The sequence below is a fragment of the Agromyces sp. LHK192 genome, from assembly GCF_004006235.1.
In the GTDB taxonomy this organism is placed as follows: Bacteria; Actinomycetota; Actinomycetes; order Actinomycetales; family Microbacteriaceae; genus Agromyces.
In genome coordinates this window covers 3086789-3199880 of the sequence record NZ_CP034753.1, presented here as the reverse complement: position 1 = coordinate 3199880, position 113092 = coordinate 3086789, and the positions used below count along the sequence as shown (strand labels likewise).

Here is a 113092-nt window from a genome sequence, read left to right as displayed (position 1 = left end):
CTCGCCCAGGCGATCGTCAAGGGCGAAGTCCCCGAGACGCTCAAGGACAAGCAGCTCTACTCGCTCGACCTCGGCTCGCTCATCGCCGGTTCCCGCTACCGCGGCGACTTCGAGGAGCGCCTCAAGAAGGTCACCAAGGAGATCCGCACCCGCGGCGACATCATCGTCTTCATCGACGAGATCCACACGCTCGTCGGCGCGGGCGCCGCCGAGGGCGCGATCGACGCGGCCTCGATCCTGAAGCCCCTGCTCGCCCGCGGCGAGCTGCAGACCATCGGTGCGACGACGCTCGACGAGTACCGCAAGCACTTCGAGAAGGACGCCGCGCTCGAGCGCCGCTTCCAGCCGATCCAGGTCGCCGAGCCGAGCCTGCCCCACGCGATCAACATCCTGAAGGGGCTGCGCGACCGCTACGAGGCGCACCACAAGGTGTCGATCACCGACGGCGCGATCGTCGCCGCGGCGAACCTCGCCGACCGCTACATCTCAGACCGGTTCCTGCCGGACAAGGCGATCGACCTGATCGATGAGGCCGGCGCACGCCTGCGCCTGTCGATCCTGTCGAGCCCGCCCGAGCTGCGCGAGTTCGACGAGAAGATCGCCGTGGTCCGCGCCGCGAAGGAGACCGCGATCGAGGAGCAGGACTTCGAGAAGGCCGCGTCGCTGCGCGACGAGGAGAAGAACCTGCTCGGCGAGCGCCTCCGCCTCGAGAAGCAGTGGAAGTCGGGCGACGTCAAGACGACCGCCGTCGTCGACGAGGGCCTGATCGCCGAGGTGCTCGCGCAGGCCACCGGCATCCCGGTGTTCAAGCTCACGGAAGAGGAGTCGAGCCGACTCGTCTTCATGGAGAAGGCGCTGCACGAGCGCGTCATCGGCCAGGAGGACGCGATCGCCGCCCTCAGCCGCACGATCCGCCGCACGCGCGCGGGCCTCAAGGACCCCAAGCGCCCCTCCGGCTCGTTCATCTTCGCCGGCCCCACCGGCGTCGGAAAGACCGAGCTCGCCAAGGCGCTCGCCGAGTTCCTGTTCGACGACGAGGCGGCGATGATCTCGCTCGACATGTCGGAGTACGGCGAGAAGCACACCGTCTCGCGGCTCTTCGGCGCCCCTCCCGGGTTCGTCGGCTTCGAGGAGGGCGGCCAGCTCACCGAGAAGGTGCGGCGCAAGCCGTTCTCGGTCGTGCTCTTCGACGAGATCGAGAAGGCGCACCCCGACATCTTCAACTCGCTGCTGCAGATCCTCGAGGAAGGCCGCCTCACCGACGGCCAGGGTCGCGTCGTCGACTTCAAGAACACGGTCATCATCATGACGACCAACCTCGGCACGAAGGACATCTCGGGCGGCCCCGTCGGCTTCCAGATGGAGGGTGACTCGCGCACCGGGTACGACCTCATGCGCGCCAAGGTCAACGAGGAGCTGAAGAAGCACTTCAAGCCCGAGTTCCTGAACCGCGTCGACGACATCATCGTGTTCCCGCAGCTGTCGAAGGAGGAGCTCCTCCAGATCGTCGACCTGTTCATCAAGCGCCTGGGCGAGCGCATGCTCGACCGCGACATGACGATCGAGCTCGCGCAGCCCGCCAAGCTGCGGCTCATCGAGGTCGGGTTCGACCCGGCGCTCGGCGCCCGGCCGCTGCGCCGCGCGGTGCAGCGCGAGATCGAGGACCGCCTGTCGGAGAAGATCCTGCACGGCGAGCTCAACTCGGGCGACCACGTGAAGGTCGACTTCCAGGACGGCGAGTTCGTGTTCACCACGACGCAGCGCGCGCTGCCGGTCGGCATCGGCGTGAACGCCGGCGCCGCGCTCGGCACCGGGCCCGCGACGCCCGACCTGGCGGCCACCGCCGAATAACGCGTCACCTTCGAGGGGCGGATGCCGTGAGGCATCCGCCCCTCGTCGTGTGTGCGCTCGTCGTGTGTGCTCGCGTGCGTCTGCGCTCGGCGGCTACGCGGCGGGCAAGCGGACGTGCCGGATTCAGGAGATCGGAGGCTGCTCAGGACTCGATCGGCGATTCGGTCCTGAGCAGCCTCCGATCTCCTGAAACGAGAAGTCGGGCATGAGGTTGCGATCTCGTGACGACCTCCGCCTCGATGCGGGCTCCCCGTGCGCACCGACGTACGGTGGAACGCATGTTCGGCTCCTTCCCCGGTGGTACCTCGCGCAGCGCAGCGCCGAGTGGCGCACGCGGGTCGGCGGTCCGGGCGGAGCCCGCGCGCTCGGGGGCGGCGCGCGCGCTGCCGACCGTCGAGCGACTCCTCGACGACCTGGGTTCCACCTTCCTCGCGCCGCTCGGACCGATACCCGACCCGCACCGGCGGATCGGCGGGGTCGTCGTCTTCGACCCGTTCGACGACCAGGCGGTCCCCGACGGCGCCGTCGTGCTCGGCGTCGGCCTGTCGGGCGGTGCCGACCTGCGTGCGGTGCTCGAACGGATCGACGACGTCGGGGCATCCGCCGTCGTGCTGCGCGAGCCGGTCGCGCTCGACGACGAGACGTCGGCGCTCGCGCGGGATCGCGGCGTCGCGCTGCTCAGCCTGACGCGCGGCGCCTCGTGGGCGCAGCTCAGCGCGATGGTCGCGGCCCTGCTCACGGAGCCGGACGACGATCGCGTGCATGAGGCGATCGGCGGACTGCCGAGCGGCGACCTGTTCACGCTCGCCAACGCGATCGCCGCCCTCCTCGACGCCCCGATCACGATCGAGGACCGCAACTCCCGGGTGCTCGCCTTCTCGAGCCGACAGGACGAGGCCGATCCGTCGCGGATCGAGACCGTGCTCGAACGGCAGGTTCCCGAGCGGTACGCGCGGTTGCTCACCGAGGCCGGGGTCTTCAAGCAGCTGTACTCGAGCCCCGACCCGGTCTACGCGAACCTGACCTTCGACGGCACCGAGCTGAAGACCAGGTGCGCGATCGCGGTGCGAGCCGGCGGCGAGATCCTGGGGTCCATCTGGGCCGCGGTCCCCGAGGAGCTCAACGCGGAACGCACGGCGGCCCTGCGCGACGCGGCGAAGGTCGTCGCCCTGCACCTGCTGCGGCTGCGCGCCGGAGCCGACGTCGGGCGGCGCCTGCGCGCCGACCTGCTGAGCACGGCGCTCGAGGGTGCGGAGGGCGCCGCGTTCGCGCTCGAGCGCCTCGGACTGGATGCCTCGCCGGTCGTCGTGCTCGCCGCCGCCGTCGGCACGGGGGAGGGCGACGGCATCGACCGTGAGGGCGACCGTCAGGCGCAGGCGCAACGGATGGCGGATGCGGTCGCGATGCACCTCGCGGCCGTGCATCCGAAGGCGTCGGCGGCCCTGCTCGGCGGCACGATCTACGGCCTGCTTCCGGTCCGACCCGGTGACGAGGGCGAGGCGCAGGCCGCACGGCTCGCGAACGACTTCCTGGCCAGGATCGGCACGCGGACGCCCGTGCAGATCGGCATCGGCCGGGTCTCCAGCGGTCCGCAGGGCGTGATGCGATCGCGCGAGAGCGCCGAGCGCGCCCTGCGGGTCAGGCTCGAGCACGTCGGCGGTGCGGATGCCCGTTCCGCCGCCACCCGCTCCGCGGTCGCGCGGTTCAGCGAGGTCCACGTGGAGGCGCTCGTTCTTGAACTGCGCGATCGGGTCCGGGCCGGCGGCGAGCAGATGACCGGGCCGGTCGCGCGACTGCACGAGCACGACGTCGAGCACGACACTGCGTTCGTCGAGACGCTCCGGGCGTGGTTGGACCACCTCGGCGACGTCTCGGCCGCGGCCGACGCCCTCCACATCCACCCGAACACGTTCCGGTACCGGCTGAAGCGCCTCGCCGGGGTTGCGGAGATGGACCTCGCCGACCCGGAGGCACGGTTCGCGGCGCAGCTGCAGCTGCGGATCTTCCCGGAGCTCCGGGCGCGACGCCCCTGACGGGCAGGCATCCGACTGCGACTCCTGGGCGGCGGTACCCGCCGCCGGCGAGCTCAGGGCGCGAGCTCGACCAGTCCGACGCGGAACCGCTCGAGGCGCTCCGGGTCGACCTCGACGCCGAAGCCCGGGCCGGTCGGCACGTCGACGACGCCGTCGTGCATCCGGATCGGCTCGGTCGTGATGTCCTCGGCGTAGAAACGGTCGGACCCGGAGATGTCGCCCGGCAGCGTGAAGCCGGGCAGAGCGGCGAGGGCCGCGTTCGCCGCGCGGCCGACCCCGGTCTCGAGCATCCCGCCGCACCACACCGCGACCCCGTTCGCCCGCGCGATGTCGTGGATGCGGCGGGCTTCGAGGTAGCCGCCCACCCGGCCCGGCTTGATGTTGATCACCGACGCCGATCCGAGCGCGATCGCGTCGGCGGCGGCCTCGGCGGACACGATCGACTCGTCGAGGCAGATCGGCGTGTGCATGAGCTTCGCGAGCTGGGCGTGCTGGCGCAGGTCGGCCTCGCCGAGCGGCTGCTCGATCAGCAGCAGCCCGTAGTCGTCGAGCCGGCGCAGGTGCGCGGCATCCACCAGCGTGTACGCCGCGTTCGCATCGACCTGGAACGGGAGGTCGTCGCCGAACTCGCGTCGGACGGCCGCGACGTGCGCGACATCCGATCCGGGCTGGATCTTGAGCTTGATGCGCGCGTACCCCTGGTCGACGTAGCCGCCGACGACGCCGACGGTCGCGGCGACCGAGTCCTGGATGCCGACGGACACGCCCGAGGGCACCGTCTCGGCGACGGCGCCGAGGTACGAGGCGAACGAGCGGCCCTCGGCCCGCAACTGGGCGTCGAGCACGGCCATCTCGACCGAGGCCTTCGCCATCGGGTTGCCGACGATGCGGTGCAGGAGGTGGCCGACGGTCTCGGCGGTGAGGTCGCCGGCGGCGAAGAGCAGGGGAGCGAGCCATCGTTCGACGACGTCCGCCGCGCCGTCGAGGTACTCGGGCGAGTACACGGGGCGGTCCAGCGCGACGTTCTCGCCCCACCCGGTCACGACCGCGCCGTCGGCGGTCTCGAGCGTCGCCTCGACGAGGAAGCACCGCTTCGCGGTCTGGGTGCCGAACGAGGTCGTGAAGGGCGCGACGAGCGGCATCGCGAGGTGGTGGAGGCGGAGGCTGAGGAGCTTCATTCGGCGGTGGATCCTTCCATGGCGGCGGGGTTCGCTCGTCGCAGCACGTACCGGGATGACCGGGTGAACCCGGTGATCGCCCAGCCCGACCCCAGCAGGTCGAGGAACGCCGCACGGGTCTCGGTGCGCCAGCGACGTGCGGCGTCGGGATCGGCGCGGCGCAGGCGCTCGATGTCCTCCGGGACGGCGACGGTCGTCACGACAGCGGTGACGGCCGGTGCGACGTACGGCGTCGGCTCGCCGTCGAGGTCGGCGACGGCCGCCGTGACGGCGTCGAGGGGGAGTTCGACGCGGGTGGCCTCCGCACTGGGCGGTTCCTGCGCGAGGTCCCACCGGATGAGCACGCGATCCGAGTGCTGTCCGGCGTTGATCGCATCGGTCATCACCCCGTAGAAGTCCGGCAGGTATTCGAGCGCCGTCGCCCCGAGCCTGCGGAGGTTGAAGTACGCGTTGCGCGCGACGAGCGGATCGAAGGTCCACGTCATCTCGTCGATGCCGCGTTCGAGGCACCAGGCGCGTTGCGCGAGCTTGACCGCGCGGCCGCGGCCGGCCCCGACGGCCTCGGGCAGGAGTCCCACGATGTGGGAGTGGAACGGCGCCCCGGGCGGGCCGCAGAAGCCGACGGCAGCGCCGATCGGCGCGTCGCCGGCGGACACGAGGGCGACCAGGTTGCCCGCGTGCGCCATGGCGACGAGCAGGGCCGGGTCGATCATGCCGTCGTCCCGTCCCCAGATGTCCGAGAGCACGGACTCGACCTGCTCGGCGGCGGTGCGATCGTGCGCGTCGAGCATCCGGATGCCGGCGGCGGCGAGCGCCTCGTCCGCCATGCGTCGCGCCGGCCCGGCGAGCGACGCGGCGCCGTGGGCCCCGGTTCGGATGGCGTCGCCGGCCGCTCCGGTTGCCTCGCCGGTTCTATTGCCGGTTCTCTCGCCGGTCGGCGGGTGGCCGGGGGTCACGAGGTCGCCCAGGGTGGCGGCGTCGTTCGCCGTCGGGCGCGCGGTCGTGTGCATAGGGACAGCATCCACGGCCCGCCCATCCGCCGCGCTGTGCGATCGCACGAACACGACCACCGAACGTCGTCCGTTCCGACGAACGAGCGGTGTCGCGCGACTCGTACCGTCGTGCCATGGCGAACCCCACCGCACCCACCGCCCCGCTCGCGACGGCCGAAGGCATCCGCGAGTGGCTGGAGGCCGAGCTCCCGCGCCTCATCGAATCGCACGGCGTCCCCGCCGCTGCCGCCGGCGTCCTGGTCGACGGCGAGGTCGTCGGCCACGCCACGGGCGTGCTGCACCTCGGCACCGGCGTCGAGGCCACCGACGACGCGCTCTTCCAGATCGGCTCCATCACCAAGGTCTGGACGGCGACCCTCGTCATGCAGCTCGTCGACGACGGCCTGCTCGACCTCGACGTGCCCATCCGCACCTACCTGCCCGAGTTCCGCATCGCCGACGAGGATGCCGCTGCCGTCATCACCGCCCGGCACCTCCTGTCGCACCAGGCGGGCTTCGAGGGCGACCTGTTCACCGACACCGGCCGTGGCGACGACTGCGTCGAGAAGTACGTCGCGACCCTCGCGGACACCCCGCAGCTGTTCGAGCCAGGCACGCAGTTCTCGTACAACAACGCCGGATACGTCGTGCTCGGCCGGCTCGTCGAGGTGCTGCGCGACGGCGCCTACGACGACGTGCTCACCGAGCGGCTCCTCCGGCCGCTCGGCCTCGCGCATGCAGCCCCCGGTCCGTACGAGGCGATCATGCACCGCGTCGCGCAGGGCCACCTCCCCGGCCCCGAGGGCGTCCTCGTCCCGGCGCCGATCTGGTCGCTGGTCCGCTCCAACGGCCCCGCCGGATCGACGCTCGCCATGCGCGTCGCCGACCTGCTCGCGTTCGCGCGCATGCACGCGTCGGGCGGCCTCGCCGCCGACGGCACGCGCGTGCTCTCCGAGGCATCCGTCGCCGCCATGCAGGAGGTCCAGGTCGGCGTCCCCGACATCGGCCTCATGGGCGAGTCGTGGGGGCTCGGCTGGGAGCTCGACCCGACCCCCGCCGGCCCGATGATCTCGCACGACGGCAGCACGATCGGCCAGAACGCGTTCCTGCGGGTGCTGCCCGAGGCCGGCGTCGCGGTCGCCCTGCTCACGAACGGCGGCGACGTCATGTCGATCTCGCGCGAGCTCTTCGAATCGCTCTTCGCGCGGCTCACCGGCGGCGACGTGCTGCGCGCGCCGCAGACGCCGGCCGACGCGGAGGCGGTGCTCGACGAGGTCGCGGCGGCACGATTCGTCGGCACCTACTCGGCGTCCGTCATGGACGTGGTCGTCACCGTCGACGAGGAGGGACGGCTCTGGGCCCAGGACGTGGGCAAGGGCGAGTTCGCCTCGCTCGTGTCGGCGGCGCCGCCCGCACGGGTCGTCCCGCACGGCGACGGGTCGCTCATCACGACCGAGCAGAAGATGGGCACCCACTGGATCTACGTGTTCCTCGGCGACGACGGGCAGGGGCGCGCGGCGTTCCTGCACACCGGTCGGGCGATGCCCCGCGCGACCGCCTGAGCACGAGCACGAGCACCCCACAGCACCGTCCACGAACCCCCCCCCCCGCACCGCACCGCACCGCACCGCTCTGCCCCGCACCGTACCGCTCTGCCCCGCACCGTACCGTCCCATCCTGCATCGCGCGGCCCGCACCGCGCACCGACCCCGAAGGATCCGCATGAACCTCAGCGACCTCCCACGCGGCCGCCGCGGCGCCGCACTGATCGGCCTCCCGCTCGTCGGCGTGCTCGCGCTCGCCGGCTGCTCGGGCGGCGGGTCGAACGCCGACTCCGACTCCGCGGCCGGCGGCTCGTTCGTCTACGCCATCGCGACCGACGTCGGATCGCTCGACCCGCACCTCGGCGCGACGAGCGCCGCGTTCGCCGCCTCGAAGTTCGCGTACGACTCGCTCGTCAACCTCGACGCCGACGGCGTGCTCTCGACGGGCCTCGCGTCGGAGTGGGCGGTCGACGGCACGACCGTGTCGTTCACCCTCCGCGACGACGTCACCTGCGCCGACGGCACCCCGTTCACCGCGTCGACCGCGAAGGGCAACATCGACTTCATCGCCGACCCCGAGAACGCGAGCCCGCTGCTGGGCGCCTTCGTCCCGGCGGGCGTGACGGCCGAGGCCGACGACGAGGCCGGCACGCTCACCCTGACGCTCGCCGCGCCCGCGCCGTTCGTGGTCGAGGGGCTCGCGCAGGTCGCGATGGTCTGCGACGCCGGCCTGGCCGACCGCTCGACCCTCGTCGAGGGCACCGACGGCACCGGGCCGTACACGGTCGCCGAGGTCGCCTCGAACGACCACTACAGTTACGAGGTCCGCGACGGCTACGCGTGGGGTCCCGACGGTGCCACGACCGACGAGCCCGGCATGCCCGCGTCGGTCGAACTCCGCGTCGTGCCCAACGAGACCACGGCGGCGAACCTCCTGCTGTCGGGCGACGTCAACGCGGCCCTGGTCATCGGGCCGGACGCCGAGCGACTGGCCGGCAAGGAGGCGTTCGACAGCCAGGCCATCACGGGCGAGACCTGGTTCAACCAGGCCGCAGGCCGCGTCACGGCCGATCTCGCCGTGCGCACGGCGCTCGCCCAGGCGCTCGACCTCGACGAACTCGCGAACGTGATCACGTCGGGCACCGGCGTCCGTGCCACGCAGCTCGCGGTCGCGGCACCCGCCGCGTGCGTCGGCGGCGACTTCACCTCGGCACTCCCCGAGTCGGGGGCGGACCAGGCGGCCGCCACGCTCGAGGCCGCAGGCTGGGCCAAGTCCGGCGACGGCTGGTCGAAGGACGGCGCCCCGCTGGCCGTCACGTTCATCCACGACTCCGCGCTCGGCACCGGCGGTGCCGCCGCGGCCGAGCTGGCGGTCGCGGCATGGACCGAGCTGGGCGTCCAGGTCGACGCGTCGACCATGCCCACCGACGAGGTGTCGGGCGTCATGTTCGGCGGCGGCGACTGGGACCTCATCTGGGAGCCCCTCAACGTGAACACCCCCGATCAGCTGCTCGGCTTCCTCACGGGCCCGACCCCGGCCGACGGCGGCGTGAACTTCGCGTCGATCGCGAACGCCGACTACGAGGCGACCGCGACGGCGGCGATGGGCCTCGTCGGCACCGACAGCTGCGACACCTGGTTCGAGGCCGAGCAGGCGCTCGTGGGCAACGTCGACGTCCTGCCCTTCGCGAGCAACGTGCTCACGGTGTTCGGGAACGGCGCCGAGTTCACCGGCTCCGACTCGATCGAGCCGACGAGCATCCGCCTCCAGCAGTGATGCCTCCCGGGCGCCTCGGACCTGTGACCGAGGCGCCCGGGACCTGTTCCACCCCCACCGAACGACGGAAGCGACGGACCGACCGTGACGATCAGCCAGACGGCCGCCGACACCACGACCGCGCCGCCCGGCGCGGCCGCAGGCGCGCCGGGCGGTTCCGGCGCGCCCGGCACATTCCGCCGGATGTCGCAGAACCGATGGGTGCGGTTCGGCGTGCGGCGCGGCGGCCGACTGCTGCTGTCGCTCTGGGTGCTCGTCACGGCCGCGTTCGCCATGATCCACCTCGTGCCCGGCGACCCCATCCGCGGCGCGCTCGGCCCCAAGGCCACGCCGGAGCTCATCGAGCAGACCCGCGCCAACCTCGGCTTCGACGCCCCGCTCTGGCAGCAGTACCTCGACTTCATCGCCGGGATCTTCACGGGCGACCTCGGGATGTCGATCCAGTACCGCCTGCCGGTCGCCGACATCATCGCCGACCGGCTTCCCGCGACGCTGGCGCTCGGTGTCGCCGGGTTCGTCGTCGCGGTGGTCGTCTCGATCCCGCTCGGCGCCGTCGTGGCGGTCGCGACGCGTCGGGGGCGCCGCCGGTTCCTCGAGGCCGGCTTCGCGGGATCGAGCATCGTGCTCGCGACCATTCCCGACTTCCTCCTCGGCGTCGCGCTCGTCTGGGTCTTCGGCGTCAGCCTGCAGTGGCTGCCGGTGGCCGGCATGGACGGGGTCGACAGTTTCGTGCTGCCGGTCATCGCGCTCGCCGTCGGCCCCGCGATGGTGCTCGCCCGGATCGTGCGGGTCGAACTCCTCGGCGTGCTCGACACCGACCACGTGCGCACCGCCCGGGCCAAGCGGCTGCCGCCGGCCCGGGTGGTGTGGCGGCACGCCCTGCCCAACGCGGTGACCGCGTCGCTGACGCTCGGCGGGCTGCTCCTCGGGGCGATGGTGGCGAGCACCGTGCTCGTCGAGAACGTGTTCGCCTGGCCGGGCATCGGGTCCACGGTGACCGGGTCGATCCTCTCGAAGGACTACCAGCTCGTGCAGGGCATCGTGCTCGTGTACGGGATCGGCGTGCTGCTGGCCAACACGGCGGTCGACGTCGCGCTCGCGGTGCTCGACCCGCGGACCTCGACCCTCGACGGGAAGGGAGCCCGCTGATGCGCGCGATGCAGGTGCTTCGCACGGCGGTCGGTCTCGCCGCGGCGGTCCTGCTGGGCCTCGTGCTGGCGGTCGCGATCGTCGCCCCGATCCTCTGGGGTGCCGCGGCCGACGTCACCGACACCTCGAACATCAACGCCGGGCCCTCGGCGGAGCATCCGATCGGCACCGATGCCCTCGGTCGCGACCTGCTGCTGCGCACGTTGGTCGCGACCCGCCTCACGGTGCTGCTCGCGCTCGGCGCGACCGCGATCGCCCTCGTCATCGGCCTCGTGCTCGGTTCCGCCCCGATCCTGCTCGGTCCGCGGCTCGGACGCCCGGTCGTGGCCGCCGTCGACATCGCCGTCGCGTTCCCGGGGATCCTGCTCGCGCTGTTCCTCGCGACCGTGCTCGGCGTCGGCGAGTTCGCGGCGATGTTCGCGATCGGCATCGCGGGCGCCCCGAGCTTCGCACGGTTCTGCCAGACGCTGATCGCCGGGGTCTCGCAGCGCGACTTCGTCGCGGCCGCGCGGATCGCGGGCCAGGGCCGGGTCCGGATCCTGGTGCGCCACGTGCTGCCCAACGTCGCCGAGCCGTTGATCGTGAACGCGACGATCGCCGCCGGCGGCATGCTGCTGGCCTTCGCGGGCCTGTCGTTCCTCGGCCTCGGGGTGCAGCCGCCGGCGTACGACTGGGGGCGGCTCATGATGGAGGGCCTCGGCCGTATCTACCTCAACCCGCTGGCCGCCCTCGCCCCCGGGATCGCCGTCGTGATCGCCGGCCTCGCGTTCAACCTGACCGGCGAGGCGCTCGCCAAGGTGTACTCGGTCTCCGCGCTGCCGGGGACGCTGCTCGGGCTCGGCGTCAGGCGACGCCGGGCGACGCCGGCCGGGGCGACGGCCCACGCGAAGGCCCAGTCGCAGGCGTCGTCGCCGGAGCCCACCCGCTCGGCCGGAACCGAGTGGGAGGGCGCGCGCGCCGACGACGCCGTGCTCGACGTGCGGGGCCTCCGGGCCGTCGTCCCCGGACCCGCGGGCGAGGTCGCCCCGGTGCGGGGTATCGACCTGCGGATCGGGGAACGCGAGTCGGTCGGCATCGTCGGCGAGTCCGGCTCGGGCAAGTCGCTGACGGCACTCGCGATCGCGCAGCTCGTCGAGGCGCCCCTGCGGGTCGAGGCGGAGCGGCTCGACTTCCTCGGCGTCGACCTCCGGCGGACGCCCGCGTCGCCGTCGGCTGCCGCCGAGCGTCGTCGCCTGCTCGGGACGTCGCTCGCGATGGTGTTCCAGGACCCGATGACCTCGTTCAACCCGACGATCCGGATGGGCGACCAGCTCGCCGAGGTGTCGCGATTCCACGGCGGGATGTCGCGACGGGAGGCCGCAGCGCACGCCGTCGACCGGCTCGGCGCGGTGAGCATCCCCGACCCCGCACGCCGTGCGAAGCAGTACCCCCACGAGTTCTCGGGCGGCATGCGCCAGCGGGCCATGATCGCGATGGGCGTGATGGCGCAGCCGAAGCTCGTGATCGCCGACGAGCCGACGACCGCGCTCGACGTGACGGTGCAGCAGCAGGTGCTCGAGCTGCTCGGCCGGGTCCGCGACGAGAACGGGGCGGCGATCCTGATGATCAGCCACGACATCGCCGTCGTGCGCGAGGTGTGCGACCGGATCCTGGTCATGTACGCCGGACGCGTCGTCGAGGAGATCGCGTCCGACCGGATCGCCGAGGACGCGGCGCATCCGTACACCCGGGCGCTCATCGCCGCCGTGCCCGACATGGACACCGATCGCGGGCTTCCGCTCGCGACGATCCCGGGGCGCCCGGTCGACCCCTCGCGGGTGCCGACCGGGTGCGCGTTCGCCGCCCGCTGCCCGTTCGCGACCGCCCGCTGCCTCGAGGAGGACCCGACCCTGCGCGAGACGGCGCCGGGCCAGCGCGTCGCGTGCTGGAACCCGGTCGCCGCCGCCGACATCGCCGCCGTCGCATCCGACGGGGCCGAGGCAGCCGACCCGGCCGTCGCATCCGACCCGGCCGTCGCATCCGACCCGACCGAGGCATCCGACCCGACCGAGGCATCCGACGGGGCCGAGGCATCCGACGAGAGGATGGTGCGCCGATGAGCGAGCTGCGCATCGAGGACCTCGTCGTGCGCTACGGCCATGGTGCCCACGCGCACCTCGCGGTCGACGGCGTCAGCCTCACCGTGCCGCACGGCGAGATCGTGGGCCTGGTGGGGGAGTCGGGCTCCGGCAAGTCCACGATCGCCCGCGCGGTGGTCGGCCTCGCCCCGACGGCGGGCGGACGCATCCTGCTCGACGGCGTGGACCTGCCGCGCCACGGTCGTCGCCCGGTGCAGATGGTGTTCCAGGACCCGCAGTCGTCGCTCGACCCCCGCATGAGCATCGGCGCGACGATCGCCGAGTCGCTCCCGCGGGACGTGCCGCGCTCCGAGCGGCGCGCCGAGATCGAACGGCTCCTCGAACTGGTGCACCTCGACCCGTCGCGTCGCGACGCCCGGCCCGGCGAACTGTCGGGCGGCCAGCGCCAGCGGGTCGCGATCGCGCGCGCCCTCGCGGCGCGGCCCGACGTGATCGTGGCCGACGAGATCACCTCGGCGCTCGACGTCTCCGTGCAGGGCGCGGTGCTGAACCTCGTGCGCGAGCTGCAGCGCGAGCTCGGCCTGTCGATGCTCTTCATCTCGCACAACCTGGCCGTCGTCAGGTACGTCGCCTCGTCGGTCGCCGTCATGCGCGACGGCCGCATCGTCGAGCACGGCCCGGCCGGGTCCGTGCTCGAGTCCCCCGACCACCCGTACACCCGCGAGCTGCTCGCCGCGGTCCCCGATCCGATCAGGAGCCCAGCATGACCGACACCGTCACCGTCAGCACCACGGCCGCCGACGAGGCGCCCGCGACCCAGCCCACCGACGCGACCCCGCCGATCGACGCGGCGCACTGGGAGCGGCGCCTCGCCGAGCTCGCCGCACGCCACGGCGTGCCCGGCGCGCAGCTGGGCATCCTGCGCCTGGGCGCCGACGGCGAGCCCGACGAACTCGTCACCGCCGTGCACGGCTACCTGCACGTGCCGGCGAAGATCCCGGTGTCGCCCGAGGCCGTGTTCCAGATCGGCTCGATCTCCAAGGTGTGGACGGCGACCGTCGTCATGCAGCTCGTCGACGAGGGGCTCGTCACGCTCGACACCCCGGTCATCGAGGTGCTGCCCGACTTCGAGCTCGCCGACATGGACGTCGCGCGTGCCGTGACGCTGCGGCACCTGCTCGCGCACACGAGCGGCATCGACGGCGACGTGTTCACCGACACCGGCCGCGGCGACGACAACCTCGAGAAGTACGTCGCGCTCCTCAAGGAGCAGACGCAGAACCACCCCATCGGCGAGACCTGGTCGTACTGCAACGCCGGCTTCTCGCTGGCCGGCCGCGTGATCGAGGTGCTCACCGGCAAGACGTGGGATGCCGCGATGCGCGAACGCCTCTACACGCCGCTGGGCCTGCGGGCCACGGGCACCCTGCCCGAGGAGGCGCTGCTGCACCCCGCCGCGGTCGGGCACGTCGACGGGCCCGACGGCGAGCCGCAGGTCGTGCCCGTCTGGAGCCTGCCGCGCCCGCTCGGCCCCGCCGGCCTCATCACCTGCCCCGTCTCCGACCTGCTGTCGTTCGCGCGGATGCACCTGGCCGGCGGGCTCGCAGCCGACGGCACGCGCGTGCTCTCCGAGGCATCCGTCGCGGAGATGGCGTCGAAGCAGGCCGAACTGCCCGACCCGTACACCCTGGGCGACTCGTGGGGCGTCGGCTGGATCCGGTTCGATTGGAACGGGCACCGACTGCTCGGGCACGACGGCAACACGATCGGCCAGGCCGCGTTCCTGCGGGTGCTGCCCGAGCAGGGCTTCGCCGTCGCGCTGCTGACGAACGGCGGCCACACGCGCGACCTCCACATGGACCTGTACCGCGAGATCTTCGCCGAGCTCGCCGGCGTCGAGATGGCCGCCCAGCTCGAACCGGTCGAGGGCTTCGAGGGCGACATCGCGCCGCACGTCGGCGTCTACGGCCGCGCGTCGGTGCGCATCGAGGTCTCCGCGGGCGAGGGCGACGCCCCGCCGGTGCTCCGGATGACGCCGCTGGGGCTGCTCGCCGAACTCGAGGAGGACCCGGGCACGGACTACCCGCTGCACCCGGTCGCCGAGAACCTCTGGGTCACCCGCGCGGCCGGCACCGAGACATGGATGGCGGTCACGTTCTACGAACTCGACGGCGGCCGCAGGTACGTGCACCTCGGTGCCCGTGCGACCCCGAGACTGGACGCATGACCGATGTGCTGCTGACCGGGGGCCGGGTCGTCGACCCGGCCTCCGGGTTCGACGGGATCGCCGACGTGTTCATCCGCGACGGTTCCGTCGCGGAGATCCGGCCGAGGGCGTCATCGGATGCCGTGGGCGCAGTGCCCGAGGCATCCTCCGGCGTCACCGTCGTCGACGTGACCGGCAAGGTCGTCGGCCCGGGCTTCGTCGACCTGCACAGCCACGTGCACTCGATCGCGGGCCAGCGGCTCCAGGCGATGGACGGCGTCACCACGGCCCTCGACCTCGAGATGGGCCTGATGCCCGTCGACCGCGCGTACGCGCGCGCCGCGGAGGAGGGCCGACCGCTCAACTACGGCTTCTCGGCCTCGTGGACGATGGCCCGCGCCGCCGTGCTGTCGGGACGCACGAGCGATGCCGACCCGTTCGGCGACCTCGACATCCTGAACGACCGCGCGTGGCTCGGCGACTCGTCGCCCGCGCAGCTCAGCCGCTGGATCGGACTCCTCGAGGAGGAACTCGCGCAGGGGGCGCTCGGCATCGGCGTGCTCATGGGGTACGCGCCGCGCACCGACCCTGAGGAGTTCCGTGCGGTCGCGAGGCTCGCGGCATCCGCCGGTGCCCCGACGTTCACGCACGTCCGCGAGATCGTCGAGGCCGACCCGACCACGCCCATCGACGGGACCCTCGAGGTCGCGCGCTCGGCCATGGAGTTCGGCGGCACCGCCCACCACTGCCACGTCAACAGCACGTCGCGCCGCCACGTCGACCGCACGCTCGGCACCATCGAGGCGGCGCGGGCCGGCGGCGCCGGCATCACCGTCGAGGCGTACCCGTACGGCGCGGGCTCGACGGGGATCGGGGCGGCGTTCCTCGCGCCCGAGGCGCTGCCGGCGTGGGACCTGCGGCCGCAGAACCTGGTCGTCGTCGACACGCAGGAGCGCATCGCCGACGAGGCCCGGCTGCGGCACCTGCGCGAGACCCAGCCGGGAGCGCTCGTCATCGTCGAGTTCCTCGACGAGCGCGACGAACGCGACGCCGCCCTGCTCCGGCAGTCGCTCGCCTTCCCCGACAGCATCGTCGCCTCCGACGCGATGCACGTCACGTGGCCAGACGGTTCGACCGACACCGCCCAGTGGCCGCTGCCGCCGGGCGGACAGACCCACCCCCGCACCGCCGGCACGTTCGCGCGGTCGCTGCGGATGATGGTTCGCGAGCACGGGCTGTGGACCTGGATGGAGGCGTTCCGCCGCTGCAGCCACCTGCCGGCGCGCATCCTCGACGGCATCGCGCCGGGCGCGACCCGCAAGGGCCGGCTGTCACCGGGCGCCGACGCCGACCTCGTGGTCATCGATCCGGCCCGGATCACCGACCGCGCGACCTACCTGGACTCGACCCGACCCTCGCAGGGCGTCGAGCACCTGCTCGTCAACGGGGTCTTCGTCGTGCGCGACGGGGATATCGTCGAAGGGTCGTTCCCCGGACGTGGACTGCGAGGCGAACCGCGATGACGCATCAACTCCTGGCCTGGGCCGAGTCGGTCCTTCCCGACCTGCTCGCCGACCTCGAAGCGGTCGTGCGCGTCGAATCACCGTCGGCCGACCACGACGCGGTCGCCCGCTCGGCCGACGTGGTCGCCGAGGTCGGCGAACGACGCCTCGGCTTCGCCCCCGAGCGCATCGTCGTCGACGGGAGCACCCACCTGCGCTGGCACCTCGGATCACCCGAACCGGATGCCCCGCGCGTGCTCCTGCTCGCGCACCACGACACGGTGTGGCCGATCGGGTCGCTGGAGACGCATCCGTTCTCGATCCAGGACGGCGTGATCCGCGGCCCGGGCTGCTTCGACATGCTCACCGGGCTCGTCATGGCCGTGCACGCGGCGGCCCACCTCGGGCACCTGTCCGACGCGGCCGTCACGCTCCTGGTGACCGGCGACGAGGAGCTCGGCTCGCACTCGTCGCGTGCGTTGATCGAGCAGGAGGCGGAGGGATGCGTCGCCGCGCTCGTGCTCGAGGCCAGCGGCGACGGCGGTGCGCTGAAGATCGGCCGCAAGGGCGTCTCGCACTACCGCGTCGACATCACCGGCCGGGCCGCGCACGCCGGCCTCGAACCCGAGAAGGGCGTGAACGCGACGGTCGAACTCGCGCACCAGGTCGGCGTGGTCGTCGGATTCGCGGATGCCTCGGAGGGGACCTCGGTCACGCCGACCGTCGCCCACGGCGGCACGACGCCGAACACGGTGCCCGCGAGTGCGTCGTTCGTCGTCGACGTGCGCGCGCTCACCGCCTCCGAGCAGGAGCGGGTCGATGCGGCGTTCCGCTCGCTCGTCCCGGTCACCGGCGCCCGCATCGCCGTGCACGGCGGCATCAACCGGCCGCCGCTCGAGGTCAGCGCGGCCGAGGCGCTGTGGCGGCGCGCGCAGGCCGTCGCCGACGACCTCGGGCTCGAGTTGCCCGAGGCGATCGTCGTCGGCGGCGCCTCCGACGGGAACTTCACGGCGGGCATCGGCGTGCCGACCCTCGACGGACTGGGAGCCGTCGGCGGCGGCGCGCACGCCGACACCGAGCACGTGATGGTCGCGGACATCCCCGCGCGCACCGCGCTGCTGGTCGGGCTCATGCGGGAACTGCTCGGACGGTGACGGCATCCGATCGCCCTACGATGAACGGATGACCGGATTCCAGGTGCGCCGGGCGCGCACGAGCGACGTGGTGCAGATCGTCGACCTCGTGGAGCCGCTGGTCCAGCGACGAATCCTGCTCGGCAAGGAGCGCGTCGACCTGTACGGCGCGCTGCAGGAGTTCCACGTCGCCGAGGCATCCGACGGATCGCTCATCGGCTGCGGCGCGCTGCACGTCATGTGGGAGGACCTCGGCGAGGTGCGCACGCTCGCCGTGTCCGACGGATGGCTCGGCCACGGCGTCGGCCACGCGCTGCTCGACGCGCTCGAGACGCAGGCGCGAGAGCTCGGGCTCAGCCGGCTGTTCTGCCTCACGTTCGAGGTCGACTTCTTCGGCCGCCACGGGTTCGAGGACATGGGTGCAGAGACCGTCGACCCGGTCGTGTACGCCGAACTCGTGCGCTCGCACGACGAGGGTGTCGCGGAGTTCCTCGACCTGGCCCGCGTCAAGCAGAACACCCTCGGCAACACGAGGATGCTGAAACTGCTCTGAGCATCGCCCGGCGCGCCGTGGCGGTGCGCCGGCTGCGGCATCCCGCGGCCGTACCCTGTGCGCATGTCGACGAACCGCACCCCGAACGGGCGTCTCTCGCCCGCGGTGTACCGTCGCCGGCGCCTCGTCGTGCTGCTCGGCCTGGTCGCGGTCATCGCTGCGGTCGTGCTGATCTTCGTGCGGCCCGGTGCCAGCCAGGGGTCGGATGCCTCGGGCAAGACGCCCGCCACCGCACCGGCATCGGATGCCCCCTCGACCGAGGCCGCCGAAGCGCCCACCACGGTCATCCCCACCGAACCCGTCGCCGCCGACGGAGACGCCTGCACGGCGTCGCAGGTGCAGGTCGAGGCCGTGACCGACAAGACGCAGTACGGCGAGGGCGAGCAGCCGAACCTCTCGGTGACCCTCACGAACACCGGCAAGAACGCGTGCGTCATGAACGCCGGAACCAAGGCGCAGGTGTTCGTCGTCAAGAGCGGTGAAGAGACGTACTGGACGTCGACCGACTGCCAGGTCGACGCCATCGACGCCGAGGTGCTGCTTACGCCGGGCACGCCGGTGTCGTCGAGCGTTCCGATCATCTGGGACCGCACCCGATCGGCGCCCGACACCTGCGGCGGCGCACGCGAGACCGTGCCGTCGGGCGGAGCGTCGTACCACCTGTTCGTCACCGTCGACGGGCGCGAGCAGGTGGAGTCCAAGCAGTTCATGCTGTACTGACGGGCGCGCGGGCGCCGATGCGTCGGGCCGTGTCGTGGGGCCGTGTCGTGGGGCCGTGTCGCGGGGCCGCCCGGCGGCTGCGTCGTCGCGCCCGGCGGATAGGCTGGATCGCATGGCAGGCAAGGCGCGCAAGAAGTCCGGCGAACCCGTCGAGTTCCGGTCGCAGGCACTCGCCGAAGCCCTCGAGAAGCAGGACATGGCCGCCGTCGCCCTCGCGCTGCGCAACGGCAACACGGTCGTTCCGCTGATCAAGCCCGGCCCGCGCGACAAGCCGCTCGACAGCGGCGAGGTGTGGACCTACCGGGACCCGAACACGGGCGAGGTCGCGCTGCTGCTGTTCAGCGACGCCGCGAACAAGCCCGCGAACCTGCCGCCGGCCGTCGGCCTGCAGAGCCCGGCGTGGCTGCGCACGTTCCTCAAGCGGTACGAATCGACGATCACGACGGTGTTCCTCGACATCGCGGGTCCGCATCCGATGCAGGCGCCGCCGGCCGAGCTGCTGCGCGTGCTCGACGCCTGAGCGGGCCGAGGCGAGTCAGCGCGCCGGCCTCAGAACGCCGCGTCGAGCTCCCGCTCGCGGGGGCTCGCCGAGGCGATCATCGCCTGCTCGACGGCCGCGCGCACGCTTCCGGCCTCGACGTCGACGATCGTGCGGTAGCCGAGCCGTCCGGCCTCCGCCGTGCGCTGGCGGGCCGCGGTCACGGGGCGCACCTCGCCCGCGAGGCTGATCTCGCCGAACGCGGCGAGGTCGTGCGGGACGGCCCGGTCTCGAACCGCTGAGGCGATCGCGATGGCGATGGCGAGGTCGGCGCCGGGCTCGGCGAGCCGAACACCGCCGACGGTCGAGACGTAGACGTCGAACTCGCCCAGCCGACGCAGGCCCGCCCGCCGTTCGAGCACGGCGAGGATCATCGCGACGCGAGCGGGATCGACGCCGTTGACCACCCGGCGCGGTTGCGGCGCCTTGGTCTCGACGACGAGCGCCTGCACCTCGACCGGCAGTGCACGCCGGCCCTCGAGCGCGACGGTGACGCACGTGCCGCTGACCGCAGCCCGCGACCGACTGAGGAACAGCCCCGATGGGTCGGCGACCTCGCTGATGCCGTCGCCGGTCATCTCGAAGCACCCGACCTCGTCGGTGGGCCCGAACCGGTTCTTCAGCGCGCGCACGAATCGCAGCGACGTCTGCCGGTCGCCCTCGAAGTGGCACACCACGTCGACGAGGTGCTCGAGCAGGCGCGGCCCCGCGATCGAGCCGTCCTTCGTGACGTGGCCGACGATGAGCACCGGGAGGTTGCGCTCCTTCGCGACTCGGATGAGGCTGGACGCCACCTCGCGGACCTGGCTCGGTTGCCCGGGCAGGCCGTCGGAGAGCGAGCTGGCGACGGTCTGCACGGAGTCGACGATGAGCAGCTGCGGCGAGACCTCGTCGACGTGGCCGAGGATCGTCGCGAGGTCGCTCTCGCTCGCGAGGTACAGGTCGGGGGAGAGGGCGCCCGTGCGGTCGGCCCGCAGGCGCACCTGCGCGGCCGACTCCTCGGCGCTGACGTAGAGCACGCGCCGCCCCGACGACGCGATGCGCGACGCGACCTCGAGCAGCAGCGTCGACTTGCCGACGCCCGGCTCGCCCGACAGCAGGATCGCCGCGCCCGCGACGACGCCGCCGCCGAGCACGCGATCGAACTCGCCGATGCCGGTCGGCCGGTGCGCGGTCTGCTCGACCTCGACCTCGGCGATCGGTCGAGCGCGGCGCTCGCCCATCGGCACGATCGCGGTCGGCACGCGCGTCGCGGCGGCGGGAGCCCCGGACTCGACGACCGTGCCCCACTGCTGGCACTCGCCGCAGCGACCCACCCACTTGACGGTCGTCCACCCGCACTCGCTGCAACGGAAGGAGGATGCGGGTCTGGCCATGCGGCGAGACTAGCCGGGGCCGCCGACACCGGCGGGAGGCGCCGCGGCGGGGCATCCGCTCGCTCCGCTCGATTTGGCCGGACGCAACGCGCCGTCTACACTCGATCCCGGTGACGTGTCCGAGCGGCCGAAGGTGCAACTCTCGAAAAGTTGTGTAGGGTAACCCCCTACCGTGGGTTCAAATCCCACCGTCACCGCCACGAAACACCAGATGAGCCCCGCTTTCGAGCGGGGCTCATCTGCGTTCGCGGTGAGTGCGCGGCCGTGTCCCGCTGCCCGATCGGGCAGGCCCGGTGCCCGATCGTCGGGTCGCCCGCGGCTGCGGCTGCGACCGTCGCAGCGCACGATGTCCGCATGGGTCTGGCGCACCATCAGGGCTCGCGAGACGAGCAGTTCGACGGCGACCTGCGAGCGCATCAGCGAACCGGGGCGGTCGACGGCGCCGGTGCTGCGGCGCGCGAGTCGGATGCCGCTCCCTCCGACGTCGGCTCCGTCCGAGCTACCCGCGGCGGGCTCGCGGTGATCGCACCCGCCGCCGCCCGTCCCATGGTCCAGCGGCTCCAGCGCACGGCGGGCAACCGTGCCGCGTCGACCCTCGTCGTGTCGCGCCAGTCGGTCGAAGAGGAGCCTGCGGGCCCGGGCTCGCTCGGGCAGGCGCCGTCGGAGGCGGGGCCGCAGCAGCTGCCGCAGGCCGGAACCCAGGCTCCCGGGCAGGCCGCGGGCGGAGGCCCCGCGGGCGGCGGAGCGCCACCACGACCGATGCTCAAGCGCGGCTCGGTCGGTCCGTCTGTCGGCGAGCTCCAGACGAAGCTGAACGACCGCGGCGCGAATCCGCCGTTGGCCGTCGACGGCATCTTCGGTCCGCTCACGGATGCCGCGGTGCGCGCGTTCCAGACGCAGAACCAGCTCCAGCCCGACGGCATCGTCGGCCCGCTCACCTGGGGTGCACTCGACGCCGGCCCGGGCCCCGAACCGGAGCCCGAGCCCGAGCCGGAGCCGGAGCCCGAGGCCGACCCGCTCGAGGGCATCTGCACGATCGAGGGCCACGGGTCGAGCGACGCCGCGGTCGCGCAAGCGCGGACGCAGGCGATCGAGCTGTACGGGAGCATCGCCCCAGAGAACCGCACGCGCATGGAGGCCGACCCGATCACGATCGACGTGATCCCCCACGACAAGAAGCTCACCGACCTGGCGCCGTATGCGCACCTCCAGGGCACGCAGACGTTCGACGGCCGCATCTGGGACGATGTGCGCGGCATCCAGACCGAGGTGAACGGCGTGCGCCGCGTCGCGATCGCCGAGGAGGACCTCACCAGCGTCCCGGGCAAGGCGCCGGGGTACGGGCCCGGGTTCCTCGCGGCGCACGAGGGCGGACACGGCCTGCAGTTCTCGGCGCTCACGCCCGCGCAGGTCACGCAGCTCGCCGCACTCCACACCGCGCGGCTCGGGTCGAGCGGGCCGATCACGCAGACGACGCCCGCCGGGCCCGCGACCGACATGTGGCTCGACCCGGCCTGGTACTCGGCGGCGAACAAGGAGGAGTACTTCGCGAACTCCGTCGCCGCGTACCTCGGGCATCCCTACTCCACCGACGAGGCGACCGTCGCGAAGTACAATCAGGCCTGGCTGCAAGCCAACGATCCGGGCATGTTCACACTGCTCGAGCAGGTCTACCAGGCAGGGGGCACGCCATGACCGACACCTCCGGATCCGCGGGCGCGTCCGGTTCGGCACGCAGCTTTCGGCTGTTCCGCGACGACCGGCTCGTGCTCGAGGTGCGCGACGAGCCGGGCATCCTGGTCAGCGTCTCGGCGCCGCCGCCGCTGCCGGGCACCGGCCCGGTGACGCACCCGTTCGCGACGGCGACGTTCCACTCCGCGCAGGACGAGGGCGAACTCGGCGGGCTGCTGCGCGGGGCATCCGACCTCGACGCGTTCCTCGCGGCCGCGGAGGCCGCCGGATACCGGGTCGAGCGCGCCTGAGCCGCCGGCGCCGGTAGCATCGCCCGGTGACCACCACCGAGATCCACCCGATCGAACTCGACGACGGCATCGTGCTGCGCGCGATCGCCGCCGACGACGGGCCCGCGCTCGCCGAGGCCTACGCCCGCAATCGCGAGCACCTCGCGCCGTGGGAGCCGCTGCGCGAACCCGAGTTCTTCACCGCCGCGGTGCACGAACGCGGTGCGGCCGCCGACGTGCGACGTCTCCGCGAGGGCACGGCGATCCCGCTCGTCCTCGACGACGGCGACCGCATCGTGGGCCGGGTCAACTTGAGCGACATCGTGCGCGGGGCGTTCCAGAACGTGCACCTCGGCTACTGGGTGGATGCCTCGCTGCAGGGTCGCGGGCTCGCCACGGCGTCGGTCGGCATCGCGCTGCACCACGCGCGTTCGGCGGGGCTCCATCGGGTGCAGGCCGGAACGCTGCTGCACAACACGGCGTCGCAGCGGGTGCTCGAGCAGAACGGGTTCGAGCGCTTCGGGACGGCGCCGCGATACCTGTGGATTGCCGGCGAGTGGCAGGACCACGTGCTCTTCCAGCGGTTGCTGGAGGACTGACCCCGGGTCTCGGGTGTTAGCGTGGCCGGAGGAATCGTGCGGACGGAGGGTGCAGACGTGATCGACCTGCTGCTCGCCCTCCTGCGCTCGCTGCAGGGCTCGCTCGAGCTCGCGACCGCCGCCGACGCGGGCCTGGCGATGGTGCTCATCGGCGTCGTGGGCGCCGCTGCCGTGGCCGTGACGGTCGTCGCGGTCCGCGCGATGCCCGCGCTGGTCGCGGCCGACGCGAGCCGGGCCTCGACGCGCCTGCGGCAGACGGCCGACCCCTGGCGCCTGCTCGCGCAGAGCGATCCCGACGCGCCGGGTCGTGCGCGTCCGAGGGCGCCCGGTCGGGTCATCCCGGCCGCGTAGCCGACCAGCCGCCCCGGATCCGGGGCCTGCGCGTCGATGCTCCGCGGCCAGACGGACGACCCTGCCCGCTCGCGGGCTTCCTCGACCACCGCAAGGAGCGCACGCTCATGGACTTCTATTCGTTCCCGCCCATCGCCGTCGTCATCGACGGCGCGTACGGGCTGCTGATGGGCCTCGCCGGCCTGCTCGAACCGCTGCTGGGCGGGGCCGCGGCAGCAGCCGCGATCATCCTGGTGACCCTCATCGTGCGCGCCGCGCTGATCCCGACCGCCGTGTCGATGGCGAAGGGCGAGCAGACGCGGGCGCGACTCGCACCGAAGCTGCAGGAGTTGCAGCGCAAGCACGCGAAGAACCCCGAACGCCTCCAGCGCGAGATGGCGAAGCTGTACGCCGACGAGGGCACGTCGCCGCTCGCGGGTTGCCTGCCGATGCTCGTGCAGGCGCCGGTCGTCGGCGTGATCTACGCGCTGTTCATCCTGCCGACGATCAACGGGCACCCGAACGAGCTGCTCGCCGAGACGTTCCTCGGCGTGCCGCTCGGGTCGAGCCTCGTCGGCGGACTCGCGGCCGGCACGCTCTCCGGTGCCGACCTCGCCGTGTTCGGCGGGGTGATCCTCGTCATCGCGGCCGTCGGCGAGGTCACGCGCCGCGTGTTCCGTCCGACGACGCCTGCGGCGCCGGCGGCCCCGGCAAGCGGGTCGGGCGGCGGCGCATCGGGGGCTCCGGGTGCGCCGAATCCGGCCGCGGTGCTCGGCTCGCCCGGCATGCTGCGCATGCTCGGGTTCCTGCAGTTCATCACCGCGGTGGTCGCGGCGTTCGTGCCGCTGGCCGCCGGTCTCTACCTCGTCGTGACCGTCACCTGGACGCTCGTGCAGCGGGTCCTGCTGCGGCGGAGGTTCCCGCTGCCGGGATCGTCGTCGGCGATCGCGCCGGCGATGTAGTCGCGGGGAACCGGTCGCCGAATGAGGTAAGGCTTGCCTTATTTTCTGCGCCCGGTTAGCGTGAGACCACCGGCCCGCCGCGACTCGGCGCGGGCGCACGAACGGCGGGTCCATGCAGCATCATCAGGCGCACTTCCTCCTCCTCGGGGGCACCGAAGACCTCGGCGCGATCGCCGACGCGACGAGCCGGTTCCCGGTCGACGCGTACGGGCAGGTCTTCATCGAGGTCGCCTCGCTGATCCAGGTCGTCGACCTTCCCGTGCCGCCGCACGTCTCGGTCACCTGGCTCCAGCGCGACCTCGCGCCCGGCTCGATCGCGCCACGAGGTCGTCGTGCCGCGCAGGCACTGCGCGCCTGGGTCTCGGAGTGGCTGCCCGAGGAGGCCGCGGCGGTGCCGTACGTGCTGTGGATCGGCTGCGCGGCCAGCGAGGAGATCGACGAGCTCTATCGCGAACTCGGCGAGCGACTGCCGCGGCTGCACCTGCACCACCCGCATCACTGAGCCGCGGAACGGGCAGGCGAGCGCCGTCGTCGGCGGGTCAGCCGTCGGCGGGTCAGGCGTCGGCGAGTTCGACGAACCGGCGCAGGATCCGCTCGGGTTCGACGACGGATGCCTCCGCCAGCCGCTCCCGCACGGCCGCGAGCTCGCTCGCCGGAAAGTACCCGTGGTGGCGGTACACCGCGGCGCGGGCGGCGAAGTCGGTCGGCGAGACCTCGGGGTGGAACTGGGTCGCGTAGACCGTGGAGCCGGCGCGGTACAGCTGCACGGGGCACCCGGTCGATGACGCGAGCAGGTCGACGCCGTCGGGGAGCCGCGTCGTGGACTCGTTGTGCGCCGCGAGCGCCTGGAACCGTTCGGGAAGCCCCGACGTGAGCGGGTCGCTGCGCCCGGCATCGGTGAGGACGAGTTCGATCGCCGATGCCTGCTCGGGATGCTCGCGCCCCACCTCGCCGCCCAGCAGGCGGGTCAGCACGCCGATGCCGTAGCAGGTGAACAACACGGGCAGCTCGTGCGCGAGACCGTATTCGGCCAGGCGGGCGAGATCGTCCTCGACGCGCACTTGCACCGGGTGCTTGTGCTCGACCGGGGTGGTCACGTTGTACGGGCTGCCGCCGACGAGCACGCCCGCGAAGTCGGAGAGCACGACGGTGGACAGCGGCTCGACGTCGAGCCGCAGGTGCTCGAGCCGCTCCTCGCCGAGCCCGAGGCCCCGCCGGAACGAGGCGTACTCCGGGCCGACCGCCTCGACCTCCGGCCGCGCCGAGACCAGCAGGAACGGGCGGGCCGTCATGGGCCCGGCGCTCATCGGCCCCGCGCTCATCGGCCCCTCCGTCGGTTGCGCTGCTTCGCGCCGCGTCCGGTGCGCGGGGCCGGGCGCGAATCCTTGGACTTCGCGCCGCCCTTGCCCCCGCCGCCCTTCCCGGAGCCGGCCTTGCCGCCGCCCTTCGCGGCCTCCGCAGCACGCCGTTCGGCGGCGGCGCGTTTCGCGGCCTTCGCCGGCGACAGCGTCGGCTCGTCGGAGGCCTGGCCGCGCGACGAGCGCGACCCGCGCCCGCGGACCACGCCCACGAACTCCTGGATGTCGTCGTCGTCGCGCTCGACGCGCCACACGAGCGCGACCTGCGTGGGCGAGGCATCCGCGATGGGCACGGCCACCACGTCGCGGCGGTGGTGCAACCGGGCGACGCCGTGCGGCAGGATCGCGTACCCGGTGCCCGCCGCGACCAGTTCGACCGTCATCGCCGCCTCGGCCTGCACCGGCGCGGACGGTTCGCCGTCGAGATCGGCGAGCGTGATCGACTCGGCCTCGGCGAGCGGATGCTCCTTCTCGAGCACCGCGACCGCGACCTCCTCCCACAGCGGGATGGCGTGCAGGCCCTCGTCGTCGACCGGCAGCCGCACGAAGGCGAGATCGTGGTCGCCCGAGGCGATGCCGTCGAGCTGCCCGGCCTGCTCGGTGCGCTCGGCCACGAGGGGGAGGTCGGGTCGGCGTTCGCCCCACGCACGCAGCCACCGTCCGGGGCTCACGCCCGCGACGTAGCCGAGCCGGAGGGTCATCCCCTCAGGCTATCGGCTGACGCCGACCCGAGGCGGCCGACCCTTCCGATGACGGCCCGGTCGGGCGTAGGGTCCGAAGCATCCGCGTCGCGCCGGAGCTCGCAACCTGCGCGGCACACGCGCGAAACGTCGTGACCATACGTTCGCATCATCCGCTTGCCCGCACCCGGGCGTGCGACGCAACCCGAAGGAGAACGATGCCCACTCCGACCCGAGCCGGAACCGGAGGTCGGCGATTCGCCGCCCTCGCCGTCCCCGGCATCCTCGCCGCGTGCCTCCTGGCCGCGGTGCCCGCACCGGCTGCCGGTGCGGAGGAGCCGGTCGACGGCGCTCGCACGTCGACCGACCCGATGTTCCCGAACGTCGGGAACGGCGGCTACGACGCGCTCGACTACGACATCGCCATCGCGTGGACGCCCGACGCCGTGCAGTCCGGCGCCACGATCGCCGGCTCCATCGTCGCGACCAGCACGATGACCGCGACCGCGCCCGAGCCGCTGCGGAGCTTCTCGCTCGACTTCGAGGGCCTCGAGGTCGACAGCGTGACCGTCGACGGCGTGCCCGCCGCCTGGGAGCGCGACGTCGACGCGGCGGCCATCAAGTACAAGCTCATCGTCACGCCCGCGACGCCGGTCAGCGGCGAGTTCGAGGTGACCGTGGCCTACCACGGCGTCCCCACCTCGCACACCGACCTCGACGGATCGTCCGAGGGCTGGAACGCGACCTCCGACGGTGCCACGCTGCTCGGCCAGCCCATCGGCATGATGACCGGATACCCGCACAACAACACGCCCGCCGACAAGGCGACGTACACCATGACGCTCGACATCCCGAGCGTCGTCTCGAACGTCGCCGGCGTGCCCGGCACCGCGGCCGCCGTCGGCAACGGCGAACTCGTGTCGAAGACGCCGTCGGCCGACGGCAGCCGCACGACCTGGGTGTGGAACCAGTCCGAGCAGATGGCGTCCGAACTGGTCATCGTGTCGATCGGCCGCTACGACGTCATCGAGTCGTCGGTCACGCTGGGCGACGGCCGGGTCATCCCGTCGTGGTCGTTCATGGATTCCGCCCTCTCCGAGGCGAACAAGCAGACGATCCGCAACCGGGAGACGCAGCTCGGCACGATCATCCGCAACCTCGAGACGCTGTACGGACCCTACCCGGGCAACAGCACCGGCGTCGTCGTGGACAGCGTCCCGAGCGGCATCAACTACGCCCTCGAGACGCAGGACCGCTCGTTCTTCCCGTCGACGGGGTCGGTCGCCGGCAACACGCTCATCCACGAACTCGTCCACCAGTGGTACGGCGACAACGTGTCACCGACCACGTGGACCGACATCTGGATCGGCGAGGGCATGGCCACCTGGGGTCCGACCTACTACAACTCGCTCGAGGGATTCGGCACCAGCGCGAACTCGAGCGAAACGGTCTACTTCAACTCGTGGAACAACAGTGCCGCGACGAGCCCGAACTGGCAGATCCCGCCCGGCGGGCAGGTCGACTCCGCCGAACTGTACGGCTACCAGACCTACACCCGGAGCGCGCAGTTCTGGGCGGCCCTTCGCATCGCGATCGGCGACGACGCGTTCTTCGCCCTGATCGAGCAGTGGCAGACCCGCCACGGGGGGACGAGCCGAACCGGCGCCGACCTCCAGGCGCTCGCCGAGGAGCTGTCGGGCCGCGACCTCGACGCGTTCTGGACCGACTGGATCCTCGAACCGGGCAAGCCCGCCTGGCCCGAGAAGCTGACCGTCGCCCTGGCCGCGGCCACGGACGCCGCGGTGCTCAACGCCGGCGACGTCGTCACCTACACGCTGACCGCGGCCAACACCGGCAGGGTTCCCCTCGCGTCGTCGGTCGTCACCGTCGACCTCGCCGAGGTGCTGGCCCGCACGACGCTCGGGTCGCTGCCCGCCGGCGTCACGCTCGAGGGCACGACGCTCACCTGGGCCGTTCCGGCGACCGCGGTGGGCGCCCGACCTGCGACCGCGTCGTTCACGGCGACCGTCGCGAAGGGCGCCCCCGCCGGCCCGATGACCGCCACCGCGGCGGTCGCGACCCTCGGCGGCACGTGCACGGACTGCGCCGTCAGCGTCGGCGTCGACACGGCGAAGCCCGTCGCGACGCTCGTCTCGCCGGCGGCATCCGGTCCCTTCCAATCGCTCGCGGTGCAGGTCGACGCGACCGACGACCAGGGGCTGCGCCGGGTCGTCGCGAACGTCTACCGGGACGGCAAGCTCGTGAAGAGCACGCAGACCGCGGCCGACGGTGCGACGTCCGCGACGCACACCGCGACCGTCGCGCTCGGCGACGGCGCGTACACGGTGAAGTTCAACGCCGAGGATCTCGCCGGCAATATCGCATCGACCGGGACCTTCGCGTTCACGATCGACGCGACCGCGCCGGTCGTGACCGTCAAGGAGGGCTCGTCGTTCACGGTCGCGACCGGATCGACGTACGACAAGGTCAGCTTCAAGCTGCACGACCCGGGCAAGATCGATCGCGTCGTGCTCAACGGCACGGTGAAGGACCTGACCGACAACGCGTGGTCGGACCTGAACTTCGTCAGGCCCGGGGTGTTCGGTGCGGTCCCCGGCGCGAACACGCTGGTCGTGTACGACGTCGCCGGCAACGCCGCGACGGTGCCGTTCGTCCTCAACTGAGCAGTCCGGTTCCGCGCTCGAGGCCGCCGGCCGTGACTCCATGAGGGTCGCGGCCGGCGGCCTCGCCGTCGTCGTCTCGGATGCATCGGCTACCGTTGGAGGGTGAGCCAGACGATGAAACCCGAGACCGCGGCGAAGAAGCTCGGCATCCTCCTCGAGGCGACCCCCGAGTCGTTCCGCGACGGCACGGTCTCGCGCGAGGAGTTCGCGGCGCTCCAGTCCGACCCGCCCGAGTGGCTCGCGACCCTCCGCCGCGAGGGGCCGCACCCGAAGCGCGTCGTCGCCGAGAAGCTCGGAGTCTCGAACTCGGGCCTCGCCCGCGCGGGCATCACCGATCCGCTGACCACGGCCGAGATCAAGGCGCTGCTGGCGGCGCCCCCCGAGTGGCTCGTCGCCGAGCGGGCGACGCAGGCCGCGGTGCGCGCCGAGAAGGTGCGCGTCGCCGACCGCGACAAGGAGCGGGCCGCACGTCGCGAGGCCGACGGGGCATCCGGAGGCGGCGGGGTCTGACCCCTCGGCCGCCGGTCAGACCGGCCCCGCGTGCGTGGGCTCGCGTCGGTCAGGCCGCGTACCGCGCCCGCACGAACGCCGTCACGTCCGCGAGTTCCGCCTCCGACACCGAGTGGCCGACGCCCTCGTAGATGCGCGAGTCCAGGTCGACGTGCTCGGGAAGCCATTCGGCGGTGTGCTCGACGCGGTCCGCGGGGATGACGGCGTCGACCGAGCCCCGACCCCAGAACACCGGCGGGCGCACCTCGGCGAGCTGTTCGTCGCCGTCGCGTTCGCCGGCCAGTGCGAAACCGGCGAGGCTCACCGCGTAGGCGAAGCGCGCGGGTTCGCGACGCAGCAGTTCCAGCGCCATGGCGCCGCCCTGCGAGAATCCGATCAACCCGACGGATGCCACTCCCGGCGCGGCCCGCTCGAGCCAGTCGAGCACGGCCGTCGTCGCGGCATCCGCCTGGTCGAGGGCGCGCTCGAGGCCGTCCCCGACCAGCGGGAACCAGGCGTAGCCGAAGTCGGCCGCGATCGGGGCGCGCAGCGACGCGATCACGGGTTCGAGGGGCAGGTACGGAGCGAGCCCGAACAGGTCGCCCTCGTGCGAGTTGTAGCCGTGCAGGAGCACGAGCAGCGGCCGCCCCTCGCGGTCGGCCTCTGAGGCCGACCAGAGGACGGCGTCGTCGTCGATGCGCATCCCGGCATCGTACCCGGCTGCGTCGCACCCGGCCGCGGCGCTACGCTCCGGCCATCTCGTGCAGTGCCGCCAGGTGTCCGTCGAAGGCACGACGGCCGAGCGCGGTGAGACCGATCGTGGTGGTCCGGCGTGCATCGGCACGATGCGGGGAAGCCTGCTTGCTGGTGGTGAGGTAGCCGAGTTCGACGAGGTTCCGCACGGTCTTCGAGAGATTCGCCTCGCTGAGCCCGAGCGTCGCGGCGACCGTGGAGAAGGCGGCGTCGTCGAGCGGACGGAGCATCGCGCACAGGCGCAGCCGCGTCGGCGCGTGGATCGTCTCGTCGAAGCGGGGCTCAGCCCGCACGGAGCACCTCCGCCGCGTACACACGGTCGTAGGCCACGGTGCCGAGTGCGAACACGATGCCCGCTCCTGCGGCGACCACGAGAACCCAACCGTCAAGACCGAGGACGGCGAGTGCGAGACTCGCACCGAGTGAGCCGAGCAGCAGGAGGGCCAGCGCGATCAGCAGCGCGAGACCGTTCGGTCCGGCCGGACGCGTGACGGAGAGGCCGCTGCGTCTGCGGAAGAGCAGCTCGACCCCGATGAAGACCGAGGTGCTCGCGACGAACAGCAGCCACGCCCACTGCAATCCGGCCGCCGGGGCCGCGACGAGCAGCGCCGCACCGGCGCCCTGCGCGGGAGCGGCCCAGCGGGTTTCGGCGGTCATCAGTTCGCCGATGCGGCTGCGATCGTCGCCGATGGCCTTCAGCGCCGTGCGCGCGTGGGCCGCGGCGTCCGAACGATCACCAGAGTCACTTTCCATGGAGTCAAGTGAATCAGACCGACGGCCGTTCGAACAAGGTCCGGCATCGTCCGTGGGGCAGAATCGAGGCATGAGCGTACGCACCCCGGACCCCGACTGGCGCGACGACGAGCCCCAGCAGCAGCCGCCGACCAACCCGGGCTGGCTCAGCGACCTCGAGCTCGCCGAGATCCGCGGCCGGTTGCCGCTGCTGTACGTCGAGGCCGTGCCGGTCCGCGTCGACGGGCTCGGCCAGGTCACCGAGGTCGGCCTGCTGCTGCGGGCGAACGCCGTGGGCGAGATGACCCGAACGCTCGTCTCCGGCCGCGTGATGTACGGCGAGACCGTGCGCGACGCGCTGTTCCGCCACCTCGAGAAGGACCTCGGGCCGATGGCGTTCCCCCTGCTGCCCGCGAGCCCGGTGCCCGCCTCGGTCGCCGAGTACTTCCCCCTGCCCGGCATCACGCCGTTCACCGACGAACGCCAGCACGCCGTGTCGCTGGTCTACGTGGTGCCGGTGACCGGCACCTGCGAACCGCGCCAGGACGCGCTGGAGGTCACGTGGATGCCGCCGCAGGAGGCCGTCTCACCGGCCGTCGGCGACGAACTCGAGGGCGGTCGCGGCGTGCTCGTGCGACAGGCGCTCGCCTCGGTCGGCGCGCTGCGCTGACGCCGAACGGTGCTCGCCGCCGTCAGGCGGACGCGCGGACGACGAGCACGGGTTCGAGCACGACGGATGCCGGCGCCGCGCCGGGCTCGTCGAGGCGGGCGACGAGCGCGCGAGCCATCTCGGCGGCCATCTCCTCGATCGGTTGGCGCACGGTCGTCAGCATCGGGCGGGCGATGGTCGCGATGGCCGAATCGTCGAACCCCACGACCGCCACGTCGTCGGGCACGCGGCGGCCCGTTGCCTGGATCGCATGCATCGCCCCGAGCGCCATGAGGTCGTTGCCGGCGAACACCCCGTCGATCGACGGGTCGGCGGCGAGGAGTTCGGCCATCGCACGCTCGCCGCTCTCCAGGGTGTAGTCGCCGATCGCCGTCGGGGGGAACGGCTGGCCGCGCCGGGCCATGGCGTCGACGAACCCGCGCACCCGGTCCTCCCCGCTCAGGACTCCGGGCGGGCCGGTGATGACCGCCACCCGGCGCCGGTCGCGGGTCGCCAGGTGTTCGGCCGCGAACCGGCCGCCGTCGTGGTTGGCGACGTCGACGAAGCTGAGCGGTGCGCCGCCCGCGGGTCGCGCGAACGACACGGCGGGCAGCCTCGCCGCGGCGAACGAGGCGGGCAGCGGGTCGTCGGCCTGGGTGGACACCAGGAGCGCGCCGTCGGCTGCGCCGTGCCGGACGAGGTTCAGCACCTCGTCGCGGTCTGCCGGCCGGTCGACGACCATGAGCAGCGGCTGGCGTTCGAGCACGCGGAGCGTGCGGATGAGGCCGCCGATGACGCGGCTGAAGAACGGGTCGCCGAACATGTCGTGGCCGTCGTCGCCGAAGTCGGAGGCCGATGCGCCGGTCACGGCGACGACGACGCTGCCGGTGCGGCCGCCGGCCAGGGTGCGGGCGGCGCGGTTGGGCACGTAGCCGGTCTCGGCGACGGCGCGCCCGACGAGTTCCTTGAGTTCCGGGGCGACGCGTCGGGTGTCTCGCAGCGCGCGGGAGACGGTCGCCCGGGAGACGCCGGCGACGCGCGCGACGTCGTCGAGGGTCGGGATCCGCGCCGCTGGAGTGTCCATCGCACGACCATAGCATTCGGGCAAGCGCGATCCGAGGATTGCTGGCTCCCGGTTCCACCATTGGGAACGGTTCCCAGCCTGGATCGAGTTTCGGTCCCCGATCCCTTGTTTTCCGTGGGAGGCGTGAGAGCGCGATCCCGGCGCGACCCAGCCGGGGTCGGACCGGTCGGCGAAGGTCGGGTGAGCGCGAGCTCGACGTGACTTCTGCGGAATCATGCGGATCACGCGGAAACGCAACGCGTGCCGAGCAGGCCGCATCCGCTCGCCTTGTCCCCTTGACAGGGGGCAAGACCGCCGTGAATACTCGGAGCCCTGGTGGTAAGAGCGCTATCCCACGGATGCCACGAGCATCGGCGTGCAGCTCAATGAAGAGATGACCGGTTCGATCCCCAGCGGATCGACTGCGGAACGGGAGACCCAGCACTGTGAACGTCCATTCCATGCCGACCGCCGCGCCCCCCAGGGCCCGCCGGATCGCGCTCGCCGCGGTCGGGGCGGTCGCCGCCCTCGCCGCGGCACTGCTCGTGCCCTCCGGCGCCCAGGCGGCGCCGGTCAACCTCTCGCAGGGCAAGCCGGCCACGGCGTCCTCCGTGGAGAACGCCGACTACACGCCGGCCCGGAACGCGGTCGACGGCGACCCGGCGACCAGGTGGGCGAGCCAGTGGAGCGACCCGCAATGGCTGCAGGTCGACCTCGGCCAGGACTCGTCGATCGACCGCATCGACCTGACCTGGGAGGGCGCGTACGCGAAGGCGTTCGAGCTCCAGGTCTCCGACACCGGCACCGGCGGGTGGACCACCCTCCACTCCACCGCGAACGGCCCGGGCGGCACCCAGTCGATCGACGTCGACGGCGAGGGCCGCTTCGTGCGCATGCTCGGCACGCAGCGCGCGAACGGCTACGGTTACTCGCTCTGGGAGTTCGCGGTCTACGGCACCGCCGGAGGCGGCGGCCCGACCGACCCGACCGATCCCACCGATCCCACCGACCCCACCGACCCGACCATCCCCGACCCGACCATCCCCGACCCGGGTCACCCGAACGAGCCCGGTCCGTTCACGACGCCGAGCGTCGTGAAGGTCGTGGGCGGCTCCGGCGACTGGGAGCTCGAGGTGAACGGCGAGCCGTACACAGTGAAGGGCTTCACCTGGGGGCCGTCGTTCGGCGAGGCCGCCGAGTACCTCGACGACTTCACCGCGATGGGTGCCAACACCACGCGGACCTGGGGAACCGGAGCGGACACGAAGCCGCTGCTCGACGCCGCGGCACTGGCCGGCGTGCGGGTCATCAACGGGTTCTGGCTCCTCCCGGGCGGAGGCCCCGGGTCGGGAGGATGCATCGACTACACGACCGACGCGAACTACAAGGCCACGACGAAGGCCGACATCCTGAACCAGGTGACGACGTACCGGTCGCACCCGGCCGTGCTGATGTGGAACGTCGGCAACGAGTCGCTGCTCGGCCTGCAGAACTGCTACTCGGGCGACGTGCTCGAGGCGCAGCGCAACGCCTACGCCGCCTACGTCAACGAGGTCGCCGTCGCGATCAAGCAGATCGACCCGAACCACCCCGTCACCTCGACCGACGCGTGGACCGGCTCCTGGCCGTACTACCGGGTCAACACGCCGGCCCTCGACCTGCTCGCCGTGAACTCCTACGGCGACGTCTGCAACATCGAGCAGACCTGGACCGACGGCGGCTACGACAAGCCGTACATCGTCACCGAGGGCGGCGCGGCCGGCGAATGGGAGGTCCCGGACGACGCGAACGGCGTGCCCGACGAGCCCACCGACATCCAGAAGGGCCAGGCGCTCCTCGACTCGTGGCGGTGCCTGCGCGAGCACGACGGCGTGGCGCTCGGCGCGACGTTCTTCCACTTCGGCCTCGAGGGCGACTTCGGCGGCGTGTGGTTCAACGTGATCCCCGGCGGCAACAAGCGCCTCGGCTACTACACCGTCGCCGAGATGTGGGGCGGATCCGCGGTAGACGACAACCGGCCGCCGCGCATCACCGACATGGACATCCCCGAATCGGGGGCGATCGAAGCCGGCAAGCCGTTCACCTTCACGCTCGATGTCACCGACCCCGAGAACGACCCGCTGGAGTACGTCGCGTTCGTCAACTCGAAGTACATCGACGGTGCCGGCGGCGTGCAGTACGTCGAGCACCAGCGCGCCGGCAACCGCATCACGATCACCGCGCCGCAGAAGCTGGGCGTCTGGAAGGCGTACGTGTACGTCGAGGACGGCCAGGGCAACGTCGGCGTCGAGACCCGCTCGTTCCGGGTGGTCGCTCCGCCCGTCGACGGGGTGAACGTGGCGCTCGGCAAGCCGGCGACCGCGTCGAGCTTCCAGACGTGGGGCGACGACTACACGCCGGGCCGCGCGTTCGACGGCCAGCAGGCCACTCGGTGGTCCAGCGAGTGGGGCGCCACGGGATGGCTGCAGGTCGACCTCGGCCAGCCCACCGCGTTCGACCATTTCCAGCTCACCTGGGAGGCGGCGTTCGCGAAGTCCTACCGCGTGCAGGTCTCGAACGACGGCGCGAACTGGACGACGATCCACACCGTGACCGGCGGCGACGGCGGCATCGACGAGTTCGACGCGGCGGGCAACGCCAGGTACGTCCGGTTCGACCTCACCGAGCGCGGCACCGACTGGGGCTTCTCGCTCTTCGAGGCCGGCATCTTCAGGACGAACTGATCGTCTCGGACCGGCCCGTCGCCGCCGACGGGCCGGTCCGCACGGGCCGGTCCGCACCGGCCGTTCCCACGCCACCACGGGGCATCGACCCGCCCCGTCGCAGGCGCGCCCCCGCGCGCGCCGACCCGAACCCGGGCGGCCCAGGCCGCCGACCACGATCGAGCGCGCCCGCATCACGGGCGTGCGCCGGGGCATCCGCCCCGGAGACCAGGAAGCTGGACCCTCATGTCAACCGACCTCCCCATGCCCGCGCCGCTCGGCGCCGCACCCGACGGCGCACCGCCGCCGAGGCGCGGCGTCCGCCGACCGGCCGGCTTCGCCACCGCCCTCGCCGGACTGGCCGCGCTCGCGGTCGCGGCGACCGCCCTCGTCGCCACGCAGACGGCCGCCGCCGCGCCGGCGACCCTGCTCTCCCGAGGCGCCCTGACCGCTGCCTCGAGCTCCGAGGCCGGCAACCTCGGCCCCCGGTTCGCCGTCGACGGCGACCGATCGACCCGCTGGGCGAGCAACCCGACCGACGACGAGTGGTTCCGCGTCGACCTCGGCGCGAGCCATCCGCTCGAACGCGTCGTGCTCGACTGGGAGGCAGCGTACGCTCGCGCGTTCACCGTGCAGGTCTCCGACGACGCGCAGACCTGGGCGACGGTCGCCGCCGTGACCGAGGGAACGGGCGGCGTGCAGGAGCTCTCCTTCACCGGCTCCGGCCGATACGTGCAGCTCGTCGCCACCGACCGCGGCACGGGATACGGCTACTCGCTGTTCGAGTTCTCGGTCTACGGCGACGGCGACGTCGTCGATCCCGGCGATCCGCCGGCGTGGAACGACGAGGTCACGCACCACGAGTTCCAGGCGAACTGCACCTTCTCGCACCACCTGCCCGACGACCCGGTCGTCTTCCCGGGCCAGCCCGGCGCGTCGCACCTGCACACGTTCGTGGGCAACCGGTCGACGAACGCGTTCTCGACGCCCGAGACGCTGTTCGCGAACCCCGACTCGACGTGCACGGTGCCGCAGGACCACTCCTCGTACTGGTTCCCCTCGCTGTACGACGGGACGACGGCCGTGGAGCCCGACATCCCCATGACGATCTACTACAAGTCGGGCATCGACGACTACACGGCCGTGCAGCCGTTCCCGCAGGGACTGCGGTTCGTCGCCGGCGACATGAAGGCCACGGTCGACTCGTTCCGCACGGCGCCCGGCGCCGTCGAGGGCTGGGAGTGCGGTGGCATCTCGAAGAGCTGGAGCATCCCCGACTACTGCGACCCGGGCACCGAGCTCAACATCCGCTACCAGGCGCCGTCCTGCTGGGACGGCATGCACCTGACCCCGCAGTCGGCGGCGGAGATGGGGCACGGCCCGCACATGGCGTACCCCGTGAACGGGCAGTGCCCGATGTCGCACCCGATCGCGGTGCCGATGATCGAGTTCAAGATCGCCTGGCCGGTGTCCGGCGACCTGTCCGACGTCCGGCTCTCCAGCGGCAGCGACCAGTCGTGGCACTACGACTTCGTGAACGCGTGGGAGCCCGAGGTGCTCGAACGGCTCGTCGAGCACTGCATCAACGGCGGACTCCAGTGCAACCCGAGCGGCTTCGACCAGTACAAGCCGCATCGCGGCGGCGTGCTCGACGAGAGCTTCGAGCTGCTGCCGCCGACCCTGCCGGGAGGTGCACGATGAACGGCCGGATGCCTCGCACCGCCGCGCTCGCGGCGATCACGGCGGCAGCCGTCGTCGGCACCGGCTTCGCAGCGGTCGCCCCCGCGGCGGCGGCCGAAGCCGAACTCCTGTCGCAGGGACGCACGGTGACCGCGTCGTCGGTCGAGAACCCCGACTACACGCCCGCCCGGGCGGCGGTCGACGGCGACCTCGGCACCCGGTGGTCGAGCACGTTCAGGGACCCGCAGTGGTTGCAGGTCGACCTCGGCGAGAGCGCCGACCTCGACCGCATCGAGCTGGTCTGGGAGGGCGCCTACGGCGCGGACTTCCGCGTGCTCGCCTCCGACGACGGGTCGGCATGGGAGACCGTCGGCCAGGTCGTCGGCGGGCGCGGCGGCACCCAGACCGTGCCGCTCGACGGCGACGGCCGCTACGTGAAGCTCGACTTCACCAAGCGCGGCACGGGGTACGGCTATTCGCTCTGGGAGGCGCGCGTGTTCGGCATCCCGGGCGGCGGCTCGACCGACCCCACGGATCCCACCGACCCGACCGATCCCGGTGAGGAGATCGAGGGCGGCGGCGACCTCGGGCCCAACGTGCACGTCTACGAGGACACGACACCCGACTCGACCATCCAGGCCGAGCTCGACGCGGCGTTCCAGGCCCAGGAGACGTCGCAGTTCGGGCAGCGCCGCGACCAGTTCCTGTTCAAGCCCGGCACCTACGACGTGCACGCCCACATCGGGTTCAACACCTCGATCTCGGGAGCCGGGCGCAATCCCGACGACGTGCGCATCAACGGCGGCGTCTGGGTCGACGCGCAGTGGTTCGGCGGCAACGCGACGCAGAACTTCTGGCGTTCGGTCGAGAACCTCGCGATCGCCCCGCACACCGGCGAGGCACGGTGGGCGGTATCGCAGGCCGCGCCGATGCGCCGCGTGCACGTGCTCGGCGACCTCAGCCTCGCACCGTCCAGCTACGGCTGGTCGAGCGGCGGCTACATCGCCGACTCCAAGGTCGACGGCGTCGTGCGCTCGTACTCGCAGCAGCAGTGGCTGAACCGCGACTCGACGTTCGGCGCCTGGGAGGGATCGGTCTGGAACATGGTGTTCTCGGGGGTCGAGGGCTCGCCCGCGAACCACTTCCCGAACCCGTCGCACACCGTGCTCGACCGGAGCCCGATCACCAAGGAGAAGCCGTACCTGTACTGGGCCGGCGACGACTGGGCGATCTTCGTGCCGTCGCTGCGGACCGACACGCGGGGGACCACCTGGGAGGACGGCCCGACGCCGGGCACCTCGATCCCGCTCGACGACGTCTACGTCGCGCAGCCCGGTGATTCGGCCGAGCGCATCAACCAGGCGCTCGCGCAGGGGCTGCACCTGCTGCTCACCCCGGGTGTCCACCACGTCGACGAGCCCATCCGGGTGACCCGGCCCGACACCGTGGTGCTCGGACTCGGATACGCGACCATCGTGAACGACGGCGGCACCGCGGCCATGCAGGTCGCCGACGTCGACGGCGTCACCGTGGCCGGCGTCCTGTTCGACGCCGGCACCGAGCACGCACCGGTGCTGCTCGAGGTCGGCGAGCCCGGGGCATCCGCCGATCACAGCGACGACCCGATCGCGCTGCACGACGTGTTCCTCCGCGTCGGCGGGGCCGTGGCCGGGAAGGTCGACGAGGCACTCGTGATCCACAGCGACGACACGCTCGTCGACCACATCTGGTCGTGGCGCGGCGACCACGGCGAGGGCATCGGGTGGGACCTCAACACCGCCGACCGGGGCCTGGTCGTGAACGGCGACGACGTGACCGCGTACGGGCTCTTCGTCGAGCACTACCAGCAGCACAACACGGTCTGGAACGGCGAGCGCGGACGCACCGTGTTCTACCAGTCGGAACTCGCCTACGACCCGCCGTCGCAGGCGGCCTGGATGAACGGCTCGACCAGAGGGTGGGCGAGCTACAAGGTCGCCGACGACGTGGACGAGCACCAGGCGTGGGGCGTCGGCGTGTACTCGTACAACAACGTCGACCCGTCGATCGTGACGACCAGTGCCATCGAGGTCCCCGCCAAGCCGGGGATCCGCCTGCGCAGCCTCGTCGCGGTGTCGCTCGGCGGCAACGGCGTCATCTCGCACGTGGTCAACGGACTCGGGGAGGAGGCCAGCGGGGTCGACACGATCCCGAGTTACCTGGTCGGCTTCAACTGACCGGCGACCTGGTCGGCTTCAGCCGACCAGCACCAGAGGGCCGGCCGGCGCGGCGAACCCGCGCCGGCCGGTTCTGGCGTCGATCTGCGGATGCCCCTGAGCAGCGGATGCCCCGGATCAGCGGACGAACCGGACCTCGTGGAGCTCCTCGCCGAGGAACGGCTGCACCTGCTCCGAACCGTCGAGCGTGAATCCGTTGCGCTCGTAGAACCGGTGCGCGCGGGGGTTGTCGGCGGCGACCCAGAGGTACACGCCCTCGCCCTCGCCGATCGCGGCGTCGAAGAGCTTCGTGCCGATGCCGGTGCCGTGGAACCGGTCGAGCACGTAGATGAAGTAGAGCTCGCGAGGGCGCGGCGCGTCCTCGTCTCGGGCGGGACCCGAGCCGACGAATCCGACGATCTCGCCGTCGACGAGTGCGGCGAACTGCGAGTACTCCTCGCCGCGCTCGGCGAGGTGGTTCCAGAGCTCGGCCATGCGTCGCGGGGAGAGGTTCTCGAACGCGGCGGCGCTGATCAGGTGATCGTAGGTCTCGTGCCAGCAGGTCGCGTGCACGCGGCCGAGGGCTTCGGCATCGGAGTCCCGGATGGGACGGACGACGACATCGGCAACAACATCGGTGCTCATGCGCACAAGGGTAGGCGAGGCCTCCCGAACTCTGAAATCGAGCGCGGGCGGCGGGCGCGATCACCTTGCCGAATGCGAACCGACCGGCTCACCGCCGCCCACCCCACCCATCCATCGCGTGCGAGTTTCTCCCACCGGTGCGACGTGCAAGTCGCACGGGCGGGAAGAACTCGCACGCGACGGATCGGCAGGAGCAGGAGCAGGAGCAGGAGCAGGAGCAGGAGCAGGTCAGCCCTGGGCGCGACGGTTGGTGCGGGCGTTGCGGTTGGGCTGCACGAGGCCGCCGACGCGCAGCGGCTGCTTCGCGGTGCGCGACCGCTGGCCGCCGTGCGACCCCTGCTTCGGCGCGCCCTGGCCGCCGTGCGCGGCCTGACGCTGCCCGCCCTGGCCGGCGGTCGAGCCGTGCGCCGGCTGATCCGAACGACCGGATGCCTGGCGCTGCGCGCCGGAGGCGTTGCGCTGCGCACCGGTGCTCTGCGCGCCGCGGCTGTGACCGGAGCCGCGCTTGGGCGCATTCGCCTTGGCGTCGGCCGGGCGACCCGAACGGTCGCGACGAGGGCGGGCCGGGGCATCCGACTCGGTGAGCCGGCCGGCGGCGCGCTCGGAGCGGGCGGCCTGCTTGCGGCGGGCGTTGGCGCCGGTGGACCGGCCGCCGCCCTGCTGCTGCGTCGGCTGCTTCGGTGCGGGCTTCACGTACGGCGCGACCTCGCCGACGAGCGCGACGACGTTCGCCGACTCGGGCGTGACGCGCTCGGGCGCGACCGTGATCTCGGCCTTGCGCAGGAGCTTCTTCAGGTCGTCCATCTGCGCGGGCAGCGCGATGGTGACGACATCGCCCTCGCTGCCGGCACGTGCCGTGCGACCCGAGCGGTGCAGGTAGGCCTTGTGCTCCATCGGCGGGTCGACGTGGATCACGAGCTCGACGTCGTCGACGTGCACGCCGCGGGCGGCGACATCCGTCGCGACCATCACGTGCACCGAGCCGTCGCCGAACGCGGCGAGGTTGCGGTCGCGCTGCGGCTGCGACAGGTTGCCGTGCAGGTCGACGGCGGGGATGCCCTGCTCGGTGAGCTTCTTCGCGAGCTTCTTGGCCTGGTGCTTGGTGCGCATGAACAGGATGCGGCGGCCGGTGCCCGACGCGAGCGTCTGCACGAGGGCGTTCTTCGCGTCGACGTCCTCGACCTGGAACACGTGGTGGGTCATCGCGGCGACGGGGGAGTGCGCCTCGTCGACCGAGTGCAGCACCTCGTTCTGCAGGTAGCGCTTGACGAGCTTGTCCACGCCGTTGTCGAGCGTCGCCGAGAACAGCAGGCGCTGGCCGCCGGCCGGGGTCTTGTCGAGGATGCGCGTGACGACGGGGAGGAACCCGAGGTCGGCCATGTGGTCGGCCTCGTCGAGCACGGTGATCTCGACGGCGTCGAGGGTGATGAAGCCCTGCTTCATGAGGTCCTCGAGACGGCCGGGGGTGGCGACGACGATGTCGACGCCGGCGCGCAGCGCCTCGACCTGGCGCTTCTGGTTGATGCCGCCGAAGATCGTGGTGGCGCGCAGGTCGTACGCGGCCGCGAGCGGCTCGATCGTGTTGGTGATCTGCGTCGCGAGCTCGCGGGTGGGGGCGAGCACGAGGGCGAGCGGGCGGCCGGCGCGACGGCGTCCGCCGGCGAGCGAGGTGCCCAGGCGCGCGACGAGCGGCAGTGCGAAGGCGATGGTCTTGCCCGAGCCGGTCTTGCCCCGGCCGAGCACGTCGCGTCCGGCGAGCGTGTCGGGCAGGGTGTCGGCCTGGATCGGGAACGGGGTGGTCTTGCCGTCGGCCTCGAGGGCGGCGACGAGCGGGGCGGGCACGCCGAGCGTGCGGAAGGTGGTTTCGGTCACGGGTGTGATCGGCCTTTCAGGGCATGGTGGCGCCGCGCGGCGGGATGCCGCGGGGAGCATGGCGAAGTCGCCGGGCGGCGAATCCGTTCGCCGAATGAATGAGTCATCGGGCCGAGGCCCGGAAGCGTTCTCCGACGCAGGTGGCGCTTCGACGCGCAGTCGCCCCGAGCGGGGCGGAACACCGTGGACGAGCATAGCCCATGCCCCTGCGAGGAGGCCGGGAATCCCCGTCGACGTCGCGCCGGGCCTCGTCAGCGGGGCATCCGCTCGCCCACCGGCACCTCGTCGCGCAGGGTGTTGCCCTCCTGCGCGAGCGGGCACGACCACGACGGGTCGTACGCGCACGACGGGTTGTACGCGAAGTTGAAGTCGAGGACGAGCGAGTCGTCGCCGGCTCCCGCGCCGAGGTCGGCGCCCTTCATCGTGTCGAGCAGGTACCGACCGCCGCCGTAGGTGCCGCCCGGTGCGCCGGCGAGGGCGTCCTTCACCGGGACGAACAGCCCGCCCGCGTAGCTCATGACGCGCCAGACGTCGAGCGTGCCCATCGTCGGCACCCGAACCGTGCCCACCAGCGTGAACGGGATCGCTCCGTCCGTGGCCGAGTCGACGGTCATCCGCACCGGTCCGTCGACGCGCCGCACCTCGAGTTCGAACCGCCAGTCGGGGTCGTACCGCGAGATCGTGAGCCCGGTGAAGTCCGCCCGGTCGTCGGGCAGCAACGGCGACTGCGGATGCCCGGCGAACAGCTCGTCGCGCCCCGAGCGCCAGAGCTCGTGGCCGGCGGCGGGGTTCGTCGCGCTGAGCTGGCGGACCCCCGCGTAGAGGCCGGCGACCCGGCGACGCCAGTCGGCGAGCTGGAGGGCGGCGAGTGTGGTGGTCATGCGGCGACCGTCCCGCCGCCGTCGGCGCTGCTCTCGTCGGCGCTGCTCTCGTCGGCGCTGCCCGGCGGATCGAACGACCACGTCGGGGCGAGCGCCCGCAGGCGCGCTCCCCGCCACTGCCAGAACAGCCAGGTCGGGTACCAGAGCGCGGCATCCGTGATCGCGTCACCGGAGGTCGCGAGCAGCCGGTCGCGGTACAGCGTGCGCCCGTCGGGAAGCGCGGAGACCGCCATCCGGTGGTCCCAGCTCGAGAACGCCGATAGCGGCCCGGTGACCGCGCCGCCGCCGTCGCGCAGCATCCGCACCCCGATCGGCACGTTCGTCGGATAGCTCACGTCGACCACCTCCTCGCCGGCCGGCACCCGTCGGAACGCGAGCGCGCGCAGCCGGTGCCGCCCTTCGGGCCACGTCGTCGGGAACCCGCCCGGTTCGAGCGACGCGAAGTCGAGCCACGGCGCCACCACCTCGCGCAGCACCGCGGGCGAGCGAAGGGCTCGCCACACGGCGTCGACCGGCGCGTCCAGGGTCAGCTTCAACAGCACCCGCATGCAGCGAGCGTAGGCGTGGCGGTGCCGCCCGCCAAGGGGGCGCGCGCTCGCGTCGCCCTCCTCGGCGCCGAGGTCGACGGGTCAGTGCCCGATGAAGATCACCGTGATCAACATCGCGATGATCACCGTGTTGAACGCGAACGAGACGAGCGTGTGCCCGGTCACCAGCCTGCGGGGGCCTGGGAGCGTGAGCGAGACATCCGAGGTCGAGAACGTGGTCTGCACCTGCACGGCGAGGTAGACGTAGTCGCTGAAGATGCGCTCCGACCGCTTGGTCGGGAAGTCGAATCCGCCGTAGGCCTCGTCGTACCTGGCATAGTGCACCGCGTATGCGACGACCGTGACCGCCCAGGAGGCGGCGACGACGAGGACGCTGAAGAACACGGTGGTCGTCTCGCTCAGCAGGCCGGGCCAGAGCGTGAAGACGAGCACCGCCCCGACGGCGATCACCGACCACTGCACGGCGATCGTCGGCCCGGTGCCCGAAAGCACCTCGCCCACCCGGCCGAACCGTCCGCCGGCGTTCGTCGCGAGTAGGACCTGCCGCAGGCGTGGCGCGCTCATCCGGCCGAAGGTGCGGAGCGTGTGCAGGAGGTACGCGAACGACGACGCCGCCGAGAACGCGAACACGCAGAGCGCGAACAGGTCGGTCGTCGGCTCCCATCCGCGCAGGATGACCACGATCACCAGCGTGATCCATGCGGCGTTGAAGCCGGCGATGCACGCCAGGGCGAGACGCACGATGTCATACGCGGCCCGCGGGGCCGCGGTCGCGGGCGTGACCGCCGGGCCCGGTGCGGGCGTGGCCGCGGAGGCATCCGGTGCAGCGGCTGCTGTCGGATCCGCAGTGGGGGCCGGCTCGCCGTCGGGCGGCGAGTCGCCCTCGGGCGCCGGGTCGCCCTCGCGCGTCGGACTCATGCCGACGACGATGCCATGTCGCCGCGACGGGTTCCACCGCGAATGCCCGGCGGATCGGCCGGTCGGGCTCGATGCCGCCGTGGACCTCGACGCCTCGCTCGCACCGAGCGTTGTCAGACACGCCCTAGACTCCCCGGCATGCTCGACGCCTCGTGGTGGCTCCCGTCCCTGGTCGTGTTCGGCGGAGCCGCCGTGCTCGCGGTGCTCGCCGTGACCGGGTTCCGCGCCGCCGCGCGACGGCGCGAGCGGATCTCGCTCGCCGCCGGCCGGCAGGGCGAGATCGAGGCGAAGACCTGGATCGTGCGCGCCGACGAGGCGATCCGCGAGGGGCGGCGCGAGGTCGCCTACGCGGAGGCGCAGTTCGGGCGCGCTGCCGCCTCGCCGCTCGCCGACGCGGTCGAGCAGGGCGCCCGGATGCTCCGCGAGGCGCTTTTCCTGCAGCAGCGCCTCGACGACGCCGAGCCCGACACCGCCGCCGAGCGCCGGACCTGGAGCGGCAGGATCATCGACGGATGCCGCACCGCGGTCGGGCTCGTCGACGACGCGGCCGCGACGCTGGCGTCCGCGCGCGAGGCCGAACGCGACGTGCCGACCGAGCTCCCCGACGTACGGGATCGGGTCGCCGGGCTCACCGATCGGCTGACCAGGGCGGACGCATCCGTGGCCCACCTCGCCGAACGCTTCGCGGGATCGGCGCTCGCCGGAGCCGCGGCCGACCGGGAGGCGGCGAGCACGTCGCTCGGCGACGCCGAGGCGGCGCTCGACGACGTGCGCTCCGCGCAGGCTCGATCGGGCCATTCCGCCGCCGAGATGCTCGGGAGGGCCCGCGCGGCCGCCGACGACGCCGAGCGCCGGATCGCGGCCGTCGAACGCGTCGAGTCGGACCTCGCGGCCGCGGTGGAGACTGCTCGGGTCGAGGCGCGACGCCTGGACGACGAGCTCGCCCGGGCACGCACCGACCGCGACACCGCCTCGTCGGGCGCGGATGCCGCGGACCCGGCACTGGCCGCCGCGACGGTCGCGCTCGGCGTCGTGCTGCGCGACACCGCCGTCCTGTTGGCCGAACCCGCGCCCGCGCGGACGGATCCGTTCCTCCGACGCGACCGGTTGCGCGCGGCACGCGACCGACTCGAGGCCGCCCGTGCGGAGATGCAGCGGTCGTCGTCGAGGCTGCACGGGGCGAGGTCGGCGCTCGGCGGCGCGCTCGCGATCGCGGAGAGCCACCTCGTCGTCGCCCGCGGTCTCATCGAGCGCGGCCGCGGTCGCGTCGGCGCGGATGCGCGGACCCGGCTCGCCGAGGCCGAACGTCAGCTCGTCATCGCGCGGCAGGAGCCCGACCCGGTCGCCGCGCTCGACGCCGCACGTCGCGCGGCCGCACGCGCCGCGGACGCCGAAGCACTCGCCCGGTACGACGGCGCGCAGGGGTGACGCGGACGCAGGGGTGACGCGGGCGCTCCGGCACGTCATCCGGCGTCGCGCGGGCGCCGTCGAAGACGACCGTGCCGATCGGCGCGGATAGCCTGAACGGATGACCACGCACGCGCCCGCCTCCCAGGGGAAGTACCAGGTCCGCTTCGACCGCGGCGAGCCCGGCCTCGCCCGCATCGCCGACGGCGTCGACGTCGTGGTGTGGGTCGACGCGCTGGGAGCGGCATCCGACGCCCCGACCGCCGCGGCCGCTGCGGGCACGGCGGCCGTGCTCGCCGCAGGTCTCGCCGACGCTCCGGCGGTCGCACGGTGGATCCTCGCCGAGCAGGAGCGACTCGGCCGGCGCGCCTACCTCGCGATCGCGACCGCGTCCGACGCCGGGGTCGGCGTGCCCGACCTGCTCGCGGCCGGTGCGGTCGTCGACGCGCTCATGGACCTCGGCATCGACGACACGTCGCCCGAGGCGGCCGTCGCGGCCGCGGCCTACACGGGCCTGCGCCGCGCGGTGCGCCACCTCACCGCGGCATCCGTGCAGGGGCGCGAGGCCACGGCCTCGGGTCTCGCCCCGGAGCGGCTGCACCACCTCGCTGCGGTCGGCACGGCCGACGAGGTGCGGGTCGTGCGCGAGGCGTCCGGCGACTGACGCCGCCGAGGCATCCGGCGACCGACGCCGCCCAGAGCATCCGGCGACGGATGACGCCGCCGCATCCCGGCCGGTCAGGCCGCCTCGGAGACCCGCATCCCCTTGCGCGCACGGTGCGCGCGCACCTTCGCGCGGTTGCCGCACCGCTGCATCGAGCACCACCGCCGGGTCGCCGCTCGCGACGTGTCGAGGTAGACGATGTCGCAGCCGTCGGCGCTGCAGTCGCGGATGCGGTCGGTCCCTGCCGGCGAGAACGCGTCGACCGCGTCGCGGGCGATCGTCGACAGCGCCTGGCCGACGGTCTGCACCGAGCGGCCCGCCTGACGGGTGCCGCCCCCGAGCGCCGGCGGGATGTCCGGCGTCGCCGCGTACAGGTTCACGATGTCGACGTCGCTCCCCGGCAGCGCCTCGCCGCGGCTCGCGGCCACCGCGAGGCGCGTGATCGCGTCGCGCAGTGCGACCGCGTCGAACAGGTCGCGCGAACGCGCGGCGCCGACGGCGACCGGGAACCGCTCGCGCAGCCATCCGGTCAGGTCGTCGGGCTGGTGGAGGCGCTCGCCGCGGACGTGGGCGTCGGCGAAGGCACCCGTGTACGCGAAGTCGAGCGCGAGCGAGCCCGAGTCGAACCACCAGCGCTGGCCGTCGGGGGCGTCGATCCACTGGCCGGTCGGAATCGTGACGGTTGAGACGGTCATGCGCAACACAATCGGGTCGGGCGCGGTCCGGGGCGGCGGCGCGAGGTCTGGGAGTGGGGGCGGTGCGGGGCGTGGGGGCGGTACGGGGTTCGTCGACGGGTGCCGACGATCACCCTGCGGGATCGACGGCGCTGCTCGCGGCCCGCCGACGCATCGCGGGGGTGATCACGCGGCGCTGCCAGACGATGAGGTTCGCGCGATCGAATCCGCGGCGGCACAGGCCGCAGCTCAACGGGCGCACCGGCTCACGATATCGGTAGTGCTCGTGTCCGGAGGGGCAGCGACCCACCCACGGCGCGAGTTCGTCGGCGATCTCGCCGTCGTGCGTGCGCCGCCCCACGTACCCGATCGACTCCGCGACGTGGCGCCACTTCGGGCCGTGACCGGCGCGCGGACCGGCGATCGCGTGCGCGACCTCGTGGAGCAGCACCTGGTGGATCTCGTCGTCGCCGTACCGGGCGGCGAGGTAGCGCGACACCGAGATGTGCTTGGCGGTGTAGTTGCACAGGCCCGCGCGCTTCTTCGCGTTGTCGAATCCGAAGGTCCAGATCTCGGCGTCGAGGTGCATGCGGATGAGCGCCTCGGCCCAGCGTCGCACCCGATCGAGATCCGCCATGAGGCTCAGGATAGCCCTGCGCGCGGACGTCAGGGCAGGGGCGCGACGCCGACGCGCACCAGCCGATCGTCGCCGTCGCGCGGTGATCCGCGACCGTCGGTGTTGTTGGTGAGGAACCACAGTTCGCCGTCGGCGCCCGGCACGACGTCGCGGATGCGCCCGTACCCGTCGACGAACCACGGCGTCGCGGTCGGGGCGACGGTTGCCCGACCGGCCGACGGCGCGACGCCGGAGAGCGGAGCGACGGTCCAGATCCGCTCGCCGCCGAGTCCCGCCACGACGGCGGTATCGCCGAGGATCGCGAGGCCGGAGGGGCTCGCCTCCGACGTCGGCCACTGCGCGACCGGGTCGCTGAACCGGCCGTCGCCCGCCTGTCCCTCGACGATCGGCCAGCCGTAGTTGGCACCGCGGGTGACGAGGTTGAGCTCGTCCCACGTGTTCTGCCCGAACTCGGCGGCCCACAGCCGGCCCTCGGCGTCCCAGGCCAGCCCCTGCGGGTTGCGGTGCCCGATCGACCACGCGTGCGTTGCGAACGGGTTGCCCGCGGCCGGCGTGCCGTCGATGGCGAGCCGCAGGATCTTCCCGGCGAGCGACGCCGGATCCTGCGCGGCGTCGCGCTGCCCGGCGTCGCCCGTGGTCGCGTAGAGGAATCCGTCCGGCCCGAACGCGAGCCGCCCGCCGTTGTGGTTCCCGGCCTTCGGGATGCCCGCCAGCACGACCTCCGGGGTGCCGAGCGCGAGTGCGCCCGGGGCACCGCTGAGCGGCATCCGCACGATGCGGTTGTCGTCGGGCCCGGTGAACATCGCGTACACGAAGTCGGGCCGGGCCGCGGCGCCCGGCAGGAACGCGAGCCCCATCAGGCCGCCCTCGCCCGCGGGCGCGACCCCGGGCACGTCGACGACGGGGCGGGCGGAGCCGTCGCCGCCGACCTCGACGATCCGGGCCGTGTCGCGTTCGCTGACGAGCACGCCGCCGTCGGGCAGGCGCAGCACCGACCACGGCGCATCGAGTCCGACGGCGATGTCGGATGCCTCCCCGGCGGGCACGAGTACCGGCGGCGGGGCCTCGGGGGGCGTCGCCGTCGCCGTCGATGTCGGACTCGGGCTCGCCGATTCGGGGGTCGGCGTGGCGCTCGGCGTTGGGGCGGGGCCGGCGGGGAGGCATCCGCTCAGCGCCGCGAGCACGGCCAGCGAGCCCACCGCGGCCCTGGCCGCCGCCGACCGCTTCTCGTCGTCCCGTCCTCGCATGCATCGCCCTCCGGCGGCGGTCGCCCGGGTGCCGCTCGCGCCCTCTGCCCCACGCCCTCTGCCCAGTCTGCCGCCGCCGGCGACAGAATGGGAGGGTGACGGCCGGCACCCGCAGCGCGCGCATCGATCTCAACGCCGACCTCGGCGAGGCCGTGGGCGACGTCGAGGTCGCCGACGACCTCGCGATGTTCCCCCTGGTGACCAGTGCGAACGTCGCGTGCGGGTTCCACGGCGGCGACCCCGTGGTCATGCGGCGCAGCGTCCGGCTGGCGACGGCGCACCGCGTGTCGCTCGGTGCGCATCCCGGGTACCGCGACCTCGACGGATTCGGCCGCCGCGAGCTCGGCACCCCGCCCGACGTCATCGCCGCCGAGCTCCTCGTGCAGCTCGGTGCGCTCGACGCGCTCGCCCGCGCGGCGGGCATCGGCGTCGCCTACGTGAAGGCCCACGGTGCGCTGTACCACCGGCTCGGCGTCGACGCCGAGGCCGCCGCGGCGTACGTCGAGGCCGTCGCGGCGTTCGACGAGGGCCTCGCGGTGCTCGGCGCGCCGGGAAACGCACTCGAGGCGCGCGCCGCCGAGGCCGGCCTGCGATTCGTGCGGGAGGCGTTCGTCGACCGTGCCTACCTGCCCGACGGAGGCCTCGTGCCGCGCGGCCGCCCCGGTGCGGTCGTGACCGATCCGGAGGCGGTCGCCGCGAGGGCCGTCGAGCTCGCGACGACCGGGGGGATCGCCGCGGTCGACGGCGACCGGCTCGACCTCCGGCCCGATTCGCTGTGCCTGCACGGCGACACCGAGGGCGCGATCACGCTCGCGGCGCGGGTGCGTGCCGCGCTCGCCGGCGCGGGGGTCGAGCTGCGGGCGTTCGCGTGACCCGGCGCATCCTGCCGTCGGGCGCGTCGGCGCTGCTCGTCGAGTGCGACGGGCTGCCCGACGTGCTGGCGTTGCACGACACCCTGTCGGCGACGGCGCCCGCCGGCGTCGTCGAGCTCGTGCCCGCGGCCCGGACGGTGCTCGTGAGCGTCGACCCCGCGATGCTGCCGCTCGAGTCGGCGGCGAGCTGGATCCGGCGCGCGACGACGGATGCTCCGCCTCCGACCGGCGCGGCGGGTACGGCCGAGCCCGTGATCGTGCCGGTGCGGTACGACGGCCGGGACCTCGCCGAGGTCGCCGACGAACTCGGCCTCGCGCCGGACGAGCTGGTCGCACGGCACGCCGCCGCCGCCTGGCGGGTCGCGTTCATCGGATTCGCTCCCGGGTTCGCGTACCTGGTGAGCGAGGACTGGCCGTTCGACGTGCCGCGCCTCGCGTCGCCGCGCACATCGGTGCCGGCGGGCGCGGTCGGCCTCGCCGGCGGCTTCAGCGGCGCCTACCCGCGCTCGAGTCCCGGCGGCTGGCGGCTGATCGGGCGGGCCGACGCCCCGCTGTGGGATGCCGCGGCGCAGCCGCCCGCCCTGCTCGCGCCCGGGGCGCACGTGCGGTTCGAGGCGGTGACCGGGGCATGAGCGGGCGAACCGGTGCCCTCCACCCCGCCTCCGACGCCCTGCTCGTCGAGCAACCCGGGCCGCTGACGCTCGTCGAGGACCTCGGCCGACCCGGGCTCGCGCACCTGGGCGTCGCGGCGTCGGGCGCCCTCGACCGCGGCGCGCTCGCGCTCGCGAACCGGCTCGTGGGCAACCCCGACGGCGCGGCAGGCCTCGAGGTCGTCGGCGGCGGGTTCCGCGCCCGGTTCCGGGGCACCCGATGGTTCGCGGTCGCCGGCGCCTGGGGAGACATCCGGCTCGATGGACGCCGGGTGACGCCGTACACGGCGGCCCGCGGAGTGGACGGCGCCGTGCTCGAACTCGCGGCGCCCGAGCGCGGCATCCGCTGGGTGCTCGCCGTCAGGGGCGGGGTCGACGAGCCGCCCGTGCTCGGCTCCCGGTCGACCGACACGCTGTCGGGGTTGGGCCCCGCCCGCGTCGAGGCGGGCCGGGTGCTGCCGATCGGGTCGGAGCCCGCGGCATCCGTGCCGACGCTCGACCGTGAGGCGGCGTACCCGCCCTCGGAGGGAACCGTGACCCTCGCGCTGCTCCCGGGTCCGCGTGCCGACTGGCTCGACGAGGCGTCGACCGTGCGCCTCTTCGACGGTCAGTGGCGCATGTCGGCGGCGGCCGACCGCGTCGGCGCGAGGATCGACGGGCCGGTGCTCGAGCGGTCGGCGCTCGCCCGCCGCATCGGCGAGCTGCCGAGCGAGGCGACGGTGCCCGGGTCGATGCAGCTGCCGCCGTCGGGGCAGCCGACGATCCTGCTCGCCGACCGGCCGGTGACGGGCGGATACCCCGTGGTCGCGATCGTGGCCCCGGCATCGCTCGACCGGCTGGCGCAGGTGCGGCCCGGTCAGGGGATCCGCTTCCGGCACGCGTGACGAGTCTGGAAACAACTCTTCACAATTTATGCCTGAGCTGGAAGTATCTTCCGCAACCCTACGGAAGGATCCAGCGATGCATCAGGCCACCACGACACCGACCCCGGAACCGGCGACGTCCGACTCCGGCCCCGCAGGGCTCGCCCGCCGGGGCTTCCTCACCCTCGCCGTGGCCGGCGCCGCGGCATCCGCCTTCTCCGTCACGATCGGGACGCTGGCCGCCTCGCCCGCCCGCGCCGACGGCACCGCCGCCGGCGCCGCGTTCGCGCCCCGCAAGCGCGAGCTGCGCGCCATGTGGATCTCCTCCGTCGTCAACATCGACTGGCCCTCCAAGACCGGCCTGTCGGCCGCCGACCAGCAGGCCGAGTTCCTGCGCTGGCTCGACGTCGCCGCGCAGTTCAACCTCAACGCCGTCTTCGTGCAGGTGCGCCCGACCGCCGACGCGTTCTGGCCGAGCCCGCTCGAACCCTGGTCGCAGTACCTCACCGGCGTGCAGGGACAGGACCCCGGCTACGACCCGCTCGCGTTCATCGTCGACGAGGCGCACCGGCGCAACCTCGAGCTGCACGCCTGGTACAACCCCTACCGGGTCTCGATGCAGGCCGACCCCACGAAGCTCGTCCCCGAGCACCCCGCACGCGTGCACCCCGAGTGGATCTGGCCGTACGGCGGCAAGCTCTACTTCGACCCGGGCCTGCCCGAGGTGCAGGAGCACATCCAGCAGGCGATCATGCACTCCGTCGAGCACTACGACCTCGACGGCGTGCACTTCGACGACTACTTCTACCCGTACGCGGTGGCCGGGCAGACGATCCCGGATGCCGCGACCTACGCCGCGCACGGTGCCGGGTTCGCCGACATCGCCGACTGGCGGCGCGAGAACGTGAACACCTTCGTGCGGTCCATCTCCGAACGCATCAAGGCCACGAAGCCCTGGGTGAAGTTCGGCATCAGCCCGTTCGGCATCTGGCGCAACGCGGCGACCGACCCCGCGGGCTCCGCCACGAGCGGCTCGCAGTCGTACGACATGCAGTTCGCCGACACCCGCAAGTGGGTGGTCGAGGGCTGGCTCGACTACATCAACCCGCAGATCTACTGGCAGTTCGGGCTCGCCGTCGCCGACTACGCCGCGCTCGTGCCCTGGTGGGCCGACGTCGCCGAGGCATCCGGCACCCACCTCTACATCGGCGAGGCGCTCTACAAGGTGACCTCGGGAGTGTTCACCGACCCCGCCGAGCTCTCGAACCACCTCGACTTCGACCGGCAGGTCGACGCCGACCGCGCACCCGTGCACGGCAACGTCTACTTCTCGGCCAACCACGTGCCCGCCGACCCGCAGGGAGCCATGACGCTGCTGCGCGACCGCCACTACCCGACGCCGGCGATCGTGCCCGCGATGCCGTGGCTGCCGGAGACCGACGTGCGCACGCCCGTGCTCGCCGTCGTGCACCGCGTCGACGACGGCGCGCGCGTCGTCTGGCTCGACGCCATCCGGCCCGACCGGCGGGCCACGTCGTTCGCGGTCTACCGCGTCGAGGGCCGGGTCGCGTCGATCGACGTCGAGGACGCCGCCAACCTCGTCGCGACCGTGCGCGCAGCCGACGCCGTCCGCCAGGAATGGGTGGATGCCGCGGCAGCGCCGGGCACCGCGTACACGTACGTCGTCACCGCACTCGACCGCGTGTGGAACGAGACCGCGCCGAGCCGGCCCGGCTGGGTGCGCGCGGGCTGATCGGGCGCGCCCGCCGCCGTTCGGGCGCCCCGCTCAGCGCGACAGGAAGATCGACCGTGCCGGCGGGGGCGACGGCACGGCCGTCGCATCCGTCACCACCCGGCCGCCGGCCGCGAACGTGCGGAACTCGGCGCCCTCGACGAGCTTCGCGGGCGCCGGGTCGCTGCCGAGCAGTCGGGGCATCCGGTCGAACGGGAGCGGCGCTGCCGACGCGTACATCACGACGTTGCCGAAGCGGCGGCCCTTCAGCATGTTCGAGTCGGCCGCGAGCGCGACGTGCGCGAACACGTGCGCGAGCGTCGCGGCCTGCGACCGGGCGAAGGCGAGGCCCGCGCCGTCGGCCACGTTCACGGAGACGATGCCCCGCGGCGACAGCCGCGGCGCGATCAGGCCGTAGAACTCGGTGCTCGTCACGTGCGCGGGGGTGCGGGCGCCCGCGAAGATGTCGACGATCGCGAGGTCGACGACGCCGTCGAGTCCGGCCGGCAGCTTCGCGAGCACCTCGCGGGCATCGCCCGTGCGCACCCGGATCTGCTCGCCGCGGGGCAGCGGCAGGTGCTCGCGCACGAACGCGACGAGGTCGGCCTCGAGTTCGACGACCTGCTGGCGCGAACCCGGGCGGGTCGCGGCGAGGTAGCGGGGGAGCGTCAGCCCGCCGCCGCCGAGGTGCAGCGCCGTGATCGGCTCCCCGGAGGGTGCCACGAGGTCGGCGGCGTGCCCGATGCGGCGCACGTACTCGAAGCCGAGCCACTCGGGGTGCTCGACGTCGAGGTGCGACTGCGGCGTGCCGTCGACGTAGAGCGTCCACGAGCCCGGCTCCCGCCGGGACTCCTCCAGGCGCGCGAGGTGGCCGCTCAGTGCGAGGCGGCGTTCGAAGTCGGGCACGGATGCCACGCTACCCGCCCGCTGCCGGCCGGGGGCGGCTCAGCACCCTCCCCAGAGGACGAAGTCGAGGCGCTCGGCGGTGAGCACCTCGGCCGGGTGGGGACCGACGGCACGCAGCAGCGGCTCGAGGCGCGGTGGCAACCTGTCGGGACCGACGACGAGCACGACGTTGCCCTCTTCGGATCCGCTCAGCACCGCGGCGTCGCCGGTCGCGAGCAGCTCGGCCGACGGACGGGCACGGGCGAACGCGCGGGCCTGGTCCCCGAGCCGGCCGAGCCCCGCGGCGTCCGCCACGTTCAGGACGGCCAGGCCGTCGGGCGCGAGCACCGACAGCACCGCGTCGGCGAATTCACGGGTCGCGACGAACTCGGGCGGCTCGAGCCCGGAGTAGAGGTCGACGACCACGAGGTCGTAGCCGGATGCCGCCGACGGATGGGTCGCGCCCATGGCCCAACCCGCGACGTTCGCGGCGTCACGGATCCGCACATCGATGTCGGCGCGGCCGGGCAGCGGCAGTCGGGCGAGCACGGTCTCGACGACGGCAGGGTCGTGCTCGACCACGACCTGCCGGGATCCGGGCCGCGTCGCCTCGACGTAGCGGGGGAGGGTCAGCGCTCCGCCGCCGAGGTGCAGCGCGCGGATCGGCGCCCCCGGCGGCCTGACGGCGTCGACGACGTGGCCGATGCGCCGGGTGTACTCGAAGAACAACCGGGTCGGGTCGACCGGATCCACGTGCGACTGCGCCTGCCCGTCGACGAGCAGCGTGAGGCCGGTCGACGAGAACACGTCGGTCTCGAATTCGATGCGCGCGGGTTCGTCGCGCGAGGGCCGGTTGCGCGAGGGCGCCATGGAAGGCATCGTCCCACGGCGAAGCATCGCGCGGGGCGGCGGCCTCAGACGCCCTCGTCGTCCTCGACGTCCTCCGACGCGAAATCGGCGATCTCGTCGGTCTCGCGGTCGACGTCGTCCTCGCGGGCCGACGTCTCGTCGGCCGAGGGCGAGGCCGGTCCCGTCGCCGTCGCCCGGTCGGATGCCGCATCGCCCGCCCGCTCTCGGGTGCCCTCGTCGAGGGTGCCCGTTCCGTCGGGATATCCGGCCTCATCCGGGTATTCGTAGCCGTCGCCGCCCATGGTGTCCCCCGTTCCGGATGCCGCATCGGAGGGGCATCCGTCGGCTCGACGTTACGCCGTTCGGGACTCGGGCACGCGGTTATACCGGACTCGCGCGCACAAATCAAGGAACCGACTGGACACGGCGCACAATATCGCTTATAGTTGAGGTTTGCGCTCCCAGACCCAACTTGCCTTCATATTGCGGTCGGCTTCCTTGCGAGTCCGGGGTCATTCGACACCCGGAGATGCATCCGTCTGAGGGGTCCACTCCACCACCATCGACAGTGAACCGGCCCGATCGGGCCCTGGAGGTCATTTCCTTGGCTGCTGCGCGCAACGCAACCACGCCCACCCCCAAGAACGGACGCGGTGCAAGCCGCCTCTCGTTCGCGAAGGTCACCGACACCCTCACGGTACCCGACCTTCTCGCCCTGCAGACCGAGAGCTTCGACTGGCTCGTCGGAAACGACGCGTGGAAGGCGCGCGTCGCTGCTGCGGTCGAGGAAGGTCGTCAGGACCTCCCCGACGCCACCGGCCTCGAGGAGATCTTCGAGGAGATCTCGCCCATCGAGGACCTCGGCGAGACCATGCAGCTCTCGTTCACGAACCCCGAGCTCGAGCCGCCGAAGTACACGCTCGACGAGTGCAAGGAGAAGGGCAAGACCTACTCCGCGCCGCTGTACGTCAACGCGGAGTTCATGAACCACCTCACCGGTGAGATCAAGACCCAGACGGTCTTCATGGGCGACTTCCCGCTGATGACCCCGAAGGGCACCTTCGTCATCAACGGCACCGAGCGCGTCGTCGTGTCGCAGCTCGTCCGTTCGCCGGGCGTCTACTTCGAGCGCACGCCCGACAAGACGAGCGACAAGGACATCTACTCGGCGCGCGTGATCCCGAGCCGCGGTGCGTGGCTCGAGTTCGAGATCGACAAGCGCGACCAGGTCGGCGTCCGCATCGACCGCAAGCGCAAGCAGTCGGTCACCGTGTTCCTCAAGGCCCTCGGCCTCACCTCGGAAGAGATCCTCGAGGAGTTCGCCGGCTACGAGTCGATCGCCCTCACCCTCGAGAAGGACAACATCCTCACGAAGGAAGAGGCGCTCAAGGACATCTACCGCAAGCTCCGTCCGGGCGAGCAGGTGGCCGCCGAGGCCGCGCGTGCGCTCCTCGACAACTTCTACTTCAACCCGAAGCGCTACGACCTCGCCAAGGTCGGCCGCTACAAGATCAACCAGAAGCTCGGCCTCGAGGCCCCGCTCACCGACTCGGTCCTGACCGTCCAGGACATCGTCGGCACGATCAAGTACCTGGTCGCCCTGCACGAGGACCGTGCGACCCTGCCGGGTCGCCGCGGCGGCAAGGCCGTGGACATCCGCCTGGACGTCGACGACATCGACAACTTCGGCAACCGTCGCATCCGCGCGGTCGGCGAGCTGATCCAGAACCAGGTCCGCACCGGCCTCTCGCGCATGGAGCGCGTCGTCCGCGAGCGCATGACCACGCAGGACATCGAGGCGATCACGCCGCAGACCCTGATCAACGTGCGACCCGTCGTCGCGGCGATCAAGGAGTTCTTCGGCACGTCGCAGCTGTCGCAGTTCATGGACCAGAACAACCCGCTCGCGGGCCTGACCCACAAGCGCCGCCTGAGCGCCCTGGGCCCGGGTGGTCTGAGCCGCGACCGCGCCGGCGTCGAGGTCCGCGACGTCCACCCGTCGCACTACGGCCGCATGTGCCCGATCGAGACCCCTGAAGGCCCGAACATCGGCCTCATCGGCTCGCTCGCGTCGTTCGCGCGCATCAACTCGTTCGGCTTCATCGAGACGCCGTACCGTCGCGTCGTCGACGGCAAGGTCACCGACCGGATCGACTACCTCACCGCGATGGAGGAGGACGACTACATCGTCGCCCAGGCCAACGCCGTGCTGAAGGCCGACGGCCACTTCGCCGACGACCGCGTCCTCGCCCGCAAGAAGGGCGGCGAGGTCGACCTGTTCCCGGCGGACGAGATCGGCTACATGGACGTCTCGCCGCGCCAGATGGTGTCGGTCGGCACGTCGCTCATCCCGTTCCTCGAGCACGACGACGCGAACCGCGCCCTCATGGGTGCGAACATGCAGCGTCAGGCGGTGCCGCTGCTGCGCAGCGACTCGCCGTTCGTGGGCACCGGCATGGAGGGCTACGCCGCGATCGACGCCGGTGACGTCGTCACCGCCGACCGGGCCGGTGTCGTCACCGAGGTCTCGGCCGACGCCGTGACCGTGCAGCTCGACGAGGGCGGCACGCAGACCTACTACCTGCGCAAGTTCGACCGCTCGAACCAGGGCACGTCGTACAACAACCGCGTCGTCGTGACGGCCGGTGAGCGGGTCGAGGTCGGCGAGGTCATCGCCGACGGTCCCGCGACCGACAACGGCGAGCTCGCGCTCGGCAAGAACCTCCTCGTGGCGTTCATGCCGTGGGAGGGCCACAACTTCGAGGACGCGATCATCCTCAGCCAGAACCTGGTGAAGGACGACGTCCTCTCCTCGATCCACATCGAGGAGTACGAGGTCGACGCCCGCGACACCAAGCTCGGCAAGGAGGAGATCACCCGCGACCTCCCCAACGTCAGCCCCGACCTGTTGGCCGACCTCGACGAGCGCGGCATCATCCGCATCGGCGCCGAGGTCCGCCCCGGCGACATCCTCGTCGGCAAGGTCACGCCCAAGGGCGAGACCGAGCTGTCGGCGGAGGAGCGCCTGCTCCGCGCGATCTTCAACGAGAAGAGCCGCGAGGTCCGCGACACGTCGCTGAAGGTGCCCCACGGCGAGCAGGGCACGATCATCGGCGTCAAGGTGTTCGACGCGCAGGACGGCGACGACGAGCTCGGCTCGGGCGTCAACCAGCGCGTGGTCGTCTACATCGCCCAGAAGCGCAAGATCACCGAGGGCGACAAGCTCGCCGGCCGCCACGGCAACAAGGGCGTCATCTCGAAGATCCTGCCCGTCGAGGACATGCCGTTCCTCGCCGACGGCACCCCGGTCGACGTCATCCTGAACCCGCTGGGCATCCCCGGTCGAATGAACTTCGGCCAGGTGCTCGAGACCCACCTCGGCTGGGTCGCCAAGCAGGGCTGGAAGGTCGACGGCAAGCCGACGTGGGCCAAGCGCCTGCCCGAGGCCGCGCACGAGGCCGCCCCCGGCACCAAGGTCGCGACCCCGGTGTTCGACGGTGCCCTCGAGGAGGAGATCGCGGGTCTGCTCGACTCGACGCTCCCCAACCGCGACGGCGAGCGGCTCATCGACTCGAGCGGCAAGACGCAGCTCTTCGACGGCCGTTCCGGCGAGCCCTTCCCGTACCCCGTCTCGGTCGGCTACATGTACATCCTGAAGCTGCACCACCTCGTGGACGACAAGATCCACGCCCGCTCGACCGGCCCGTACTCGATGATCACCCAGCAGCCGCTCGGTGGTAAGGCGCAGTTCGGCGGTCAGCGCTTCGGTGAGATGGAGGTGTGGGCGCTCGAGGCGTACGGTGCCGCCTACGCGCTCCAGGAGCTCCTCACGATCAAGTCCGACGACATCCTCGGCCGCGTCAAGGTGTACGAGGCGATCGTCAAGGGCGAGAACATCCAGGAGCCCGGCATCCCCGAGTCCTTCAAGGTGCTCATGAAGGAGATGCAGTCGCTGTGCCTGAACGTCGAGGTCCTCTCGGCCGACGGCACCGCGGTCTCGCTCCGCGACACCGATGACGAGGCCTTCCGCGCTGCGGAGGAGCTCGGCATCAACATCTCCGCGCGCTTCGAGTCGTCGAACATCGACGAAATCTGAGCCAGGCACGAAGAACGATTCAGGAAACTTCTCAAGGAGAGAAATTGCTCGACGCAACGACATTTGACGAGCTTCGTATCGGCCTGGCGACCGCCGAGGACATCCGCAAGTGGTCCTTCGGTGAGGTCAAGAAGCCCGAGACGATCAACTACCGCACGCTGAAGCCGGAGAAGGACGGCCTCTTCGGCGAGCAGATCTTCGGACCCTCCCGCGACTGGGAGTGCGCCTGCGGCAAGTACAAGCGGGTGCGCTTCAAGGGCATCGTCTGCGAGCGCTGCGGCGTGGAGGTCACCAAGAGCTCCGTCCGCCGCGAGCGGATGGGCCACATCGAGCTCGCCGCGCCCGTGACGCACATCTGGTACTTCAAGGGTGTCCCGAGCCGCCTCGGCTACCTGCTGGACATGGCGCCGAAGGACCTCGAGAAGGTCATCTACTTCGCCGCGTACATGGTCATCGACGTCGACGACGAGGGTCGTCACGCCGACATGCCGGGCCTCGAGAACGAGCTCCGGCTCGAGATCAAGACCATCGGCGAGCAGCGCGATGCCCGCATCGCGACGCTGATGGCCCGCAAGGAGGAGGAGCTCGCGGCACTCGAGGCCGAGGGCGCCAAGGCCGACCAGCGCAAGCGCGCCGAGGCCGCCGCCGACAAGGAGATGGCCGGCGTCCGCAAGTCGGGCGACGAGCAGATCGCGCACCTCGAGCGCGTGTGGGAGGACTTCCGCACCCTCAAGGTCGGCGACCTGAAGCCCGAGGACTCGGTCTTCCAGGAGCTGCAGGACCGCTTCGGCATGTACTTCGAGGCCTACATGGGCGCCGAGGCGATCCAGAAGCGCCTCCAGTCCTTCGACCTCGCGGCCGAGGCCGACGACCTGCACCTGCAGATCGCAGAGGGCAAGGGCCAGAAGAAGATCCGCGCGATCAAGCGGCTCAAGGTCGTCAACTCGTTCCTGCAGACGGGCGCCTCGCCCGCCGCGATGGTGCTCGACGTGGTCCCGGTCATCCCGCCGGAGCTGCGCCCGATGGTCCAGCTCGACGGTGGCCGCTTCGCGACCAGCGACCTGAACGACCTGTACCGCCGCGTGATCAACCGCAACAACCGCCTGCGTCGTCTGCTCGACCTCGGTGCTCCCGAGATCATCGTGAACAACGAGAAGCGGATGCTGCAGGAGGCGGTCGACGCGCTGTTCGACAACGGCCGCCGCGGCCGCCCGGTCACGGGCACCGGCAACCGCGCCCTCAAGTCCCTGAGCGACATGCTCAAGGGCAAGCAGGGTCGCTTCCGCCAGAACCTGCTCGGCAAGCGCGTCGACTACTCGGGCCGTTCGGTCATCGTCGTCGGCCCGCAGCTGAAGCTGCACCAGTGCGGTCTGCCCAAGCAGATGGCGCTGGAGCTCTTCAAGCCGTTCGTGATCAAGCGCCTGATCGACCTGAGCCACGCGCAGAACATCAAGGCCGCCAAGCGCATGGTCGAGCGTTCGCGCCCGCAGGTGTGGGACGTGCTCGAGGAGATCATCCGCGAGCGCCCCGTGCTGCTGAACCGTGCGCCCACGCTGCACCGCCTCGGCATCCAGGCCTTCGAGCCGCAGCTCGTCGAGGGCAAGGCGATCCAGCTGCACCCGCTCGTGTGCGCCGCGTTCAACGCGGACTTCGACGGTGACCAGATGGCCGTGCACCTGCCGCTGTCGGTCGAGGCCCAGGCCGAGGCCCGCGTGCTGATGCTCGCGTCGAACAACATCCTGAAGCCGTCGGACGGCCGTCCGGTGACCCTGCCCTCGCAGGACATGATCATCGGCCTGCACCACCTGACGACCGAGAAGGTCGCCGGTGCCGGCGAGGGCCGCGCGTTCTCGTCGATCGCCGAGGCGATCCTCGCGTTCGACCAGAACCGTCCGGGCGAGCACCTGCTCGACCTCGGCGCCAAGGTGAAGATCCGCCTCGAGGGGCTGCACTTCGCCGAGGGCACCGAGCCCGAGGGCTTCGAGGCCGGCAAGCCGTTCCTGATGGAGACGACCCTCGGTCGCGCGATCTTCAACGAGGCGCTGCCGGTGGACTACCCGTTCTTCAACGAGCAGGCCGGCAAGGGGCAGATCTCGGCGATCGTCAACGACCTCGCCGAGCGCTACCCGAAGACCGAGGTCGCCGCGACCCTCGACCGGATCAAGGACGCCGGCTTCCGCTGGGCGACCCGTTCGGGCGTGACCGTCGCGCTCTCCGACATCGTCGAGCTCCCGCAGAAGCGCGAGATCGTGTCGAAGTACGAGAAGCAGGCCGCGAAGGTCCAGGGCCAGTTCGACAAGGGTCTGACGACCGACCTCGAGCGTCGCCAGGAGCTCATCCAGATCTGGACGAAGGCCACCGACGAGGTCGCCAAGGCCATGCAGGAGGAGTTCGCGTCGAACCCGGAGAACACCATCAACCGCATGGTGACCTCGGGTGCCCGTGGTAACTGGCTGCAGGTGCGCAACATCGCCGGTATGCGAGGCCTGGTGAACAACCCGAAGGGTGAGATCATCCCTCGCCCGATCATCTCGTCGTACCGCGAGGGCCTGTCGGTGGCGGAGTACTTCATCGCCACGCACGGTGCCCGCAAGGGTCTGGCCGACACCGCGCTCCGCACGGCGGACTCGGGCTACCTCACGCGTCGTCTGGTCGACGTCTCGCAGGATGTCATCATCCGCGAGGACGACTGCGGCACGTCGAAGGGCCTCGAGCTGCCGATCGCGGCGGTGGATGCCTCGGGCGAGCTCGTCCGCGACCCCAACGTCGAGAACTCGGTGTTCGCCCGTTCGCTCGCCGCCGACGCGGTGAACGCGAAGGGCGAGGTCGTGGCGGAGGCCGGCTCCGACGTGGGCGACGTGCTCATCGACAAGCTGGTCGCTGCCGGTGTCGAGTCGATCCGGGTCCGCTCGGTCCTGACCTGCGAGTCCGCGGTCGGCGTGTGCGCGGCGTGCTACGGCCGTTCGCTCGCGACCGGCAAGCTGGTCGACCTCGGCGAGGCCGTCGGCATCATCGCGGCCCAGTCGATCGGCGAGCCCGGCACGCAGCTGACGATGCGTACCTTCCACACGGGTGGTTCGGCGTCGGCGGACGACATCACGCAGGGTCTGCCCCGCGTGCAGGAGCTCTTCGAGGCACGTACCCCCAAGGGTGCGTCGCCGATCGTCGAGGCGGCCGGCCGCATCACGATCGACGAGACCGAGAAGCAGCGCAAGGTCATCCTCACGCCCGACAACGGCGACGAGCCGATCGCGTACAACGTGCTCAAGCGTTCGACGCTGCTCGTCGAGGACGGCCAGCACGTCGAGCTCGGCCAGCAGCTGATCGTCGGCACGGTCGACCCGAAGGAGGTCCTCCGGGTCAAGGGCGTGCGCGAGGTGCAGAAGCACCTGGTGAACGGCGTGCAGGACGTCTACCGCTCGCAGGGCGTGCCGATCCACGACAAGCACATCGAGGTCATCGTGCGCCAGATGCTGCGCAAGGTCACGGTCGTCGACCACGGCGACACCGACCTGCTGCCGGGTGAGCTCGTCGACCGTTCGCGGTACAACGAGATCAACCGTGCCGCGCTCACCGAGGGCCGCAAGACGGCTTCGGCCCGCCAGGAGGTCATGGGAATCACCAAGGCGTCGCTGGCGACCGAGTCGTGGCTGTCGGCCGCGTCCTTCCAGGAGACGACCCGCGTGCTCACGCAGGCCGCCATGGAGGGCAAGTCGGACCCGCTGGTCGGCCTCAAGGAGAACGTGATCATCGGAAAGCTGATCCCCGCCGGCACCGGTCTCGCGAAGTACCGGAACGTCGCGGTGGAGGCCACGGAGGAGGCGAAGGCGGAGCGGTACCCGAACCGCATCTTCGCGGACGACGCGGCGTTCACCGAGGGCGACCTCAGCTTCGTCGACTTCGACGCGTTCTCGAGCGACGACTTCACGCCCGGCAACTACAGCTGAGCCTGATCGAACGGTGATCGTTCGGCGGCGCAGCCGCTGATCGTGATCGGGGCCCCGCATCCATTCGGATGCGGGGCCCTTCGTCGTCTGCAAGCCCCCCGTCTGCGCGACCCCCGACCGGGTGCTCCCCGTCCGGGGGTTCCCCGTTGTGGGGTATAGGAGTGAGTCGCACTCACCTCTACGGTTGCCTCACCCGAACTCCGGGCACCGACGCGCGAACCCGAATCGCGGGTCGGTGGCCGGCACCGGTTCCGGCGCACCCGAGCGCCGCGGACCGGTGAGCACCCCCGTTCCCCCAAGCCCAGGAAAGCCCGCTCCACGCCCCATACCCGTTCCCGCGCGACGCCCTGCCTCGCGCGCCTCCCGCACGACGGAGGCAAGCATGCGCCCACTCGGCGAGATCCTGATCCTGCAGACCGAGGTGTCGATCGAGCACCTCGACGAGATCGGCGCCCTCGAGGACCCCGACGGCCGCGCCGCGCAGCGCCTGGTCGAACGCGGCGTCATCACGGAGGAGCAGTTGGCGCGGGCGAGGGCCGCGCAGGCGGGCGTCGAGTACGTCGCCGACCTGCTGGAGTATCCGGTCGACGCCGAGGCATCCGAACTGGTCGGTGCGGCGACGTGCCGGCGGCACACGGTGCTGCCGGTCGCGCGCGAGGGCGACGTGATCGTGGTCGCGATGGTCGATCCGGGCGACATCCTCGCGATCGACGACGTGCGCGTGGAGTCGGGCCTCGAGGTGCGCCCGCTCGTGGCCTCGCGGTCGGACGTGCTCGCGATGATCGCGCGCACGCACCGCGCCGACACCGAGATGCACGACCTGACGTCGACGATCGAGGATGAGCAGGATGCCACGGGTGCCGACGCGTTCGCGGTCGCCGACGTCGAGGACGACGCGCCGGTCGTGCGCCTCGTGAACCTGCTGGTCTCGCAGGCCATCGCCGACCACGCGAGCGACATCCACATCGAACCGCAGGAGTCGTCCCTTCGCGTGCGGTACCGCATCGACGGCGTGCTGCACGAGATGCAGTCGGCGCCGAAGTCGATCCAGAACGGCGTGATCTCGCGCTTGAAGATCATGGCGGACATCGACATCGCGGAGCGCCGGCGGCCGCAGGACGGCCGCATGTCGGCCTCGGCCGGCGGCCGCAAGATCGACGTACGCGTGGCGACGCTGCCGACGGTGTGGGGCGAGAAGGTCGTCATGCGGATCCTCGACAACTCGCAGGCGACGCTCGACCTCGGCGAGCTCGGGCTGCGCGACGAGAACCTCGCGGTGTACGAGCGCTCGTTCCGACGCCCGCACGGCATGATCCTCGTGACGGGGCCGACGGGTTCGGGCAAGTCGACGACGCTGTACGCGACGCTGAACGCCGTCGCCCGGCCCGAGGTGAACGTGATCACCGTCGAGGATCCGGTCGAGTACCGCATGGCGGGCATCAACCAGGTGCAGGTGAACGTGAAGGCCGGCCTGACGTTCGCGAGCGCGCTGCGGAGCATCCTGCGGTCCGATCCGGACATCGTCCTGGTCGGCGAGATCCGCGACCGGGAGACCGCGCAGATCGCGATCGAGGCGTCGCTGACGGGCCACCTCGTGCTGTCGACGCTGCACACCAACGACGCGGCGAGTGCGGTGACGCGGCTCACCGAGATGGGCGTGGAGCCGTTCCTCGTGGGTTCGGCGGTCGACTGCGTCGTCGCGCAGCGGCTCGCCCGCCGCCTGTGCGACCGCTGCAAGGAGCCGGTCGAGCACCCGATCGAGGAGCTGGCGGCGATGCGGTTCAGGTTCGAGGCGGATGCCCCGGCGCCGCAGCTGTACGGCGCGGTCGGCTGCCAGGCGTGCGCGAAGACCGGGTACCGCGGCCGCATCGCCCTGCACGAGGTGATGGAGGTCGGTGAGGAGATCGAGCGGCTCGCGGTGTCGCGGGCCGCGGCGAGCGAGATCGCCGGCGCGGCGAAGCGGGCCGGTATGCGCTCGCTACGGGAGGACGGGTGGGCGAAGGTCCGCTCGGGGATCACGTCGATCGAGGAGGTCCTGCGGGTCGCCGTCTGACCGCGCGGGGTGGAAGGGAATGTCGATGGACGCGAACGAGCGGCGCTGGGGCGCCGACGAGGTGTTCGAACCGGACGCGTGGAACGCGCCCGGTCGGGACGGCGAGCAGGGGATCGGCGATGGGGCCGCCCCGGGCGATGCCGACGGTGCACGCCACGCCTGGCCGGAGGGCGCCGTGCCCGCACCGGACACGGAGCATCCGCTCATCCCGGAGGGGCGCCGGGCGGTGCCGACGTGGGATGCCGACGGACTGAGCGGCTCGGTGGTGCCGTTGACGCCGGCCGAGGAGGCGACGCTCGCGGCTGCCGATCCGGTGCTCGTGGAGGCGCTCCGCCAGGTCGTGCTGCCGGCCGTCTCCGACCTGCACATCGCCGCGGGTGCCGCGCCGACGTTCCGCGTCGACGGTGCGTTGCGACAGGCGACGGGCCCGGCCTGGGACGCGGTGCGCGTCGAGGAGGTGCTGACGAGCCTGCTGTCGCCCGAGCAGCAGATGGCGTTCGAGCAGGAGCTCGAACTGGACTTCTCGTTCGCGGTGTCGCCCGAGTCGCGGTTCCGCGTGAACTACTCGATGGATCGCGGGACGATGGGCGCCGCGTTCCGGTTGATCCCCGCCGACATCAAGGACCTCGCGGCGCTCGGCGTGCCGAAGGTCGTCGAGCGGTACGCCGGCCTTCCGCGCGGGCTGGTCTTGGTCACGGGCCCGACGGGTTCAGGCAAGTCGACGACGCTGGCGGCGCTCATCGACCTGATCAACCGCACGCGGGCCGACCACATCGTGACGATCGAGGACCCGATCGAGTTCCTGCACACGCACAAGCGCTCGATCGTGCACCAGCGCGAGGTCGGCCCCGACACGCGCAGCTTCGCGACCGCGCTGAAGTACGTCCTGCGGCAGGACCCCGACGTGATCCTCATCGGCGAGCTGCGCGACCTCGAGACGATCTCGGCGGCGCTGACGGCGGCCGAGACCGGCCACCTCGTGTTCGCGACGCTGCACACGCAGTCGGCGTCGCAGACGATCGACCGCATCATCGACGTGTTCCCCCCGCACCAGCAGGGGCAGGTGCGCCAGCAGTTGGCCGCGACCCTGCAGGGCATCGTCTGCCAGACGCTCGTGCGACGGGCATCCGGCGAGGGGCGCACGATCGCGACCGAGGTGCTGATGATGACGCCGGCGATCGCCAACCTGATCCGCGAGGGCAAGACCTACCAGGTGCCGTCGGCGATGCTCGGCGGCCGCGACCTCGGCATGCAGACGATGGACCAGTCGCTCGCGTCGCTCGTCGACCGCGCGGTGATCACGAGGCGCGTGGCGCTCGAGAAGGCGCACGATCCCGAGGCGTTCGAGCACCTCGTGCGCCGCGGCGGCGAGGTCACGCGCGGCAACGCGAGCGATCTCGCCGACATCGACTTCGGCGACGCGTATTCGAAGGGGGTGCGCTGATGGCGACGACGCAGTACGCCTACGTGGGGCGGGATGCCACGGGCAAGACGATCAAGGGCCGGATGGATGCCGCGAGCGAGTCGTCGGTCATCGGCCGGATGGCGGTCATGGGCCTCTCGCCGGTGTCGATCGAGGAGGCGCCTCCGGGAACCGGGCTCCAGCGCGAGATCTCGCTGGGCGGCGCATCCACCTCGGTGCCGCTGAAGGACCTCGCGATCATGAGCCGGCAGATGGCGACGATGATCGGCGCGGGCCTGTCGATCCTGCGGACCCTGTCGGTGCTCGAGTCGCAGACCGACTCGAAGACGCTGCGCGCGATCCTCTCGAAGGTGCGCGACGAGGTGGAGAGCGGGGCATCCGTCTCGGATTCGTTCGCGGCGTACGACCGCACGTTCCCACCGATCATGGTGAGCATGATGCGCGCGGGCGAGACCGGCGGGTTCCTCGACCGGGCGCTCGCGTCGGTGGCCGACGGCTTCGAGAAGGAGGTGAAGCTGCGCGCCGCGATCCGTTCGGCGCTCACGTATCCGGTGATCGTGCTGATCATGGCGGTGTTCGCCGTCGTCGGGATGCTGCTGTTCATCGTGCCGATCTTCACGGACATGTTCGACGGCCTGGGCAGCGAGCTGCCGCTGCCGACCCAGCTGCTCGTGACCCTGTCGGGCGCGATGGTGTGGATCCTGCCGGTCGTGGCGGTGCTCCTGCTCATCGGCCTCGTGTGGTGGACCCGCAACCGGCACACCGCCCGGGTGCGGCGTGCGGTCGACCCCTGGAAGCTGCGCGCGCCCGTGTTCGGCAAGCTCGCGAAGAAGGTCGCGATCGCGCGCTTCGCGAGGAACCTCTCGAGCATGGTCGGGGCGGGCGTGCCGATCCTCCAGTCGCTCAAGATCGTGGGGGAGACGAGCGGCAACTGGGTCATCGAGCAGTCGCTCGTGCGGGTCGGCGAGGGCGTCAGGCAGGGCAGGCCGCTGTCGGGGCTGCTCGCCGGCGAGCAGGTGTTCCCGCCGATGGTGACCCAGATGGTCGCGGTCGGCGAGGACTCGGGCTCGCTCGAGCCCATGCTCGACAAGGTCGCCGAGTTCTACGAGCAGGAGGTCGAGACGGCCTCGGAGCAGCTCACGGCGACGATCGAGCCCATCATGATCGCGATCCTCGGGGTCGTGATCGGCGGCATGGTGATCGCCCTCTACCTGCCGATCTTCACCATCGCCACGGCGGTGCAGGGCGGCTGACGCCGCTCGTTCTCTCGCGTGGACGCCGTCGGCGTCCACCGCTTCCGCGCGCTTCGGAAAATCTGCCTCTGATCAGGTATTTTGTGCCTCATCTTGGGGTATATGCGAACGGATGCACCATGCTTACGCTCCTCGCAAGGCCGGTGTCCCGCCGGCTGCAACCCGAAAGAATGGAATCACCGTGATCAAGCGGATCCTGGCGTCGCTCGAGGAGCGGCGCGCCCAACTCAAGGACGAGGACAAGGGCTTCACGCTCATCGAACTGCTCGTCGTCGTCATCATCATCGGCATCCTGGTGGCGATCGCCATCCCGGTGTACCTCGGCATCCAGAACAGCGCGAAGGACTCTGCCGTCCAGTCGGACCTCACGAACGCGAAGATCGCCGTGGTCGCATACCAGACCAAGAACAACGGAACGCTCCCCGCGAGCCAGGCGGCATTCAACACGGAGTTCAAGAAGCCGTCGGGAGGCAATTACAACAGTGCGGACCCGTACATCGCCTACAGCAGTTCGAGCGGCAATTTCTGCCTGACGGCCACGAGTGGCAGCGGCCAAGTTTGGGCGCTCGGATCGAACGACCCTTCACCGATCAAGGCGGCGACCTGTAGTTGATCCTTTCATTCGACTCTGCAACCTGAGGAACGCATGAACCGCATTGTCCGGCGACTTCACTCCGATGAGTCCGGTGTCGGTCTCGTCGAAGTGCTGCTGGCGATGCTCGTTTTCGCGATCGTGGCGGTGAGCGTGGCCTATTCGGTCACGCTCACCCTCACCAACACCCGAGACTCGAAGGCCCGGCAGATGGCCCTGAACCTCGCGGCATCCGACATCGACGCGGTCCGCGCGATCGGCGACCCATTCGAGGTCCACAGCAGCTCGACGCCCGTCACGAGCAACGGCGAGACGTTCACCGTCCAGCGCACGACCTCGTGGGTGAGCGAGGGCGGCGGCGACGCCGACTGCTCGGCCTCCGGCGGCACGCTCCGCTACAAGCGCGTGAACGTGACCGTCACCTGGACCGGCATGGGGCCGACCGGCATCCCGGCCCGCACCGACACCATCCTCGCGCCGGCGAGCCGCATCAACGACCCGAGCAAGGGCACCGTCTTCGTCTCGGTCAAGGGCGCCGACGGGCTCGGCGAGGAGGACGTCTCGTTCACCGTCTCGCCGAATCCCGGCGCCGGCGTCGTCGTCGAGCCGACCGACGTGGAGGGGTGCAGTTTCCTCCTCGGCGTGACGCCGGGCACCTACACGGTGACGCTCGGCAAGGCCGGGTACATCGACTTCGCGCAGGCGACGAACCCGACCCGCACGGGCGTGGTCACCGCGGGGGGATCCACGGCCTTCGCCTTCCAGTACGACCGGCAGTCGTCGTTCCCGGTGCGCTACGCCTCCAACGCCCTCCGGCTGCCGTCGCAGACGCCGCCCGTGCCGGCCCAGAAGATCGAGTACCCGGCCGAACTCTCGACCACGTACGTCAACGCGAACGGCGTGTGGAACGTCGCCTCGCCCGTGACCGAGGCGGGTAACGCCAACGCGCCGGCGCTCGGCACCGGCACGGCCGCGCGCAGCCTGCACCCGTACCCGGCGGGCTACCAGGCGTTCGCGGGTCCCTACGCCGACACGACGTGCGAGGTGCACGACCCCGAGGCGTGGGCGCCCGACACGACGGCGACCCCGCCCGCCATCGGCCTTCGCGCACCCGCGCAGGGCGCGGCTCCCGGCGGCACCGCGCCGAACCTCGACGTGCCGATGGGCGTCGTCGACATCAGGCAGGCGGCGAGTTCGTCGAACCGGTACGTCGTCGCCGTCCGCCAGTCGTCGCCGGCGGCCCCCGGACAGCCCGCCTGCTCGGGCACCCTCGAGTACCGGTTCGGCGAGATCCTGCCGAACAACAAGACCGGCGCCGCGCGCATGGCGCTGCCGTTCGGCACGTGGCGCATCTACGCCGCGACGAGCTCGTACGGCGGCCGCGTGGTGCTGCCCGCGGCATCCGTCACCCTGCTCACGAAGGGCGTCGTGCCCGACGCGAACGGCTCGCTGATCCTCGACCCGAGGGGGGTGCAGCCGTGAGCCGGGGCATCCGTCGTCGCCAGGCGCAGCTCGATCGGCAGGCGCAGTTCGACCGGCAGCTCGAGCGGCGAGCGCCCCTCCGCCGGCTCGCCGCAGATGACACCGGGCTCTCGCTCGTCGAGCTCCTCGTCGCCGTCGTCATCATCGGCGTCGTGCTGACCATGGTCGCGAACCTCTACATCGCGACCGTGCGCTCGACCGACCAGGCCGGCGAGGTGCACGAGTCGACCGGCAACGCGTCGAACGCCGCGAACGAGCTGGGCTCGGTCATCCGGTTCGCGACGACGAACCCGCGCACCGGTTCGACGGTGCCCGATCCGGCGATCCTCGTGGCGCGCACCGACCGCATCGTGCTGATGGCGACGATCGGCGTCGACCCGGCCGGCGAGGCGGGCGGTCGCCCTCCCAAGCCGACCCTCGTCGAGTTCCAGCGGCAGGCCGATGGCCAGTTGCGCGAGCGCCGCTGGAACCCGAACCCGTCGGGTGCGACCTGGGTGTTCCCCGGCACCGACCCGACGACCCAGACGCCGGCATCGACCCGGCTGCTCGGCGGGACGCTCGCCGCCGGCACCCCGGTGTTCCGGTACTTCACGCTCGACGACGGGAACGCGGCCACGAACGAGGAGCTCACGCCGGGTGCCACCGGCCTCACGGCCGCGCAGCGGGCGCTCGTGGCGCGCGTGAACGTCACCATCACGATGCGCCCGCCGGGCGACCCCGGCGCGCAGCCCGTCGTCATCACGCAGGAGATCCCGCTCGCCAACCTCGGGCTGAGGGAGCCGACATGAGTCCGAACGCGCACCCGCACGGGAGCCCCGACCGCCCGGCCCGCCCGGCTCGAGGCCCGCGCCCCGGCCTCCTCGCGCGCCTCCGCGGCGACGAGCACGGCGCCGCGCTCGCCGTGGTGCTGGGCCTGTCGCTCGTCATGCTCATCCTCATCGCGATCGGGGCGAGCTGGTCGCTGTCGGGCCTGCGCAAGTCGGCGCACGACAACGACTGGTCGGCGGCGCTCGCCGCCGCGTACGCCGGGGCCGACGAGTACACGAGCCGCCTCTCGAACGACGCGACCTACGTCAAGTACGGCAACCCGGCGGCGCCGTTCACCGTGGCGAACGGGAGCGCGGCGAGCGTGGCACTGCCGCCGCCCGCGAAGGCCAACCCGGCGTTCGACGCGACCGCGGCGGGGGCCTGGGCGAGCGTGCCCGGCTCCGACGGCCGCTCCTGGTTCCGCTACGAGGTCGACAACGCCGACTACGACCGCACCGGTGCGATCCGCATCCGGTCGACCGGCCGGGTCGGCGACCAGACCCGCAGCATCGTCGTGAACATCAAGCAGAAGGGGTTCATCGACTACATCTACTTCACCGACTACGAGTTCGCCGACCCGCTGTACAGCTCGTCGTCGTGCACGCCGCAGTACGAGCACGTCGGCTCCGGCCACGACGGCGACTGCACCGAGATCCAGTTCATGCCAGGTGATGAGATCAACGGCCCGCTGCATTCGAACGACACCCCGCTCGTGTGCGAGTCGACGTTCAACGGACCGGTCACGACCGCCGACCCGCGCGCGGCGAACTGGCGCCGGGCGAGCGGCTGCGGCAATCCGACCTGGCACCAGAACGTGCCGCCGCAGTCGGTCGATTCCGTCGGCATGCCGCCGACGAACACCGAGATGAAGAACGAGACCCGCGTCGACCTGCCCGACACCGTCGCGCGGCCCGGATGCCTCTACACCGGGCCGACGACGATCCTGTTCAACTCGAACGGCACGATGACGGTGGTCTCGCCGTGGACGAAGGTGACCCAGCCCTCGTACACGGCAGGGGTCTCGAGCCAGTCGCCGGCGGCGTGCGGTTCCATCGCGGCCCTGAACTCCTACGCCGGGGCGACGATCCCCGTGCTCGACAGCAACCTCGTGTTCGTGCAGGACGTGCCGAGCGCCGCCGGTACCGACCCGAACCGCCCGTCGAGCTCGAGCTGGCGGCCCGACCGGTTCAGCTGCACCGGCAGCGGCGCGTCGCAGGGGTGGGAGTACCGCCAGGGCACTGGCGCGACCCCGCGGATCGGCTACCCCTATTCCGGCGGAACGACCGCGACGACCGAGACCGCCCCCGGGTCGCCGCAGTCCACCTCGTCGACCCCGGCATACGACTGCGACCGCGGCGACCTCTTCGTGCGCGGCACCGTGAACGGCGCGATCACGCTCGCGGCGACCAACGTCTACGTGACCGGCGACCTGCGGTACGCGGACGCCGCCGACGACATGCTCGGGCTCGTCGGACAGAACTCGGTCTGGGTCTGGAACCCGATGCGCAGCTCCACCCCGATCAACCCGAACGGCACCGGGAACCGTCGTATCGACGCGGCGATCCTGTCGGTCGCGCACGTGTTCCAGGCGCAGAACTACTCGACCGGCGGCTTCCGCGGCGACCTCATCGTCACCGGCGCGATCGCCCAGAAGTTCCGCGGCATCGTCACCCAGGGCGGCAACGGCTACGACAAGGACTACAACTACGACGACCGGTTCCGGAACGTCGCACCGCCCAAGTTCCTCACCCCCACCTCGACCACGTACGGCGTGACGCAGTACGCCTCCACGGCGGCGGCGTTCCGGGCGAACGGAGCACCGAACTGATGTCCACCGCACTCCTCACGATCAGCACGGCCCTCGTCGCGACCGTCGGCGTGCTGGGGCTCGCGATCGGCTCGTTCCTCAACGTCGTCGTGCACCGGGTGCCCGCAGGGCTCTCGGTCGTCTCGCCGCGCAGTTCCTGCCCGGACTGCCGGTCTCCCATCCGCGGCCGCGACAACGTGCCGGTGCTCTCGTGGCTGCTGCTCGCGGGGCGCTGCCGCGACTGCCGGTCGCCGATCTCGGCGAGGTATCCGCTCGTCGAGGCGTTCACCGGCGTCGCGTTCGCGGCGATCGCGGGATGGGTCGTGGCCGGCGGGGCCGGGGGAGCCGCAGTGGCCCCCGGCTCCGCCTCCGGGTCGCCGCTCGAAGGCGGCGCCGTCGGCATCGGCCTCGTGATCCTGTTGGTGCTCGCCGCCGTCAGCATCGCGCTGACGCTCATCGACCTCGACACGCATCGGCTCCCGAACGTGATCGTCGGCTGGGCCGCCGTGGTGCTCGGATGCCTCGTGTTCGCGGCATCCGTCATCGGCGGCGACCTCGCCGCGCTGGGCCGTGCGCTGCTGGGCGGTGCCGCGCTCTTCAGCGGATACCTCGTCGTCGCGCTCGTCTCGCGCGGCGGGCTCGGCATGGGCGACGTGAAGCTCGCCGGCGTGCTCGGCCTCGTCCTCGGGTACTTCGGCTGGCCCCAGCTCGCGGTCGGCGCGTTCGCGGCGTTCGCGCTCGGCGGCGTGGCAGGGATCCTGCTGATCGTCACCGGGCGCGCCCGCCGCGGCGACGGCATCCCGTTCGGTCCGTGGATGCTCGCCGGCGCGTGGGCCGGCCTCGTCGGCGGCCCCGCGGTCGCCGACTGGTACCTGCGCCTGGCCGGCTTCGGCTGAGTGCGCCGGTGGTCGAGAAGCGAATCACATCCGGTGGTCGAGTCGCGAAGCGTATCGAGACCCCCGACCCCATCAGACCCGAAGAGTAAGGAACCCGAGATGGCACGAACAGTCGCCGGCATCGACATCGGCAACGGCTCGATCCGCGCTGCCGAGGTCGCCGAGCCCGGCAAGCGGAAGGGCAGGCCGGTCCTGACCCACTATGCGGAGGTGCTCCTGCCCGAGGGCGCCGTCGTCGGCGGCGAGGTGCGCGAACCGAACACGGTCGCCGCCGCCGTCAGGAGCCTCTGGTCGACAGGCGGGTTCACGACCCGCGACGTCGTCCTCGGCATCGGCGGCGAGCGCGTGCTCGCCCGCGACTTCAGCGTGCGCCGGGCACCCCTCGCGCAGATCCGCGACTCGTTGCAGTTCGAGGCGCGCGACATCCTGCCGATGGCGGTCTCCGACGCCGTGCTCGACTTCTACCCGACCGGCGAGGGCACGGGCGAGCAGGGGCCGACGGTCACCGGGCTCCTCATCGCCGCGCCCAAGGAGGCGGTGCTCGGCAACGTGCGGGCGGTGCAGGGCGCGGGGCTGCGGGCGACCGACGTCGACCTGATCCCGTTCGCGCTGACCCGGGCGCTCGTGACGCGCGCCGGGGTCGCCGGCGCCGTCGCCGTGGTCGACATCGGCGCGGAGACGACGACCACCGTGGTCGTGCGCGACGGACTCGTGCAGTTCGTGCGCGTCGTGCCCACCGGCGGGCATCGGATCACCTCGGAACTCGTCAAGGAACTCGATGCCGACCAGGCCACGGCGGAGTCGCTCAAGCGCGAGCTCGGCCTGCGGGCCGCAGACGCCGAGACCGCCGACGGGCGACAGGCGGTGCAGGTCATCTCGGCCGTGGTGCGCGAGCAGCTCACGAGCATCCGCAACACGATCGCGTACGCCCAGAACACGCGCCCCGACCACCCGGTCTCACGCGTGCTGCTGACCGGCGGCGGTGCGCAGCTGCGCGGGCTGGCGACCGCGCTCGGCGAGCTGACCCGGCTCCCCGTCGAGCACGTCGACCCGCTCGCCGGCGTGAAGCTCGGCAGGCGCCTCGAGCATTCCGGGCTCGCGGGCGATCCCCGCCACATGGCCGTCGCGGTCGGCCTCGCACTCGGGAGCGCGGCATGAGCGCCCAGGACGCCGGCGTCGTCGTCGGCGGCGAACCGCGGGCCAGCCTGCTGCCCGCCGAGATCCGGGCCGAACGGGCGTCGAAGAAGATGCGCCGCGGCCTGGTGCTCGGCGTGATCGCGACGGTCGTCGTCGCGGTGCTCGCGGTCGGCGGCGTGTTCGCCCTCCAGTTCAACGCCGCCCTGCAGCTCGCACTCGCGCAGCAGGGCACGACCGCACTGCTCCAGCAGCAGGCCGAGTACGGCGAGGTCCGGCAACTGCGCGGCGACGTCACCCGCGTGCAGGCGGCGCAGCAGCTCGCGGTCGAGACCGAGATCGACTGGAAGGCCTACCTCGAGCAGGTGCAGACCACGCTGCCGCAGGGCGTCGTGATCACGCAGGTCGACCTCGACTCGGCCACGCCGCTCGTGCCGTATGCGCAGTCGACCGCGCCGTTGCAGGGTGCGCGGGTCGCGACGATCGCCTTCACGGCCACGAGCCCGACCCTTCCCGAGGTGCCGCGGTGGCTCGACGGCCTCGCCGCCCTGCCCGGATTCGTCGACGCCCTGCCGGGCGAGACGGTCGCGAACGAGAACGGCACCTGGGAGGTCGACATCACGATGCACGTCGGCGAGGAGGTCTACACGGGCCGCTTCGCGCCCGAGCAATCCGACGAGGCCGCGAGTGCGGATCCGGCAAGCACGACCAAGAAGGACGGTGAGTGACATGGAGGCACGTGATCGCCTCTGGGTGATCGGATCGATCGCGGCGATGGTCGTCGTCGCCCTCATCGCCTGGTTCCTCGGCGTCGCCCCGCAGCTCGCGTCGATCGCTTCGATCGACGCGCAGCGGGCATCCGTCGAGGCCCAGAACGAGCGGGAGCGGGCGGTCCTCGCGACCCTCGAGGAGGATGCCTCGAACCGCACCGAGCTCGAGGCCGAGTGGGCCGTCGCCTCGGCGTCGGTTCCCGACGGCACCGCCGTGCCGCCGTACATCGACCAGCTGAACGCCGCGGCGGGGGCGGCCGGCGTGCGGATCACCAGGATCACCGTCAGCGACGCCGCCGCGTTCACCGTCGCGCCGCCCGCCGACGGCTCAGCAGACGCGGCGGCCGGGACCGGGACGGATGCCGCACCCGCGGACCCGGCCGCACCCGTGGACCCCGCAGCGCCGACGGATGCCGCCCCGACGGATGCCGCATCCGTCACGGCGGCGAGCGTGATCACGCCCGCGAACTTCGCGTACCTGCAGATCGGCATCGAGGTGGAGGGCGACTACCCGAACATCCTCGCCTTCGTGCACGCACTGCAGACCGGTGAGCGGCTCATGCTCGTGAACGACCTCGAGGTGAGCGCCGAGGCCGCGGACCCGAACGTGCAGCCGGGGGGCGGCGCGGCCCCCGAAGGCGACGGCGACGTCGACGGCGAGGCTGCGGCACCTGCCGCCCCCGAGGCGCCGGCGTACCGGGCGCGGATCGGCGGCTACATCTACTCCCTGGTCGACGCCGAGGCGACGGCGTCGACCGAGGCGGATCTCGCGGCGGACGCGGCCGCCGGCGACTGATCGCGCACCCGACGAAGCGCCGCACCGCCTCGCGCGGTGCGGCGCCTCGCGTTGCTAGCATGCCGCTAGCCACCGCGGCGGAACGGGCCGCCCGAGAAGGAGCGCGATCATGACGAGCACCGACGGCCAGGACGCCGAACGCGACACCGCGAAGACGGGGCCGGTGGCCGACGACACGACGCCGACGGCGGATCCCGCCGCCGAGGACGCCTGGACCGAGGACACCCCGTCGGACCCCGCCGGATCGGATACCGCATCGGATGCCCCCGCCGCGGGCGACGAGGTCGCACCGGAAACCCCGGCGGCCGAGCCGGATGCCGCGCCTGCACCGACGACGTTCGACGAACCCGAACCCGCCCCGGAGCCCGTGGCCGCCCCGGAGCCCGTGGCCGCAACGGCTCCGGCCGAGCCCGAGGCATCCGAGCCCGCCGCTGAGGCCGTGACCCGGCCCGAGCCGCTCGCCGAGCCCGAGCCTGCACCTGCCGCACCTGCTGCACCTGCCGCCGCTCCCGCCGTCGCGGACGACGACTCGCAGGCGCGCCTTGACGAGGCCGTCCAGCGCGCGAACGCGGGCCACGAACCGTCGGCGGGTGAGGCGACGGCTGCGGCGACCGCTGCAGGCGCGGCATCCCGGCCCGACGTCGAGCCGCTCCCCGAGCCGGTCGCCGCTGAATCGGTGAGACGCGAGACCTACGTCGCGCCTGCTGCGGGCGCCGCCGCGGTGGGCGCGGCGACGCTCGCGCCCGAACCGGTCGCGCCGGTGCAGCCCCAGACCGTCTACGTCCAGGCCCCGGAGCCGCCCCGCCACCAGGGCAACCGCGGCTTCGGCGTGCTCGTGGCGCTCATCGGTGCCGCGATCTTCGCCGCGTTGTACGCGGGCATCGCCTACCTGCTCATCACGGTGTACGGCGCCGGTCGCGGCGACGGCACTTCGACATTCGCGACCTTCGTCGCGCAGCCCATCTACTGGGTGCCCATCATCGCGTTCTTCGTCGGGTTCGCCCTGCTCGCCGCGATCGTGAACCGCGGCCCATGGTGGACGTACGCGGTGTTCGGCCTGCTCGTGGCCGTGCTCGTCTACTTCTCGTACATCGGCGCGGCGCTGCTCACCGTGCAGGCCTGGACGCTGACGCTCAACCAGGCCACCGAGTTCATCAACCAGCGATGGCTCGACCCGCTGGCGATCACCGCGTTCATCATCGCCCGGGAGATCCCGATCTGGCTCGGCGGCTGGCTCGCGGCCCGCGGCCGCACCGTGGCCGCCCGCAACCTCGAGGCCGACGAGGAGTACGAGCGCAAGCTCGCCGCGGGCCCGCAACCGATCCGCTGATCGCGAGCGGGTCAACCATTCGCACAGCGGTTAGGCGCAGTCCCGGACGACGTCGGTCGGCGCGGCGACGTCGAACGGCTGTCCCCACGATTCAAAGGTGAAGGTTCCGTCGCCGCTGGCATCGCCGGCGGTGAACGTCGCGGGAAGCGGTGGACCCGAGCGCTGGACGCGAAGGATGCCGGCCGGCGCCTCGCCGGCGCCGACGACGATCTCGAGGGTCGCGTCGTCACCTCGGGGCTCGCCGACCGCGATCGAGTCGCTGGCACCCAGGAGGGAGCCGACGAGGTCGGCAGGCCTGAGGAGCGGGGCCCACTCGTCGACCAGGTCGTCGTCGCCGGTCGTGCACACGTACCCCGCGGCCAGTTCGGGCAGGCCGGCCCGGGCGGCGTACGCGTCGTTGCCGCGAAGGTAGGTGAGTCCGTCGACCGCGATGATCTCCGCACGGAGCTCGTCGGTGAAGAGGGTCGCCGTGTAGCCCGACGGGGTGCCCGCGAAGTCGACTCCGAGGCTCCGCCCGGTCACGGGCTCGACGTCGGGTGCCGGCTCGGTCAGCTCGGTGAACCGCCCCGAGTAGCGGACCGCGCCCGCCGCGCGGACCGCTGCGACGACCTCGTCGGCGGCCTCGGCGCCCGTCAGGAGCCAGAGCCCGTTGCCGTAGTCGGCGAGGTCGTCGGGCAGGTGCTCGAGATCCACGGCCGTCGGCGTGGGAGGAGGTTCCGGCGTGTCGCCGGTACATCCCGTCAACACGGAGAGCGCCACCGTGCCGATCGCCACCGCGACCGCGACTGCGGAGGGGCGGGTCATGACTGCGCGTCGGCGACGCAGACGCTCTGCGCCCGCTGCCCGTCGAGCGTGGCGGCGTCCACGGCGACCTCGCCGTCGACGCTGCTCGGCCGCACCACGAAGCAGGTGTCGTCGTCGTAGAGGCCGGCAGCCGACATGACCCACGCGTCGGTTCCTCGGACCAGCTGGGTGAGGTCGACCGCCTCGCCGTCGCCGTGGACCGCGTACAGGCTGTACGCGGCGTCGGGTCCGTCCCAGTCGAGGTGGGCGTTGCCGCCCTCGACCCCGATCGACAGGCCGCTCACCCGCACGGAGTCGTCGGTCACGATCGAGATGACGTACCAGGTCGCCGCACCGGCGAGGGCGAGCACGGTGAGGATCGTGGAGACGAGGAACGCCGGATGCCGCCACCAGCGTCGCTCGCGTTCGGGAGCGGCCGCCAGCTCGGGCAGCACCGAACCGGCGGTCCCGAGCGGTCGTGCCGTCGCCGAACCGCCGAGCGCGGGCTGACCGGGCCCGACGCCGAGCGAGGTGCTGCGCGCGGCGGCCTGGGGTGCGGCGGACACGGCGAGGTCCGGGGCCGGCGCGGCGGCGCGCTGTGCCGCGACGGCCGACGGCGAACCGCTGCGGCGTGGAGCGTCGGACATCTCTTCCCTTCGTCGCTCAGGACGGCGGCGCGGGCGGAGCCGGCCGAACGGCTACCATGGTAGCCCGAACGCCGGATCGACCTGCGGCGCGACGATGAGGGAGTGCCGTGCTCGGAGCGAGGTGGCGGGGCATCGGCGCGGCCGCCGTCGTCCTCGTGGCCGTGATCGCCGCGGTGCTTCCCTCGGCGGCGTCCGACGCCGGTGCCGCCGAACCGGTCGGACCCACGGCCGTGGAGGTCCCGTACGGCGAGCAGACGACGATCGAACCCGTCGAGGGATGGCAGATCACCGACTGCGGTGCGGTGACCGTCGCGAGTCCGCTCGTCGTGGAGTGCACGCCGGAGCGCATCGTGTTGCGCGCCGCGTCGTACGATCCGGACGCCGAGCCCGCGCTACTCCCCGTCCCGATGTCGAACGGTCGCACGTCCGAGGTCTTCCCGTACACCGTGACCCTCGGCCCGCCCGAGCCCCCGAGCGTGCACGGCGGGCGGATCCCCACGCCGGTGGCCGCGGGCTCGACGGTGCTCATCCCGTTCAGCGACCTCGGCGTCGAATGCGCGGTCTGCTCCGAGGGCGGCGCCGTCGACGTCGTCGACCTCGCCCCCGCCTCGGCCGGCACGGTCGGCGCGTCGGCGACGCACCTCGTCCTCCGCCCCCGCAGCGGATACGCCGGCACGATGGAGGTGCTCGTGCGCTGGTCCGACGACTTCGGCGGTCGCTCGCCCGAGTCGAAGCTCGAGTTCACCGTCTACCGGCCGCTCGGCGCGCTGACCGCGACGAGCGTCTACGTCGCAGGCGGTGCCGATCCGATCGACCTGTCGCTGCTCGACCTGGTCTTCGCCGACGACGGCGTCGACGACGTCTCCCTGATCTCGTGCGGGCCGGCGGTGCACGGCTCCGTGGTGTGCGCACCCGACGGAACCGCGCGATACTCGCCCGCCGGGGCATCCGTCGACCAGTTCGCGTACCGCGTCGCGTCGGCGGACGGCGAACAGGCGACCGGCTCCGTGACGATCGTCGGCGCGGACGCCGGACTGCCCACCTCCGGACTGGTGCCGGCGGGCACGACCGGCCGTGAGGCGGTCGCATCCGCGGTCGTGCCGCGGGTTCCCGTGGACGATCAGGGCGGACGCGTGGGGGTGTTCGTGCCGTTGATCGGTACGCTCGATCGATTGGCCGGGGGATGACCCGGACCGACGCACGGAGGTGTGGAGCATGACCGTCCGCCTGACGCTCGGAGAGCCCGTCACGCAGGGGGCCGCCCAGTCGTGGCTGCTGAAGACCGACGAGGCGACCACCGTCGGCGAGGTCGCCGAGTCGCTCGGCGTGGATCCGCGCGTGCTCGACCCGCATGCCGACGCGTCCACGCCGCTCGGCGAGTCCACGGTGCTCTCCGGGGCCCTGGTTCCCGCCGACGGCACCGCGACGGAACTCCAGCCGGGAACGCTCAGGCTCGAGGTCGTCGGCGGGCCGTTCGCCGGCGAGACCGTGCCGCTGGCCCGCGGCGTCGACTTCACGATCGGCAGCGCGCAGGGCGAGAGCATCGTGATCGCCGACCCCGCGGTCGCCGCCAGGCACGTGATCCTCCGCCCGGCCGCCGCCGCGCCCGCGGCAGACGGCCGGCCGGCGCCGCTGACCGCCTCGATCGCGGTGGCCCCCGGCGCCGTCGTGCGGGTCAACGGCGAGGACGTCGACGGTCAGGCGACCCTCGTTCCCGCCGACCTGTTCCAGATCGGGAACAGCATGTTCCGGATCGGCATCGCTCCGGGGTCCGACGCGGACCTCACCCGCGACGCGCTCGGATCACGGGGATTCAACCGGCCGTCGCGCATCCAGCCGTCGCGGTCGCAGCCCGTCGTCTCGCTGCCGGGCGACAAGCCCGAGGACCCGGACGCGTCGCCCATGCCCTGGCTCTCGGCGATCATCCCGGTCGTGCTCGGCGTCACCATGGCCGTCGTCTTCCAGCGCCCGATCATGCTGCTCATGGCCGCCGCGAGCCCGATCATGGTGGTCGGCTCCTTCCTCACCAATCGCAAGCTCGCGAAGAAGAAGGGCGTCAAGACCGAGAAGCAGTGGATCGAGGACGTCAAGGCCGCCGAGCGGCGCATTCGCGAACTCGCGAAGCTCCAGCGGCTCGACGGCTGGTACCGGATGCCCGATCCGGTCGTGATCGCCGACATCGCGCTGCGTCCGCTGTCCCGGCTGTGGGAACGCCGCAAGGGCGATCCGGACGCCCTCGCGCTGCGGGTCGGCGTCACCGAGGTCGACCTCGACGTCAGGTTCGAGGGCGGCGGCAAGGACCGGAGCACGCAGGGCGCCGTCGGCGTCTCCCCGCAGCCGGTCGCCGCGGACCTCGGGAAGGGCGTCGTCGGCATCGCGGGTCCCGCCGACGCCGTCCGCAGCCTCGCCCGCGCGATGACGGTGTCGTTCGCGACGCTGCGCTCGCCGCGCGACGCCGAGCTCTACGTGATCTGCGACGCCGAGGCCGACGAGGAGTGGGGCTGGACCCAGTGGCTGCCGCACGTGCAGCTCGACAGCTCGATCCCCGCGATGCTCGGCAACACCGACGACACGCGCCGCGAGCGCATCCGCGAGCTGTCGGTCACCCTCGAGAACCGCATGCGCGCTGCCGGGCAGCGCGGCGCGGTGACGCCCTCCGACATCCTCGTCGTCGTGGACGGCGCGCGGGCCTACCGCATGCTGCCCGGCATGGTGCCGCTGCTCGAGCACGGCGCGGCGCACGGCATCCACGTGCTCGCGCTCGACTCGGAGCGCGCCCGGCTGCCCGAGGAGGCGACGAGCGTGGTCGTGCTCGACCCCGCCGACCCGGCCCTGGGGCGGCTCGAGACCGACAAGGACTACTACCCGACCGTGCTGCTGGACGGCGTCTCGTTGCCGGTCGCGCAGCGCATCGCCCGCAGCCTCTGCTCGGTCCAGCACGTGAGCGGCGTCGGCGACGACGCGATGCTCCCGACGAGCGTGCGCATGGTCGACCTGCTCAAGATCGACCTGGACGACCCGTCGCCGATCATGCAGCGCTGGGCCAAGCAGCCGCGCAACACGTTCGTGGTCGTCGGCGCGGGCGTCGACGGCGAGTTCGCCGTCGACATCTCGCGCGACGGCCCGCACGCCCTCGTCGCGGGCACGACCGGATCGGGCAAGTCGGAGTTCCTGCAGGCGCTCGTCGTCAGCCTCGCCATGGCCAACCGCCCGGATGCGCTGAACTTCGTCCTCGTCGACTACAAGGGAGGATCGGCGTTCGCCGACTGCGAGCGGCTGCCCCACACCGTCGGCATGGTGACCAACCTCGACGCCCGTGAGACCGAGCGCGCACTGGCGTCGCTCGACGCCGAGCTCAAGCGTCGCGAGGTGGTGCTGCGCGACATGGCCGCGAAGGACGTCGACGCGGCCTGGGCCAAGGACGCCGAGACGGCCGCCCGACGCGGACTCGCCCGGCTCATGATCGTCATCGACGAGTTCGCGGAGCTCCGGACCGAACTGCCCGACTTCATCGACGGCCTGGTCCGGATCGCCCGGGTCGGCCGCTCCCTCGGGGTCAATCTCGTGCTGGCGACCCAGCGGCCCTCGGGCGTCGTCACGGCGGAGATGCAGTCGAACATCAACCTGCGCGTGGCGTTGCGCGTGACCGACCGCGGCGACTCCGCCGACGTGCTCGGCTCGGGAGAAGCGGCGCTCATCAGCCCGTCGACGCCGGGACGAGGATTCGTGCGGCTCGGGCCGAGTGCGCCGCCCGTCGGATTCCAGACCGCGCGGGTGGCGGGCATCCGCCCCGGCATCCAGCGTGCGGTGAAGCTGCTGCCGCCGGCCGCGAAGATCGACTGGGAGACGGTCGGCTTCCCCGTGCGGTACCCGCCCGCGGGCGGCGGGTTCGAGGAGAACCGCGACCACGACGACACCGACCTCCGGGCGCTCGTCGACGTGGTCACCGAGGCCACGAACCGGCTCGGCATCGCGAAGAACCCGTCGCCGTGGCTGCTGCCGCTGCCCGCGGTGCTCCCGCTCGAGAAGCTCGCCGAGTGGCCGCTGGAGCCGGCCGAACTGTACCTCGGCCTCGAGGACGTCCCCGCCGAGCAGTCGCAGCGTCCGCTCACGTGGAACGTCGCGACCGGCTCGCACATCCTGTTCATGGGCGGCTCGCTGTCGGGCCGGACGACCGCGCTGCGCACGCTGCTCGCGCAGGCGGTGCAGCGGTTCACGCCGGGCGACCTGCACCTCTACATCAGCGACTTCGGCAACGGCGCACTCCTGCCGTTCGCCGACGCGCCCCAGTGCGGTGCCGTGGTCACCCAGCTCGACGGCGACCGCCTCCCGCGCCTGATGCAGCGGATGCTCGAGGAGCTCGCGTTCCGGCAGGGCGTGCTCTCGAACGCCGGGGTCGGCCACATCAACGAGCAGCGCGCCCAGGCCGACCCGACCACCGCCCTGCCCTACGCCGTCTTCGCCGTCGACGGGTGGGAACGACTGCTCTCGACGATGAACCCCGACCAGCTCGTGGCGTTCCGCGAGCAGTTCATGCGGGTGCTCCGCGAGGGCCCAGCGGTCGGCGTGCGCGTCATCATGACCGGCGACCGGGCGATCTCGGGCGACAAGGTGTCGTCGTTCATCGACGAGCAGTACGTGCTGCCGATGCGCGACATGAACGACTACCGAGCCGCAGGGATCATGTCGAAGGACGTGCCGCTCGACCTTCCGCCCGGCCGTGCCCTGTGGGGCGCGACCGGGTCGGAGGCCCAGCTGGCGGTGCTCGTGCGCGACACGAGCGGCGAGGCCCAGACGACGGCCCTGCGGCGGATCATCGAGCACATCCGCGACCACTTCGACCAGTTCCCGCAGCTCGCGGACCTGCCGCAGCCCTTCCGCGTCGATCCGCTCCCCGGCTACATGGCCCTCACCGCGGCGTACGACCTCCCCCTGGGCGAGGGCGGACCGGAAGACGGCCCGGTGGTCGCCGTCGGCGGCGACCGGCTGTCGAAGTTCACGCTGGACTGGCCGGCCGACGGCGGCTTCATCGTGTCGGGGGATCGTCGCTCGGGCCGATCCTCCGCCCTGGCGTCGATCGTGCACCAGCTGACCTGGCGGCGCGAACCCGTGGTGGTGGTGGCGTTGCGGAGCTCCGTGCTGACGGACCTCGCGGAACGCGCCGGCATCCCGGTGATCTCGACCGGTGACGTCCTCCCGCCGCAGCTCGACGAGGTGCTCGCTCCGTTCGAGGGTCGCGTGACCGTCGTCGTCGACGATGTCGAACAGCTCAAGAACGCCCCAATCGAACACGCGTTGACGGGCATCAAGCACCGCGCCGTCTTCATCGTCTCGGCCGACACCGAATCGCTGTCGACGCTGTTCGGCGGTCCGTTCATCGAAGCGAAGAAGGCGCGGCGCGCATTCGTGCTACGGCCGTCGGCGGCGATGGTCGGCACCCAGGCGGTCGGCGCGCCGATCCCGAAGTTCATGCTCGGCAAGGGCACGGCCGGCGGCGGCGTGTTCACGACCCCGTCCGGATGGATGCCCGCGCGCATCCCCGACATCCGGCAGTGAGGTCTCCGATGTTCCGTAGACTCGACGGGGCCGCGCTCGCGGCCGACGAATCCGAGGGGTGAAGCACCGTGGTCTCTGCGCGTTGTGCCTACTGCGACGCCACACTGCTGCCGAACAGCATGTTCTGCGCCGAGTGCGGCCAGTTGGTGCCGCAGTCGGCACCGAGCCGGCCCCCGGCGCCGTTCGCGACGCCCGCCCCTGCGCCGGAACGCCGGGCCGCAACGCCTGCCGCCGCCCCGCGTCCGATCGACCCCGTCCCGCTGCCCTCCCTGCTGCCGTGGCAGCAGGCGAAGGAGCAGGCGGCGCCCGCAGCGGCACCCGCCCAGCAGGTCGCACCGCGACTCGATCGCATCGAGCTGCAGTTCTCGACCGGTCAGCGCGTGATCGTGGGAGGCGCCGCGGTCATCGGCCGCAAGCCCGCCCAGACGGCCGCGGCGACCGGTGCGCAGGCGATCGAGGTGGTCGACGACACCCGGTCGGTGTCGCGGGTGCACCTCTACCTCGAACTCGCCGACGGGCGGGTGACCGTCGCCGACGCGGGTTCGAGCAACGGCTCCTCGGTCGAGCGCGACGGGGTGCAGCAGCCGCTGCCCAGCGCCGGGGCGCGCGTCGAGGTGCGGCCCGGCGACCGCGTCTGGGTCGGCGACCTCGGGTTCCAGATCCGGGCGGCGTCGTGAGCACCGGAGATCTGGGCGCTCCGCAGACTCCGCCGAACGCGGTGGCGTTCCGGGTGCCTGCCGAACGGCTCGCCGTCGCTCGACGCGCGCAGGCGACGATCCTGGCGCTCGGTGCAGTGCTCGGTGTGCTGTTCCTGCCATTCGGTGTGTGGATAATCACCGCCGGCGAGGGCGCGGGATACCTCTTCCTCGCACTGGGAGCGGTCGCGCTGATCGCGCCGGCTGTGACGACGTCTCGATGGCGACGCAACCTTCGACAGGCGGTCGGTGTCGACGCCGTCGTGTTCGCCGTCGATCGTGATCGTCTGATGGTGGGCGCATACGGGGAGGTCCCCTGGTCCTCGATCGCTGCAGTGACGTTCCGTGACGAACGGACGTCCGTGCGTACATCCGGGACGGCGGCAAGCGTCGGCACGATGTACGGCAAGAAGATCCGGGATCGTGGCGGCGCGAGCGAGATGGATGTGCTCGTGACCTTGGTCCCCGCTGCAGCTTCACATACGGCGACCCTGGCCGGCGACGCGAGAGCGATGCTCAGGGATGTCGACGGATCGGAGGTGCTGTCGTTGCCGTTCGGTGCGGTACTGCCGGTCGAGCCGTTCCACGACGCGTACCGTGCGGTCGAGGCGGTCGCGATGAGCCGGGGTGTACCGCTCACATACGACGACAAGAAGGAGCGGCTCTGAACGCGGTGCGGTGCTGAGCGTTCGGCTCTTCCGACTCGATGGGCACCGCTGCCCATCGCGATATGGTGATGCCCGGGCTACCGTACTGGGGCGGGCGTGACCACCCCGGTTCCGCGCGCGGCCTCCCGACGGGCGACTCGACGAAAGGAATCTCACGGTGACTGACGCCGCACAGTGGCAACCCGAGGTCGTCGACGCTGAACGGCTGTCTACTGACGAGCGGTCGCTCGCCGAGATCGGCACCGGATTGTTCGAACGGCTTGCGCGCGATGCCGGGCAGGCCGACGCGGGCCCGCTCAACCTCGTCCGGCTGCCCGACGGCCTGGGTGTGGCCGTCGTCCGCGCGGTCCGCGGCGGTGGCACGATCTTCGTCGCCCCCGACGGCTCGGTGCTCTACCTCGCCTCCGCGATCGACATCACGACCGGCCTGGACGTCTTCCGGGACGGCGAGCGCACCCCGCTCTCGCGATTCGACTGACCCCGTCGCCACCACCTGCCGACCCGACCGCGACGAACGACCAGAGGGACCTGACGATGACCGAACCCGCACTCGCGACCCGTTGCGCAGAGCTGCGCGAGCCGATCCGCGAGTTGGTGCAGTCGGCCTTCCGCGCGCAGGCGCGATCCGAGTACTACCCCGAGATGACCGAGCGGATCGGCGTCGTGCAGTCGATCCTCGCGGCCGGCACCGAAGGCATCTCGGATGCGGGATACCTCGCCTGGCATCGTGGCGCGGAGCCGATGCTCGACCAGGCGAAGGGCCTCATCGCCGAAGACAAGGGCCCCGAGGCGTGGGTGCTGCTGAAGAACCCCGAAGTCGGTCTCTATCCGGTGAGCCTCGCCTGCGCCGACTGTGAAGGTTGGTGACCTGCCGCCCGCGGCGGCCCGGAGGACTCGACTGAGCCGACGTGCCTACGGACGGGGAGTACTCCCCATCGGCAATCTCCACGCGAGCGGGTAACGTGATCGGAGCGTCGGGAGTTCGGAGTCACTGCTCCGTTCCGGCGAACCACGAGGCATCCATCAACGGAGGAAAATCATGGCCGAGATCCGCGTCACGTCCGACTCGCTGGCCGGTGTCGCCGGCCAGCTCTCGAGCGGCTCGCAGTCGATCGAGTCCCAGCTGGCCAACCTGAAGTCGCTCGTCGAGGGCCTCATCTCGGGTGACTGGTCGGGCACCGCATCGCAGAGCTTCAACGAGCTCTACTCGCAGTGGGACCAGGCCGGTCTGCAGCTCAAGGAGTCGCTGCAGGGCATCAGCGACCTGCTCAACCAGGCTGCGCTCTCCTACGAGGACAGCGAGAACGCGATCGCCAGCACGTTCAACGGCTGAGCGTGAGCCCGATGCCGGCGCACCCGCGGTGCGCCGGCATCCCTCGCCCATTGCAACCACCCGAACACGAGGGCTGACATGGTGTACTTCAAGGTCCGCGCCGACTCGCTGAGCGACGTCGCCGGACGCATCGGAACGGTGATCGCGACGTTCGACGCGAATCTCGCCGGGGTCTCATCGACGGTGACGTCGATGGCGCAGACCACCTGGCGCGGGCTCGACGCCGACAAGTTCGCCGAGGAGTGGGCGAACTTCGAGACGCAGGCTGCGCTCGTGCGTCAGGCGCTCTCGACCCTGCAGATGAAGCTCATCGCCGCTGATGGCTCGTACACCCGCACCGAGACGGGCGTCCGCACCTCGTTCAACGGTGCGGCGCCGACCGTCGCGGCGGTGCGACGTTCGTCCGACCCGCTGGGCAAGCGCGTCGCCTCCGGCGAGGAGAAGGCCGAGGACATGGCCGAGTTCTTCGGCCGCGACTACGCGGGCGACGACGAGGTCGAGCAGTTCGGCGGCGGCATGCTGGGCCCGCGCAAGTCGAGCGGTCAGGCCACCGGCGGCGGTTCGGGAGACACCGACGGCGACGGTGACGACGACGGCATCGGCGAGGGTGTCTTCCGCCTCGACGCCGTCGGCGAGTCGCTCGGGCTCCCCGAGGCCTTCGAGTTCGAGCCGCACGACGGCTCGGCGTCCGGCGGCATCGCGACCGCCTCGTTCGCGGAAGGAGGCCGTGATGCCTGAGCAGCAGGCCGACGTCGCCGAACTGGCCCAACTCGTCGCCGCGATGGGCGAACTCAAGAACTACTGCGATGCGCTGCGCCAGGGTGCGACGGTCTTCGCGTACATGCTGCCGAACGAATGGCAGGGTCCGGCGATGAGCGCCTTCATCGGCAATTTCGAGGCTTGGGCGGTCTCGGCGGGGGCGATGTACGACTCGGCGACGCAGCTCGAGGCGCACGCCAAGGCGGTCGACACGGCGTACGACACGGCCATCACGAATCTCGACACCATGTGGAACTCGATCAAGTCGAGCATCCCCGACAGCTGAGGCAGACCCCACGATGACCACGGTGCAACTGAACCCCGCGCGTCTTGCGACCGATGCGAGCTCGCTCGGCAACCTCGCGACCCGCCTGCGGGCCGCTGCCGACAGCGCCGAGAGCGCACTGAGCGGCACGACCTACATGGCCGGCGACGACGAGGCCGCCGAGGTGTTCGCCCACGGGCAGGGCACCGGCGGGCAGGGCTACGACGACTACTCGGTGCTCGTGCTCAAGAACGTTCGCTCGGCGGCTGGATTCGTCGAGATGCTCGAGGCCGCGGTGAACAACACCGGTCGCGCATACGACGGCGTCCAACTCTCGGGTGCCGGCCGTGATCCGGGGTCGAGCGCGATCGCGGAGCTGAAGCCGAGCGCGTCGACGCCGACCGGGTCGGTGCCCACCTCGTACGGCGAGGGCCCCCAGGAGGGGCTCGGCGAGTTCGCCGATTTCGTGATGGACAAGCTCCGCGAGTACGGCGTCACCCTGCCGTGCGCCGATTCGGGCAAGCTCGCGTCGGCCGCTTCCGCGTGGACCGGACTCGAGAACGGACTGGTGCCGATCGCGAGTTCCCTCCGCAGCGATCTCGGCTCGGTGTCCGGATTCCGCCTTCCGCAGCAGCACAGCATCCAGGAGTCCCGCGACAAGCTCGCGACCTGGATCGACGAGGTCGCCGAGTCTGCGGGCGGCATGCGCGACTACGTCGGCGAGATGCAGAAGAACGTCGAGCAGGCGTGGCACGAGATCCGCTGGTTCCTCGCGCAGATGGCGATCGAGATCGCCGCCGAGATCGCGGTCGGGGCCTTGCTCGGTGCGATTTCGTTCGGCGCCGGCGCGGTCGCGATGGCCGCGAAGATCCTCGTGACCGTCGGCAAGTGGGTCCTGAAGATCATCGACAAGTGCAAGGATCTCGCGCGCATCATGCGTGCGATCGGGTCGTCGGCCGCTCGCGTAGGTAACCGGCTCAAGGTGTTGCTCGGCAAGGCGGTGAATGACGCGGTCGCGGCGGGTGTCGCGAGCACCGCCTCCTCGTCACTCGTGAACGTGATCCGGCTCAACTCCGGCCACGAGCTGGACGCGAACTACCAGGCGCAGAATGTCTGGACCTCGGCAGCGACGTCGGCCCTCGGCGGTGGTGCCGGCCGTTTCGCGGGTGGCGCGGTCGACGCGGTGCGTCGCGGCCCGAACTTCGGGAACTTCGACAACCCGACGAGCCTCCACGGGGACATCATCGGTGGCGGCGTCGACGGACTCGTCAGCACCGCCGCAGGATCCGCCCTGTTCGGCGAGAACGACAGCATGGAGGGCGCCATCGTCCTCGGCGCGCTCATGGGCGGGGCGATGCACTTCGCGCCCGGCGGCGGAGGCGGGAACACCCCGAACGCGCCGTCCGGCGCCGGTGGCGCCCCCGGCAATCCCAACATGCCGACGCCGGGCGCCGGGAGCCCGGCTGCGCCCACGACCCCGGGCGGCGGAGGCGGCGTGAACGTGTCCGGCGACGGCACGCCGACCCCTGGAGGCGGCGGCGGCGGATCGAGCAACGCCGGCGGTGGCGGCGGTGTCGACGTGAACGCGGATGCCCCGACCCCGGGCGGCGGAACCGGCGACAGCGGCAACGCCGGTGGTGGCGGTGTCGACGCGCCGAGCATCGACGCGCCGAGCGTCGACGGTCCGGCAGCGGATGCGCCGAACGTGGATGCGCCGGCGGTGGACGCTCCGAGCGTTGACGCTCCTGCGGTGGACGCTCCTAACGTGGACGCCCCGAACGTGGACGCCCCGAACGTGGACGCCCCGGCGGTGGACGCTCCGAACGTGGACGCCCCGGCGGTGGACGCTCCGAACGTGGATGCGCCTGCGGTGGATGCGCCGAACGTGGATGCGCCTGCGGTGGATGCGCCGAACGTGGATGCGCCTGCGGTGGATGCGCCGAACGTGGACGCCCCGGCTGTGGACGCTCCGAACGTGGATGCGCCTGCGGTGGATGCGCCGAACGTGGATGCGCCTGCGGTGGATGCGCCGAACGTGGATGCGCCGAACGTGGACGCTCCGAACGTGGATGCGCCGGCTGTGGACGCTCCGAACGTGGATGCTCCCGCGGTGGATGCCCCGACCGCGGATGCTCCCAGCGCGGACGCTCCGGCGGTGGACGCTCCCGCCGTCGACGGCCCCGCCACTGACGCAACGGCCGGCGACGGCTCGACGCCGGTCGCAGGAGTCGCGACGGCCGCTGCGAATTCGGCGAACGCGGTCGGCGCGGCCGATCCGGTCGACCTGGATGCTCCTGCCTCGTCCGACGGCTCGGCGGCCGACGCGAACGACGCCGACCCGGCGCAGACGGAGTCGACCGACGCCGAGGCATCCGACGCCGAGGCATCCGACGCCGAGGCATCCGACGCCGACGCGGCCGATGCGGCCGAAGCCGCCGTCGCGACCGCAGCATCGGGCGGAGCCGCGGCGGTGGCAGCCGGCGCGCTGGCGCTGAAGCGCCCGACACTCGGTGTGCCGTCGACCCAGGCGCCGACCGCGAAGCCGGGTGCCTCGACGAACGCACCGTCGGACATCCATGGCGTCGGAACTCCGACCGGCGGTGACGGCTCGGCTCCGGGTGATGGTTCGACCCCCGGCGACGGTCCGACCGGGGACGGCTCCTCGACGACCCCCGATTCCGGGGCATCCGACGCGAATGCGTCCGAGACCGCACCGTCGAACCCTCCGACGAAGCTGACGCTGAAGGAGATCCTCGACGCGCTCAAGCAGATCAACCCGAACTTCGACCCGACGAACCCGAAGAGCGAGTTCAACAACAACTGCGGCAACACGTCGTCGATCCTGAACGACGTGCTGAACGGCAAGCCGGTCAGCGAGGCCGGCATCGGAACGCTCGAGATCCCCGAGATGGAGGCCCGCACCGGGCTCCCGCAGACGGAGATGACGCCGCAGCAGATCATCGACTCGCTGGTCGCCCAGGGGCCGGGTTCGCACTGCGTGGTCGGCATCGACCGTTCGGTCGGGTCGGGGCACTGGTTCAACGCGTACTTCGACGGCACGACCGTATGGACGCTCGATGCGCAGGACGGCACGATGTCGCTGTTCCCGCCGAACGAGCCGAACGCGACGACCTGGGACGCCTCGATCCACCCCGATCACGTCGCCCCGGATCCGGCGACTCCGGATGCCGCTGCGCCGGCCGCGACCGCGCCCGCCACGAATGCGCCGGCGACGCCGGCGACCGAGGCTTCGCCGACGAGCAGCACACCGGGAACCGAGGCCGACGGGTCCGCCCCGAAGAACGGTGCGCCCACGTCAGACGCCCGTGGCGACGTTCCGGGGGCTCGCCCCGGCACGCCGTGGACCCCCGAGATGGGCGACCCCGTGCTGTCCGACGCGACGTCGGGCCCCGGTTGGCAGCGAGTGCCCGACCGGATCTCGCACAACCCGATCGACCCGAACTACGGCGACGTCCGCGCCCCCGGCGAGAGCGGCGCGCTGGCCGACCCGTTCGCACACCCGGGCACCGTGCCCGACGCGATCGCCGACCTGATCACCGACCCGGAGGCGCCGTACGGTCGCGACACCGACGGCACGCCGTTCACCCGCGCCGAGTGGGAGGCGCGCTACACGGATGCCTCGGGCTGGGCCGTCTACCCGGGCAACGACGGCGGCACGCTGGGCTCGTTCGTCGAGTACCACGACGTCGACGCGTTCATCCGCGACTACGGTGACGAGCTCGACCGCATGGGCGGACCGTGGGGTTCGTTCCTGTCGTTCCCCGACACCCCGTTCGAGATGCGCGCGCTGCCGCCGAGCAACCTCAGCGACCCGTACTCGGTCTACCGGCTCACCGGTCACCTCCCGGCGAACATGCGGATCGAGGTCTCCGAGATCGCGCCGGCGTTCGGTCGCGACGGCGGCGGCATGCAGGTGCGCATCCTCGACGGCCGCGGCGAGCCGATGACGGTCGACGAACTCATCGATCGCGGAGTCGTCGCGCGGACCGAGGTCGACGGCGCTGCCGGCACCTACACGACCGCCTCACCCGCCGACGGGTCGACTCGAACGGGAGCTCGGTCCGATGCTGCCGATGGTGCAGTGGAGCCGGCTCGTCGGGGCTCGCCAGCGCCGACGGGGGAGGCTCGGTCGCCCGAATCCGACCCCGACGAGGCATCAGCAGAAGACAGCCCTGAGGCGCTGCGCCTCCTGGCCGACCTCGCGCTCGAGGCGGACAGCTCGACCGATGCGGATACGACCACCGACGGTTCCGCGGACGGCGCAGTCCCGGCCACGGCGGCCACGGATCCCGCCGATCTGGCCGACGCCGACGGGAACCCGATCTCCGATGAGACGCGGAAGCGGATCAGGGCCTACCGCAGGCTCATCGCGAAGGTGGACGAGCACGGCGATCCGGTCTACGAGCCGCACGTCATCCGGTTCTTCGAGGGAGAGATCTTCAACCTCCAGCAGCATCACCGGTACGACGTGAACGAGCTGCACGTGACGAAGCCGGACTCGGATGTTCCGGACGGCGGTCACGCCGCGCCCAAGCAGAAGTCGTACAGCCGCGTCGACTCGGTCGATCTCGCTCCGGCGGAGATCGTGTCCCGCAAGGAGACGCAGTTGGCCGAGGTCACGGAGGCGACAGGCAAGAAGATCCTCGCCGACCACGTGAAGTTCTACGGCCCGGGCCAGCGAGCGGTCGTCGTCGCGGACACCCCGACGAACCGCCGCGATCTCACCGCCGCGGGCGTGAACCCGGACTCCGTGATCGGACGTCCGCTGCAGGGCAAGCTGGTCTTGGAAGTCCCCGTACAGAACCGACCGCCTCGGGTGGCTGTCCTCCAGCGTGCGGCCGTGCTCGGGGTCACGGTGCGTGATATCCGAGGTACGGTATGGAGGGCGTCGGCCGACGGCGCGAAGGTGGTCGCGATCCACGCAGACGGCACGCGCACCACACACGTGATCGAAGCTGGAGGCGCTGTCGGTGGGTGAGTTCCGATATTGCGGTCGGTTCAGCGAGACGGTGCAGCAACCGCCGAGCGATCCCGAGTGGACGTGGATCGAGGAGGCGGAGGCACTGCGGCGCTTCCAGACGATCGGTGCCGAGCTCACGGTGGTGGCCCCCGCCGACCCGTCGGGGTTCGTGCCGTTCGCCATCGTGGTGACGTGCGGACCGGTTCCGTCGTACACGGTGCGGCGGTTCCTGGCCCCCGCGTTCTGCGATCTCGAACTCTGGTGGGGCGGAACGGCCGACGGGTTGTTCTTGGACACGGTCGTCGTCGACGTGTACCCGGATGCGCCTGATGAATTCGACCAGCCGTCGATCACGACGACGTTGGTGATCGACCCGTCCGGTTCCGGCGCCCTCAGGCGGTTCGTGCGTTCCCAGGGGCGGACCGGCCTGCCGGAGCAGCAGTTGTCGAGCCTTCCCGGTCTGGACCGCGAGCGCCTGTTCCGATCCCAACCGGCCTGGGGAGAGTGGCAGGGACTGCTCGATCTGACGGTGTTCGCGGATGGCGCCACCTCAGCGGCGGAGATCGACGAGGTCCTTGCGCGAATGCCCGACGCATCCGGGGCGGTCGCCGGTCACGAGTCGGGATCGCGCGAGTCGGCCACGGATTCGGCGTCGGCCGCCGAAGACGCGCGGACGTCGGAGGATGCATCGCCGCTCATCGCGGACCTCGACGCATGGCCTGCGGCGGGTTCCGGCGGATTCCGGTTCTGCGGTGCGTTCGATCCGGTGCGTCAGGATGTCGCGGCGGGCTCCTCGTGGCTGACCGAGGCCGAGGCGCGGGTTGCGATGGCGGACCCCGATGCGGAGCTGACGTTGGTCGGCCCGCTCGACGACGGGGTGCCGCGTGTTCTCGTGGTCGTCTCCCGCGGGACGGAGCGGGTGTTCGAAGTGATCCGACAGTCCGCACGAGGACTCGCGGATCTGATCATGTGGTGGCGGGCATCCGGCGAGGTCGTCGTGCTCGACGCAGTCGCGATCCAGGACTTCGAGGAGTCGGCGCGCGCCGGCGATGCCCCGGTGTTCGTTGCGCGGACCGACATCGACGCCGATGGAGCGCGCCGGCTGACGTTGACCTCTGCAGGATCGGCGACGGAGGACATCGCCGAGATGGATCCGATCGATGCAGCGGATCGGGTGCGCCCGATGCCCGAATGGGGCGAGTGGGCCGAACTGTTGGATGCTCCCGCAGCCCGGGCACGCTGAGGGGGCAGGCACCGCGATCGATACCATCGACGCGTGACCACGAATGAGCCCGGATCGATCGGCAGCGCAGACGACCGGGATGCGGCGCTGCTCGCCTTCGCAGCATCCGGTCGGATCGCCCCGTTCCCCGTCGCAGGTGCGCTCCTCTGCCTGGGCGACATGGAGGTGCGGTTCGAGATCGTCGCGCGTGACGGCGAGTACGACCTTCTCCGACAGGAGCGGAGCGGCCCGAAGCGGCTCGTACTGAGCAGCTCCGAACTCGCAACGGTGCGCAAGGCCCTCGTCGTTCGCATCGCGGTGAATGTGCGAGCACGGCGCGGTCAGCGGCGGGTGGCGGGTCCGGCGGGTTCAGCGTCGCTCGCTGACGGATTCGAGCTCGCGGAGCATCCGGCCGGCGACGATCTGCCCGCTCGGGTGGAGTTGCGGTGGACGGCGAGCGATGGTGGAGCGGCATCCGCGACGTTCCCCGCCCAGCCCGACGGCCACGGCGCGGCGATTCGGCTCTCGCGGTACGTGCTCGCGACCGAGTCGGAGTTGATCGAATCGCTCTCGGACCCGTCGGGACGCCCGCTGTTCACGGTTGCGTGAATCTGTAGCTCGAATCGGTTGCAGCCGTACAGGTGGGTACGAGGTCAGACCGAGACGGGCTGCAACTCCACTCGGCGGAGCCGGTCGGCGAGGACGAGATCGCGGATCCCCGTGAAGTCGTCGGCGAGGGTGAACCGCAGACCGCCGCCCGGGTGGCCGAACCACGGCCGCACCACCTCGGCGCGAACCAGTACGTCGCCCGCCGTGATGAAGCGATGGAGCGCGGCTCCGTCGGTCAGGGCCGTCGGCGGGAGCGCGCGCTGCTCGACGGAGGTGCCGGCCGGGAAGAGCTGGACCCCGTCGAACGCCCCGATGCGGTCGAGCGCCAGGCCGGGGGGCAGTTCGATCAGCAGCGATCCGCCCCCGGCGAGCCGGCGGTGGAGGTCGTCGTAGTGCCCTGAGGCCGCGGCGGATACGGCGGCGTACGCCGCTTCGTTCGGTCGCTCGGGCGCGGGCAGCGGCCGATCGACGTACTCGAGCACGCCCGCGGACGCCTGGGTCAGGTCGTCCCACCGGCGGAGCACCGTCGCGGAGCCGTAGTCGATCGTGACCAGCTCGAAGGCACCGCCGGCAGCGCGCAAGGCCAACGCGCCCTGGAGCGGCTCGAGGTCGTCGCCGGGCAACAGCACGTCACGCGGGCCGAAGCCGAGCTCCGACAGCGCACTCCTGAGGTCGTCGAACATGCGCTCAACGATAGCCCGTCGGCGTGCGCATCCGTCGGGCCGCCGATGGGGAGCGGTACCCATGCGGGCCGGACGCTCAGCCCCCGACGGGCCAACCCGGATCGAGCAGCGGGCCCTTCCATTTCACGAACGCGAACGCGCTCTCGTGCAGGGAGTTCGGGATGCCACGGGACGTCGCCTGCACCGACAGCGACCGCACGACCGCCTGGACGTCGTCGGCCGACATCACCGGGTCGAGCAGGAGCGGCAGCAGCCCACGCCTGCGGCCGTCGGGCCAGCGCCCGTACAGACCGACGCGCTTCGCGAGCCGCCGATCCGCGAACGCCGCGCGGTAGGCCTCGCCGTCGAGCACGCCGAGTTCGCAGAGGATGGCACCGCTTCCCGCCTTCATCACCGCCGAGCCGAACCAGCCGAGCACCGGCACGGTCCGCAACCGACCGGTGCGCCGGCGATCGTCGAGCACGCCGACCAGCACGAGATCGCTCCACGGGATCTCCGGGGCGTCCGCGAGCGCCACGCCGCGGTCGGTGATCGCGAGCGCGACGGGTCCGTCGCCGGCGATGAGGCGGAGCATCCGGCCGCGCTTGACGCTCGTGACGGCGAGTCCGAGGCCCATCACGCCGAGGAGGGCGACGAGGCCGACCGTGAACCACGAGCCGAATCCGACGCCGACCAGCGCGACGACGCCGAGTGCCGCGAGCAGCGCGACGAGGCATCCGGCGACGATGAGCGCCCGGTTCCAGCGGCGGCCCGAGTCCACACGGTCGCGGTCGACGAGCGCCTGATACCCGGCCGGCGCGGGGGATGGGGCGTCCGTCATGCCTCGACTGTAACGACTCGGCGGGGCGGGTCGGGGCCGGCGCAGCGCCGGGGGAGACGGGCGTAGTCTCGACGCATGGACGAGACGCGCCGCAACGCGTGGGTCGTCGCCGGGTTCGCCGCCGCGCTCGATCTCGCGGTGGTGGTGTGCGCGTTCGGGTTCGTGAGCCTCCTCGCCGACGTCGACGTGGTCGCCGAGCCCGAGGTCGGCGTGCTCCTGGCACCGGTCGCGGTCGGGGCATCCGTGCTCGCCGTGCTCCTGACGTTGGGCGTCCGGCTCGCGCACCCCGAGCGGATGGCGCTCACCGTGGTGCTCGCTGCCGCGCTCAGTTGGCTGACGCTCGTCGTCGTCGCGACGATCGGTCACCTGCTCACGACGACGGGAGCGGTGCTCGCGAGCGTCCTCTTCGGGCTGGGGTTCGGGGTCGGCTGGTTCGGGCTCCTGGTGCCGGCGGCCGCGGCGATCGTGGCGGTCACGGCAGTGCTGGTCGCGCGCGGCCGGTCGGGCGGCATGGCCCGCCCGCGCTGGCCGTGGGAGCGCGACGACGACGGGTGACGACGCGGCTCCGCCGTGCCGATCGACCCCGGATGCCCCGGATGAGGCATCCTCCGCAGTATCGTGTCTCCTCGTGGAGGGCTCGATCGAGGCGCGCGTGAGCCACGAGGTCGACCGCTGGCTGCAGTGGCTGCCGCGGTGGCGGCCCGGCACGCACCGAGGGCGCGTGCGCCTCTGCCAGAAGTGCTTCGGATCGCCCATCCTCGCCGCGGCCGGCCTCGACGTCGACGTGCCCCACCCGGTGCAGCACGCGTTCTCGATGCGCATGAAGGGCATCATCGACACGGCCGTCGACGACTACACGGCCCGCAACCTGCCGATGCTGCACCGCGAGATCCGGCTCGCGGAGGAGCGCAAGGCCCGTCGCGGGTACCGGGCGGGGGAGGGGCTCGACCCCGAGTTCCGCGGCCTCGACCTCGACCCGGAGCCCGTGCCCGACCAGCCGTTCCTCTTCACCCTCTCGGGGCTCGAGGCCGATGCGGCCGCAGCGGCGGCCGAACCCGCGCCGCGTCCCTTCACCCCCGAGGAGAAGGAGGCGCTGCGCGAGGAGGTGCGGCTCGCCGACGAGTTCGCGAAGCAGTTGGGCCGCCGCATCTGCATCGAACTCGCGCAGCACCGCCGCCGCATCGGCAACGCGGTCGAACGCCTCGTCGAGCCCCAGGTCGCCGACCTGCTCGCCGATCTCGATCGGGAGCTCGACGCGCCCGGTTGGCCGGGGTGAGCGGCGGCGGCGGTCGATGACCCCCGCGCAAGGCACGCCGACGGCGAACACGGGTGCGCGACGGCCATCGCCATTTGACCGCGACGTTACGCGGCATTACCATTGATCGGGTGTGCGCGTCGACGCGCGCCCGCTTCGCGCCCGGTTCGCCGAGCCGAAGCTGGAACGCTCGCACGCACCATAGGGCTCTCAGCCCCCACGGCATACCCACCATCCAACAGGGTCCGCGGTTCCGCGGATCCGGTGGGTCGTGATGTGAAACCCATCAACGCTGTCACCGTGCAGCACCAACAAGGAGAAGCAGTGCCAACCATTCAGCAGTTGGTCCGCAAGGGTCGCTCGCCCAAGGTCACCAAGACCAAGGCGCCCGCCCTGAAGGCCAACCCCCAGCAGCGCGGCGTGTGCACGCGTGTGTACACCACCACCCCGAAGAAGCCGAACTCCGCGCTCCGCAAGGTCGCCCGTGTGAAGCTCTCCAACGGCACCGAGGTCACCGCCTACATCCCCGGTGAGGGCCACAACCTGCAGGAGCACTCGATGGTGCTCGTCCGCGGCGGTCGTGTGAAGGACCTCCCCGGTGTGCGCTACAAGATCATCCGCGGTGCGCTCGACACGCAGGCCGTGAAGAACCGCAAGCAGGCTCGTAGCCGCTACGGCGCGAAGATGGAGAAGAAGTAATGCCTCGCAAGGGTCCCGCTCCGAAGCGCCCCGTCGTCGCCGACCCGGTCTACGGTTCGCCGGTCGTCAGCCAGCTCGTCAACAAGATCCTCATCGACGGCAAGAAGGACCTCGCCCAGCGCATCGTGTACGAGGCGCTCGAGAACGTGGCGAACAAGTCCGGCCAGGACGCCGTCGCGGTCCTGAAGAAGGCCCTCGACAACGTGCGCCCGACCCTCGAGGTCCGGTCGCGCCGCGTCGGCGGCTCGACCTACCAGGTCCCCGTCGAGGTCAAGCCGCACCGTGCGAACACCCTGGCGCTGCGCTGGCTCACCAGCTACGCCAAGGCCCGCCGCGAGAAGACCATGACCGAGCGTCTCACCAACGAGATCCTCGACGCCTCGAACGGCCTGGGTGCCGCGGTCAAGCGCCGCGAAGACACCCACAAGATGGCCGAGTCGAACCGCGCATTCGCCCACTACCGCTGGTAGTCGGCCGGCGGATGCCTCGGGCGCGATCCGCGCGAGGCATCCGCCCCCCAAACCCCATCGTTCGTTCCTGATCCATCCCGGAGGAACCCCGTGGCACAAGACGTGCTCACCGACCTGAGCAAGGTCCGCAACATCGGCATCATGGCCCACATCGATGCCGGCAAGACCACCACCACCGAGCGCATCCTGTTCTACACGGGCGTGAACCACAAGATCGGCGAGACCCACGACGGCGCCTCGACGACCGACTGGATGGAGCAGGAGAAGGAGCGCGGCATCACGATCACGTCTGCCGCCGTGACCTGCTTCTGGAACAAGAACCAGATCAACATCATCGACACCCCCGGCCACGTCGACTTCACGGTCGAGGTCGAGCGGTCGCTGCGCGTCCTCGACGGCGCCGTCGCCGTGTTCGACGGCAAGGAGGGCGTCGAGCCCCAGTCCGAGACCGTGTGGCGCCAGGCCGACAAGTACAACGTCCCGCGCATCTGCTTCGTCAACAAGATGGACAAGCTCGGTGCGGACTTCTACTTCACCGTCGACACGATCGTCTCGCGCCTCGGCGCGAAGCCGCTCGTGCTGCAGCTCCCGATCGGTGCCGAGAACGACTTCGTCGGCGTCATCGACCTCATCGAGATGCGCGCCCTCGTGTGGCCCGGCGACGCCAAGGGCGACGTGACCATGGGCGCCAAGTACGAGGTCCAGGAGATCCCCGCCGACCTGAAGGACAAGGCCGACGAGTACCGCCAGGTCCTCCTCGAGACCGTCGCCGAGACCGACGACGCGCTGCTCGAGAAGTTCTTCGGCGGCGAGGAGCTCACGGTCGACGAGATCAAGGGCGCGATCCGCAAGCTCACCGTCAACTCGGAGATCTACCCCGTGCTGTGCGGTTCGGCGTTCAAGAACCGCGGCGTCCAGCCGATGCTCGACGCCGTCATCGACTTCCTGCCGTCGCCGCTCGACGTGCCGGCCGTCGAGGGCCGCAACCCGCGCAACGAGGAAGAGGTCATCGAGCGTCACCCCGACGCGACCGACCCCTTCGCCGCGCTCGCGTTCAAGGTCGCGGTGCACCCGTTCTTCGGTCGCCTCACCTACGTGCGCGTCTACTCGGGTCGTCTCGACTCGGGTGCCCAGGTCATCAACTCGACCAAGGGCAAGAAGGAGCGCATCGGCAAGATCTTCCAGATGCACGCCAACAAGGAGAACCCGGTCGACTCGGTCACCGCGGGCAACATCTACGCCGTCATCGGCCTCAAGGACACCACCACCGGTGACACCCTGTGCGACCCGGACAACCAGGTCGTGCTCGAGTCGATGACCTTCCCGGACCCCGTGATCGAGGTCGCGATCGAGCCGAAGACGAAGGCCGACCAGGAGAAGCTCGGCACGGCGATCCAGAAGCTCGCCGAAGAGGACCCGACGTTCCGCACCGAGCTGAACGTCGAGACCGGCCAGACCGTCATCAAGGGCATGGGCGAGCTGCACCTCGACATCCTCGTGGACCGCATGAAGCGCGAGTTCAAGGTCGAGGCGAACGTCGGCAAGCCGCAGGTCGCGTACCGCGAGACCATCAAGCGCGCCGTCGAGCGTCACGACTACACCCACAAGAAGCAGACGGGTGGCTCGGGCCAGTTCGCGAAGATCCAGTTCGCGCTGGAGCCGCTCGAGGTCGAGGGCGACAAGACCTACGAGTTCTCGAACGAGGTCACGGGTGGACGCATCCCCCGTGAGTACATCCCCTCGGTCGACGCGGGCTTCCAGGACGCCATGCAGTACGGCGTGCTCGCCGGCTTCCCGATGGTGGGCGTCAAGGCGCGCCTGCTCGACGGTGCCGCGCACGACGTCGACTCCTCGGAGATGGCGTTCAAGATCGCGGGCTCGATGGGCTTCAAGGAGGCCGCCCGCAAGGCAGCCCCCGTCCTGCTCGAACCGCTGATGAGCGTCGAGGTCCGTACTCCCGAGGAGTACATGGGCGACGTCATCGGCGACCTGAACTCGCGCCGCGGCCAGATCCAGTCCATGGAGGACGCCGCCGGTGTGAAGGTCGTGCGTGCGCACGTCCCGCTCTCGGAGATGTTCGGATACATCGGTGACCTTCGGTCGAAGACCTCGGGCCGCGCGGTGTACTCGATGGAGTTCGAGAGCTACGCGGAGGTCCCGAAGGCTGTGGCCGACGAGATCGTCCAGAAGAACAAGGGCGAATAGCCCCTGGGAGCGCAGCCCGACCGGGTCGCGTAACATATCAACACACCCTGCAGACCACCGAGCGCAATCCGGCGCCCGGCGAATCTGCACGAAGTCCTGAGGAGGACCCAAGTGGCTAAGGCCAAGTTCGAGCGGACCAAGCCGCACGTCAACATCGGCACGATCGGTCACGTCGACCACGGCAAGACGACGCTCACCGCCGCGATCTCGAAGGTGCTCGCCGACAAGTACCCGTCGGCCACCAACGTGCAGCGCGACTTCGCGTCGATCGACTCGGCTCCCGAGGAGCGCCAGCGCGGCATCACGATCAACATCTCGCACGTCGAGTACGAGACGCCGAAGCGCCACTACGCGCACGTCGACGCCCCGGGTCACGCCGACTACATCAAGAACATGATCACCGGCGCGGCTCAGATGGACGGCGCGATCCTCGTGGTCGCGGCGACCGACGGCCCGATGGCTCAGACGCGTGAGCACGTGCTGCTCGCCAAGCAGGTCGGCGTGCCCTACCTGCTCGTCGCGCTGAACAAGTCGGACATGGTCGACGACGAGGAGATCCTGGAGCTCGTCGAGCTCGAGGTCTCGGAGCTGCTCGCCAGCCAGGGCTTCGCCGAGGACGCTCCGGTCGTGCGCGTCTCGGGCCTCAAGGCGCTCGAGGGCGACGAGAAGTGGGTCCAGTCGGTCCTCGACCTGATGGACGCCGTCGACGAGAACATCCCCGACCCGGTGCGTGACAAGGACAAGCCGTTCCTCATGCCCATCGAGGACGTCTTCACCATCACCGGTCGTGGCACGGTCGTCACGGGTCGCGCCGAGCGCGGCACGCTGAAGATCAACTCCGAGGTCGAGATCGTCGGCATCCGCCCGACGCAGAAGACCACCGTCACGGGCATCGAGATGTTCCACAAGCAGCTCGACGAGGCCTGGGCCGGCGAGAACTGCGGTCTCCTGCTCCGCGGCACCAAGCGCGAGGACGTCGAGCGCGGCCAGGTCGTCGTGGCCCCCGGCTCGGTCACCCCGCACACGAACTTCGAGGGCACCGCGTACATCCTCTCCAAGGAGGAGGGCGGGCGTCACAACCCGTTCTACGCGAACTACCGTCCGCAGTTCTACTTCCGCACCACCGACGTCACCGGCGTCATCACGCTGCCCGAGGGCACCGAGATGGTCATGCCCGGGGACACCACCGACATGACGGTCGAGCTCATCCAGCCGATCGCCATGGAGGAGGGCCTCGGCTTCGCCATCCGTGAGGGTGGTCGTACGGTCGGCGCCGGTACCGTCACGAAGATCGTCAAGTAAGACGGTGATCGAGTAGCGCCGCGCGAAGCGCGACGCGTACCGAGATTCGCGACTGCGACCTGAACGGGGTCGGGCCTTCGGGCCCGGCCCCGTTTTCGCGTCCCGCGCGCCTGGTCCGATCGCTCCTCGGCCGCCGGCGTTTCCGTCAGGTGTCGCGTTCCGGAGCATCCTTCACCGGTTCGGAGGGGATTCCCACCGAGCATCCCGCACACGGGGTGGGATCGCCGGCGACGATGTGTTGGTATGGATCGATGGGGGAAATCGAACGCACCGTCCGCTCGGGCACCCGTCCCGAGATCCAGGCGCTTCGGGCCCTCGCAGTGGGCGCGGTCGTGCTGCACCACGGGTGGCCCGCGGTCGCGCCGGCCGGATACCTCGGCGTCGACGTCTTCTTCGTCGTGTCGGGCTTCCTGATCACCGGGATGCTGTTCCGCGAGCACCAGCGCGACGGACGCATCTCGCTCGGCCGGTTCTACCTGCGCCGGGCCCGTCGCATCCTTCCGGCCGCCGTCGTCGTGCTCGCCGCGGTCGCGGCGGCGACGTTGGCGTTCGTGCCGAAGCAGGAGTGGTTCCAGTGGTTCCGCGAGATCGTCGCGAGCGCGCTGTACGTGGAGAACTGGCAACTCGCGGCCGACTCCCAGAACCCCGCGCGCGACGACCTCGCCTCGACACCCGTGCAGCACTTCTGGTCGCTCTCGGTCGAGGAGCAGTTCTACCTCGTCTGGCCGCTGCTGCTGATCCTGGCGCTCTGGGTCGCCGCCCGGCGCGGGTACGACGCCCGCCGCGTCGTGCTCCTCGGGCTCGGGGCGGTCACGGTCGGATCGTTCGCGCTGTGCCTCGCCGTCACCGCGCAGGATCACAACCTCGCCTACTTCTCGACGCTCACCCGCACTTGGGAGTTCGGCGTCGGCGGTCTGCTCGCCGTGCTGCTCGCGACCGGGCGGGCGCGAGCCGGCGGAGCGAACCTCCGCGCGGCGGCATCCTGGCTGGGACTCGCGGCGATCCTGGCGCCGATCCTGACCTTCCGGACGCCCGAGGCGTTCCCCGGTGCGGTGGCGCTGCTGCCGGTGCTGGGCACCGCGCTCGTCATCTGGGCGGGGATGCCCGCTCCGCGGTGGTCGCCGAGCGGTATCGCGGGACTCGCCCCGGTCCAATGGGCCGGCGACCTCTCGTACTCGCTCTACCTCTGGCACTGGCCGATCATCATGTTCGCGCCCTACGTGACCGGGGTGGCGAGCCCGCCGTGGATGATGGTGCTCCTGATCGTGCTCTCGTTCGCCGTCGCGGCCGCATCGAAGCGATGGATCGAGGACCCGTTCCGTCGGGCGGGCTCGTCGGCGCGTGCAAGGCCGCTCGCGCTCGTCGGATCGTTCGCGCTCTCGATGGCGCTGATCGTCGGGGCCGGCGTCGTGGCGCCGGACGTCGCCCGGGAGGAGCTGGCCTGCGAGCGGCACTGAGTGTACGGGCGTCGAGCCCGCGGCCTCAGGCGATCTGCGGACCGGCGGCCGGGTCACGCACCTCGAGGTCGAGCTCGACCGAGTCCTGGATCGAGCGTGCGACGGTGCAGCCGCGGTCGACGGCGCGGACGATGGTCTGCACGAGTCGCTCCTGCTCCTCCGCGGTGAGCGAGGCGAGGTCGAGCAGCAGCTCCTCCTCGATCCGCTCGTAGCGGTTCGTGTCGGGGTTCGACATGCCGTGCGCCCAGACCGTCGTCTCGTAGTCGTCGCCGAGCCGGCGCGCGATCACGGCGTCGGTGCTCAGCGCCGAGCACGAGATGAGCGCGAGCTTGAGGAGCTCGCCCGGTCCGAAGTGCTCGCCCTCGAGCTCGGACCCGCCGATGCTCACCGTCGCACCGCGCTCGTTCATGCCCTCGTAGCGGCGCGGTCCGAGACGGGTGACCGAGACGCTCCCCGGTCCGATGCGGTCGCTCACGCGGTGTGCGGCGTCGGTCATGGCTTCCTGCCTCTCCGGGCGCGCGGAACCGCGGCCCGATACGATTCCATCACGTCCCGGCGGGGCACCCGGAGCGGCTGTCTGGGCATCTCCTGCGAAGCCTGCCGGGCGCGACACGCCCGGGTTGCACGGATGCATCGGATATGGCAAACTCGTTGAGTTCAACATTTCGATCGGCGTGCCCTGCGCGTCGGTCGGATCACTGCCAGGCAGTGCATAACCACCGGGATTCCGGGTCAGGTTAGGCCGCGGGCAGCAGAACACGACAACCGACTCCCACACCATACGGGGATACCCGTGTGCGTCCGCGCCGGCACGCCGGGGCGGGGAAGCGGGGCTCGAGGTCGAGCGTGTCGAGGCCATCGCGGCTGCGCCAGCACAGCGGTGGGGTGCCTTCGACAGGCTCGATCAACAGCCGTTGACAGCAGAACAGTGGTGCTCCAGGCGCGCAGCTCGCTGCGTGCACCGGCAGGACCCGGCGTCCAATGCCCTCGGAAGGGGTATGACGCCTCGACAGAGAGAGAGTCAGCAATGGCGGGACAGAAGATCCGCATTCGACTGAAGTCGTACGACCACGAGGTCATCGACACCTCGGCGCGCAAGATCGTCGACACGGTGACCCGCGCGGGCGCCACGGTCGTCGGCCCCGTGCCGCTTCCGACCGAGAAGAACGTGGTGTGCGTCATCCGCTCGCCCCACAAGTACAAGGACAGCCGCGAGCACTTCGAGATGCGCACCCACAAGCGCCTGATCGACATCGTGGACCCGACGCCCAAGGCCGTCGACTCGCTCATGCGCCTCGACCTCCCGGCCGACGTCAACATCGAGATCAAGCTCTGAGGTATCTGATGTCCACCGCTACCAAGAACGTGAAGGGCCTGCTCGGCACGAAGCTCGGCATGACCCAGGTGTGGGACGAGAACAACAAGCTCATCCCGGTCACCGTCATCGAGATCGCGCCGAACGTGGTCACCCAGATCCGCACCGCCGAGAAGGACGGCTACGAGGCCGTCCAGATCGCCGCAGGCGCGATCGACCCCCGCAAGGTCACCCAGCCGCTCCAGGGTCACTTCAAGGCCGCCGGCGTCACGCCGCGCCGCCACGTGACCGAGGTCCGCACCGCGGACGCCGCCTCGTACGAGGCCGGCCAGGAGCTCACCGTCGAGGGCACCTTCGACGCCGGCCAGCTGGTCGACGTCGTCGGCACCTCGAAGGGCAAGGGCTTCGCCGGTGTCATGAAGCGCCACAACTTCAAGGGCGTCTCCGCCTCGCACGGTTCGCACCGCAACCACCGCAAGCCCGGCTCGATCGGTGCTTCGTCGACCCCCAGCCGTGTCTTCAAGGGCATGCGCATGGCCGGTCGCATGGGTGGCGAGCGCGTGACCGTGCTCAACCTCCGCGTGCACGCCGTCGACGCCGAGAAGGGCCTGCTGCTCGTCAAGGGCGCCGTCCCCGGTGCGCGCGGCCGTCTCGTGTTCGTCCGCAACGCTGTGAAGGGGGCGTAGTCCATGGCTACCGCCAACACCATCGACGTCCTCGATGCAACCGGCAAGAAGTCCGGCACCATCGAGCTGCCCGCCGACATCTTCGACGTGCAGACCAACGTCCCGCTGATCCACCAGGTCGTGACCGCCCAGCGCGCCGCAGCGCGCCAGGGCACGCACAAGACCAAGAACCGTGGCGAGGTCTCGGGCGCCGGCCGCAAGCCGTTCAAGCAGAAGGGCACCGGCCGTTCGCGCCAGGGCTCGATCCGCGCACCAGAGCACACCGGCGGTGGCGTCGTGCACGGCCCGACCCCCCGCGACTACTCGCAGCGGACCCCCAAGAAGATGATCGCCGCCGCGCTGCTGGGCTCGCTCAGCGACCGCGCCCGTGCCGGCCGCATCCACGCGGTCGAGTCGTTCTTCCAGGGCGAGACCCCGAAGACGAAGGACGCCGTCGCCCTGCTCGCGCAGGTCGCCCCGGCGAAGCGCTTCCTCGTGGTCCTCGACCGCGGCCAGGAGCTCGACCTCCGTGCGGTCCGCAACATCGAGGCGGCCCACGTGCTGTCCTTCGACCAGCTCAACGCCTACGACGTGGTCGTCTCCGACGACATCGTCTTCAGCAAGGCCGCGCTCGAGGCGTTCATCGCCGCGAAGCAGGCGAAGAAGGAAGAGGTCTCCGCATGAGCGCCGCTCACAACAAGGACCCGCGCGACATCATCATCGCGCCCGTCGTCTCGGAGAAGAGCTACGGCCTGATCGACGAGGGCAAGTACACGTTCATCGTGGACCCCCGCTCGAACAAGACCGAGATCAAGCTCGCCATCGAAAAGATCTTCAACGTGCAGGTCGCGTCGATCAACACGCTGAACCGCCAGGGCAAGACCCGTCGCACCCGGTTCGGCATCGGCAAGCGCAAGGACACCAAGCGCGCGATCGTCACCCTCAAGTCCGGTTCCATCGACATCTTCACCGCTGTCGGCTAAGGGGCAGAGAGAAACATGGCTATTCGCAAGTACAAGCCCACGACCCCGGGCCGTCGCGGCTCGTCGGTCGCCGACTTCGCCGAGATCACGCGCTCGACGCCCGAGAAGTCGCTGCTCAAGCCGCTGTCGAAGACCGGTGGCCGCAACAACCAGGGCCGCATCACCACCCGCCACATCGGCGGTGGCCACAAGCGCCAGTACCGCGTCATCGACTTCCGTCGCAACGACAAGGACGGCGTGCCCGCCACGGTCGCGCACATCGAGTACGACCCGAACCGCACCGCGCGCATCGCGCTGCTGCACTTCGCGGACGGCACGAAGCGCTACATCCTCGCTCCGGCCAAGCTGCAGCAGGGCGACCCGATCGAGTCGGGCCCCGGCGCCGACATCAAGCCGGGCAACAACCTGCCGCTGAAGAACATCCCGACGGGTACCGTCATCCACGCCATCGAGCTCCGCCCCGGCGGCGGCGCCAAGATGGCCCGGTCGGCGGGCGCCTCGGTGCGTCTCGTCGCGAAGGACGGCCCCTACGCCCAGCTGCGTCTGCCCTCGGGCGAGATCCGCAACGTCGACGCGCGCTGCCGTGCGACGATCGGCGAGGTCGGCAACGCCGAGCAGTCGAACATCAACTGGGGCAAGGCCGGCCGCATGCGCTGGAAGGGCGTCCGCCCGACCGTCCGCGGTGTCGCGATGAACCCGATCGACCACCCGCACGGTGGTGGTGAGGGCAAGACCTCCGGTGGTCGCCACCCGGTCAGCCCCTGGGGCCAGGCCGAAGGCCGCACGCGTCGCCCCAACAAGGAAAGCGACAAGCTCATCGTCCGTCGTCGCACCGTCGGCAAGAAGCGCAAGTAGGAGTAAGAGAAGATGCCTCGCAGTCTCAAAAAGGGCCCCTTCGTCGACGAGCACCTGCTTCGCAAGGTCGTCGTCCAGAACGAGGCGGGCAGCAAGAACGTCATCAAGACGTGGTCGCGTCGCTCGATGATCATCCCGGCCATGCTCGGGCACACGATCGCCGTGCACGACGGCCGCAAGCACATCCCGGTGTTCGTCACCGAGACCATGGTGGGCCACAAGCTCGGCGAGTTCGCGCCCACCCGCACCTTCCGTGGACACGTGAAGGACGACAAGAAGGGCCGTCGCCGCTGACGCGGTGACGTGAAGGAGGAGAAGAAATGGTGGAGTCGATCGCCCGCGTGCGACACATCCGCGTCACCCCCCAGAAGGCTCGCCGCGTCGTCAACCTGATCCGCGGCAAGCAGGCACAGGAGGCCCTGGCCATCCTGAAGTTCGCACCCCAGGGTGCGAGCGAGCCCGTGTACAAGCTCGTCGCCTCGGCCATCGCGAACGCTCGCGTCAAGGCCGATGCCACGAACACCTACCTGGACGAGCAGGACCTCTACATCTCGCGCGCATTCGTCGATGAGGGCACCACCCTCAAGCGTTTCCAGCCGCGCGCGCAGGGTCGTGCCTTCCGCATCAACAAGCGCACGAGCCACATCACCGTGGTCCTCGCCACGCCCGAGGAGGGTACGAAGTAATGGGTCAGAAGGTCAACCCGTACGGCTTCCGTCTGGGCATCACCACCGACCACGTGTCGCGGTGGTTCTCCGACTCGACGAAGCCCGGCCAGCGTTACGCCGACTACCTCGCCGAGGATGTCAAGATCCGTCGTCTGCTGCAGACCTCGCTCGACCGCGCGGGAGTCTCGCGCATCGAGATCGAGCGCACCCGCGACCGCGTCCGCGTGGACATCCACACGGCGCGTCCGGGCATCGTGATCGGCCGCCGCGGCGCCGAGGCCGAGCGCATCCGCGCCGACCTCGAGAAGCTCACCGGCAAGCAGATCCAGCTCAACATCCTCGAGGTGAAGAACCCCGAGGCCGACGCCCAGCTCGTCGCCCAGGGCATCGCCGAGCAGCTCAGCGCCCGCGTGGCGTTCCGCCGCGCGATGCGCAAGGGCCTGCAGGGCGCGCAGCGCGCCGGCGCCAAGGGCATCCGGATCCAGGTCTCGGGCCGTCTCGGCGGCGCCGAGATGAGCCGGTCGGAGTTCTACCGCGAGGGTCGTGTGCCGCTGCACACGCTGCGCGCGAACATCGACTACGGCTTCTACGAGGCCAAGACCACCTTCGGCCGCATCGGCGTGAAGGTCTGGATCTACAAGGGCGACATCACCAACAAGGAGCTCGCACGCGAGCAGGCGGCTCAGAAGCCGTCGCGCGAGCGCAGCGACCGTCCCCGCCGGGACCGCGGCCCGAAGGCCGAGCCCGTGGCAGCAGGAGTTGAGGCATAACCATGTTGATTCCCCGTCGAGTCAAGTACCGCAAGCAGCACCACCCGGGCCGCTCGGGCCACGCCACCGGCGGCACCAAGGTGTCGTTCGGCGAGTTCGGCATCCAGGCCCTCACGCCCGCCTACGTGACCAACCGTCAGATCGAGTCCGCTCGTATCGCGATGACGCGTCACATCAAGCGTGGCGGCAAGGTGTGGATCAACATCTACCCGGACCGTCCGCTCACGAAGAAGCCGGCCGAGACCCGAATGGGTTCCGGTAAGGGTTCGCCCGAGTGGTGGGTCGCGAACGTCAAGCCGGGTCGGGTCCTCTTCGAGGTCTCCGGCGTCTCCGAGCAGCTCGCTCGCGAGGCCATGACCCGTGCCATCCACAAGCTGCCCCTCAAGGCACGCATCATCAAGCGCGAGGAGGGCGACGCATAATGTCCGTCGGAACCAAGGAGCTCGCCACCGTCGAGCTCGACACCTTTGAAGACGAGCGTCTCGTCGACGAGCTGAAGAAGGCCAAGGAAGAGCTGTTCAACCTGCGCTTCCAGGCGGCCACCGGTCAGCTCGAGAGCCACGGCCGCCTCCGCGCGGTCAAGAAGGACATCGCTCGCATCTACACCGTGATCCGCGAGCGCGAGCTCGGGATCCGGGCGACGCCCGCTCCCGTCGAGGTGGCTGCGCCCGCCGAGAAGAAGACGAAGAAGAAGGCCAAGGCCGAGGGCGACGCCCCCGCTGAGGCCGTCGAGACGAAGGAGGCCTGATCATGGCTGAGACCAAGAAGGCCGCCGAGGCCGAGGTCGCCGAGACGGCCGAGCAGCGTCCGTACCGCAAGGTGCGCCGCGGCTACGTCGTCAGCGACAAGATGGACAAGACCATCGTCGTCGAGGTCGAGGACCGCGTGAAGCACCCGCTCTACGGCAAGGTCATCCGCCGCACCTCGAAGGTGAAGGCCCACGACGAGCAGAACACCGCCGGCATCGGCGACCTGGTCGTCATCTCCGAGACGCGTCCGCTCAGCGCCACCAAGCGCTGGCGCCTCGTCGAGATCGCCGAGAAGGCCAAGTAAGCCTCGCGGCTTGCTTCGTAGAAGGAGACTGAAGTGATTCAGCAGGAATCCCGGCTCAAGGTCGCCGACAACACGGGTGCGAAGGAACTCCTCACCATCCGCGTGCTCGGTGGCTCCAGCCGCCGCTACGCCGGCCTCGGCGACGTGATCGTCGCCACCGTCAAGGACGCGATCCCCGGCGGCAACGTGAAGAAGGGCGACGTCGTCAAGGCGGTCGTCGTCCGCACCCGCAAGGAGACCCGTCGTCCGGACGGCTCCTACATCAAGTTCGACGAGAACGCCGCGGTGATCCTCAAGAACGACGGTGACCCCCGCGGCACCCGCATCTTCGGGCCGGTCGGCCGGGAGCTTCGCGACAAGAAGTTCATGAAGATCATCTCGCTGGCACCGGAGGTGCTCTAAACCATGGCGAACATCAAGAAGGGCGACCTCGTCGAGGTCATCTCGGGCAAGAGCCAGGCTCGCGGCGGAGACCGCGGCAAGCAGGGTCGTGTCATCGAGGTCATCACGGCCGAGGACCGCGTCGTCGTCGAGGGCGTCAACTACGTCACGAAGCACGTGCGCGTCGGCCAGACGCAGCGCGGCTCGAAGACCGGTGGCATCGAGACCCACGAGGCCCCGATCCACGTGTCGAACGTGGCGCTGATCGACCCCGAGACGAAGAAGCCGACCCGCGTCGGCTTCCGCCTCGAGACCGTCACCAAGGACGGCGTCACCAAGACGGTCCGCGTCCGCTACGCCAAGAAGTCAGGTAAGGACCTGTAATGACCGACACCGCAACTGCTGCGCCGGCTGGCAAGATCCAGCCGCGCCTCAAGCAGAAGTACAAGAACGAGATCGCCGCCTCGCTCACCGAGGCCAACGGCTACTCGAACCCGCACCAGGTCCCCGGCCTGGTGAAGATCGTGGTGAACATGGGTGTCGGCGAGGCCGCTCGCGATGGCAAGATCATCGACGGTGCGATCGCCGACCTCATCAAGATCACTGGTCAGAAGCCGCAGGTCACGAAGGCCCGCAAGTCGATCGCCCAGTTCAAGCTCCGCGAGGGTCAGCCCATCGGCGCCCACGTGACGCTGCGCGGCGACCGCATGTGGGAGTTCCTCGACCGCCTGCTCTCGCTCGCACTGCCGCGCATCCGCGACTTCCGCGGCCTGTCGCCCCAGCAGTTCGACGGCAACGGCAACTACACCTTCGGTCTCACGGAGCAGTCCGTGTTCCACGAGATCGACCAGGACAAGATCGACCGCGTCCGCGGCATGGACATCACCGTGGTGACCACCGCCAAGACGGATGACGAGGGTCGCGCGCTGCTCAAGGCGCTCGGCTTCCCGTTCAAGTCGGTCGACGCAGCGTCCTGACCCCACTCTGTAGTAAGCTCTACGAGTTTGTGCCCGGCCGGCCGGACCTGATCCGGCCGGCCCGGGCATACGACGACCGGCATCCGTCGGTCGCACCACCACAGGTCAGTCCCCGTGTAACGGGTCCTGAAACCTGGTGAACGTAAGGAATCACCGTCATGACGATGACCGACCCGGTCGCTGACATGCTGACCCGCCTTCGCAACGCGAACTCGGCGCACCACGACACCGTGGCCATGCCCAGCTCGAAGCTGAAGTCGCACATCGCCGAGATCCTCAAGACCGAGGGTTACATCGCCGACTTCGAGGTGACCGACGCACGCGTCGGCAAGACCCTCACGCTGAAGCTGAAGTTCGGCCCGAACCGCGAGCGCTCCATCGCCGGCATCAAGCGGGTGTCGAAGCCCGGCCTCCGCGTGTACGCGAAGTCGACCGAGCTGCCCAAGGTGCTCGGCGGCCTCGGCGTCGCGATCCTGTCCACTTCCAGCGGTCTGCTCACCGACCGCCAGGCCGAGAAGAAGGGCGTGGGTGGGGAAGTCCTCGCCTACGTGTGGTAATCCCATGTCACGAATCGGACGACTCCCCATCGACATCCCCGCCGGTGTCGACGTGAAGATCGACGGCTCGGCCGTCACCGTCAAGGGCCCGAAGGGCGAGCTCTCGCTCACCGTCGCGTCCCCCATCGAGGTCAAGCTCGAGGAGGGCCAGGTCGTGGTCACGCGTCCCGACGACGAGCGCGCCTCGCGTTCGCTGCACGGCCTGACCCGCACCCTCATCGCCAACGACATCCTCGGTGTCACCCAGGGCTACTCCAAGGGCCTCGAGATCGTCGGCACCGGTTACCGCGTCGCCCAGAAGGGCTCGGCCGTCGAGTTCGCGCTCGGCTTCTCGCACCCCGTCACCGTCGAGGCCCCCGCGGGCATCACGCTGACCGTCGAGGGCAACAACAAGATCACGGTCTCCGGCATCTCGAAGCAGGCCGTCGGCGAGACCGCCGCGAACATCCGCAAGATCAAGAAGCCCGAGCCGTACAAGGGCAAGGGCATCCGCTACGCCGGCGAGGTCGTGCGTCGCAAGGCCGGAAAGTCAGGTAAGTAATCATGGCTGTGAAGTCCAAGACGGCTGCGCGTTCGCGCCGCCACACCCGCCTTCGCAAGAAGATCGTCGGCACGGAGGTCCGCCCCCGTCTCGTCGTGAACCGTTCGGCCCGCCACGTCTTCGTGCAGGTCGTCGACGACAGCAAGGGCGTGACCGTCGCCAGCGCGTCGACCATGGAGGCCGACCTCCGTGCGTTCGACGGTGACAAGACCGCCAAGGCCCGCAAGGTCGGCGAGCTCGTCGCCGAGCGCGCCAAGAAGGCAGGCATCGAGGAGGTCGTGTTCGACCGCGGCGGCAACAAGTACGCCGGCCGCGTCGCAGCGATCGCCGAAGGTGCGCGAGAGGCAGGGCTGAACCTGTGAGCGACAACACTGTGAAGGAGACCGAGGTGACCACCGCAGAGGCACCCGTCGAGACGGCCGCATCGAGCGAGCCGCAGCGCAACGAGCGCGAGGGTCGCCGCGGCGGCGGTCGCGACCGCGGCCAGGGCCGCGACCGTGGCGGCCGCGACGCCGAGAAGAGCCAGTTCCTCGAGCGCGTCGTGACCATCAACCGCGTGTCGAAGGTCGTCAAGGGCGGTCGCCGCTTCAGCTTCACGGCGCTCGTCGTCGTGGGCGACGGCAACGGGCTCGTCGGCGTCGGCTACGGCAAGGCGCGCGAGGTCCCGACCGCGATCTCGAAGGGCGTCGAGGAGGCGAAGAAGAACTTCTTCCGCGTCCCG

At 71.3% G+C, this 113092-nt stretch carries 107 protein-coding genes and 1 tRNA gene (2 of these 108 cut by a window edge); 83 read left to right on the top strand and 25 right to left on the bottom strand.

Going from position 1 to position 113092, the window contains the following annotated elements; translation table 11 throughout:
* Nucleotides 1-1851, top strand: the 3' portion of a protein-coding gene (locus tag ELQ40_RS14520) for an ATP-dependent Clp protease ATP-binding subunit (protein ID WP_127794324.1). The gene continues 675 nt to the left of window position 1, outside the view; only the last 1851 of its 2526 coding nucleotides appear in the window; its start codon lies off the left edge, out of view; the stop codon is at nt 1849-1851.
* Between the two features lie 278 nt (nt 1852-2129).
* Nucleotides 2130-3884 carry a CdaR family transcriptional regulator gene (locus ELQ40_RS14515; RefSeq protein WP_127794323.1) on the top strand — a complete coding sequence of 585 codons (1755 nt, stop codon included), beginning with the start codon at nt 2130-2132 and terminating at the stop codon, nt 3882-3884.
* Nucleotides 3885-3937: 53 nt separating this feature from the next.
* Here ELQ40_RS14515 and menC read toward each other — a convergent pair whose 3' ends face one another.
* Nucleotides 3938-5062 carry an o-succinylbenzoate synthase gene (menC, locus tag ELQ40_RS14510; RefSeq protein WP_127794322.1) on the bottom strand — a complete coding sequence of 375 codons (1125 nt, stop codon included), beginning with the start codon at nt 5060-5062 and terminating at the stop codon, nt 3938-3940.
* Nucleotides 5059-6072: a GNAT family N-acetyltransferase gene (locus ELQ40_RS14505; RefSeq protein ID WP_127794321.1), complete on the bottom strand. Its 1014-nt coding sequence runs from the start codon at nt 6070-6072 to the stop codon at nt 5059-5061. Before ELQ40_RS14505 ends, menC begins: the two co-directional genes overlap by 4 nt.
* A 116-nt stretch (nt 6073-6188) precedes the next feature.
* Here ELQ40_RS14505 and ELQ40_RS14500 point away from each other — a divergent pair, with 116 nt between their 5' ends.
* The 11 genes from ELQ40_RS14500 to ELQ40_RS14450 all read left to right on the top strand — a co-directional run bounded on the left by ELQ40_RS14500 (nt 6189) and on the right by ELQ40_RS14450 (nt 19236).
* Nucleotides 6189-7616, top strand: a complete 1428-nt coding sequence (locus ELQ40_RS14500) for a serine hydrolase (protein ID WP_127794320.1) — start codon at nt 6189-6191, stop codon at nt 7614-7616.
* Between the two features lie 160 nt (nt 7617-7776).
* A complete protein-coding gene (locus tag ELQ40_RS14495; RefSeq protein WP_127794319.1) occupies nt 7777-9375 on the top strand; it encodes an ABC transporter substrate-binding protein in 1599 nt (532 codons plus the stop codon).
* Between the two features lie 84 nt (nt 9376-9459).
* The gene (locus ELQ40_RS14490; RefSeq protein ID WP_205649350.1) at nt 9460-10524 is read left to right on the top strand and encodes an ABC transporter permease; all 1065 of its coding nucleotides are present in this window, start codon (nt 9460-9462) and stop codon (nt 10522-10524) included.
* Nucleotides 10524-12623 carry a dipeptide/oligopeptide/nickel ABC transporter permease/ATP-binding protein gene (locus tag ELQ40_RS14485; protein WP_127794318.1) on the top strand — a complete coding sequence of 700 codons (2100 nt, stop codon included), beginning with the start codon at nt 10524-10526 and terminating at the stop codon, nt 12621-12623. Before ELQ40_RS14490 ends, ELQ40_RS14485 begins: the two co-directional genes overlap by 1 nt.
* Entirely contained in the window at nt 12620-13369 is a 750-nt protein-coding gene (locus ELQ40_RS14480; protein ID WP_127794317.1) for an ABC transporter ATP-binding protein, read from the top strand. The genes ELQ40_RS14485 and ELQ40_RS14480 overlap by 4 nt, the downstream gene beginning before the upstream one ends.
* Entirely contained in the window at nt 13366-14829 is a 1464-nt protein-coding gene (locus tag ELQ40_RS14475; RefSeq protein ID WP_127794316.1) for a serine hydrolase, read from the top strand. Before ELQ40_RS14480 ends, ELQ40_RS14475 begins: the two co-directional genes overlap by 4 nt.
* Nucleotides 14826-16331: an amidohydrolase family protein gene (locus ELQ40_RS14470; RefSeq protein WP_127794315.1), complete on the top strand. Its 1506-nt coding sequence runs from the start codon at nt 14826-14828 to the stop codon at nt 16329-16331. The genes ELQ40_RS14475 and ELQ40_RS14470 overlap by 4 nt, the downstream gene beginning before the upstream one ends.
* Nucleotides 16328-17464, top strand: a complete 1137-nt coding sequence (locus ELQ40_RS14465; protein ID WP_127794314.1) for a M20 family metallopeptidase — start codon at nt 16328-16330, stop codon at nt 17462-17464. Before ELQ40_RS14470 ends, ELQ40_RS14465 begins: the two co-directional genes overlap by 4 nt.
* 28 nt (nt 17465-17492) lie before the next feature.
* Nucleotides 17493-17996, top strand: a complete 504-nt coding sequence (locus ELQ40_RS14460) for an amino-acid N-acetyltransferase (RefSeq protein ID WP_127794313.1) — start codon at nt 17493-17495, stop codon at nt 17994-17996.
* Nucleotides 17997-18059: 63 nt separating this feature from the next.
* The gene (locus tag ELQ40_RS14455) at nt 18060-18716 is read left to right on the top strand and encodes a hypothetical protein (RefSeq protein ID WP_127794312.1); all 657 of its coding nucleotides are present in this window, start codon (nt 18060-18062) and stop codon (nt 18714-18716) included.
* Nucleotides 18717-18828: 112 nt separating this feature from the next.
* Nucleotides 18829-19236: a dehydrogenase gene (locus ELQ40_RS14450; protein ID WP_127794311.1), complete on the top strand. Its 408-nt coding sequence runs from the start codon at nt 18829-18831 to the stop codon at nt 19234-19236.
* 29 nt (nt 19237-19265) lie between these two features.
* Here the strand turns inward: ELQ40_RS14450 and radA are convergent, their stop codons facing one another.
* Complete coding sequence (gene radA, locus ELQ40_RS14445; protein WP_127794310.1) at nt 19266-20630, bottom strand: DNA repair protein RadA; 1365 nt, start codon at nt 20628-20630, stop codon at nt 19266-19268.
* 109 nt (nt 20631-20739) lie between these two features.
* Here radA and ELQ40_RS14440 point away from each other — a divergent pair.
* From ELQ40_RS14440 to ELQ40_RS14410, 7 genes are all read left to right on the top strand, one after another.
* Nucleotides 20740-20830 (top strand) — tRNA-Ser (locus ELQ40_RS14440).
* A gap of 154 nt (nt 20831-20984) precedes the next feature.
* A complete protein-coding gene (locus tag ELQ40_RS14435) occupies nt 20985-22325 on the top strand; it encodes a peptidoglycan-binding protein (RefSeq protein ID WP_240665810.1) in 1341 nt (446 codons plus the stop codon).
* Complete coding sequence (locus ELQ40_RS14430) at nt 22322-22612, top strand: hypothetical protein (RefSeq protein WP_127794309.1); 291 nt, start codon at nt 22322-22324, stop codon at nt 22610-22612. Before ELQ40_RS14435 ends, ELQ40_RS14430 begins: the two co-directional genes overlap by 4 nt.
* 26 nt (nt 22613-22638) lie before the next feature.
* Nucleotides 22639-23190, top strand: a complete 552-nt coding sequence (locus ELQ40_RS14425; protein WP_240665809.1) for a GNAT family N-acetyltransferase — start codon at nt 22639-22641, stop codon at nt 23188-23190.
* A gap of 57 nt (nt 23191-23247) precedes the next feature.
* Nucleotides 23248-23541, top strand: coding sequence for a DUF6412 domain-containing protein (locus ELQ40_RS14420; RefSeq protein ID WP_127794308.1), 294 nt, complete (start codon nt 23248-23250; stop codon nt 23539-23541).
* Nucleotides 23542-23648: 107 nt separating this feature from the next.
* Nucleotides 23649-24482 carry a membrane protein insertase YidC gene (locus ELQ40_RS14415; protein WP_127794307.1) on the top strand — a complete coding sequence of 278 codons (834 nt, stop codon included), beginning with the start codon at nt 23649-23651 and terminating at the stop codon, nt 24480-24482.
* Between the two features lie 112 nt (nt 24483-24594).
* The gene (locus tag ELQ40_RS14410) at nt 24595-24984 is read left to right on the top strand and encodes an SIP domain-containing protein (RefSeq protein ID WP_127794306.1); all 390 of its coding nucleotides are present in this window, start codon (nt 24595-24597) and stop codon (nt 24982-24984) included.
* 52 nt (nt 24985-25036) lie between these two features.
* On the opposite strand, the gene ELQ40_RS14405 is transcribed toward ELQ40_RS14410, so the two are convergent.
* Both ELQ40_RS14405 and ELQ40_RS14400 read right to left on the bottom strand, forming a co-directional pair.
* Nucleotides 25037-25804 (bottom strand): glutamine amidotransferase, encoded by a 768-nt coding sequence (locus ELQ40_RS14405; protein ID WP_127794305.1) that lies wholly within the window; start codon nt 25802-25804, stop codon nt 25037-25039.
* Nucleotides 25801-26541 (bottom strand): LysR family transcriptional regulator substrate-binding protein, encoded by a 741-nt coding sequence (locus ELQ40_RS14400; protein WP_127794304.1) that lies wholly within the window; start codon nt 26539-26541, stop codon nt 25801-25803. Before ELQ40_RS14400 ends, ELQ40_RS14405 begins: the two co-directional genes overlap by 4 nt.
* 197 nt (nt 26542-26738) lie before the next feature.
* On the opposite strand from ELQ40_RS14400, the gene ELQ40_RS14395 reads away from it, so the two are divergent.
* Nucleotides 26739-29204 carry a M1 family aminopeptidase gene (locus tag ELQ40_RS14395; protein ID WP_127794303.1) on the top strand — a complete coding sequence of 822 codons (2466 nt, stop codon included), beginning with the start codon at nt 26739-26741 and terminating at the stop codon, nt 29202-29204.
* Nucleotides 29205-29318: 114 nt separating this feature from the next.
* Nucleotides 29319-29714 (top strand): DUF5997 family protein, encoded by a 396-nt coding sequence (locus tag ELQ40_RS14390; RefSeq protein WP_127795327.1) that lies wholly within the window; start codon nt 29319-29321, stop codon nt 29712-29714.
* 49 nt (nt 29715-29763) lie between these two features.
* On the opposite strand, the gene ELQ40_RS14385 is transcribed toward ELQ40_RS14390, so the two are convergent.
* From ELQ40_RS14385 to ELQ40_RS14375, 3 genes are read right to left on the bottom strand one after another with little or no spacing between them, the layout of a single operon-like run.
* The gene (locus ELQ40_RS14385; RefSeq protein ID WP_127794302.1) at nt 29764-30396 is read right to left on the bottom strand and encodes an alpha/beta hydrolase; all 633 of its coding nucleotides are present in this window, start codon (nt 30394-30396) and stop codon (nt 29764-29766) included.
* 40 nt (nt 30397-30436) lie between these two features.
* Nucleotides 30437-30739, bottom strand: coding sequence for a transcriptional regulator (locus ELQ40_RS14380; RefSeq protein WP_127794301.1), 303 nt, complete (start codon nt 30737-30739; stop codon nt 30437-30439).
* Nucleotides 30729-31199 carry a hypothetical protein gene (locus ELQ40_RS14375; RefSeq protein ID WP_127794300.1) on the bottom strand — a complete coding sequence of 157 codons (471 nt, stop codon included), beginning with the start codon at nt 31197-31199 and terminating at the stop codon, nt 30729-30731. The genes ELQ40_RS14380 and ELQ40_RS14375 overlap by 11 nt, the downstream gene beginning before the upstream one ends.
* A gap of 70 nt (nt 31200-31269) precedes the next feature.
* Between ELQ40_RS14375 and ELQ40_RS14370 the strand changes: the two genes are divergently transcribed.
* On the top strand, nt 31270-31848 hold the full coding sequence (locus ELQ40_RS14370; protein WP_127794299.1) for an NUDIX hydrolase family protein: 579 nt from the start codon (nt 31270-31272) through the stop codon (nt 31846-31848).
* A gap of 22 nt (nt 31849-31870) precedes the next feature.
* On the opposite strand, the gene ELQ40_RS14365 is transcribed toward ELQ40_RS14370, so the two are convergent.
* Nucleotides 31871-32911: a LacI family DNA-binding transcriptional regulator gene (locus ELQ40_RS14365; protein ID WP_127794298.1), complete on the bottom strand. Its 1041-nt coding sequence runs from the start codon at nt 32909-32911 to the stop codon at nt 31871-31873.
* A 440-nt stretch (nt 32912-33351) separates the two neighbouring features.
* Here ELQ40_RS14365 and ELQ40_RS14360 point away from each other — a divergent pair, with 440 nt between their 5' ends.
* From ELQ40_RS14360 to ELQ40_RS14350, 3 genes are all read left to right on the top strand, one after another.
* Entirely contained in the window at nt 33352-35613 is a 2262-nt protein-coding gene (locus ELQ40_RS14360; protein WP_127794297.1) for a discoidin domain-containing protein, read from the top strand.
* Nucleotides 35614-35838: 225 nt separating this feature from the next.
* The gene (locus tag ELQ40_RS14355) at nt 35839-37293 is read left to right on the top strand and encodes a DUF1996 domain-containing protein (protein ID WP_240665808.1); all 1455 of its coding nucleotides are present in this window, start codon (nt 35839-35841) and stop codon (nt 37291-37293) included.
* 8 nt (nt 37294-37301) lie between these two features.
* Nucleotides 37302-39488: a discoidin domain-containing protein gene (locus tag ELQ40_RS14350; protein ID WP_240665807.1), complete on the top strand. Its 2187-nt coding sequence runs from the start codon at nt 37302-37304 to the stop codon at nt 39486-39488.
* A 117-nt stretch (nt 39489-39605) separates the two neighbouring features.
* Here ELQ40_RS14350 and ELQ40_RS14345 read toward each other — a convergent pair whose 3' ends face one another.
* The 5 genes from ELQ40_RS14345 to ELQ40_RS14325 form a co-directional block, all read right to left on the bottom strand.
* The gene (locus ELQ40_RS14345) at nt 39606-40112 is read right to left on the bottom strand and encodes a GNAT family N-acetyltransferase (protein WP_127794295.1); all 507 of its coding nucleotides are present in this window, start codon (nt 40110-40112) and stop codon (nt 39606-39608) included.
* Between the two features lie 228 nt (nt 40113-40340).
* Nucleotides 40341-41984: a DEAD/DEAH box helicase gene (locus ELQ40_RS14340; RefSeq protein ID WP_127794294.1), complete on the bottom strand. Its 1644-nt coding sequence runs from the start codon at nt 41982-41984 to the stop codon at nt 40341-40343.
* Between the two features lie 251 nt (nt 41985-42235).
* Entirely contained in the window at nt 42236-42865 is a 630-nt protein-coding gene (locus tag ELQ40_RS14335) for a DUF1684 domain-containing protein (protein WP_127794293.1), read from the bottom strand.
* Entirely contained in the window at nt 42862-43413 is a 552-nt protein-coding gene (locus ELQ40_RS14330) for a hypothetical protein (protein WP_205649349.1), read from the bottom strand. Before ELQ40_RS14330 ends, ELQ40_RS14335 begins: the two co-directional genes overlap by 4 nt.
* An 81-nt stretch (nt 43414-43494) precedes the next feature.
* Complete coding sequence (locus ELQ40_RS14325; RefSeq protein ID WP_127794292.1) at nt 43495-44331, bottom strand: DUF1345 domain-containing protein; 837 nt, start codon at nt 44329-44331, stop codon at nt 43495-43497.
* Nucleotides 44332-44469: 138 nt separating this feature from the next.
* Here ELQ40_RS14325 and ELQ40_RS14320 point away from each other — a divergent pair, with 138 nt between their 5' ends.
* Nucleotides 44470-45759 carry a hypothetical protein gene (locus ELQ40_RS14320; protein ID WP_127794291.1) on the top strand — a complete coding sequence of 430 codons (1290 nt, stop codon included), beginning with the start codon at nt 44470-44472 and terminating at the stop codon, nt 45757-45759.
* Nucleotides 45760-45859: 100 nt separating this feature from the next.
* Nucleotides 45860-46402 carry a hypothetical protein gene (locus ELQ40_RS14315; RefSeq protein WP_127794290.1) on the top strand — a complete coding sequence of 181 codons (543 nt, stop codon included), beginning with the start codon at nt 45860-45862 and terminating at the stop codon, nt 46400-46402.
* A gap of 74 nt (nt 46403-46476) precedes the next feature.
* Here the strand turns inward: ELQ40_RS14315 and ELQ40_RS14310 are convergent, their stop codons facing one another.
* The 3 genes from ELQ40_RS14310 to ELQ40_RS14300 all read right to left on the bottom strand — a co-directional run bounded on the left by ELQ40_RS14310 (nt 46477) and on the right by ELQ40_RS14300 (nt 48960).
* Nucleotides 46477-47097 carry an ABATE domain-containing protein gene (locus ELQ40_RS14310; protein WP_240665806.1) on the bottom strand — a complete coding sequence of 207 codons (621 nt, stop codon included), beginning with the start codon at nt 47095-47097 and terminating at the stop codon, nt 46477-46479.
* A gap of 109 nt (nt 47098-47206) precedes the next feature.
* Nucleotides 47207-47713, bottom strand: a complete 507-nt coding sequence (locus ELQ40_RS14305; RefSeq protein WP_127794289.1) for a SprT-like domain-containing protein — start codon at nt 47711-47713, stop codon at nt 47207-47209.
* A gap of 29 nt (nt 47714-47742) precedes the next feature.
* Nucleotides 47743-48960 carry a sorbosone dehydrogenase family protein gene (locus tag ELQ40_RS14300; RefSeq protein ID WP_127794288.1) on the bottom strand — a complete coding sequence of 406 codons (1218 nt, stop codon included), beginning with the start codon at nt 48958-48960 and terminating at the stop codon, nt 47743-47745.
* Nucleotides 48961-49082: 122 nt separating this feature from the next.
* On the opposite strand from ELQ40_RS14300, the gene ELQ40_RS14295 reads away from it, so the two are divergent.
* The 4 genes from ELQ40_RS14295 to ELQ40_RS14280 all read left to right on the top strand — a co-directional run bounded on the left by ELQ40_RS14295 (nt 49083) and on the right by ELQ40_RS14280 (nt 53098).
* Nucleotides 49083-49832 carry a LamB/YcsF family protein gene (locus tag ELQ40_RS14295; RefSeq protein ID WP_127795324.1) on the top strand — a complete coding sequence of 250 codons (750 nt, stop codon included), beginning with the start codon at nt 49083-49085 and terminating at the stop codon, nt 49830-49832.
* Nucleotides 49829-50464: an allophanate hydrolase subunit 1 gene (locus ELQ40_RS14290; protein WP_127794287.1), complete on the top strand. Its 636-nt coding sequence runs from the start codon at nt 49829-49831 to the stop codon at nt 50462-50464. Before ELQ40_RS14295 ends, ELQ40_RS14290 begins: the two co-directional genes overlap by 4 nt.
* Complete coding sequence (locus tag ELQ40_RS14285; RefSeq protein WP_127794286.1) at nt 50461-51366, top strand: biotin-dependent carboxyltransferase family protein; 906 nt, start codon at nt 50461-50463, stop codon at nt 51364-51366. Before ELQ40_RS14290 ends, ELQ40_RS14285 begins: the two co-directional genes overlap by 4 nt.
* Nucleotides 51367-51442: 76 nt before the next feature.
* Nucleotides 51443-53098: a glycoside hydrolase family 10 protein gene (locus tag ELQ40_RS14280; RefSeq protein WP_127794285.1), complete on the top strand. Its 1656-nt coding sequence runs from the start codon at nt 51443-51445 to the stop codon at nt 53096-53098.
* Nucleotides 53099-53131: 33 nt separating this feature from the next.
* Here ELQ40_RS14280 and ELQ40_RS14275 read toward each other — a convergent pair whose 3' ends face one another.
* Genes ELQ40_RS14275 through ELQ40_RS14265 form a run of 3 tightly spaced genes read right to left on the bottom strand, consistent with a single transcriptional unit; the run spans nt 53132 to nt 55113 of the window.
* Entirely contained in the window at nt 53132-53983 is an 852-nt protein-coding gene (locus tag ELQ40_RS14275) for a spermidine synthase (RefSeq protein ID WP_127794284.1), read from the bottom strand.
* 39 nt (nt 53984-54022) lie between these two features.
* Complete coding sequence (locus ELQ40_RS14270) at nt 54023-54832, bottom strand: spermidine synthase (RefSeq protein ID WP_127794283.1); 810 nt, start codon at nt 54830-54832, stop codon at nt 54023-54025.
* Between the two features lie 44 nt (nt 54833-54876).
* On the bottom strand, nt 54877-55113 hold the full coding sequence (locus ELQ40_RS14265; RefSeq protein ID WP_127794282.1) for a hypothetical protein: 237 nt from the start codon (nt 55111-55113) through the stop codon (nt 54877-54879).
* A 302-nt stretch (nt 55114-55415) separates the two neighbouring features.
* On the opposite strand from ELQ40_RS14265, the gene rpoB reads away from it, so the two are divergent.
* From rpoB to ELQ40_RS14200, 14 genes are all read left to right on the top strand, one after another.
* The gene (rpoB, locus tag ELQ40_RS14260) at nt 55416-58907 is read left to right on the top strand and encodes a DNA-directed RNA polymerase subunit beta (protein WP_127794281.1); all 3492 of its coding nucleotides are present in this window, start codon (nt 55416-55418) and stop codon (nt 58905-58907) included.
* Nucleotides 58908-58951: 44 nt separating this feature from the next.
* Nucleotides 58952-62854 (top strand): DNA-directed RNA polymerase subunit beta', encoded by a 3903-nt coding sequence (gene rpoC, locus ELQ40_RS14255; RefSeq protein WP_127794280.1) that lies wholly within the window; start codon nt 58952-58954, stop codon nt 62852-62854.
* Between the two features lie 382 nt (nt 62855-63236).
* Complete coding sequence (locus tag ELQ40_RS14250; RefSeq protein WP_127794279.1) at nt 63237-64907, top strand: GspE/PulE family protein; 1671 nt, start codon at nt 63237-63239, stop codon at nt 64905-64907.
* A gap of 25 nt (nt 64908-64932) precedes the next feature.
* Nucleotides 64933-66351, top strand: a complete 1419-nt coding sequence (locus ELQ40_RS14245; protein ID WP_127794278.1) for a type IV pilus twitching motility protein PilT — start codon at nt 64933-64935, stop codon at nt 66349-66351.
* The gene (locus tag ELQ40_RS14240) at nt 66351-67583 is read left to right on the top strand and encodes a type II secretion system F family protein (protein ID WP_164863613.1); all 1233 of its coding nucleotides are present in this window, start codon (nt 66351-66353) and stop codon (nt 67581-67583) included. The genes ELQ40_RS14245 and ELQ40_RS14240 overlap by 1 nt, the downstream gene beginning before the upstream one ends.
* A 181-nt stretch (nt 67584-67764) precedes the next feature.
* Complete coding sequence (locus ELQ40_RS19340) at nt 67765-68196, top strand: prepilin-type N-terminal cleavage/methylation domain-containing protein (protein ID WP_305004404.1); 432 nt, start codon at nt 67765-67767, stop codon at nt 68194-68196.
* A 33-nt stretch (nt 68197-68229) separates the two neighbouring features.
* On the top strand, nt 68230-69657 hold the full coding sequence (locus ELQ40_RS18810) for a hypothetical protein (RefSeq protein ID WP_164863611.1): 1428 nt from the start codon (nt 68230-68232) through the stop codon (nt 69655-69657).
* Entirely contained in the window at nt 69654-70445 is a 792-nt protein-coding gene (locus tag ELQ40_RS18805) for a PilW family protein (protein ID WP_164863609.1), read from the top strand. Before ELQ40_RS18810 ends, ELQ40_RS18805 begins: the two co-directional genes overlap by 4 nt.
* Nucleotides 70442-72292 (top strand): hypothetical protein, encoded by a 1851-nt coding sequence (locus tag ELQ40_RS14225; RefSeq protein WP_205649348.1) that lies wholly within the window; start codon nt 70442-70444, stop codon nt 72290-72292. The genes ELQ40_RS18805 and ELQ40_RS14225 overlap by 4 nt, the downstream gene beginning before the upstream one ends.
* Nucleotides 72292-73167 carry an A24 family peptidase gene (locus tag ELQ40_RS14220; RefSeq protein ID WP_127794276.1) on the top strand — a complete coding sequence of 292 codons (876 nt, stop codon included), beginning with the start codon at nt 72292-72294 and terminating at the stop codon, nt 73165-73167. The genes ELQ40_RS14225 and ELQ40_RS14220 overlap by 1 nt, the downstream gene beginning before the upstream one ends.
* Nucleotides 73168-73266: 99 nt before the next feature.
* A complete protein-coding gene (gene pilM / locus ELQ40_RS14215; RefSeq protein WP_127794275.1) occupies nt 73267-74325 on the top strand; it encodes a type IV pilus assembly protein PilM in 1059 nt (352 codons plus the stop codon).
* Complete coding sequence (locus ELQ40_RS14210) at nt 74322-75029, top strand: hypothetical protein (RefSeq protein ID WP_127794274.1); 708 nt, start codon at nt 74322-74324, stop codon at nt 75027-75029. The genes pilM and ELQ40_RS14210 overlap by 4 nt, the downstream gene beginning before the upstream one ends.
* A gap of 1 nt (nt 75030) precedes the next feature.
* Nucleotides 75031-75867 carry a hypothetical protein gene (locus ELQ40_RS14205; protein ID WP_127794273.1) on the top strand — a complete coding sequence of 279 codons (837 nt, stop codon included), beginning with the start codon at nt 75031-75033 and terminating at the stop codon, nt 75865-75867.
* Between the two features lie 109 nt (nt 75868-75976).
* Nucleotides 75977-77197, top strand: a complete 1221-nt coding sequence (locus tag ELQ40_RS14200) for an MFS transporter (protein WP_127794272.1) — start codon at nt 75977-75979, stop codon at nt 77195-77197.
* Nucleotides 77198-77227: 30 nt separating this feature from the next.
* Here ELQ40_RS14200 and ELQ40_RS14195 read toward each other — a convergent pair whose 3' ends face one another.
* Both ELQ40_RS14195 and ELQ40_RS14190 read right to left on the bottom strand, forming a co-directional pair.
* The gene (locus ELQ40_RS14195; RefSeq protein WP_127794271.1) at nt 77228-78001 is read right to left on the bottom strand and encodes a hypothetical protein; all 774 of its coding nucleotides are present in this window, start codon (nt 77999-78001) and stop codon (nt 77228-77230) included.
* On the bottom strand, nt 77998-78627 hold the full coding sequence (locus ELQ40_RS14190; protein WP_127794270.1) for a hypothetical protein: 630 nt from the start codon (nt 78625-78627) through the stop codon (nt 77998-78000). The genes ELQ40_RS14195 and ELQ40_RS14190 overlap by 4 nt, the downstream gene beginning before the upstream one ends.
* A 107-nt stretch (nt 78628-78734) precedes the next feature.
* Here ELQ40_RS14190 and ELQ40_RS18800 point away from each other — a divergent pair, with 107 nt between their 5' ends.
* The 12 genes from ELQ40_RS18800 (at nt 78735) to ELQ40_RS14130 (ending at nt 94715) form a co-directional block, all read left to right on the top strand.
* A complete protein-coding gene (locus tag ELQ40_RS18800; RefSeq protein ID WP_164863607.1) occupies nt 78735-79814 on the top strand; it encodes a hypothetical protein in 1080 nt (359 codons plus the stop codon).
* 28 nt (nt 79815-79842) lie between these two features.
* Nucleotides 79843-84183 (top strand): FtsK/SpoIIIE domain-containing protein, encoded by a 4341-nt coding sequence (locus ELQ40_RS14180; RefSeq protein ID WP_127794269.1) that lies wholly within the window; start codon nt 79843-79845, stop codon nt 84181-84183.
* A gap of 119 nt (nt 84184-84302) precedes the next feature.
* Nucleotides 84303-84860: an FHA domain-containing protein gene (locus tag ELQ40_RS14175; RefSeq protein WP_127794268.1), complete on the top strand. Its 558-nt coding sequence runs from the start codon at nt 84303-84305 to the stop codon at nt 84858-84860.
* A 41-nt stretch (nt 84861-84901) separates the two neighbouring features.
* Nucleotides 84902-85546, top strand: coding sequence for a hypothetical protein (locus ELQ40_RS14170; protein WP_127794267.1), 645 nt, complete (start codon nt 84902-84904; stop codon nt 85544-85546).
* Nucleotides 85547-85703: 157 nt separating this feature from the next.
* On the top strand, nt 85704-86024 hold the full coding sequence (locus tag ELQ40_RS14165; protein WP_127794266.1) for a hypothetical protein: 321 nt from the start codon (nt 85704-85706) through the stop codon (nt 86022-86024).
* Nucleotides 86025-86080: 56 nt separating this feature from the next.
* Nucleotides 86081-86413 (top strand): hypothetical protein, encoded by a 333-nt coding sequence (locus tag ELQ40_RS14160; protein ID WP_127794265.1) that lies wholly within the window; start codon nt 86081-86083, stop codon nt 86411-86413.
* 172 nt (nt 86414-86585) lie between these two features.
* Entirely contained in the window at nt 86586-86879 is a 294-nt protein-coding gene (locus tag ELQ40_RS14155; protein ID WP_127794264.1) for a WXG100 family type VII secretion target, read from the top strand.
* A 78-nt stretch (nt 86880-86957) separates the two neighbouring features.
* Nucleotides 86958-87617 (top strand): WXG100 family type VII secretion target, encoded by a 660-nt coding sequence (locus ELQ40_RS14150; RefSeq protein WP_127794263.1) that lies wholly within the window; start codon nt 86958-86960, stop codon nt 87615-87617.
* Nucleotides 87610-87924: a hypothetical protein gene (locus ELQ40_RS14145; RefSeq protein ID WP_127794262.1), complete on the top strand. Its 315-nt coding sequence runs from the start codon at nt 87610-87612 to the stop codon at nt 87922-87924. The genes ELQ40_RS14150 and ELQ40_RS14145 overlap by 8 nt, the downstream gene beginning before the upstream one ends.
* Before the next feature lie 13 nt (nt 87925-87937).
* On the top strand, nt 87938-92902 hold the full coding sequence (locus tag ELQ40_RS19335) for a glycohydrolase toxin TNT-related protein (RefSeq protein ID WP_127794261.1): 4965 nt from the start codon (nt 87938-87940) through the stop codon (nt 92900-92902).
* Entirely contained in the window at nt 92895-94127 is a 1233-nt protein-coding gene (locus ELQ40_RS14135) for a hypothetical protein (RefSeq protein WP_127794260.1), read from the top strand. The genes ELQ40_RS19335 and ELQ40_RS14135 overlap by 8 nt, the downstream gene beginning before the upstream one ends.
* A gap of 33 nt (nt 94128-94160) precedes the next feature.
* Complete coding sequence (locus ELQ40_RS14130; RefSeq protein ID WP_127794259.1) at nt 94161-94715, top strand: Imm61 family immunity protein; 555 nt, start codon at nt 94161-94163, stop codon at nt 94713-94715.
* 44 nt (nt 94716-94759) lie between these two features.
* Here ELQ40_RS14130 and ELQ40_RS14125 read toward each other — a convergent pair whose 3' ends face one another.
* Nucleotides 94760-95398 carry a TNT domain-containing protein gene (locus ELQ40_RS14125; protein ID WP_127794258.1) on the bottom strand — a complete coding sequence of 213 codons (639 nt, stop codon included), beginning with the start codon at nt 95396-95398 and terminating at the stop codon, nt 94760-94762.
* A 76-nt stretch (nt 95399-95474) separates the two neighbouring features.
* Nucleotides 95475-96218, bottom strand: coding sequence for a hypothetical protein (locus tag ELQ40_RS14120; protein ID WP_127794257.1), 744 nt, complete (start codon nt 96216-96218; stop codon nt 95475-95477).
* 75 nt (nt 96219-96293) lie between these two features.
* Between ELQ40_RS14120 and ELQ40_RS14115 the strand changes: the two genes are divergently transcribed.
* From ELQ40_RS14115 to ELQ40_RS14085, 7 genes are all read left to right on the top strand, one after another.
* Entirely contained in the window at nt 96294-96773 is a 480-nt protein-coding gene (locus ELQ40_RS14115) for a DUF6121 family protein (protein WP_127794256.1), read from the top strand.
* A gap of 73 nt (nt 96774-96846) precedes the next feature.
* On the top strand, nt 96847-97494 hold the full coding sequence (locus ELQ40_RS14110; protein WP_127794255.1) for a spermidine/putrescine ABC transporter substrate-binding protein: 648 nt from the start codon (nt 96847-96849) through the stop codon (nt 97492-97494).
* Nucleotides 97495-97797: 303 nt separating this feature from the next.
* Nucleotides 97798-98172, top strand: coding sequence for a 30S ribosomal protein S12 (gene rpsL, locus ELQ40_RS14105; protein WP_022889720.1), 375 nt, complete (start codon nt 97798-97800; stop codon nt 98170-98172).
* The gene (rpsG, locus tag ELQ40_RS14100; protein WP_121477586.1) at nt 98172-98642 is read left to right on the top strand and encodes a 30S ribosomal protein S7; all 471 of its coding nucleotides are present in this window, start codon (nt 98172-98174) and stop codon (nt 98640-98642) included. Before rpsL ends, rpsG begins: the two co-directional genes overlap by 1 nt.
* A 90-nt stretch (nt 98643-98732) precedes the next feature.
* Nucleotides 98733-100847: an elongation factor G gene (gene fusA / locus ELQ40_RS14095; RefSeq protein WP_127794254.1), complete on the top strand. Its 2115-nt coding sequence runs from the start codon at nt 98733-98735 to the stop codon at nt 100845-100847.
* A 111-nt stretch (nt 100848-100958) separates the two neighbouring features.
* Nucleotides 100959-102149 (top strand): elongation factor Tu, encoded by a 1191-nt coding sequence (gene tuf / locus ELQ40_RS14090; protein ID WP_127794253.1) that lies wholly within the window; start codon nt 100959-100961, stop codon nt 102147-102149.
* A 251-nt stretch (nt 102150-102400) separates the two neighbouring features.
* A complete protein-coding gene (locus tag ELQ40_RS14085) occupies nt 102401-103606 on the top strand; it encodes an acyltransferase (RefSeq protein ID WP_164863606.1) in 1206 nt (401 codons plus the stop codon).
* A gap of 25 nt (nt 103607-103631) precedes the next feature.
* On the opposite strand, the gene ELQ40_RS18795 is transcribed toward ELQ40_RS14085, so the two are convergent.
* Nucleotides 103632-104102 (bottom strand): OsmC family protein, encoded by a 471-nt coding sequence (locus ELQ40_RS18795; RefSeq protein ID WP_164863604.1) that lies wholly within the window; start codon nt 104100-104102, stop codon nt 103632-103634.
* A 531-nt stretch (nt 104103-104633) separates the two neighbouring features.
* On the opposite strand from ELQ40_RS18795, the gene rpsJ reads away from it, so the two are divergent.
* From rpsJ to rpsE, 18 genes are all read left to right on the top strand, one after another.
* A complete protein-coding gene (gene rpsJ / locus ELQ40_RS14075) occupies nt 104634-104942 on the top strand; it encodes a 30S ribosomal protein S10 (RefSeq protein WP_017201594.1) in 309 nt (102 codons plus the stop codon).
* 8 nt (nt 104943-104950) lie between these two features.
* Nucleotides 104951-105607, top strand: coding sequence for a 50S ribosomal protein L3 (gene rplC, locus ELQ40_RS14070; protein WP_127794250.1), 657 nt, complete (start codon nt 104951-104953; stop codon nt 105605-105607).
* 3 nt (nt 105608-105610) lie between these two features.
* Nucleotides 105611-106270, top strand: coding sequence for a 50S ribosomal protein L4 (gene rplD / locus ELQ40_RS14065; RefSeq protein WP_127794249.1), 660 nt, complete (start codon nt 105611-105613; stop codon nt 106268-106270).
* Nucleotides 106267-106569: a 50S ribosomal protein L23 gene (gene rplW / locus ELQ40_RS14060; RefSeq protein ID WP_127794248.1), complete on the top strand. Its 303-nt coding sequence runs from the start codon at nt 106267-106269 to the stop codon at nt 106567-106569. The genes rplD and rplW overlap by 4 nt, the downstream gene beginning before the upstream one ends.
* A gap of 15 nt (nt 106570-106584) precedes the next feature.
* Complete coding sequence (gene rplB / locus ELQ40_RS14055; RefSeq protein ID WP_127794247.1) at nt 106585-107424, top strand: 50S ribosomal protein L2; 840 nt, start codon at nt 106585-106587, stop codon at nt 107422-107424.
* Nucleotides 107425-107436: 12 nt separating this feature from the next.
* On the top strand, nt 107437-107718 hold the full coding sequence (rpsS, locus tag ELQ40_RS14050; protein WP_022889728.1) for a 30S ribosomal protein S19: 282 nt from the start codon (nt 107437-107439) through the stop codon (nt 107716-107718).
* Nucleotides 107719-107744: 26 nt separating this feature from the next.
* On the top strand, nt 107745-108110 hold the full coding sequence (gene rplV / locus ELQ40_RS14045; protein WP_127794246.1) for a 50S ribosomal protein L22: 366 nt from the start codon (nt 107745-107747) through the stop codon (nt 108108-108110).
* On the top strand, nt 108110-108862 hold the full coding sequence (gene rpsC, locus ELQ40_RS14040) for a 30S ribosomal protein S3 (protein WP_127794245.1): 753 nt from the start codon (nt 108110-108112) through the stop codon (nt 108860-108862). Before rplV ends, rpsC begins: the two co-directional genes overlap by 1 nt.
* Before the next feature lie 2 nt (nt 108863-108864).
* On the top strand, nt 108865-109284 hold the full coding sequence (gene rplP / locus ELQ40_RS14035; RefSeq protein WP_127794244.1) for a 50S ribosomal protein L16: 420 nt from the start codon (nt 108865-108867) through the stop codon (nt 109282-109284).
* Entirely contained in the window at nt 109284-109610 is a 327-nt protein-coding gene (gene rpmC, locus ELQ40_RS19180) for a 50S ribosomal protein L29 (RefSeq protein WP_127794243.1), read from the top strand. Before rplP ends, rpmC begins: the two co-directional genes overlap by 1 nt.
* 2 nt (nt 109611-109612) lie before the next feature.
* On the top strand, nt 109613-109915 hold the full coding sequence (rpsQ, locus tag ELQ40_RS14025; protein WP_127794242.1) for a 30S ribosomal protein S17: 303 nt from the start codon (nt 109613-109615) through the stop codon (nt 109913-109915).
* Nucleotides 109916-109948: 33 nt separating this feature from the next.
* The gene (gene rplN / locus ELQ40_RS14020) at nt 109949-110317 is read left to right on the top strand and encodes a 50S ribosomal protein L14 (protein ID WP_127794241.1); all 369 of its coding nucleotides are present in this window, start codon (nt 109949-109951) and stop codon (nt 110315-110317) included.
* Between the two features lie 3 nt (nt 110318-110320).
* The gene (rplX, locus tag ELQ40_RS14015; protein ID WP_127794240.1) at nt 110321-110680 is read left to right on the top strand and encodes a 50S ribosomal protein L24; all 360 of its coding nucleotides are present in this window, start codon (nt 110321-110323) and stop codon (nt 110678-110680) included.
* Nucleotides 110680-111273, top strand: a complete 594-nt coding sequence (gene rplE, locus ELQ40_RS14010) for a 50S ribosomal protein L5 (RefSeq protein WP_127794239.1) — start codon at nt 110680-110682, stop codon at nt 111271-111273. The genes rplX and rplE overlap by 1 nt, the downstream gene beginning before the upstream one ends.
* A 158-nt stretch (nt 111274-111431) precedes the next feature.
* Nucleotides 111432-111830, top strand: a complete 399-nt coding sequence (gene rpsH, locus ELQ40_RS14005; RefSeq protein WP_127794238.1) for a 30S ribosomal protein S8 — start codon at nt 111432-111434, stop codon at nt 111828-111830.
* 4 nt (nt 111831-111834) lie between these two features.
* A complete protein-coding gene (gene rplF, locus ELQ40_RS14000) occupies nt 111835-112371 on the top strand; it encodes a 50S ribosomal protein L6 (protein ID WP_127794237.1) in 537 nt (178 codons plus the stop codon).
* A 2-nt stretch (nt 112372-112373) separates the two neighbouring features.
* On the top strand, nt 112374-112733 hold the full coding sequence (rplR, locus tag ELQ40_RS13995; RefSeq protein ID WP_127794236.1) for a 50S ribosomal protein L18: 360 nt from the start codon (nt 112374-112376) through the stop codon (nt 112731-112733).
* Between the two features lie 26 nt (nt 112734-112759).
* Nucleotides 112760-113092, top strand: the 5' end (the start) of a protein-coding gene (gene rpsE, locus ELQ40_RS13990) for a 30S ribosomal protein S5 (RefSeq protein ID WP_127794235.1). The gene runs 339 nt beyond the window's last position; 333 of the gene's 672 nt are visible here — the first part of the coding sequence; it begins with the start codon at nt 112760-112762; the stop codon falls past the right edge of the window.

Excerpts from the sequence above, each read along its gene's own strand:
- ELQ40_RS14515 (WP_127794323.1), top strand. The coding sequence starts at position 2,130 with ATGTTCGGCTCCTTCCCCGGTGGTACCTCGCGCAGCGCAGCGCCGAGT.
- menC (WP_127794322.1), bottom strand. The coding sequence starts at position 5,062 with ATGAAGCTCCTCAGCCTCCGCCTCCACCACCTCGCGATGCCGCTCGTC.
- ELQ40_RS14505 (WP_127794321.1), bottom strand. The coding sequence starts at position 6,072 with ATGCACACGACCGCGCGCCCGACGGCGAACGACGCCGCCACCCTGGGC.
- ELQ40_RS14500 (WP_127794320.1), top strand. The coding sequence starts at position 6,189 with ATGGCGAACCCCACCGCACCCACCGCCCCGCTCGCGACGGCCGAAGGC.
- ELQ40_RS14495 (WP_127794319.1), top strand. The coding sequence starts at position 7,777 with ATGAACCTCAGCGACCTCCCACGCGGCCGCCGCGGCGCCGCACTGATC.
- ELQ40_RS14485 (WP_127794318.1), top strand. The coding sequence starts at position 10,524 with ATGCGCGCGATGCAGGTGCTTCGCACGGCGGTCGGTCTCGCCGCGGCG.
- ELQ40_RS14480 (WP_127794317.1), top strand. The coding sequence starts at position 12,620 with ATGAGCGAGCTGCGCATCGAGGACCTCGTCGTGCGCTACGGCCATGGT.
- ELQ40_RS14475 (WP_127794316.1), top strand. The coding sequence starts at position 13,366 with ATGACCGACACCGTCACCGTCAGCACCACGGCCGCCGACGAGGCGCCC.
- ELQ40_RS14470 (WP_127794315.1), top strand. The coding sequence starts at position 14,826 with ATGACCGATGTGCTGCTGACCGGGGGCCGGGTCGTCGACCCGGCCTCC.
- ELQ40_RS14465 (WP_127794314.1), top strand. The coding sequence starts at position 16,328 with ATGACGCATCAACTCCTGGCCTGGGCCGAGTCGGTCCTTCCCGACCTG.
- ELQ40_RS14460 (WP_127794313.1), top strand. The coding sequence starts at position 17,493 with ATGACCGGATTCCAGGTGCGCCGGGCGCGCACGAGCGACGTGGTGCAG.
- ELQ40_RS14455 (WP_127794312.1), top strand. The coding sequence starts at position 18,060 with ATGTCGACGAACCGCACCCCGAACGGGCGTCTCTCGCCCGCGGTGTAC.
- ELQ40_RS14450 (WP_127794311.1), top strand. The coding sequence starts at position 18,829 with ATGGCAGGCAAGGCGCGCAAGAAGTCCGGCGAACCCGTCGAGTTCCGG.
- radA (WP_127794310.1), bottom strand. The coding sequence starts at position 20,630 with ATGGCCAGACCCGCATCCTCCTTCCGTTGCAGCGAGTGCGGGTGGACG.
- ELQ40_RS14435 (WP_240665810.1), top strand. The coding sequence starts at position 20,985 with ATGGGTCTGGCGCACCATCAGGGCTCGCGAGACGAGCAGTTCGACGGC.
- ELQ40_RS14430 (WP_127794309.1), top strand. The coding sequence starts at position 22,322 with ATGACCGACACCTCCGGATCCGCGGGCGCGTCCGGTTCGGCACGCAGC.
- ELQ40_RS14415 (WP_127794307.1), top strand. The coding sequence starts at position 23,649 with ATGGACTTCTATTCGTTCCCGCCCATCGCCGTCGTCATCGACGGCGCG.
- ELQ40_RS14410 (WP_127794306.1), top strand. The coding sequence starts at position 24,595 with ATGCAGCATCATCAGGCGCACTTCCTCCTCCTCGGGGGCACCGAAGAC.
- ELQ40_RS14405 (WP_127794305.1), bottom strand. The coding sequence starts at position 25,804 with ATGAGCGCGGGGCCGATGAGCGCCGGGCCCATGACGGCCCGCCCGTTC.
- ELQ40_RS14400 (WP_127794304.1), bottom strand. The coding sequence starts at position 26,541 with ATGACCCTCCGGCTCGGCTACGTCGCGGGCGTGAGCCCCGGACGGTGG.
- ELQ40_RS14395 (WP_127794303.1), top strand. The coding sequence starts at position 26,739 with ATGCCCACTCCGACCCGAGCCGGAACCGGAGGTCGGCGATTCGCCGCC.
- ELQ40_RS14390 (WP_127795327.1), top strand. The coding sequence starts at position 29,319 with ATGAAACCCGAGACCGCGGCGAAGAAGCTCGGCATCCTCCTCGAGGCG.
- ELQ40_RS14385 (WP_127794302.1), bottom strand. The coding sequence starts at position 30,396 with ATGCGCATCGACGACGACGCCGTCCTCTGGTCGGCCTCAGAGGCCGAC.
- ELQ40_RS14375 (WP_127794300.1), bottom strand. The coding sequence starts at position 31,199 with ATGGAAAGTGACTCTGGTGATCGTTCGGACGCCGCGGCCCACGCGCGC.
- ELQ40_RS14370 (WP_127794299.1), top strand. The coding sequence starts at position 31,270 with ATGAGCGTACGCACCCCGGACCCCGACTGGCGCGACGACGAGCCCCAG.
- ELQ40_RS14365 (WP_127794298.1), bottom strand. The coding sequence starts at position 32,911 with ATGGACACTCCAGCGGCGCGGATCCCGACCCTCGACGACGTCGCGCGC.
- ELQ40_RS14360 (WP_127794297.1), top strand. The coding sequence starts at position 33,352 with ATGCCGACCGCCGCGCCCCCCAGGGCCCGCCGGATCGCGCTCGCCGCG.
- ELQ40_RS14355 (WP_240665808.1), top strand. The coding sequence starts at position 35,839 with ATGTCAACCGACCTCCCCATGCCCGCGCCGCTCGGCGCCGCACCCGAC.
- ELQ40_RS14350 (WP_240665807.1), top strand. The coding sequence starts at position 37,302 with ATGCCTCGCACCGCCGCGCTCGCGGCGATCACGGCGGCAGCCGTCGTC.
- ELQ40_RS14345 (WP_127794295.1), bottom strand. The coding sequence starts at position 40,112 with ATGAGCACCGATGTTGTTGCCGATGTCGTCGTCCGTCCCATCCGGGAC.
- ELQ40_RS14335 (WP_127794293.1), bottom strand. The coding sequence starts at position 42,865 with ATGACCACCACACTCGCCGCCCTCCAGCTCGCCGACTGGCGTCGCCGG.
- ELQ40_RS14330 (WP_205649349.1), bottom strand. The coding sequence starts at position 43,413 with ATGCGGGTGCTGTTGAAGCTGACCCTGGACGCGCCGGTCGACGCCGTG.
- ELQ40_RS14325 (WP_127794292.1), bottom strand. The coding sequence starts at position 44,331 with ATGAGTCCGACGCGCGAGGGCGACCCGGCGCCCGAGGGCGACTCGCCG.
- ELQ40_RS14320 (WP_127794291.1), top strand. The coding sequence starts at position 44,470 with ATGCTCGACGCCTCGTGGTGGCTCCCGTCCCTGGTCGTGTTCGGCGGA.
- ELQ40_RS14315 (WP_127794290.1), top strand. The coding sequence starts at position 45,860 with ATGACCACGCACGCGCCCGCCTCCCAGGGGAAGTACCAGGTCCGCTTC.
- ELQ40_RS14310 (WP_240665806.1), bottom strand. The coding sequence starts at position 47,097 with ATGACCGTCTCAACCGTCACGATTCCGACCGGCCAGTGGATCGACGCC.
- ELQ40_RS14305 (WP_127794289.1), bottom strand. The coding sequence starts at position 47,713 with ATGGCGGATCTCGATCGGGTGCGACGCTGGGCCGAGGCGCTCATCCGC.
- ELQ40_RS14300 (WP_127794288.1), bottom strand. The coding sequence starts at position 48,960 with ATGCGAGGACGGGACGACGAGAAGCGGTCGGCGGCGGCCAGGGCCGCG.
- ELQ40_RS14285 (WP_127794286.1), top strand. The coding sequence starts at position 50,461 with ATGAGCGGGCGAACCGGTGCCCTCCACCCCGCCTCCGACGCCCTGCTC.
- ELQ40_RS14280 (WP_127794285.1), top strand. The coding sequence starts at position 51,443 with ATGCATCAGGCCACCACGACACCGACCCCGGAACCGGCGACGTCCGAC.
- ELQ40_RS14270 (WP_127794283.1), bottom strand. The coding sequence starts at position 54,832 with ATGGCGCCCTCGCGCAACCGGCCCTCGCGCGACGAACCCGCGCGCATC.
- ELQ40_RS14265 (WP_127794282.1), bottom strand. The coding sequence starts at position 55,113 with ATGGGCGGCGACGGCTACGAATACCCGGATGAGGCCGGATATCCCGAC.
- ELQ40_RS14250 (WP_127794279.1), top strand. The coding sequence starts at position 63,237 with ATGCGCCCACTCGGCGAGATCCTGATCCTGCAGACCGAGGTGTCGATC.
- ELQ40_RS14245 (WP_127794278.1), top strand. The coding sequence starts at position 64,933 with ATGGACGCGAACGAGCGGCGCTGGGGCGCCGACGAGGTGTTCGAACCG.
- ELQ40_RS14240 (WP_164863613.1), top strand. The coding sequence starts at position 66,351 with ATGGCGACGACGCAGTACGCCTACGTGGGGCGGGATGCCACGGGCAAG.
- ELQ40_RS18810 (WP_164863611.1), top strand. The coding sequence starts at position 68,230 with ATGAACCGCATTGTCCGGCGACTTCACTCCGATGAGTCCGGTGTCGGT.
- ELQ40_RS14225 (WP_205649348.1), top strand. The coding sequence starts at position 70,442 with ATGAGTCCGAACGCGCACCCGCACGGGAGCCCCGACCGCCCGGCCCGC.
- ELQ40_RS14220 (WP_127794276.1), top strand. The coding sequence starts at position 72,292 with ATGTCCACCGCACTCCTCACGATCAGCACGGCCCTCGTCGCGACCGTC.
- pilM (WP_127794275.1), top strand. The coding sequence starts at position 73,267 with ATGGCACGAACAGTCGCCGGCATCGACATCGGCAACGGCTCGATCCGC.
- ELQ40_RS14210 (WP_127794274.1), top strand. The coding sequence starts at position 74,322 with ATGAGCGCCCAGGACGCCGGCGTCGTCGTCGGCGGCGAACCGCGGGCC.
- ELQ40_RS14205 (WP_127794273.1), top strand. The coding sequence starts at position 75,031 with ATGGAGGCACGTGATCGCCTCTGGGTGATCGGATCGATCGCGGCGATG.
- ELQ40_RS14200 (WP_127794272.1), top strand. The coding sequence starts at position 75,977 with ATGACGAGCACCGACGGCCAGGACGCCGAACGCGACACCGCGAAGACG.
- ELQ40_RS14195 (WP_127794271.1), bottom strand. The coding sequence starts at position 78,001 with ATGACCCGCCCCTCCGCAGTCGCGGTCGCGGTGGCGATCGGCACGGTG.
- ELQ40_RS14190 (WP_127794270.1), bottom strand. The coding sequence starts at position 78,627 with ATGTCCGACGCTCCACGCCGCAGCGGTTCGCCGTCGGCCGTCGCGGCA.
- ELQ40_RS14180 (WP_127794269.1), top strand. The coding sequence starts at position 79,843 with ATGACCGTCCGCCTGACGCTCGGAGAGCCCGTCACGCAGGGGGCCGCC.
- ELQ40_RS14175 (WP_127794268.1), top strand. The coding sequence starts at position 84,303 with ATGTTCTGCGCCGAGTGCGGCCAGTTGGTGCCGCAGTCGGCACCGAGC.
- ELQ40_RS14160 (WP_127794265.1), top strand. The coding sequence starts at position 86,081 with ATGACCGAACCCGCACTCGCGACCCGTTGCGCAGAGCTGCGCGAGCCG.
- ELQ40_RS14155 (WP_127794264.1), top strand. The coding sequence starts at position 86,586 with ATGGCCGAGATCCGCGTCACGTCCGACTCGCTGGCCGGTGTCGCCGGC.
- ELQ40_RS14150 (WP_127794263.1), top strand. The coding sequence starts at position 86,958 with ATGGTGTACTTCAAGGTCCGCGCCGACTCGCTGAGCGACGTCGCCGGA.
- ELQ40_RS14145 (WP_127794262.1), top strand. The coding sequence starts at position 87,610 with ATGCCTGAGCAGCAGGCCGACGTCGCCGAACTGGCCCAACTCGTCGCC.
- ELQ40_RS19335 (WP_127794261.1), top strand. The coding sequence starts at position 87,938 with ATGACCACGGTGCAACTGAACCCCGCGCGTCTTGCGACCGATGCGAGC.
- ELQ40_RS14125 (WP_127794258.1), bottom strand. The coding sequence starts at position 95,398 with ATGTTCGACGACCTCAGGAGTGCGCTGTCGGAGCTCGGCTTCGGCCCG.
- ELQ40_RS14120 (WP_127794257.1), bottom strand. The coding sequence starts at position 96,218 with ATGACGGACGCCCCATCCCCCGCGCCGGCCGGGTATCAGGCGCTCGTC.
- ELQ40_RS14115 (WP_127794256.1), top strand. The coding sequence starts at position 96,294 with ATGGACGAGACGCGCCGCAACGCGTGGGTCGTCGCCGGGTTCGCCGCC.
- rpsG (WP_121477586.1), top strand. The coding sequence starts at position 98,172 with ATGCCTCGCAAGGGTCCCGCTCCGAAGCGCCCCGTCGTCGCCGACCCG.
- ELQ40_RS14085 (WP_164863606.1), top strand. The coding sequence starts at position 102,401 with ATGGGGGAAATCGAACGCACCGTCCGCTCGGGCACCCGTCCCGAGATC.
- ELQ40_RS18795 (WP_164863604.1), bottom strand. The coding sequence starts at position 104,102 with ATGACCGACGCCGCACACCGCGTGAGCGACCGCATCGGACCGGGGAGC.
- rpsJ (WP_017201594.1), top strand. The coding sequence starts at position 104,634 with ATGGCGGGACAGAAGATCCGCATTCGACTGAAGTCGTACGACCACGAG.
- rplC (WP_127794250.1), top strand. The coding sequence starts at position 104,951 with ATGTCCACCGCTACCAAGAACGTGAAGGGCCTGCTCGGCACGAAGCTC.
- rplD (WP_127794249.1), top strand. The coding sequence starts at position 105,611 with ATGGCTACCGCCAACACCATCGACGTCCTCGATGCAACCGGCAAGAAG.
- rplW (WP_127794248.1), top strand. The coding sequence starts at position 106,267 with ATGAGCGCCGCTCACAACAAGGACCCGCGCGACATCATCATCGCGCCC.
- rplB (WP_127794247.1), top strand. The coding sequence starts at position 106,585 with ATGGCTATTCGCAAGTACAAGCCCACGACCCCGGGCCGTCGCGGCTCG.
- rpsS (WP_022889728.1), top strand. The coding sequence starts at position 107,437 with ATGCCTCGCAGTCTCAAAAAGGGCCCCTTCGTCGACGAGCACCTGCTT.
- rplV (WP_127794246.1), top strand. The coding sequence starts at position 107,745 with ATGGTGGAGTCGATCGCCCGCGTGCGACACATCCGCGTCACCCCCCAG.
- rpsC (WP_127794245.1), top strand. The coding sequence starts at position 108,110 with ATGGGTCAGAAGGTCAACCCGTACGGCTTCCGTCTGGGCATCACCACC.
- rplP (WP_127794244.1), top strand. The coding sequence starts at position 108,865 with ATGTTGATTCCCCGTCGAGTCAAGTACCGCAAGCAGCACCACCCGGGC.
- rpmC (WP_127794243.1), top strand. The coding sequence starts at position 109,284 with ATGTCCGTCGGAACCAAGGAGCTCGCCACCGTCGAGCTCGACACCTTT.
- rpsQ (WP_127794242.1), top strand. The coding sequence starts at position 109,613 with ATGGCTGAGACCAAGAAGGCCGCCGAGGCCGAGGTCGCCGAGACGGCC.
- rplX (WP_127794240.1), top strand. The coding sequence starts at position 110,321 with ATGGCGAACATCAAGAAGGGCGACCTCGTCGAGGTCATCTCGGGCAAG.
- rplE (WP_127794239.1), top strand. The coding sequence starts at position 110,680 with ATGACCGACACCGCAACTGCTGCGCCGGCTGGCAAGATCCAGCCGCGC.
- rpsH (WP_127794238.1), top strand. The coding sequence starts at position 111,432 with ATGACGATGACCGACCCGGTCGCTGACATGCTGACCCGCCTTCGCAAC.
- rplF (WP_127794237.1), top strand. The coding sequence starts at position 111,835 with ATGTCACGAATCGGACGACTCCCCATCGACATCCCCGCCGGTGTCGAC.
- rplR (WP_127794236.1), top strand. The coding sequence starts at position 112,374 with ATGGCTGTGAAGTCCAAGACGGCTGCGCGTTCGCGCCGCCACACCCGC.